The organism is Sulfitobacter sp. M13, from assembly GCF_053474885.1.
Genome location: NZ_CM130281.1, coordinates 1,404,730 through 1,515,945 on the forward strand (window position 1 = coordinate 1,404,730; position 111,216 = coordinate 1,515,945).

Here is a 111,216-nt window from a genome sequence, read left to right on the forward strand (position 1 = left end):
AATTCCCGCTCCATTGGGATCGAGCTCGATAATCGGGGCTCTCACCCGTTTCCCGAACCGCAGATGGCCATGCTCGAGACGTTACTGCGTGGCATCATGGACCGTTGGGCGATCCTGCCAGAAGGGGTCATAGGCCATTCCGATATGGCTCCTGGGCGCAAGGTAGACCCCGGCCCACGGTTCGACTGGCCCCGTCTGGCACGACAGAACCTCGCCGGAAAAGGAAACAGCCAGCGCGCGACTGCCGATCCTACGGTCGATGCCTTTGTCTCAGCAGCACGTGCGGCGGGCTACACGGCCACGCATGACATAGACCTTTTGTTGCAAAGCACACGCCTGCGCTTTGCACCTTGGCGCAAGGGGCCACTTTGCGCTGATGATATGGTCCTTGGGCATAATCTGTAGCATCACACCCGTTTCCAAATGGTTAAAAATCCTCGCCGAAGGCATCCGTCTGGCGAAACACATTGACCCCACCCGAATTTAGGCGCTAGGCGTGCAGCGCGCGGAAGGCTGGATGGCCGCGGTCTTGGCAACAAGGTCGAGGAAAGTCCGGACTCCCAGAAGAAACGGTGCCGGGTAACGCCCGGGCGGGGTAACCCGACGGATAGCGCCACAGAAAATAGACCGCCGCTTTGACGGGTCGGGCAACCGATACCACCGGAGAGGTAAGGGTGAAACGGTGCGGTAAGAGCGCACCGCGGAGGTGGTAACATCTCTGGCAAGGCAAGCCCCACCGGGAGCAATGCCAAATAGGGACCGCGCGCCGTGTCTGGCAAAAGGCAAGGCGGGGCTACTTCTGCCCCAGCAGGTCCGGGTTGGCAGCTGTAGCCATGCAGGTAACTGTGTGGTCAGAGGAATGGTCATCCCCCGTTGTAAAGCGGGGACAAAATCCGGCTTATAGGCCTTCCGCGCATATTTACGGGCCAGCTCTCCTTATTTCGGGGTGGGAATGCCGGAAAATATCAATTTTTACGGTTCGTTTGGGCCGTGAGTTCGAAATAGCGGTTGACTCAGGCGCAGGCGTGACTAGAACCCAAAACTCAGGATTTCACGAGCGGTCGAACGGCGGCCGGCTCGTCGTTGCAGGAGAACGACTATGGCGAAGCCAACCACGATCAAGATCCGTCTGAACTCGTCCGCGGGCACAGGCCATTTTTACGTCACTAAGAAAAACGCACGTACCATGACCGAGAAAATGGTCATCAAGAAGTACGACCCCGTTATTCGCAAGCACGTTGAATACAAAGAAGGCAAGATCAAGTAAGATCTTACTGTCGACGCGATATGAGGGCCGCGCCTAGTGCGCGGCCTTTTGCGTTTCTATACCCCGGACAGTTGAACAGGCCTGTCGCTGCGGGCCTGTGTCGCGTTTGAGCGCAAGGAGGCGGGTCATGCCCAAGGAAGGCCATTACATCAACCGCAGCAACTGGCTGCGCGCCGCCGTCTTGGGGGCAAATGATGGAATCGTGTCAATCTCGAGCCTTTTGGTCGGCGTCACCTCGGCAGGGATGGAGACGGGCAATATCGCCCTAACCGGTTTCGCCGGATTGACGGCCGGGGCCTTGTCGATGGCGGCAGGGGAATATGTATCCGTTTCGGCGCAGGCCGATGTGGAGGCCGCTGATCTAGAGCGTGAACGCGTCGCTCTGGAAGAAGACCCCGACTACGAGCTGGAAGAGCTGGCCGAAGGGTTGGAGAGCCGCGGTGTCGATGCCGCGCTTGCCGTTGAGGTTGCGGCGCAGATGACGGACCATGACGCCCTGGGGGCGCATGCGCGCGAAGAGCTTGGCATGTTCGGCTTGGCAGGACAGGCAAACCCGCTACAGGCCGCAGGTGCATCGGCCCTTGCCTTTGCCCTTGGTGGGGCCTTCCCTCTGCTCGCCGCGCTCTGTGCGCCCGAGGGGCAGGGGCTATGGCCAATTGCCCTGACTGCCGTGCTCGCGCTGATTTTACTTGGTGGCGGCGGTGCCCGGCTCGGGGGGGCACCCATGAGGGCTGCTATTATCCGCGCCGTGGTCTGGGGGGCGCTTGCGATGGCGGTGACCGCTGGGCTGGGCCAGATCTTTAATGTGGCGGTGTAGGGTTGCGACGCGCCGTAAAGTGCAGCGGCGAAGATCCCTAAAAAGCGACCGGACCATCCGTTCTAGGTAGTGTCTTACCTAAGTATCTCGGTCTGAACGTACGATGAATTGTTCGGCCAGACCTGTTTTCAGTTGCGAAAGAGACCCCCTACCCAAGACAAAAAAAAACGCCCACCGGCTCGAAAGTCGGTGGGCGTTATTTTTCACGTCTGCCGAAACAGGGCGGACAGCGTGTTTTACTCGCGGTTGCCGAAAAGCTGAAGTAACATCATGAACATGTTGATGAAGTTCAGGTATAGGCTCAGGGCACCCATGATACCGGATTTTTGCAGCCACTCCTGATCGCCGTGGTGCGCATGGGCCAAGTAGGTGTTCTTGATATTTTGGGTGTCATAAGCGGTAAGACCAGCAAAAATCAGAACGCCAATGGCCGAAATCGCAAAGACCAGTGCAGGCGAGGCAAGGAAGATGTTCACGATCGACGCGACCACCAGACCAATCACCCCCATAATAAGGAAGCTTCCCCAGCCAGAAATGTCCTTTTTGGTGGTGTACCCCCAGAGCGAAAGGCTAGCGAACGCAATAGAGGTGACGAGGAAGATCTGAATGATCGAATATCCGGTGAAGACCAGGAAAATCGAACTGATCGAGACGCCCATAACCGCAGCAAAGGCATAAAACAGCGTTTGTGCAGTCGCAGCCGAGATCTTGTTCATCGCAGCGCTAAGTCCGAACACAAAGGCGAGCGGAGCAAGCATCACGACCCATTTCAAAGGCGACGTGTACAACGCAGCCCCTAAGGCCGTCAGGTACTTGTCAGGGCCGATCTGCGCCGCTGCGGCCGAGGGATCCGTCGTAACAGCGAGGCCAGAGATGGCCCAAGCCGCTGCAAAGGTGATCAACATGCCGATAGACATGGTGCCATACACCTTGTTCATATGGGTGCGCAGCCCTTCATCGATAGCGGCGGCGCGGGATCCGGCAGCGGACCGGATTGTGTTCACGTCAGCCATGAATATCCTCCAAATAATAGACGTGTTGCAAAGTCGGTTTTCCGACCTCGGTATTGTGTCAAATATCGGCATCCACGCCATTGTTTTCAAGTGCTTTCACACTCAAATACGCAAGGTAGCGTAAGTTCGACGCGGTGCTTTGCCAAATGCCGCGCAACTGGGCGATGTCTTGCGATAAAGGATTAATCCTAGCGACTTCTGTCGTGCTCTGAATGCTGTCTATAGAACATTTGTGCACATTTACCTAACGCGGGCGCTAGATTGGGAGTGTGACGGCATTAGGATGGGCCGTTTCGGCAGATGTCGTAACCCTACACCATGTATTAAGGTTTGTGGTGCAATCTTCAGTCAATGAAACCGATGATTCTCGCCGACCGCAGCTCTCGCACTTTTTGTAACGTTTTCGTTCCCACTGCGATTGACGCGAATAATTTTTGCTGTGAGCGAAAGACCGCGTACTACCGTGCGATGTCAAAGTGTCACATGCAGGGTGAGCTACGGTGTTGATATGTAACCGAATCTGTTTCGTGCATAAGCAGGGCAGGGTCACTGAAGGGGAATAATAACCAAGGATGCCGCAAAGCTACAGGTGCATGATTGGCCAAGATCATATGCAATCTACATTTCGCCCGCTAGGTTTACTTCTCGTATAAGGGGTAATTCATTCACTCAATCAACGCGTGATTGGGTGTTGCGGTTAAATGAGATGATAACTGAACGTATGTCCATTTTCATTTTATTTGCGCATAGCGATGAGATTTGTAACTAGCACGTTTTGTCGGAAAGGACCACGTGAATTGGTCACTTCCTCAATACTACAATTGCAAGCGTCGAAATTATGGGCGCTGAATTAGAAAGAAGATCGTGATGCCTCACAAAGTAGATGTTCATGTTGGCCAGCGGATACGACAGCGCCGTTGGTTGACCGGCATGACCCAGCAGCGCCTGGCAGAGCTTGTTGGCATAAAGTTTCAGCAGATCCAGAAGTATGAGACAGGCGCAAACCGCGTCAGCGCCTCTAGGCTCTGGGATATTGCCTTTGCTCTGAATGTCGATGTGGCCCATTTCTTCGAGGGGCTAGAGGCGGAAAAACCTCAGACCGAGAAAGGGCTGGAAAACATACCTGCTGATCTGGTCGGGGATAAAGAAGCGATGGACCTCATCCGCTCCTATTATGCCATCCCAGAAAACCAGCGTCGGCGGTTATTCGAATTGGCGCGTGTGCTGAGTGATGTTGCTTAATCGCTAACGCAAACTGTTATCTTGCAAGGATCTGGCGAAAGTGTCAGATCGGTAGCCATGATACAGAACTTGCATTCGGATCCCGATATACTTCGTGTGGGTCATCTACTGGCTGATGCAGCGCGTACGGCAATACTCCCCCATTTTCGACAACCTGATCTGCTTGCGGACAATAAGTTTCAAATTGGCTATGATCCGGTTACGGAAGCTGATCGAGCTGCCGAACGGGCAATGCGCGAGATTCTAGAGCGCGAACGGCCAGACGACGCAATTTTGGGCGAGGAATACGGATCCACCGAAGGAACTTCCGGACTAACCTGGGTACTGGACCCGATCGACGGAACCCGTGGGTTTGTATCCGGTACGCCCACTTGGGGCGTGTTGATCGCGCTCAGCGATGCGAACGGCCCGTTTTTCGGTATCATCGACCAACCCTATATCCGCGAGCGTTTTTTAGGGTATGGCGAACGGGCCGAGGTCATGGGGCCGTCGGGGGCGTACGCCTTGCAAACGCGAAGCCCTCGGCCCTTGGCCCAAGCCACCGTTTTCACGACATTTCCCGAAGTCGGCTCGGCCCCTGAAGGTGCGGCCTTTGCCAAAGTTTCACAACATGCGCGGCTGACGCGTTTTGGGATGGATTGCTATGCCTATGCTTTGGTGGCTTCAGGTCAGGTCGATCTGGTCATAGAAGCCTCGCTGCAACCCTATGATATTCAAGCACCTATTGCTGTGGTGCAGGCGGCGGGCGGTATCGTGACGGATTGGGACGGTGGCCCGGCTCATAACGGCGGCCGTGCAATTGCGGCAGCCAATAGCGAAATACACGCCGAAGCTTTAGAGTTCCTTAAGAATTGTCCGCTATGACCGAACTGCTGATACGCAACGCTGATCATCTTGTTACTATGGATGACACGCGTCGCGAATTGGTCGCGGCTGATGTCCTGTTGGCCGATGGTGTCATTGCAGCGGTAGGACATAACCTGTCAACCGAGGGGGAGGTGATTGAAGCATCAGGGTGTGTTGTGACGCCTGGATTGGTGAATACCCATCACCACCTCTATCAAAGCCTGACGCGGGCAGTGCCAGGTGGTCAGGACGCGCTGCTGTTTGGATGGTTGAAGACGCTCTACCCCATCTGGGCGCGTTTCACGCCGGATCATATGTTTGTTTCGGCGCAGGTCGGGCTGGCCGAACTTGCCTTGTCGGGGTGCACATTAAGTTCGGATCATCTCTATATGTATCCCAATGGCAGCCGGCTGGAAGATACGATCCATGCTGCAGCAGAACTGGGGATGCGGTTTCAGCCAACGCGCGGCGCGATGAGCATCGGGGAAAGCGACGGCGGCTTGCCGCCTGATGCTTTGGTCGAGCGTGAGGCGGCGATACTGGAGGATTGCATACGGCTGATCGACGGTTTCCATGACGGGGCGGCATCCTCTATGTGCCGTGTTGGGATCGCGCCTTGCTCACCTTTCTCTGTGAGTAGGGAGTTGATGCGCGATGCGGCGCTGTTGGCACGGGACAAGGGTGTCATGCTTCATACCCATCTTGCCGAAAACGCCGAAGATGTTGCCTATTCGCTGGCGCGGTTTGGGTGTCGCCCCGGACAATATGCGCAAGATCTGGGTTGGGTCGGTCCCGATGTCTGGCATGCACATTGCGTCGAACTTGACCCCAGCGAAATCGCGCTGTTTGCGCAGACCAAAACAGGCGTTGCGCATTGCCCCTGTTCGAATTGCCGCTTGGGGTCGGGGATAGCTCCCGTTCGGGCCATGCGGGATGCAGGCGTGCCGGTGGGTCTTGGGGTCGACGGGTCGGCCAGCAATGACGCAGGAAATCTCGTGGCCGAAGCCCGGCAAGCTATGCTGCTGCAACGGGTCTCGGGCGGGGCCAACGCCATGAGTGCACGTGAGGCGCTAGAGATAGCGACGCGCGGCGGGGCGGATATTCTAGGGCGGCCCGAATGCGGGCGGATCGCCGTCGGTGGGCGTGCGGATATTGCCATTTGGGATGTCAGCGGGATTGCAAGCGCGGGCAGCTGGGATCCGGCCGCGTTGTTGCTTGCCGGACCAACTTCTGTCCGAGACTTACTGGTCGAAGGGCGCAGGGTGGTAAGGGACGGGCAGGTTGTGACCATAGACTTGCCCGCGCAAATCGCGCGGCAGAACCAACTGGCGCGGGCCCTTCGCGATACTCTTTGATACCGCATTTGGCGGCGCGAGTTTATGAAGGAAGTCCGTTTGTATAAGCGCTGCGGAACGAGGGTGGTTTGATAATACGTATTGCTAGACAGCTTGGCATGGCGATTGTGATGATCGTTGCTGCGATCTGCTCTGCCGCGGCAGACCCGCTATCGGTAAAGATGCTGAATGCGATGCGCGCACGAGAGGGCGTCGCGCCGTTAACTTATTCATTCAGCTTGGAAGCTGCAGCGCGCGCCCATGCGCTGGACATGGCCCGGCACGGGTATTTCGCTCATAGCGGTCTGGATGGCTCGGGTGTTGGCGACCGGGCGCGCGCGCAGGGGTATCACTGGTGCTATGTCGCTGAAAACCTTGCCAAGGGTCAGCGTGAACTGGCGCAGGTGATGCAGGGATGGGCGCAGTCACCACCGCATTTCCGCAACATGATGAACAGCAATGCGCGCGCCTTTGGCCTGTTTCAGGGCCCAGACCGCATTTGGGCGATGGTCTTGGCTGCGCCCTGCTAGGATAGACCCGTGGCGGCGCTGCCTGTTGTTCGTGCGGGACGCGCCGCGGGGAGTTTCAGGGGCAAAATGAAGCGACCGAGTGTGGCGCTAGCCCCGCCGCACCCCGTTAACCCAGACATCATCGATCGCACGGTCGTCGCCCATCATGATGGTCGCGAAAAGCTGGTCCCAGGTGTTTTGGGCATTCTCGCTTCGCTGCTTGATCGCTGGGGTAGAGGCGAGGTCAAGGATCGTGATGTCAGCCTCGTATCCTTCGCCGAGCGTGCCGATCTTATCGTGCAGGTGGAGGCTGCGGGCAGAGCCAGCTGTTGCCAACCACATCAGCTGTGCCGCGTGGGTGGGGGTGCCGCGCAGCTGACCGATTTCATAAGCTGCGGCCATCGTGCGCAACATGGAAAAGGATGATCCGCCGCCGGTGTCTGTCGCCAAACCGATGGGGATGCGCCGCGCCGCGATCTGCGCCATGTCGAACAAACCTGATCCGATAAAGGTATTCGATGTCGGGCAATGCACAACGGATGCGCCGCTATCGGCAAGGCGGTCGACCTCGCGCGGGGTCAGATGGATCGCGTGACCAAAGACCGCGCGGTCACGCACCAGCCCGTGTTCTTCGTAGGTGTCCAGATAATCGCGGGCATGAGGCACAAGGTCTTTGACCCAGGCAATTTCGTCGACCTGTTCGCTCAGGTGCGTCTGCATCAGGCAGGCGGGGCGTTCCGACCAAAGCGCCCCGAGTGCCGCCAGCTGTTCGGGCGTCGACGTGGGCGTGAACCGCGGCGTGATCGCATAGCTGGCGCGGCCCTTGTCGTGCCAGCGGTCAATGAGTGCCTTGCTGTCATCATAGGCGGATTGCGCGGTGTCGCGCAGCCCTTCGGGTGCGTTGCGGTCCATGCAGGTCTTGCCCGCTACGATCCTTTGGCCACGCGCTGCCGCCGCCTCGAATATGGCGTCGACGCTGGTGGGGGCGATGGTGGCGAAGGAGCATACTGTGGTGGTACCGTTGGCCAGTGTCAGGTCCAGATAGCGCCCGGCGATATCGCGGGCATATGCGGGATCGCACAGGCGCATTTCCTCGGGGAAGGTGTAGGTGTTGAGCCAGTCAATGAGCCGTTTTCCCCAGCTCGCGATGATTGCGGTTTGGGGGTAGTGTACATGGGCGTCCACAAATCCCGGGCAGATCAGCCGGTCGCCGTAGTCTTTGACCGTTGCTTGCGGATGTGCCTTGCGCAGATCGCCGGCGCGGCCCACGGCCTTGATATGCGCGCCCTCAATCAGAACCGCGCCGTCGCTATCGATACGGACTGTATCCTCCCACGGGTCAGAGAGGGGATTGCCCGTAAAACGGAGCGTTTGGCCAAGGAGGAGTGTTTGTGTTTTCATGCGGCTTGTCTAACCCCAGCCCGCAGCGGCCACAATCCGTTTGGGTACGGTTCCGCGCCATTGTATCCGCGCTTTGCCCCGCATATGGTCTGCACAAATTCGTAAGTGGGGGCAGCTATGGTTGACGACGCGCAGGAACTTGAACTCTCCCCCGATGCTGAGGACGAAGCCGAGGCATACCGGCTGAACAAAAAGGCTGTGGCGTCCATCCTTTATGCGGTGGAAATCGACGACGCCGCCAAGCTGACAGAGCTGATGGAACCGCTGCATGCGGCCGATATCGCCGACCTTCTGGAACAGATCAGCGCGTTCGAGCGGACCAAGCTGATCCGGCTTTATGACCGTGAGTTCGATGGTGAAATCCTGTCTGAGCTCGACGAATCGATCCGCGAAGAAGTCATTGCCATTTTGACGCCCGAAGTGTTGTCGGATGCTGTACGCGACATGGACAGCGATGATGTTGTCGACCTCATCGAAGACCTTGAGGATGCGCAGGCCGAAACCATTCTGGGTGCCTTGGAAGATGCCGACCGGGTCGCGGTTGAGCAGGCGCTGAACTATCCTGAATACTCGGCCGGTCGTTTGATGCAGCGCGAGGTCGTGATGGCACCGGAGCATTGGACGGTGGGCGAGGTGATCGACCACCTGCGCGCCACCCCCGAAGAAGACCTGCCTGACCAGTTCTATCACATTGTTATGGTCGATCCGCGTCTACATCCGGTGGGTAATGTCACGTTGGGCAAACTGATGCGGTCCAAGCGCGCCACGCCGATGCGTGATATTCTAGAAGACACGTTTCAGGTCATCCCCGCCTTACGTGACGAAGGCGATGTGGCCTATGCGTTCAACCAGTACCACCTCATTTCGGCCCCGGTTGTCGACGACGAAGGCCGTCTGATCGGTGTGATCACCATTGATGACGCCATGTCCGTGCTCGACGAGGAACACGAAGAAGACATTCTGCGGCTTGCCGGTGTCGGGGAGGGCTCTCTGTCCGACCGCGTGATAGAAACGACAAAGCAGCGTTTGCCTTGGCTTGCAGTGAACCTTTTGACCGCGATCGCAGCGTCGATGGTGATTTCGCAGTTCGAGGCCGCGATTACGCAGATCGTCGCGCTGGCGGTTTTGATGCCCATCGTCGCCTCTATGGGCGGCAATGCAGGCACTCAAAGTTTGACCGTCGCCGTGCGCGCCATTGCGACCCGCGATTTGACCGGATCGAATGTCTGGCGCGTGATCCGTCGTGAATGTCTGGTGGGCCTCGTGAACGGCTTGATTTTCGCCATCATCATGGGGGTCGTTGGCCTCTTGTGGTTCGGTTCGCCCGCCCTCGGGTATGTGATAGCGACCGCGATGGTCATCAATATGGTCGTGGCGGGACTGGCAGGGACGGGCATCCCGATCCTGCTTGAACGGTTCGGCGTCGATCCCGCGCTTGCCTCTGGGGCTTTCGTGACCACAGTGACGGATGTCGTGGGCTTTTTTGCCTTTCTCGGGCTGGCCGCTGCGGTTTTGCTGTGATGGATATGATTGCGACCAAAGCTGCGGCACGCAAGGCTGCTTTCGCCCGTCGCAAGCCGCTGTTTGATACGGCAAACGCCGCTCAGGCGGGGTATCTAAGCGAAGTGCTGGCTGGGTATCGTGGCGTGCCGCTGTCCGGCTTTCTACCCATCCGCACAGAGATCGACCCGCGCCCGGCCCTGGCCGAAGCGGCAGCGCATGGGCCCGTGGGCGTGCCGGTGATCATGGGGCCGGCGCAACCCTTGCGATTTTCGCGCTGGACGTCCGAGACCGCGCTGGTGGACGGTGTATTTGGGGCGCCAATCCCCGCTTTAGATGACTTTTTCGACCCCGAGATTGTGATCGTGCCGCTGCTGGCGTTCAACCGCTCTGGCGGGCGTCTGGGGTATGGCGGCGGGTTTTACGACCGCACGCTTGAACAGCTGCGCGCGCGGCGCGCGACCTTGGCGATCGGATTTTCTTTTGCGGGACAAGAGGTTGACGATCTGCCGCTTGAACCCACAGACCAGCCGCTTGATCTGATCGTGACAGAGACGGGCGTGATCGAGATCGGCTAGCCCGACCGGCACAAGCGCAAAAACTCCAGCGTCGCCCCTTGCCCTCGGGCGCTGCGCAGCCTAACGCTGGGGGTATGAAAATACTCTTCCTCGGCGATGTCATGGGCCGCGCGGGCCGCCGCGCAATCAGCGAAAACCTTTCCCGTTTGCGGACGGAATGGAAGCTCGATTTTGTCGTGGTGAACGGTGAAAACGCCACCTCTGGCATGGGGCTGTCTGGCAGCCACGCCAAAGCGCTCCTGGACGCGGGCGCAGATTGCCTGACCCTGGGCGACCACGCGTTCGATCAAAAAGACATGCTGAGCTTTATCGAACAAGAACCGCGCGTCATCCGTCCCCTGAATTTTTCCAAAAACGCACCGGGTAAAGGCGCACGGTTGTTCACCGCCCAGAACGGGCGCAAGGTGCTGGTGACGCAAGCGCTTGGTCAGGTCTTCATGAAACGCCCCTTTGACGATCCGTTTTCGGCGCTCGAACCCGTGCTCAAAACCCATCCGCTGGGGGGCATGGCCTCTGCGGTGATTGTCGATATGCATTGCGAAGCTACATCCGAAAAGATGGCGATGGGGCATTGGTGCGATGGCCGCGCCAGCCTTGTTGTGGGCACGCATACCCATGTGCCGACCTCTGACGCGATGATCCTGCCCGGCGGGACAGCCTATTTGACGGATGCTGGCATGACCGGCGACTATCATTCGGTCATCGGGATGGAAAAAACCGAACCCCTGCGCCGGTTTATCACGGGCATGCCCAAGGACCGGTTCACCCCCGCCAACGAAGAGGCGACCCTGTCCGGCGTCTATATCGAGACGGACGACCGCACCGGCAAGGCGACGCGCATCGTGCCCGTGCGTCAAGGCGGCAAGCTGCAGCAAAGCGCCCCATAACCGCCATGCTGCGGGGGATGACAGACCCGTATCCGGAATAGCGCAGGGCAGGGGCATCTGACAGTTGCCCCAAGGCGGCGCTTGCCGTGGACGAAGCAATCGACGAAACTGCAGTCTGATTTTCCTTTGCCCAAGGCCGGATATACCTGAATGGACTTTCTAAACCTGTCGGATAGCACCTCTGCAATCCTGGCGTTGACCGTTGTTGTGATCATGTTCGTCATGTTCCTGCGCGAATCCCTCCCGACCGAGGTCGTGGCGCTATCGGGGGCGGCCGTCATGCTGGCGCTTGGCATCTTACCCTATGATGATGCGCAGGCGGTGTTGCAGAACTCGGCCCCTTGGACCATTGCCGCGATGTTTATCGTGATGGGCGCGTTGGTGCGCACGGGCGCGCTGGATGTCCTGACGCGGATGGCCGAACGCTACGCCAAGACCCACCCCAAGTCGGCAGTGGTCGGCGTGATCGTGGCCGTGATGGCGGCCTCTGCGGTGATGAACAACACGCCCGTGGTGGTGGTGATGATTCCGGTCGTGGTGCAGCTGAGCCAGACGCTCGGCACCAAAGCTTCTAAGCTGCTGATCCCGCTTAGCTATGCGGCAATCATGGGCGGTTCGCTGACACTGATCGGGACATCGACTAACCTTCTGGTGGACGGTGTCGCGCGGTCTCAGGGGCTAGAGCCGTTTGGCATCTTTGAAATCATGCCCATCGGTCTGGTGGTCTGCGCATGGGGGCTGATCTATATGGCTGTCTTCGCGCCCAAGCTGCTCCCTGCGCGTGACAGTATGGCGAATATGCTGTCGGACCGATCCAAGATGAAGTTCTTCACCGAAGCCGTGATTCCGCCGGACTCCAACCTGATCGGACGCGAGGTGCTGGATGTGCAGCTCTTTAAACGCGAAGGCGTGCGGCTGATCGACGTGGTGCGCGGCGACCAATCCTTGCGCCGCGATCTTGCCAGTGTCGAACTGCGGGTTGGTGACCGTGTGGTTCTGCGGACCCAGATGACGGAACTCCTGAGCCTTCAGGCCAATAAGGAACTGAAACGTGTCGATCAGGTTTCCGCCGTTGAAACCTCTACCGTAGAGGTGCTGATTACACCGGGCTGCAAAATGGTGGGCCGCACGCTGGGGGCGCTGCGTCTGCGGCGGCGCTATGGCGTGTACCCTCTGGCGGTGCACCGCCGGAACCAGAACATCGGCCGCCAGCTCGATGATCTTATCGTCAAAGTCGGTGACACGCTGCTGCTCGAGGGCGCGATGGAGGATATCCAGCGTCTTGCCGCAGATATGGATATGGTCGATGTATCGCAGCCTTCAGCCCGCGCATTCCGGCGTGGGCACGCCCCGATCGCCATCGCTGCACTGGTGGGTATCGTGGTGCTGGCCGCTCTTAACATCGCGCCGATCCTGCTGCTGGCGGTGCTGGCCGTGGCCCTGGTGCTGGTCACAGGCTGCATCGACGCCGAGGAGGCCTTCAGCTTTGTCGACGGCCGCTTGCTTGCGCTGATTTTCTCGATGCTCGCCATCGGGGCAGGGTTGCAAAACTCCGGTGCGATCAGCCTGATCGTTGATAATATCGCACCGTTCCTTGGCACGCTGTCACCCTTCTATGTGATCTTTGCGGTGTTCCTGCTGACGACAACGTTGACAGAAATCGTGTCGAACAACGCGGTGGCAGTGATCATGACGCCGATTGCCATCAGCCTCGGGTCCGCGCTTGGCATGGACCCGCGCCCCTTGGTGGTCGCGGTCATGATCGCAGCGTCTTGCGCCTTTGCGACACCCATTGGCTACCAGACGAACACGCTGGTCTACGGTCCGGGCGGCTACCGTTTCACCGACTTCATGCGCATCGGTATCCCCTTGAACCTGTCGATGTCGTTGCTCGTCTCCCTGATGATCCCGTTGTTCTGGTAGCGCACAGCCCGCGCTTCCAAATGGATTAAATCCCGGGGGTCCGGGGGCTGGCCCCCGGCTCCTTCACTTGCCCTGCGCCCTAAAGTGGCCAGAACACCAGAATGGCCGGAATAGATACCGCCACGACGATGATCTCAAGCGGCAGCCCCATGCGCCAGTAATCGCCAAAGCTATAGCCCCCGGGCCCAAGGATCAGCGTGTTGTTCTTATGTCCAATGGGCGTCAGAAACGCGCTTGAAGCCGCGACGGCGACCGCCATCAGGAAGGGGTCGGGCGATACATCAAGGCTTTGCGCCATCTGGATGCCTACAGGGGCGGCAACGATGGTGGTGGCGGTGTTGTTCAGCACGTCCGACAGGGTCATCGTGACCAGCATCAACACGGTCAGCACCACCCACGCGGGCATCCCTTGGGTCAATCCGACCAGCGCACCGGCAATCAGCTCCGTCCCGCCAGAGCTTTCCAGTGCCGCCCCCAGCGGGATCATCGACCCCAGCAGGACGACGACTGGCCATTCAATATGGGTGTAAAGTTCCGACAGCGGAACGATCCGCGCCAGCACATAGGCGATCACCACCAGCCCCAAGGCCACAGGCAGATAGATCAACCCAAAGCTCGCCGCCGTCACCGCGCCGGCGAACAGGCCAATGGCAAGCCATACCTTGTGGTTTTCGGTCACCGCCAGCCCGCGGTCGGCCAATGGCAGCACGCCCAGCCATTCGACCACATGCGAGGCGGTATCGCGGGGTACCAGCAACAGCAAAATGTCGCCCACCTGCAACTCGGTCTTGCGCAGCTGAGAGGTAATACGTTTGCCGCGCCGCGACACCCCCAGCAGCACAGAGCGCTGCCGCCACGACAGGCCAACTGCCTGTGCAGAACGGCCATTCATACGGGAATCGCTGGTGACCACGACCTCGATGATCTCGACGCCTTCGCCATCGGCGTGCAGCCGGTCCTCGCGGTCGGCGTCGGCGACGTGCAAATCCAGCGTGCTGCGAAACTCGTCGAGCGCATCCGGCGTGGCCTCAAGCACCAGCGCATCGCCCGCGCGCAGGGGCAGGTTGCGCGATTGGCCGTAGCGGCGCTTGCCGTCGCGGATCACCCCCAGCATGGCGACATCAGCCTTATCGGCGACATCCTGAAGTTCGGCCAGACGTTTGCCAACTTGGGCGTTGCCTTCGGGGATCGTAAGCTCTGCCAGATAGGGGGACAGGTCTTCGGGGCCCAATACGTTGTTTTCGCGTTGCGGAATGAAGCGCCAGCCGATCAGCGCGACAAAGGCCAGCCCCGCCGCCGCCGCAATCCCGCCCACGGGGGCAAAGTCGAACATGCGAAACGGTTCCCCAAGGGATTCCTGCCGGATCGAGGCGATGATGATGTTGGGCGGCGTCCCGATCAGCGTCGCCATCCCGCCAAGGATCGTGGCAAAGCTCAGTGGCATCAGGCTTAACCCCGGTGATCGCCCCGCCTTGCGGGCGGTCTGGATGTCTACCGGCATCAGCAACGCCAGTGCGGCGACGTTGTTCATAAAGGCCGATAGCACCCCGCCGATCACCCCCATCAGGGTAATATGCCCGCCCAAACTGCGCGAGGCATCGACCAGCGTGCGGGTGATCAGCAGCACCGCCCCCGACCGCGTCAATCCCGCCGATACGATCAACACCAGTGCCACCACCAGCGTCGCAGGGTGACCAAAGCCGGCAAAGGCATCCTTGCTCTCAACGACCCCCAGCACCACCGCGACCATCAGCGCGGAAAAGGCCACAAGGTCATAGCGAAAACGCCCCCACAGCAGCATGCCGAACACGGCGGCAAATAGCGTAAACAGAATAATTTGGTCAGTGGTCATTTCGGCATACCTTGGGTGAACTGCGCTTGCAGCACTAGCAGCCGCACCACAGGCTGTCTGCCCCAAACGCTGCCACGGGGGGCCGCGTGCGCGGTGGCTTGTTCAGGTGCCTAGGCTGCCGTATAGAGGGCCAACACTGAATTTTAGCATATGAGGTCACCATGGCAGGTCACTCAAAATGGGCAAATATCCAGCACCGTAAGGGCCGTCAGGACAAACTGCGCGCCAAGGTGTTTTCAAAGCTCTCCAAGGAAATCACCATCGCGGCGAAGATGGGCGAACCCGACCCGGACAAGAACCCGCGTCTGCGCCTTGCGGTGAAGGAGGCCAAGGGCCAGTCCATGCCCAAGGACAACATCGATCGCGCGATCAAGAAAGCCGTGGGCGGCGAGAGCGAGGATTACGAAGAAATCCGCTATGAAGGCTACGGCCCCAATGGTGTCGCAGTGATCGTCGAGGCGATGACCGATAACCGCAACCGCACCGCGTCGACCGTACGTTCCACGTTCACCAAGAACGGCGGCAATCTGGGCGAGACAGGCAGCGTCGGCTTTATGTTCGACCGCAAGGGAGAGATCACCTATCCCGCCAGCGTAGGCGATGCCGATACGGTCATGATGGCCGCGATCGAAGCCGGTGCCGAAGACGTTGAAAGCTCGGACGAGGGGCATGTGATCTGGTGCATGGACACCGACCTCAACGAGGTGAGCAGCGCTCTCGAAGCCGAGCTCGGCGAATCCGACAGCACCAAGATGGTATGGCGTCCGACCACCACGACCGAGATGGACCTCGAGGGGATGGAGAAGCTGATGAAGCTGATCGACGCCTTGGAAGACGACGATGACGTGCAACGCGTCACGACGAACTTCGAAGCCTCTGACGAGGTGATGGAGCAGCTGTAAGCAGCGCGCCCCGCCTCTGACATCAGTCGGGGCGCGGGGTTAGCTTATGCAGGCACCGGTCACCACGACTTTAGAGACATAAAAAAACCGCCCCTGGCTTGCCAGCTGGGCGGTTTTTTTTAATCAGCGCTTGGGCCGAAATTTACCCCAGAAGGCGCGCCATACGAAACAGACCACCCCATGCGGGTTTAGTTCTCGTTTCGGGGGCACGCTGTTGCGCAATGGCTGACAGCACGCGCTTGACTTCGTTCAAACGGCCCAACGCCTTGGAGCCGCCTGCGCTTGCCTGAACGCTCAGGATCTTGGATTGCGTGTGCAGGGCTGCTTCGATGAGCGCCAATTCATCTTGGCTGATTTCCAGCTTCTGTTTATTGTCGAACATGACAGTATTCCTTGGTTGTCTTAGAGGGGTCAGATAGGCGCTCTATCTGTGGTTCGCTAGTAGTAACGGGCCCAATCACGCAAATGTTTCGCGGCCGCAATAATAAAATTGGGGTTGCCGCGGGGGAAGGTTTTACTTTTTGGTGAACGGCGGTGCCGCATCCTGCCGATACCACCCCAAATACCCGACGGAGCCTGCCAGACATGACCGCCTTTTTCCCCGGCTTTGCGCTTGGTCTAACCTTGATTTTGGCCATCGGCGCGCAGAATGCTTTTGTGTTGCGTCAAGGGTTGCGGCTGCAGCATGTTTTCTGGGTTTGCCTGACCTGCGCCCTATCCGATGCCGTGTTGATCGCGGCGGGGGTGGCGGGATTTGGCGCGCTGGCTGTGGCGGTGCCGTGGTTTGAGGCGGTCATGCGCTTTGGCGGCGCGGCGTTCTTGATCTGGTACGGCTTCCAGAATGCATGGTCTGCGTGGCAGGGGGGGCATGCGCTGTCGGTCGATGGCACCGCGCCGACCAGCCTGCGCCGCACGATCCTGACACTATTGGCGCTGACATGGCTGAACCCGCATGTTTATCTGGATACGGTCGTGCTGCTGGGATCGATCGCTGCGCAATATGACAACCGCTTTGCCTTTGGGCTGGGGGCGGTCAGTTCGAGCTTTTTCTTCTTCTTTTCTCTCGGCTATGGCGCGCGGCTGTTGGGGCCATTCTTCAGCAAGCCGCGCAGCTGGCAGATACTGGACGGCGTCATCGCCCTGACAATGTGGGCCATTGCGTTGAAACTTCTGCTGATGTGACCTTGCTCTTGCCGAAGCATTGCGGAATGTTGCGCAGATGAAAACTGCACATCCCCAAAGCCCCGTCACCGGTATCTTCTGGATGGTCGTGACCGGCCTTTGTTTCATCTGTGTGACCGCTTTGGTCAAGCATATGGGGCCGCGCCTGCCATCCTCAGAGGCTGCTTTTATCCGCTACGGCTTTGGTCTGGTGTTCCTGCTTCCCGCCATCGGGGCGCTGCGCGCGGCCAAGCTGTCGCGCCGGCAATGGGCGCTTTTTAGTGTTCGGGGCGGGTTGCACGCGATCGGGGTGATCTTGTGGTTCTACGCGATGACCCGCATCTCTATCGCCGAGGTAACGGCGATGAACTATCTCGCGCCCATTTATGTTACCGTCGGGGCCGCGCTGTTTTTGGGCGAAACGCTTGCGCTGCGCCGGATTATTGCGGTTGTGCTCGGGTTGGTCGGGGCCGCGATCATCCTGCGGCCGGGGTTTCGGGAACTGACTGGTGGGCATTTCGCTATGCTGATCGCGGCGGTGGTGTTTGGCGGGGCATATTTACTGGCCAAAGTGCTCGCGGACGAGGTGCGCCCCTCGGTTGTCGTGGCGATGATGTCGCTGTTTGTGACGCTGTTTCTGGCCCCCTTTGCGCTGGCATCTTGGATTACCCCCACATGGGAGGAGGTCGGAATTCTTGCCGCTGTCGCCTGCTTTGCAACTGCAGGTCACTACACGATGACGCTCGCCTTTGCTGCTGCACCCCTGACGGTGACCCAGCCCGTGACCTTCCTGCAGCTGGTATGGGCGACGGCACTTGGGGCGATCGCTTTTGCCGAACCCATTGATATCTGGGTCGTTCTTGGCGGTGCCGTGATCCTCGGCTCTGTCACCTTTATCACTTGGCGCGAAGCGATGCTGAAACGCCAGATCACACCCGCCGCACCGGCGACGAAATTCTAGCGGCACCGGCTGCTTGGATGTGACTAAATCGGGGGTTGATCCACCCTGAGGTTTTTATTGACTTGCCAGTCAATAAACGTAGGTTTGATAGCCAGACGCTATCAAACCACTAAGGATTCTTTATGCCCAAAGTCGGAATGGAGCCTATTCGCCGCGACGCATTGGTCAAAGCGACGATTGCCGAAATCGGTGCCGCACAGTCTTTGGATGTGACGGTTGGCCAGATCGCGCGCCGCGCTGGTATGTCATCGGCGCTGGCGCACCACTACTTTGGCGGCAAGGATCAGATTTTTCTGGCAGCCATGCGCTATATCCTGTCGGAATACAGCGCCGAGGTGCGGCGCGAACTCCGGCTGACCAAATCCCCTCTCGGGCGCGCCGAAGCCATCATCCGCGCGAGCTTTGAGGAAAGCTATTTCGACCCGGCCACCGTCAGCGCCTGGATGACGCTCTATGCCTCGTCGCGCACCAATACTGAAACCTATCGCCTTCTGGTGGTGTATCAGCGGCGCTTGCGGTCGAACCTGACCTATGCGCTGCGCCCGATCTCGGACGATCCGTCCGGGGATGCCGACACATTGGCCGCCTTGATTGACGGGCTGTACCTACGGGCCGCACTGTCCGATGATGGAAATGCGCGCACCGCCAGTGACCGTGCCTTATCCGTCCTGCATATGCTTGTGGGGACCGCGGTATGACCCAGCCCAATATCCTGATCCTGATGGTTGACCAGTTGAACGGTACGCTGTTTCCCGACGGTCCCGCCGACTGGCTGCACGCGCCGAACCTCAAGAAACTGGCCGCGCGGTCGACGCGGTTCAAGAACGCCTATACCGCCAGCCCGCTGTGCGCACCGGGACGGGCGGCATTTATGTCGGGGCAACTGCCTTCGGCCACGGGTGTCTATGACAACGCAGCAGAATTCCCGTCGAGCGTACCGACCTATGCGCACCACCTGCGCCGCGCAGGCTATCAGACCTGCCTGTCGGGCAAGATGCATTTCGTTGGCCCCGACCAGCTGCACGGGTTCGAAGAACGCCTGACCACTGATATCTACCCCGCCGATTTTGGCTGGACGCCGGATTACCGCAAACCCGGCGAGCGCATCGACTGGTGGTATCACAACATGGGGTCCGTCACGGGTGCGGGCGTGGCTGAAACCAGCAACCAGATGGAATATGACGACGCCGTTGCCTATGAGGCGACGCGCAAGATTTACGACCTGTCACGCGGTCTTGATCCGCGCCCGTGGTGCTTGACCGCCAGCTTTACGCACCCGCATGATCCTTATGTGGCGCGCAAGAAATACTGGGATCTCTACAACGATTGTGACCACCTGCTGCCCGAGGTGCCCGATCTGGGGTACGACAATCAGGACACCCATTCCAAACGCATCTTTGATGCGAACGACTGGCGCAGCTTTGACATCACTGAGGGGGACATCAAACGCTCGCGTCAGGCCTATTTCGCCAACATCAGCTATCTCGACGACAAGATCGGGGAAATTCTGCAAACGCTAGAGGAGACGCGGCAGGAGGCGATTATCGTCTTTTGCTCGGACCACGGCGATATGTTGGGCGAGCGCGGGTTGTGGTTCAAAATGAGCTTTTTCGAAGGGTCGTCCCGCGTGCCAATGATGATCGCCGCGCCGCAGATGGAGCCCGGTCTGCAGACAACCGCCGTTAGCAACATCGATGTCTGTCCGACGGTCTGTGATCTGGCCGGCGTGTCGATGGACGAACTGATGGAGTGGACCACGGGGCAATCTTTGGTGCCCATGGGGCAGGGGATTGAACGCACCGAACCCGTCGCCATGGAATACGCGGCAGAGGCGTCTTACGCGCCGATGGTGTCGCTGCGCTATGGCAAGTGGAAGTTCAACCGCTGCGCCCTTGATCCTGACCAGTTGTTCGATCTGGACGCTGATCCGCATGAATTGACCAACCTTGCCGAGGAACCCGCCCATCAGGGGACGCGGCTGACCCTGTCGGCCAAGGCTGATGCCCGCTGGGATCTGGCTGCCTTTGACGCTGATGTGCGCAAAAGTCAGGCCCGCCGCTGGATCGTCTACGAGGCGCTGCGCAAGGGCGGATATTATCCTTGGGATCACCAGCCGCTGCGCAAAGCGTCAGAGCAATACATGCGCAACCACATGGATTTGAACGTGCTCGAAGACAACAAACGTTTTCCGCGCGGCGAATAGCACAACCGCCCAAGGGGTGCGGGCACCCAAAATAATAATGCACCCCCAATACGGAGGGACAATATGTTAACAACCATCATTTCGTTCGGGGTCATCATGGCCTTGAGCCTAACCGTTTTTTGTACGATCAAGTGGTGGAACCTGCCGCTGACCGGTGTGACGCCGGTGCCGCTGTTCACCTTTATCGCGATCCTTTTCACCTCGGGTCTGGATGTGGGGCTGATCATGTTCCCACTGGCCTTTGACTATCCGCTTTATGCGGATACGGGCGCGGAGCCTGCCTATGCGTTCACCAATCCGCTGGCGCTCGAATTCGGGTTCTGGGGCTTTCTGATCTGGGCCTTCTATTTCCTAACGACCTTTTATTTCTGCGCGATTGAACCGCGGGTGAAGTTCTTTGAAATTCCCGCGATCAAGCTGCTGAACAACATCGTCATCATCACTACCTGCGCCTTCACGGGTGCATTGTTCCTGATCTATATGCCCTATTACATCGCCGAGGTCGGCGACGGAGAGACGATCCTGCCGGTCTTCTACCTGATCTGCTTCCTCGTGATCCTGATTGCGGCATTCAGTTCGACGGACCTCAAGTTCGTGCGCGTGCTTTCTGTCAGCTCGACGCTGCTGTTTCTGGCGCTGATTGCTTACATGTGGCTGAACGCCGGCATGGGACTGGGCGAATTCGCCTCAACCGCAAGCAATCTGGGCGGCTATTTCACCAACATCCACAAGTTCGTCATCCCGTTGACCGATTACCACGAATTCTACCTGTTCTGGTGGTTCGCATGGTCGATCATGATCGGACAGTTCGTTAGCCGTTTTGTCGGCGGGCTGAAAACGTGGCAGCTGCTGGCTTCCTTGCTGGTGTTCCCGTCGATCCCGCTGGGGCTGTGGTTCTCGGTGCTGTATTATTACCACCTGAATGGCATCGGCACCGAAGGCTTCCCGAACTGGGCTATGACCATCGTGGGCATCGTGTTCGTGATCAACTCCTTCGACAGTTTGATCCGCCTTTACACCGATAACCTGAACTTCACGACAGAACGCTTTGGCACGGTGTCTTACGTCTTTGCCAACGCCATCGGCCTGTTCGTGCTGACCCTGCTGTTCCAAAGCCAGTGGCTGCAAATCCAGTGGGTCGGGACCATCGTCATAGGCATCTACCTGCTGGCGCTTGGCTATATGTTCTTTGTCAAACGCCGCCACCTGCACGGGCTGGATGGCAACCCCAATGTGGCTGCCGAATAAACCTTAAACCTATCAGGCCCCGCCGTACGGGCGGGGCCCAACCGAAAAAGAGAGACCTATGCAAACGCAACCCAAAGCAAGCCACTTCATCAACGGCGAATACGTCGAAGACACCAATGGCACCCCGATCGAGGTGATCTATCCGGCCACCGGCGAAGTGATCGCGACCGTCTACGCCGCCACGCCTGAAATCGTGGACAAGGCCATCACCGCCGCACGCAAAGCGCAGCGGGCTTGGGCGGCGATGACCGGTACCGAACGGGGCCGCATCCTGCGCCGTGCAGCCGACATTATGCGCGAACGCAACCACGATCTGTCGATCCTCGAAACCTATGATACGGGCAAACCCTATCAGGAAACCTCTGTCGCGGATGCCACCAGTGGCGCGGACGCGCTTGAATATTTCGGCGGGCTGGCCGCATCGCTGACGGGCGAGCATATCCAGCTGGGCGAAGACTGGGTCTATACCCGACGCGAACCTCTGGGGGTCTGTGTCGGCATCGGCGCGTGGAACTATCCGACGCAAATCGCTTGCTGGAAAGGCGCACCGGCGCTGGCCTGTGGCAATTCGATCATCTTCAAACCGTCCGAAACAACGCCGCTGTGTGCGCTGAAAGTCGCGGAAATTCTGGTCGAGGCAGGGCTGCCCGCCGGTCTGTATAACGTTGTGCAAGGCATGGGCGACGTGGGCGCGTCCCTTGTGACCGACCCGCGCGTCGACAAAGTATCGCTGACGGGCTCTGTGCCGACAGGCCGCAAGGTCTATGCCGCCGCCGCCGAAGGCATCAAGCACGTCACGATGGAACTGGGCGGCAAGTCCCCGATGATCGTGTTCGAAGACGCCGATATCGAAAACGCCATCAGCGGCGCGATCCTGGGTAACTTCTACAGCTCAGGTCAAATCTGCTCGAACGGCACCCGCGTCTTTGTGCACCGCGACATCAGGGAAGCTTTCCTCAAGCGGTTGGCTGAACGTCTCGACACCGCGGTGATTGGCGACCCGATGGACCCCAACACCAGCTTTGGCCCGATGGTATCAAAGCGCCAGATGGAGATCGCGCTAAGCTATGTCGAAAAGGGCAAGGCCGAAGGCGCGCGTCTGGTCTTTGGTGGCTCGGCGATTGACCGTGAAGGGTTCTACATGCAGCCCACCGTCTTTGCCGATGTGACCGACGACATGTCTATCGCGCGTGAAGAAATCTTTGGGCCGGTCATGTCCGTTCTGGATTTCGACACCGAGGAAGAGGTCATGGCCCGCGCCAATGCGACCGAATTCGGTCTGGCCGCCGGTGTGTTCACCAAAGACCTGTCCCGCGCGCACCGCGTCGCGGCGGGGTTCGAAGCAGGCACCTGCTATATCAACACCTATAACGATGCGCCGGTCGAAGCGCCGTTTGGCGGCATGAAAAACTCCGGTGTGGGGCGTGAAAACTCCAAGGCGGCGATTGATCACTATAGCCAGCTGAAAACCGTCTACGTGCGCATGGGCGATATGGAAGCGCCTTTCTAAGGCGCAGGGAAAATTGTTGAGAGGTGCCTTGGGGATCGGCCTGATCCTCAAGGCACCTCGTCACTGTTGGGATGCAAGTCATGAGCGCATCAAGGACAAGCCGCGCCAGACGCGCGGCGGCCTAGGGCCTCCCTGACCCGCCCGAGACATACGGAAGAAAGGCGATAAGATGGAAGCTGAATTTATTATCGTAGGGGCGGGCAGCGCGGGCTGCGCGATGGCGTATCGTTTGGCGACAGCGGGGCGCAAGGTTCTGGTCATCGAACACGGCGGCAGTGATGCCGGACCGTTCATCCAGATGCCTGCGGCGCTGTCCTACCCGATGAACATGAAAACCTACGATTGGGGCTTCCAGTCAGAGCCAGAGCCGCATCTGGATAACCGCCGTCTGGCGACCCCGCGCGGCAAGGTGATTGGTGGATCATCCTCGATCAACGGCATGGTGTATGTGCGCGGTCATGCGATGGACTATGATCATTGGGCCGAACAGGGTGCCGATGGCTGGGGCTATGCCGATGTGCTGCCCTACTTCAAACGTATGGAAAGCTGGCACGATGGTGGCCACGGGGGCGACCCCGAGTGGCGCGGCACCGACGGCCCGCTGCATGTCAGCCGTGGCCCGCGTGAAAACCCGTTGTTCGAAGCCTTTGTCGAGGCGGGCAAGCAAGCGGGCTATGAAGCAACCGACGACTATAACGGCGAAAAGCAAGAAGGCTTTGGCCCGATGGAGCAGACGGTCTGGAAAGGCCGCCGCTGGTCCGCGGCCAACGCCTATCTGCGGCCCGCGCAAAAGACCGGCAATGTCGAACTGGTCCGTGCCTTGGCGCAGCGGATCGTGATCGAGGACGGTCGTGCTGTCGGCGTCGAAGTGCTGCGCAGTGGCAAAACCGAAATTCTGCGTGCCAGCGGTGAGGTTATCATCGCGGCGTCGTCCATCAACTCTCCTAAATTGCTGATGCTGTCGGGCATCGGCCCAGCTGCACATCTGGCAGAGCACGGCATCGACGTGGTCGCCGACCGCGCGGGCGTCGGGCAAAACCTGCAAGACCACCTTGAACTGTATATCCAGATGGCCGCCAGCCAGCCGATCACGTTGTACAAGCACTGGAACGTCTTCTCGAAGGCTGTCATCGGGGCGCAGTGGCTGTTTACGAAAACCGGCATGGGCGCGTCGAACCAGTTTGAAAGTGCGGCGTTCGTCCGGTCCAAAGCGGGGATCAAATACCCGGACATCCAGTATCACTTCCTGCCGATTGCCGTGCGCTATGACGGGCAGGCGGCGGCTGAGGGGCACGGGTTTCAGGCCCATGTCGGGCCGATGCGATCCACGTCGCGCGGGTCGGTCACGCTGGCGTCCGGCGACCCAGCCGACGCGCCCAAAATCTTTTTCAACTACATGTCGCAGGAAAAAGATTGGGAGGAGTTCCGCAATTGCATTCGCCTCACCCGCGAGATCTTTGCACAGGACGCGTTCAAACCCTTCGTCAAACACGAGATTCAGCCCGGGGCTGACCTGCAAAGCGATGACGAACTTGATGCCTTTATCCGCGAACATGCCGAAAGCGCCTATCACCCCTGCGGCACCTGCCGCATGGGCCGCGCCGATGACCCGCAGGCGGTCGTCGATCCTCAGGGCCGCGTGATCGGCGTAGAGGGGCTGCGCGTCGCCGACAGCTCGATCTTTCCGCGGATCACCAACGGCAACCTCAATGCGCCGTCCATCATGGTCGGCGAGAAAATCTCGGACCATGTGCTGGGCCTTGACCCATTGGCAGCATCAAATGACGCGCCTTGGATTCACCCCGATTGGGAAACCTCGCAGCGCTAAGGCAGGCGCTATTGGGTGACAGGGACGACATGACACGGTGGTGCATGAAAATTAACCTCTCTTAATATCTCCGGTTGATTAGGGCGCGGAAACGTCCCAATCAGCCGGATATGAAATTAATACTTAAAACACTATTATCCGCGGCTTTTGTGGTCGCAACCGTGCAGCCGTCTGCGGCGGTCGAACCGCGTATCACCGGTGTGATCAGGGTGATTGACGGCGATACAATCGCCCTTGGCAAAACCCGCATCCGACTATTCGGTATCGATGCCGTCGAGGGGGATCAACCCTGCACGGCAGCGGATGGTACCGTGTTGAACTGCGGCGCTTGGGTGTCGTCCTTGGTCCGCCAGAGCTATGACGGGCAACGCGCTGATTGTGTGAGGGTCGATACCGACCGCTATGGTCGGACCGTGGCACGCTGCAAAGCGCTCGGGCAGGATATGGGGCAGGCTCTGGTCGCGGCAGGGCTGGCGTTTTCCTATGCGCGCTACAGCCGCGATTACGTCAAGACCGAAGCGGCTGCCAAACAGGCGCGACGCGGGGTACACGCCTATGAAACGCAGCGCCCTGATGTCTTTCGCAAGGCGTCGAAAACAGCGACAAAGCCCGCCGCGTCAGCGGGTCCGGGTGGTTGCGAGATCAAAGGCAACGTCAGCAGCAAGGGCACGCGGATATTCCATACGCCGGGCCAGCGCGATTATGACCGCACCGTGATCCGCACCGATAAGGGCGAACATTGGTTCTGCACCGCCGCGCAAGCACGTGCCGCAGGATGGCGGGCCGCACGGCGATAGCACATTACTCTACCTGATAGGGCAGCACGTCGCGCAGGTTCGGATCGACCACCAACTGACGTTCCAGCGGCGGCACAGACCGTTGATGGCAATGCTTGCGCTCGCAGATGCGGCAGGAAATACCGATCGGTTCAAACGCCGAGGCGCGTGTTGTATCCATTCCGTCGGCATAGACCAGCGCGGGCGCGTGGCGGACCTCGCATCCCAGCGAAATCGCATAGCGCCGGACCGGTGCGCCAAACCGCCCCGCCGGTTTCGATATGTCGCGCGCCAACGAGATATAGCGCACCCCATCCGGTGTCTCGGCCAGCTGGCGCAGAAAACGGCCGGGCGTTTCGAACGCGCTGTGCACATTCCATAGGGGGCAAGCTCCGCCGAAACGGGCAAATTGCAGCCGCGTGGCCGAATGGCGTTTGGTGATCGTGCCGGCTTGATCCACGCGCACAAAGAAGAACGGAATGCCCTTTGATCCGGGGCGTTGCAGCGTCGACAGCCGGTGCGCGACCTGTTCGATCGAGGCCCCGAATTGCGTCGCAAGGACCTCAAGGTCATGACGACAGCTTTGAGCGTGCTCCAGAAAGCGGCCATAGGGCATCAATGCGGCCCCGGCAAAATAGTTCGCCAACCCCATCTTCGCGATGTCACGGGCAGCAGGGCTGTTGAAGCGGGCGAAATCCAGTGTCGCTTCAAGCAGGTCGTTCTGCCGCACAAGCGCGACTTGCAACAGCATCTGGAACGTTTGCGTTGCCTGCGAGGCGCGGGCAGAGACATGCAGCACGCCGCTGGCCGGATCATAGCGGCGCAGGGCGTCCGTCTCGTCGAACGCGACTGTGATCCCGGCGGCGGATAGGGCGGCTTTGGTGGTGTCGCGCAGGCTTTGGCCGCTGCCGGTATCGCGGGCGAAATATTCGGCGGCGCGGTCCACCGCATCAATGTAGTTGTCGCAATAATGGAAGAAATCGCGCACCTCTTCCCATGGGCTGGGGGACGGGCGGGCATCCTCGCGGCCCAATGCTTCGTCCAGATAGGCCAGACGTTCCTGCGTCTGTCGATGGCTTTGATGCAGCTTGATGAACGCCCGCGCCAGCCCCGGCGCATTTGAAGCCGCAAGCTGCACATCCGCCAACGGCAGCACATCACCTTCGAACACAGGGTCCGACAGCACTTCGCGCATGTCACTGACCAGCCGTGCGCTGTCGCCGCTCGACAGTTCGGTCACGTCCATCCCAAACTCCGATGCCAGCGCCAACACGACAGTGGTGCTGACCGGACGGTTATTATTCTCCATCTGGTTCAAGTACGGGAGAGACACGCCAAGCCGCGCGGCGAATTCCTTTTGGGTGTGGGCCAGTTTGGTGCGCAGCTCGCGTAGTTTTGCGCCAGCGTAAAGCTTTTGGATCGCCATCAGGGGAGGGGCCTTTGCAAAGTTTGCTGTTCTGCAAACCGTATCTTTGCAAACTTGCCGCGGCAAGGCTTGTCAGGCGATGCCAAGCGCCCGTTCGCGGCGGATCACGACCAGTATCGACGCCACGCCTGCGACGGCTGTGGCCAGCATGATCCACAGCAGCGGGTAGGCGCCTGTTTCTTCGCTCAGCAGTGCACCGGCCAGAATGCTCAGTCCTGCACCGCCGCCGATCATGATCGCCCCGCCAAGCCCCGATGCCGTGCCCGCCAGATGCGGACGCACCGACAAAAGGCCCGCCGTCGCGTTGGGGATGCACAGCCCGTTGCCAAGCCCGACCAGCGTCATCATCCCAAAGAACGACAGCGGCGAGCCATAGCCCAGCAAGAAGATCAACATAGAGACAGAGCCACCGACTGCATTGGCCAGACAGCCCCACAGCACCAGCGTGTTCACACCGACGACCGTTGCTTTGCGGGCCGTGATGAAATTGCCAAGGAAGTAGCCCACGGCGGGCGCACCGAAATAAAGACCAAGCTCTGCCGGTTCCATGCCAAAGACCACGCTGCCGACAAAGGGCGCACCGCCCAGATAAGCAAAGAACGCGCCTGAGCAGCAGGCTGCGGCCATCGAATACCCCCAGAACCGCGGCGAGCCGAGCAGTTCAGGGTATTCGGCAAATTGTTGGGCCAGTGTGCGGCCCGATGCGACATGGGTTTCGCCAAGATCGAACCATGTAATCGCCAGCACCAGTCCGCCGATCCAGAACATTGCCCAGAAGGTTGCCTGCCAGCCAAACGACTGTTCCAGCAACCCGCCCACAGCGGGAGAGATCATAGGCACCAGCGCCATGCCCATCGTGACATAGCCAATCATCGACGCGGCTTTGTCTTGGGCGAACATGTCGCGCACCACCGCACGGCTCAGCACCATTGATACGGCCACGATCGCCTGAACGCAGCGGAACGCGAGAAACACGGCCGTCGTGGGCGCGTAGATGCACCCGACCGTCGCGACCATGTATATCGCAAGCCCCCACAGCAGCACATTACGCCGCCCCAGATTGTCGGAAACGGGCCCGATAATAACCTGCAATACCGCGCTGCACAGCAGGTAAAGCGGGACTGACAGCTGCATGACGGAATAATCTGTGTCGAAATATTCAGCCATAGCGGGAAGGCTTGGCAGGAACATGTTCATCGCCAGCGCGCCAATCCCCGACAAAAGGATCAACGTCGAAATATGCGGGGGGGAGGTTTTATCCAGAAAGCGGACGGGGTTATCCTTGGTCATTACATATAAGTATGCCTGCGGTTGAACCTTGTCTATCCAGAACCATACGGTAACCGAACAATTTGCAAGTTTTCAATTAGCAAAAATGCAAATGTATAATATTTGCAAATTTGCAAAAATGAGCTTTGGTTCGCACCGGCCCGGCGTTAGCATACGGGAAATCTTATAGAGGTGCGTGATGAAAGATATTCTGGAACAGCTTGAAACCCGCCGTGATGATGCTCGATTGGGCGGAGGGCAAAAGCGCATCGACGCGCAGCACGCCCGTGGCAAGCTGACCGCCCGCGAGCGGATCGACCTGTTGCTTGATGAAGGGTCGTTCGAAGAATTCGATATGTTCGTCACACACCGCTGCACGGATTTCGGGATGGAACAGCAAAAACCCGCAGGCGACGGCGTTGTCACAGGCTGGGGCACCATCAATGGTCGTCTGGTCTATGTGTTCAGTCAGGATTTCACCGTTTTCGGCGGCTCGCTGTCGCAGACCCACGCGCAGAAGATTTGCAAAATTCAGGACATGGCGATCCAGAATGGTGCGCCGGTTATCGGTATTAACGATTCCGGTGGTGCGCGTATTCAGGAAGGCGTCGACAGCCTTGCCGGTTATGCCGAAGTGTTCCAGCGCAATATCGAAGCCTCGGGCGTGATCCCGCAGATCAGCGTGATCATGGGGCCTTGCGCGGGCGGGGCGGTCTATTCGCCTGCGATGACCGATTTTATCTTCATGGTCAAAGATACCTCTTACATGTTTGTGACCGGCCCTGACGTGGTGAAAACCGTGACCAACGAACAGGTCACCGCAGAAGAACTGGGCGGCGCGTCCACGCACACGCGCAAATCCTCTGTCGCGGATGGCGCGTTTGAAAATGACGTCGAAGCGCTGGCCGAAGTCCGTCGTCTGGTCGATTTCCTGCCCGCGAATAACCGTGAAAAACCACCCGTCCGCCCGTTCTTTGATGAACCTGACCGGATCGAGGCGTCGCTGGATACATTGGTACCGAGCAACGCCAACACGCCCTACGACATGAAAGAGCTGATCCACAAGCTGGCTGACGAGGCTGATTTCTACGAGATTCAAGAAGATTACGCCAAGAACATCCTAACCGGATTTATCCGCATCGAAGGGCGCACTGTGGGCGTCGTTGCGAACCAGCCGATGGTGCTGGCGGGGTGTCTGGATATCGACAGCTCGCGCAAGGCCGCGCGGTTTGTGCGGTTCTGTGATGCCTTCGAAATTCCGATCCTCACGCTGGTCGACGTGCCCGGCTTCCTGCCCGGTACCGCGCAAGAATACGGTGGTGTGATCAAACACGGCGCAAAACTGTTGTTCGCTTATGGTGAAGCAACGGTGCCGATGGTGACGGTTATCACCCGCAAAGCCTATGGCGGTGCCTATGACGTGATGGCGTCCAAGCACCTGCGGTCCGACTTTAACTATGCGTGGCCCACAGCCGAGATTGCCGTGATGGGGGCCAAGGGCGCGACAGAGATCATCCACCGTGCCGATCTAAATGATCCCGAAAAGATCGCCCGCCACACGGCCGATTACGAGGAGCGTTTCGCGAACCCGTTTGTTGCGGCAGAACGCGGCTTTATCGACGAGGTGATCCAGCCCCGCATGACCCGCAAGCGGATTGCCCGCGCCTTTGCCTCGCTGCGCAACAAGAAAGCCGCGATGCCTTGGAAGAAGCACAACAACATCCCGCTTTAACGTCGGTACAATTCGCAACCCTTGTGGTGTCCGCGCAGGGACCACAAGGGGCAGGAGACCCCTTTCGGTGACAGTTCGCCCCGCCCTTTGTCAACTCAGTTGCACGGACCGCCCCCACCGGGCGTCTGCGTTGACGTGGTTTGCTGCATCGGTGTTGCTTGCAGCGACATCCGCGGGTGCCGTCGCGGCCAGCGCGGTCGAAATGCCGTCGGGGCAAAGCCTGGAACTGCAAGAAGTTTTGGTTGATCAGGTGGAGACCGAAACATGGCTGCGCTTCCGTTTCGTCGCACCATATATCGCGCGTGATACAGGCACTGTGGACTTTGCGCAGGTAGGGGCCGATATGACCTATCTGTGCGACGCGCTGGCCATTCCCTATATGGCGCAACACGCGCTGAACGGAGAGGTCATTGTGATCTCTTTGGCTGATCGCGTCACGGAATTCGGGGTGTCAGACCCCGAGGCCACACAGTTTTTCGAGGCGTTTCGCCTGAGCAACGACACCTGTATCTGGGAGGGCCTTTGATGCACCCACAACATCTTGCGAGCGCTGCGGTACCAGCGCACCGAACTGCGACTTTGGCGTCACATTTGGGCGGATTGGAAACCACACCGTATCCAACCGCTTTGAACTGCGATAATGTCGCGGCGGGGAATACCGATGTATTGCCCACTTTAAAACCGGGGTCTGATTGGCATGAGGCAGTGCCAGGCCCTTTAAACAGTGACAGGAGACTTAGATGTCCAAGAGCATCACAATGCTGGCCGCTTTCGGCCTTATCGCAGCCGTTTCGGCATGCGCACCCAAGCAGCAAGAAGAATATGTCGTGGTCGCACCCGAGCCCATCTCGGTTGAGCCCGTGTACACAGGCAAGTACAAGTAAGACTTGCTGGGGGCAGGCGTCTGCGCCTGTCTCCATTCCCTCTGCGGCGATTAACGCAGGGGTTTCACCGCGCATTTCCCCTGCAGTCTGGGGGGCATCATGCTGAAGCATCGCGGTTTCCCGGGGCGTATGCCCGGTTCAGACTATCAATTCGTCATTCGTCGCGCCAACCCGCGCGGGATCACCCCGTTGACCCGCCGCGAACGCCGGTCTGATCGCAAGGCGGCGGACCGTCGCGTTGACACCGCCTTTATGCGCGCGCTCTGGGAAGCCTTTGGCGACCAGCCGTTCGAGAGGGGCAATCTTGATGCCGGGCGTTTGTCGTGGCTATTTGGCCGTGAAGTGGTTGCGGTAGACGATCCGTTTGATCCTGCCGACTACGAGGCGATGCTGGTCATCAACGAAGCGCTGGCCCGCGCGTCTTTTCCTGACGCGTTCGGGGATTAATGATGCGCGTTGCCCCCATCATTCCGGCTGCTTTTCGCTATGCGCTTTGCGTACTGGGCAAGAGTATGCCCAGTTTGACGGGGGCGCGTGCTCTTTTCCCGACGGCTGTGGAACCTTCTACAAAATCGTGCGTTAAGCAGTATCACATCGCGAATAACGCACGTTCAATAAAAGGTTTATACCCATGTCCATCAAAACAATTCTTCTCGCCGTTACTGCGTCCGCTGGCCTTGCCGCTTGTGGCGATACACTGGGCGAGCAAGCGCTTGGCGGTGGTGTCGTGGGCGCTGGTGCCGCAGCGGTCACAGGCGGTAGCCTTGCACAAGGTGCAGCCATCGGTGCCGGCGCAAACGTACTGGCCTGCCAGTCCGGCGCGGTACGCTGCCAATAATCTGACATCTGCTGCGGCCACGCGCCGCGGTAGCTGTATTGCTCAAGATTTTGCCCCGCTCAGCCTCGTGCTGATGCGGGGTTTTTCCGTTCACTCAAGACCAAAAGGGACAGTCGATGTTCAATAAGATCCTGATCGCCAACCGCGGCGAAATTGCCTGCCGTGTTATCAAGACCGCCAAGAAGATGGGCATTGAAACCGTCGCTGTCTATTCAGACGCGGATGCGCAGGCGTTGCACGTCCAGATGGCGGACGAGGCGATCCACATCGGCCCTCCTGCCGCGAACCAGTCCTATATCGTAATCGACAAGATCATGGAGGCGGTAAAGAAATCGGGCGCTCAGGCTGTGCATCCGGGCTATGGCTTTTTGTCCGAGAACTCCAAGTTTGCCGAAGCGCTTGCCGCTGCGGGCGTCGCCTTTGTCGGCCCGCCTGTCGGCGCGATCGAGAAGATGGGCGACAAGATCACGTCCAAGAAAATCGCCCAAGAGGCCGGCGTTTCCACCGTGCCCGGTTACATGGGCTTGATCGCCGACGCTGACGAAGCCGTCAAAATCTCGAACGAGGTCGGTTATCCGGTGATGCTCAAGGCGTCTGCGGGCGGCGGCGGCAAGGGCATGCGTATCGCTTGGAATGACGAAGAAGCCCGCGAGGGGTTCCAGTCGTCCAAGAACGAAGCGGCCAACAGCTTTGGCGACGACCGTATATTCATCGAAAAATTCGTGACCCAGCCGCGCCACATCGAAATTCAGGTCCTGTGCGACAGCCACGGCAACGGCATCTATCTGGGCGAACGTGAATGTTCGATCCAGCGCCGCAACCAGAAGGTTGTCGAAGAGGCCCCGTCGCCTTTCTTGGACGAAGCGACACGCAAAGCCATGGGCGAGCAATCCGTCGCATTGGCGCAGGCCGTGGGTTACACTTCTGCCGGTACGGTCGAATTCATCGTGGACGGCGACAAGAATTTCTTCTTCCTCGAGATGAACACACGTCTTCAGGTGGAACACCCCGTAACCGAACTGATCACGGGCGTTGATCTGGTTGAACAGATGATCCGCATCGCCAATGGCGAAAAGCTGACCATCACCCAAGACGACGTCAAGCTGACCGGCTGGGCGATTGAAAACCGTCTGTATGCCGAAGATCCCTATCGCGGCTTCTTGCCCTCGATCGGGCGTCTGACGCGCTACCGTCCTCCGATGGAAATTGCGGCAGGCCCCCTGCTTGAGAACGATAAATGGCAGGGCGACGCGCCAGCGGGCGAAATGGCCGTGCGCAACGATACCGGCGTCTATGAGGGCGGCGAGATTTCGATGTATTACGATCCGATGATCGCCAAGCTGTGCACATGGGCACCAACCCGCGCCGAGGCGATTGAACGGATGCGCGTGGCGCTGGACAGCTTCGAGGTCGAAGGCATCGGACACAATCTGCCCTTCCTGTCCGCCGTGATGGATCATCCGATTTTTGTCGAAGGCAACATGACCACCGCCTTTATCGAAGAGCAGTATCCGGATGGGTTTGACGGGGTAGACCTGCCCGAAGCAGACCTGCGTCGCATTGCGGCCGCCACAGCAGCCATGCACCGCGTCGGCGAAATTCGCCGGACGCGCGTGTCGGGCCGTATGGATAACCACGAACGCAAGGTCGGCACCGCATGGAATGTTGCGGTGCAAGGCCACTCGTTTGACGTGGATATTCAGGCGGACCCCAAGGGTGCTACGGTCACCTTTGACGACGGCACATCGCTCCGGGTTGCGGGCGATTGGACGCCGGGCGACCAACTGGCAGAAATGACCGTCGATGACACGCCACTGGTGTTCAAGGTCGGCAAGATCTCGGGCGGGTTCCGCGTGCGGGCGCGTGGCGCGGATATGAAAGTGCATGTGCGCAGCCCCCGTCAGGCAGAACTCGCGCGTCTGATGCCCGAAAAGCTGCCGCCCGACACGTCCAAGCTGCTGCTTTGCCCGATGCCGGGTCTGGTGGTAAAGATCGACGTCGAGGTAGGCGATGAAGTCCAAGAAGGCCAGAACCTGTGCACCATTGAGGCGATGAAGATGGAAAACATCCTGCGCGCCGAGAAAAAGGGCAAAGTGTCCAAGATCAACGCCGCAGCGGGCGACAGCCTTGCTGTGGACGATGTCATCATCGAGTTTGAATAAACACCATGCCAGCCGTTGCGATCATGGGACACAATACGGCGCTGCGGGGGATTTCTGCGCAGCGCCGCCCCATATCGTTGCGGCTGGCGTACCTTCAGTCAAAGAGTTTGCCTGCCCGTTCCTTTGCGTCGCGGATTTCGCGCTGCCGGATGGTCATTTTGTCGATGCTGCGGGTAATTTCGCGCACGTCCCACGGGCGGGGCTTACGCAACTTGATGTCGCCGTCTTTGCCGACCAGCACCAGCATGAACCCGCGCGGCCGCATCTGCAGCCGTAACGGGCTACGTGCGGCGGGGTCTGTGTCGGTCAATACGATGACATCTCGGCTAACCAAGTCTACGGGCTGCTCGCGCAAAAGCTCCATCTGGGCCTGGTATGCGGGGTCGTCCTCACTGTCTGCAAAGACCAGCACCGGCCTTTTTTTCCAGTGGAATTCACTTAAATTTTCCATATCGGCGGGCAAGAACAAGTCGGGAACCTGTGGTTCAGAGACCGTTTCCGCCCCCGCCGAGACCGCAAACAATCCTGCAAAAACAAGGGCTATCACTGATTTCATCGTTTCTCCTGTCCGTACAGATATAAGCTTGCGCGACGCGATTGCGATGCACAACCCGACATCTGCGCATATTAAGCACTCTGCAACAGGTTTGCAGGCATGACTGTGGCTCACACTCTCGGTGGGCCTTTTGGGCTGACCTCCTTTCAAGGATTGGGCAAGCAGATCATGGATATCCTTCTTCACGTTGGTGCGCACCGGACAGGCACGACCAGTTTTCAACACTATTTGGCGGATCATTCCGATGCGATCGCGGCGCGTGGCACCTGCGTCTGGGGGCCGCGCCAGACCCGCGGGGGGCTTTTTACGGGGCTGTTTCCTGCGTCGGGCGGCCTTGGACCTGACCCCAATCTGGTAAACGGGCGCGTTTCGCTGTTGATGGGCAAGGCCCGCGAGCTTGGTGCGGACCAACTGCTGATTTCAGACGAAAACATGATCGGGTCTACACGTCATTCGGTGCGCAGCGCGCGGCTTTTTCCTGCGATTGGCGAACGTATGGCACGGTTCGGTTCCAGCTTTGGCGGGCGCGTGACGCAGGTGGTGCTGGCCATCCGGCAAACCGACCAGTGGTGGACCTCTGCGGTGGCGTACACGGTGGGGCGCGGGCATCCGGTACCAGATGCGGATCAGCTCGAGCGGATCGCCCATGATCCGCGTGGCTGGCGCGATGTGATCACCGATCTTGCCTGCGCCATGCCCGAAGCGAAGATCACCGTCGCCCGCTATGACGATTTCGCCGGCCACCCCGACCTGCTATTTTCGCAACTGACGGGGCGCGCTGCCCCTGTCTCAGACACCGGATACTGGCTGAACCGCCGTCCGGATGTGGCCGCCTTGCACGCGCAAATGGACCCCGACACGGCAGAACTGCCCAGCGATGGTCTGGGCCACTGGCAACCTTTTACCAAGGACCAGACAGCGGCTTTGCGAGAAACCTATGCGGACGATCTGTTCTGGCTGACTGCCGGTGCCGATGGTCTTGCGACCCTGACAGAGAACTCAACCGCCACAAGAACCAGCACAAGCTGGCCAGAAGGCGACAGAATAAAAGGACACCACCATGACAGCGGACAAAGAAAACTGGCGCAATCTGGCTGAGGCGGAATTGCGGGGGCGTAGCCTGGATGACCTGACGTGGAACACGCTGGAAGGCATCGACGTCAAACCGCTTTATACGGCCGAAGACACCGAAGGGCTGGATCACCTCGGCGGAATCCCCGGCGAAGCGCCCTTTACCCGTGGCGTCAAAGCGACCATGTACGCCGGTCGTCCCTGGACCATCCGTCAATATGCGGGGTTCTCCACGGCTGAGGAATCGAACGCCTTTTACCGCCGCGCACTCTCGGCAGGGCAGCAAGGTGTCTCGGTTGCATTCGATCTGGCCACCCACCGCGGCTATGACAGTGACCACCCCCGCGTAGAAGGGGACGTGGGCAAGGCGGGCGTTGCGATCGACAGCGTCGAGGACATGAAGATCCTGTTCGACGGCATCCCGCTGGATAAAGTGTCTGTTTCCATGACAATGAACGGCGCGGTGATCCCGATTTTGGCCAGCTTTATCGTCGCGGGCGAAGAACAGGGGCACGATAAATCCGTGCTGTCCGGCACCATTCAGAACGACATTCTGAAGGAATTCATGGTCCGCAACACCTATATCTACCCGCCTGAACCCTCGATGCGGATCATTGGCGACATCATCGAATACACCTCGGACCATATGCCGAAATTCAATTCGATCTCGATTTCGGGCTACCACATGCAAGAGGCGGGCGCGAACCTTGTGCAGGAACTGGCCTTTACCCTTGCCGATGGCCGCGAATATGTGCGCACCGCCATCGCCGCAGGGATGGATGTCGACCGTTTCGCGCCGCGTTTGAGCTTCTTCTTCTGCATCGGCATGAACTTCTTCATGGAGGCGGCAAAGCTGCGCGCGGCACGTCTGCTGTGGTCGCGGATTATGGATGAATTCAAACCGCAGAACCCCAAGTCCTCGATGTTGCGCACCCACTGCCAGACCTCGGGCGTCAGCCTTCAGGAACAAGATCCCTATAATAACGTGGTCCGCACGGCGTATGAAGCCATGAGCGCAGTGCTTGGCGGCACGCAGTCGCTGCACACCAACGCGCTGGACGAGGCGATTGCACTGCCCACGGATTTCTCGTCGCGCATCGCCCGCAATACACAGCTGATTTTGCAAGAAGAAACCGGCGTCACCAACGTCATCGACCCCTTGGCGGGCAGCTACTACGTCGAAAAGCTGACCGCCGATCTGGCAGATGCAGCCTGGAAACTGATCGAGGAAGTCGAAGAGCTGGGTGGTATGACCAAAGCCGTCGCCTCCGGCATGCCGAAGCTGCGCATCGAAGAGGCCGCTGCCACCCGTCAGGCCAAGATCGACCGCGGGACCGAGGTGATCGTCGGCGTGAACAAATACCGCCGCGAGGTCGAGGACGAGATCGACATTCTCGATGTGGACAACGTCAAGGTGCGCGACAGCCAGATCAAGCGTTTGGAAGCCATCCGTGGGTCTCGGGATGAATTGGCATGTACCGCCGCGCTGGCCGAACTGACCCGCCGTGCCTCCGAGGGCGGAAACCTGTTGGAAGGGGCGGTCGAAGCTGCCCGTGCCCGCGCCACCGTAGGAGAGATCAGCATGGCGATGGAAGAAAAATTCGGACGTCACCGCGCCGAGGTCAAAACGCTGGCCGGTGTGTATGGCGCGGCCTATGAAGGCGACAGCGGCTTTGCGGAAATCCAAAAATCCGTAGAAGATTTCGCCGAAGCCGAAGGCCGCCGCCCGCGTATGCTGGTGGTAAAAATGGGTCAGGACGGGCACGATCGCGGGGCCAAGGTCATCGCGACGGCCTTTGCCGATATCGGCTTTGACGTGGACGTAGGTCCGCTGTTCCAGACCCCTGCCGAAGCCGCGCAGGACGCCGTGGACAATGACGTGCATGTCATCGGCATCTCGTCACAGGCGGCGGGCCATAAAACTCTGGCACCGCAATTGATCAACGCGCTGAAAGAGGCAGGGGCCGAGGATATTCTGGTGATCTGCGGCGGCGTTATCCCGCAACAGGACTATAAGTTCCTTAAAGATGCAGGGGTTAAGGCGATCTTTGGGCCGGGCACCAACATTCCGAATGCGGCGCAGGATATCCTGAAACTGATCCGCGCCGCGCGGGACTGAGCTGGGCGCGAGGGGGCTGTCTGCCCCCTCACACTCCCCCGAGGATTTGAGCCATTTGGAAGCATGAAGCATGATTGAACTGGATCACCTTGCAGTCGCAGGCGAAAGCCTTGAGGCAGCATCAGACTATGCCGCGCAGGTGCTAGGGGTCCCGTTGCAATCGGGTGGCGCGCATGCGGTATTTGGGACGCATAACAAACTGTTAGGCCTGTCAGATACGCTTTATCTAGAGGCGATTGCTGTTGATCCCGATGCGCCACAGCCCGCCTATGCAAGGTGGTTTGATCTGGATCGGTTCAACGGGCCGGCGCGTCTGTCCAACTGGATTTGCCGCTGCGATGATCTGGAGGCGGCGCTGGACGCTTTGCCAGAAGGCTATGGCGCGCCGGTACAGTTGCAGCGCGGTGATTTAAGCTGGCGTATGGCCGTGCCGGAAAACGGTGTGTTGCCGTATGATAATTGCGCGCCTGCTTTGATGCAGTGGGACGGGGATGCACATCCGACCCAACGGCTTGAAAGCTCGGGCTGTCGACTGGTGACATTAACGGTTCAGCATCCACAGGCAGAGGCGTTGGCGGCTGCGTTGGCACCTTTATTGGTGGATGCGCGGGTCGTGTTCGAGGCCGGAACGCCGGGGCTGTTTGCAACCTTTGATACCCCCGTGGGCAGGGGCGTGCTGGCGTGATCCTGCGGGCGGCCTGCGGTGACGATGGGGCTGCGGTGGCAGCACTTTGGAGTGGCATGATCGCCGATACGCTGTTTACCTTTACCACGGATGTTAAAACGGCCGCCGAGGTCGAGGATCTTATTGCTGTCCGTGCAGACCAGTTTTGGGTCGCAGAGGCTGATGGAATCGTTGGGTTTGTGACTTTCGGCCCCTTTCGCAGCGGGCCGGGATACCGCGATGCGGTGGAACATTCGATCGTGCTGGACAGCTCGGTGCAGGGCACTGGCGTGGGGCGTGGCTTGATGCAAACCGCCTTTGACGCCGCAGCAGCACAGGGGCGGCGCATCATGGTGGCGGCCATCAGCGGGGCCAATCCGGGTGCCGTCGGGTTTCATACCGCACTTGGCTTTGACCACGTGGGCAGGATGCCGCGCATCGGGCAGAAGAACGGGCAGCAGCTTGACCTAATTTTGATGCAGAAAATGCTGTCGCCCCGCTGACTTCCTTGGCGGTGCCCCGTATGATGGGCGTCATGTCTATTTGGTCACGCATCACCGAAGCTTTGTCAGCGCTCACCGCCGGTGAGGGGCTGTCGGCCGTTTTCGACCGTCTGCGCACCCCGCCCGAGAGGTCGGTGGCCTTTACCATTGCCGTGATTGCCCTGGGGGCCAAGATGGCCAAGGCCGACGGGCAGGTGACCCGAGACGAGGTAACCGCCTTTCGAGAGGTGTTCCAGATTGCCGAGGCCGACCAGCAGGGTGCTGCGCGGGTATTCAATTTAGCGCGGCATGATGTGGCCGGCTTTGAGGATTACGCCGCGCGCATTGCGCAGATGTTCGCGGATCAGCCCGAGATGCTGCATGATCTGATCGAAGGGTTGTTCCACATTGCCATGGCCGACGGCATGTACCACCCGAACGAAGACGCGTTTCTGGTACGGGTGGCGCAGATTTTTGCGATGGATGACAGTGACTTTGCCTCGCTTCGGGCGCGGTTTGTGCCCGATACATCGCCGCTGCCCCATGCGGTTCTGGGCATTCCGCCCGATGCCTCGCGTGAAGAGGGGCGTGCTGCGTGGCGCAAGCTGGTGCGCGCCAATCATCCTGACGCGCTGGTTGCACGCGGTCTGCCACAAGAGGCCGTGGCGATGGCCGAAAAACGCATGATCGACATCAACCGCGCATGGGAGACCTGGTCAGGCAAGGCGCGGTAATGCGGATCGCGACCTATAATGTCGAATGGTTCACCGGTTTGTTTGACGACAATGACCAGCTGCTGCTGGACGACGGCTGGTCGGCCCGCCACGATATTACCCGTGCGCAGCAGGCGCAGGCTTTGGGCGCTGTGTTTCGTGCCTTGGACGCCGATGCCGTGATGGTGATCGAGGCCCCGGATCAAAGCCGCAAACGCGGGACGGTGGCTGCGCTGGAACGTTTTGCCGCGCATTTTAATTTGCGCACGCGCAAGGCGCTGATCGGTTTTGCCAATGATACCCAGCAGGAAATCGCGCTGTTATTTGATCCCGACAAGCTGACGGCCACCCATGCACCCGGCGGGACGGTCGGGCGGGGGCAGGCCCCGCGGTTCGATGGCACCTTTGATATTGATTTGGATATCGACGCGCGCGAGGATCACGTGGTCTTCTCTAAGCCGCCGCTTGAGCTGGATATCGTGACCCGTGACGGGGTCGCTTTTCATATGATCGGTGCGCATCTGAAATCCAAAGCACCGCATGGGGCCAAGACGCCGCAAGATGCGCTGCGCATCGGGATCGCAAGCCGGCGCAAACAACTGGCACAGGCGGTCTGGCTGCGACGTCGGATTGATGCGCAGCTGGACGCGGGCACCCCGTTGATGGTTCTGGGCGATCTGAACGACGGGCCCGGGCTGGACAGTTTCGAGGATCTTTTCGGGCGGTCCTCGGTAGAGATCGTGATGGGGCACAGGCAGGATCGGGCTTTGGTCGACCCACATGCAACCCGTGCGTTGGGGCAGCGGATTGGGGCGATGCCCACGACCTCGCGCTTTTGGATCGCGCCCGAGAAACGCTATCTTCAGGCGCTGCTGGATTACATCATGATCAGCCCGGCCCTGACCGCGCACCACCCCCAGTGGCGTATCTGGCACCCGATGGACGATCCGGAATGCTGGGCCGATGCAGGTTTGCGCGATGCATTGATCACGGCGTCGGATCACTTTCCAGTGACGATTGATCTCGCGCTCTGAGCGGCCCTTTAATGCCGCTTTCCTCATGTCAGGAAATAGGGCAGTGTCTGATGTATGAGACAGTTTCTTTTGACCACCACCCTGATTTGTCTGTCCGGTTTTGCGCTGGCACAGGAAAATGACAACGATACCTCCGGCTTTTCTTTGATGGAACGCGGGGCCAGAAATTTCTTTGACGGCATGAAAAAAGAGATGGCCCCCGCGCTGGACGGGCTCAGCGATTGGGGCCGCAAGGCCAGCCCCGCATTGCGCAATTTCGTCTCCGAGATGGGGCCCGCCTTGACCGATTTGCTGGATGAGGTCGAAGATTGGAGCGTCTACGAGCCGCCCCAAAAGATGCCCAATGGTGATATCGTGATCCGCCGCAAAACAGACCCAGAGCCGGAAGACGAAACGCCAAACGACGCGCCCGCACCGCCGGCGATCTATCTGGACGAGGTGCCACAGTTCGACCTGTGAGCGGTCGATCCGGCTCTGATCAGCATTTTATTTTTTGCAGGTCTTGAGCTGCACCTCGGCGCCGAGCGACAGCGCGAGCGAGTTTAGCCGCGCCTCGGCGACCTCTCCGAACAGGGGCATCATGTCGTCGGTCAGCCAAAGTTCCAGCAGCTTCTTTTTGGGGAACCAGCGCAGATGGCCGCGCTCTTCCTCGGGGTTCATCCAAAGCATCGCGCCAAAGCGCATGGCCTTACCCAGGATCTCTGCCTCGTTGCGGCTCTTTTCGTCGACCATTTCATAGAGGTCTTCGAAACGGGTGTTCTCGCGCTTGTTGGAATACCGGTGCAGCAATGCCAGCCCCAGATAGATCCGTTCAGCATGTTTCAGCCCGCCCAGATTGGCGCGGGTGGCATTGTCAAAGCAGACTTCGGCGCGGTAGTCGGGGTGCGCGCGCCAGCTGACATCGTGCAGCAGACAGGCGGCCTTGACCAGTCGTTTGCGCTGCGGCGAGGCCGATTTGTAGAGCGGCAGGATAAAGTCGAACAGCGCCTTGCCGAACCCCGGCGACCGCGCGTCTTTGGCTTCGGCAAAGCGGCAGGCTTCGATCAGCGGATCACGGTCACGTAGGCGCTGCGGCATCTGCTCGTACAGCATCCCCTCGCGGATGCCGTAGCTGGAAATCGCGATATCCTTGGGTTTGAACGTCTTGACCAGCCGCGACAGGACTTCGGCGGCGTAGGGCACCAGCGCCATCCGGCTGGCCGATACGCCGCTGATTTTGCGCAGTTCTTCATGGTCGCTGGACTGGATGTGCTTGACAGTTTCGCGCACCGATGTGGGCGTCATACGGTATTCATGCAGCACGTGCAGCGGATAGCCGCGGCGCACCATGTCGATCCGCGCAATCGCTCGCCATGACCCGCCGACCAGAAACAGACGGTCGCGCTGTGCGCCCATCTTTTCCGCCAGCCCTTCGATCACGGTCTTGATCTGGGCCTGACGCGCCTTGGCCCCGCCCTTGATGTCACGCAGTTTCAATGGACCAAGCGCGGAGGTCACACGTTTGCCAACACGCCCGCCGGAAATCTCGGCCAGCTCCATCGAGGATCCACCGATGTCACAGACCAACCCATAGGCACCGGGCCAGCCCAGCAGGACGCCCTGTGCGGACAGCCGTGCCTCTTCTTCGCCGTCGATAACCCATATTTTCAGGCCCGTCTCGCGCTGGACCTCGTCGCAAAAGTCGCGTCCGTCGCTGGCGTCACGCACCGCGGCGGTGGCCACAACGGTCAGCTCGGACAGGCCCATGCTTTGGGCCAGTTTGCTGAAACGTCGCATGGCTGAAAGCGCCCGGACCCGCCCGACAGGGGACAGATGACCGGTTTCGGCCATGCCGGCCCCAAGCGCACACATGATCTTTTCGTTATAGAAGTACGCAGGTGATCGCGCGGCCCCGTCAAAGACGACCAAGCGGACAGAGTTCGACCCCACATCCACCACACCGACACGCGCCAGCGCGCGGGCCGAAGGGTCAAGAAACAGGGGTTTTCCGAACAAGCCTAAATCAGCGACGCCCGTTTCAGGGACGGGAGAGGGCGGAGGGGTGTCGGTTTTATCTGCCACGAACGCTCCTGCGGGGGCTTTGGTCTTGGGGGGGCAAGGTGGCCCAGCCGGACTGCTACGTCAATCGCTAACACGGGCAGGCGGCTGAAAAACCCAAAGGGATCGAGGGTGTATAATCGCCAGCGACAACGCGGGCGGATAGATGCGCCTTCGGCGAGAGTTTACAGGGGCAAAATGAAGCGGTCAGTCTTCGGTATGGGTCAGTTTCGGAACGTCGGACGCCCCCGCCGTGCCGCGCCCCGAGAGGGAGGGGTTTTCCATGAAGAAGCGGTGGCAGTTGAACGCAAAGGTGCCGTCGGCAATTTCGGGGCGTGAAAAACTTCCATCGGGTGACATGACCCAGCTTTGGGCCACATCTGCCAGATTGGCCGCCATCACCTGACTGGTGATCTGCGCCTTGACGGTGGGGTTTTCAATCTCGACCAGTGTTTCGACACGGCGGGTCAGGTTGCGCCCCATCCAGTCAGCAGATGACATGAAAACCCGCGACTTTTTATGCGGTAGCCCGTGGCCATTGCCAAAGCAGACGATGCGCGAATGTTCCAGAAAACGCCCGACGATGGATTTCACGCGGATGTTCTCGGACAGGCCCTTGATGCCGGGGCGCAACCCGCAGATGCCGCGGATCACGAGGCTGATTTTCACCCCTGCCTGCGATGCCGCATAAAGTGCGTCGATCACATCCGCATCGACGACGGAGTTCATCTTGGCCCAGATTTCTGCCGGTTTGCCCGCTGCGGCATATTCGGCTTCGGCGGCGATCATGGCCAGCAGGCGCGGTTTCAGCGTGATGGGCGATATCGCAAGATTGTCCAGCGCGTCGGGCTGCGCGTAGCCTGACAGGTAGTTGAACACTTTGGTTGCATCGCGGCCCAGCTTCTGGTCGCAGGTGAACAGCGACAGATCAGTATAAATGCGCGCGGTGATCGGGTGGTAGTTGCCGGTGCCATAGTGGGTATAGGTGACCAGTTGATCGCCTTCGCGGCGCACCACAGTCGAGATTTTCGCGTGGGTCTTAAGGTCGAGAAAACCATAGACCACATGCGCGCCTGCGCGTTCTAACCGGCGCGACTGGCGGATGTTGGCGGCTTCGTCGAAACGTGCCTTGAGCTCGACCAGCGCGGTAACCGATTTCCCGTCTTCGGCGGCCTCGCACAGCGCCTCTACGATGGGACTGTCGCGCGAGGTGCGATAGAGCGTCTGTTTGATCGCCACCACATCAGGGTCACGTGCGGCCTGCGCTAGAAAGCGCACGACCATGTCGAACGTCTCGTAGGGGTGGTGCAGCAGCATGTCCTTGGACCGGATCGCCGCGAACATGTCGCCTTCGTGGTCGGTCACCCTCTCGGGGATGCGCGGCGTGAATTGCGGCCACAGCAGATCGGGGCGGCTGTCGACCACCAGTTCCGTCAGATCGCTGATGCCGATCATCCCGTCCAGCTCTATCACGTCTTGCGGGCGCACAGCCAATTCGGCCATGACCACGGATTTCAGCTTTTCAGGCGCTCCGGCGGAATGGGTCAGACGCACGACCTCGCCGCGGCGGCGGCGTTTCAGGGCGACTTCGAATTCGCGCACAAGGTCTTCGGCTTCGTCTTCGACCTCAAGGTCGCTGTCACGCAGAACCCGAAATTCAAAATGGGCCTTTAGCTTATAGCCCGGAAACAGGCCTGGAATTTTGAGCACCAGCAGATCCTCGAGCGGCAGGAACCGCAGCGATCCTTCGGCGGCAGGCAGGGAGACAAAGCGGTCGATCTGCGCCGGAATTGGCAGCAAGGCTTGCAAGGGGCGCTTGTCGCTGGTGCGTTCCAATTGCAACGCCAGCGCATAGCCGGTGTTGGGAATGAACGGGAAAGGGTGTGCCGGATCGACGGCCAGCGGGGTCAGTACGGCAAAGACCCGGTGCAAGAACACATCATCCAGATAGGCCAGGTCGGCCTCGTCCAGATCAGCGGCGCGTTCAAGCATGATGTTCTGTTCGTCCATCCTTGACATCAGATCGACCAGGACATTTTGCTGTTCGGTCATCAGCCGGCGCGCGTCTTCATTGATCAGCACCAGCTGTTGCGCAGGGGTCAGCCCGTCGCTGGCGGGCGTGGTGTTGCCCGCCTGTGCCAGCTCGCGCAGACCAGCAACGCGCACGGTATAGAATTCATCCAGATTGCCCGCCGAGATCGACAAAAAGCGCAGCCGTTCCAGCAGCGGCACGCGGGGGTTCTTGGCCTCTTCCAGCACACGCCAGTTGAACCCGAGCCAGCTGAGCTCGCGGTTGTAAAAGCGACCTGGCCCGGTGATATCCAGTTCGGGCATATCTTGGGCCGGTACGAAGGCGGATTCGAGAAAGTCAGCGTTTGTCATGACGGCCTTATGGCGTTGGATTGTAATGGGTTTATGACGCAATTCACCAAGACTATCGCGCAGCGGAAATCCCATTGTCCAGCACTTGTGCAGCGAGTGTGCGTGTCACCGGCCTTTGTAGGGCCAGACTGGCGGCATCCAGCGCAGCCACCAGATCTCCCGCCGCTGCAAATGACCGGTCCATCCGCAGCAGCAGATAGGGGATCACATCGGGTTTTGGTGTCAGCTGCCGGTCGGCCAGCAGCTTGGCCATAACTGCCGTCAGCAAGCTGTCATCGGGCGCTTCAAGCGCTGCAGCGGTGGCGGCGCGCATACGGCTGGTGAGGTCGGGCAGGTGCAGCCCCCAGTGGGGCACCGCCGGCGCGCCGGTCAGCAGCAGGCTGTGACCCTCGGCCAGCGCCAGATTATGCAGGTGGAAAAGATTTGTCTCGGCGGTGGTGTCGCCGGCGATTGCGGGGATGTTTTCAACAGCCAAAGGCCCCTGCGCCAGCGCGGGGATATCTGCCGTGGCAATATCGGCCGCGTCGATGATCTGTGCGCCCGACAGGTTGGCCCAGACATGTGTCAGATGGGTCTTGCCCGATCCGGATGGGCCGGTCAGCACCAGCTTGCGGCCGGCCCACGCCTGCCAGCCTTCGATCATGGCCACTGCAATCGCGTTTGACGGGGCGACAAAAAAGTCATCCCGTCCCAGTGCGGGGCGACTGGGAAGGTCAAGTCCAAGCTGTTGTGCCATGCTATCAGTCCGCCGTTTCGTCCAAAGTCGATCGTTGCGTGCCCTGATAGAGCGAGCTTTCGACGTATTGCTCTGTTGCGAACCGCGCGATCACCCCAAGGGCGGCGGCGATGGGGACGGCGGCCAGCATGCCGACAAACCCGAACAGCGAGCCAAAGACCGACAGCGCGAGGATCAGCCAGACCGGATGCAGCCCGACCGAGTTGCCGACCAGTTTAGGCGTGAGCAGATTGCCCTCGATCATTTGGCCCAGCACAAAGATACCCGCGACCATCCCGATAGAGAACCAATCCCCCCAGAATTGAAACAGCGCCAGACCGATGGCCAGCGCGCCGCCCAGAACAGCCCCGAGATAGGGAATAAAGGTGACCAGACCGGCGATAAAGCCAACCACAAGACCAAATTGCATCCCCACCAACATCAAGGCAATGGCGTAATAGGTGCCTAGAATCAGACAGACCGTCCCCATGCCACGAATGAAACCTGCCAGCGTGCGGTCGATATCACGTGCAAGCCGGCGGATCACTGGCGCGTGGTCGCGTGGCAATAACTGGTCGATGCGGCCAACCATCCGGTCCCAGTCCAGCAGCAGATAGACCGCAACCACCGGCACGATCACAAACAAAAGCAGCACGTTCAGCACTGTCGCAGCAGAGGCGATCGCGGTGTTCAGAAACTCTCCGCCGCGTTCCTGAATGGTGGACCCGATAGAGTTGATCGAACTGCGCAGCGTCGATCCTTCGACCAGCAGCGTGGGAAAGCGTTCGGTCAGGAAGTTGGTGAAATTGCGCGCCAGCTGGGGCGCGACCTCTATCAGGTTCACGGCTTGGTTGATCAGCGCGGGGATCACCAGCAGCGCCATCAGCACAAAGATCAGCAGTGCCATCAGCGTGATCACCATCGTGGCCATCGCGCGGGTCAAGCCGAGTGCTTCCAGCCGGTCAGCTACGGGGTCAAGGAAATAGGCAATCGCCGCGCCGATCAGAAACGGCAGCAGTATGTCGCCGGTGAACCACAAGACAACAAGAAAGACCGCCCCTGCGATGCCCCAGTATTTCATCTGATCTCTGATTGGCAGGCCCATGCCGCGTCCTCGCAATTTGGTTTGGGTCGACATTGCGCAACGGGGCACGTTTTTCAAGGCCCGTGGTGAAATGGACGGCCTGCGCGCGTGGACGTGTCAGGTGCCTTCGGCGAGGATTTTTTACCATCTGGAAGCAGCCCTTGCGGGTCAGAACACGCGGACGCCCTGATCTTGCAGGGTTTTTTGCATGCGCTCTAGCGGGACGGCGTCCAGCGGGCAGCCTGTGGCCAGCGCAATTGCCGCCGCGACGCCCGCACCTTGGCCCGCCACAGTACAGCACGCCATGTTGCGGGTGGCGGCATGGGCGATCTTGTCGCCGCCAATAGCGCGCCCTGCGACCAGCAGATTCTTGACCCCTTTGGGCAGCATCGCGCGGTAGGGGATGTGCATGTAGCGCCCCGTGGTGGGGATGATCAGCACGCCGTAGCCGTCAATGAATTCGGGGTAGATGCCGATGCTGTCGCCAAAACGGGCCTGCTGCCGCACGTCGGTTTCGGTCATATTATAGACCGCGTCGATCTTGCGGGTGTCGCGGATGCCGATGCTCATGCCAAAATTGCGCAGCCGCGCGGTTTCGCAGCCCGGTGTATAGGCCTTGAGCGCGTCAATCGCATGCATCGCCTGGGCGCGGCCTTCTATTTCAAAGCGGGTCATGCTGTCGGGGTCCGTGCCGTCGCATTCGGCAAGGTGGATCAGGTTCATATAGGTCATCTCGCCGCTGTCATGCACAGCGCCCCACGTGCCCCCAATGGTGTTGAGGTTGGCGGGCATGCGCCCGTCGCGGATCGCTTGGGCAAAGGGTTTGGCCAGAAACGGAGAGAACATCGCGTCTTCCTTGCCATCGGTTTCGACCACCCATTCGCCGGTGGACCAGTTGGCATAGGTTTGCGGATCGGCTTTGACGCCGGCCATGAACGCGGCCTTGTCGACGCCCGCGATGTGGAACATAACCGATGCGGCCTGCATGTCCTCGATCGGGGTTTTATGTGTGGGGGCACCAGCGCGATGCGCGACATCGGCGTCGCCCGTGGCGTCGATCACGATTTTGGCAAGGATCGCCTCGCGGCCCGATTTTGATTCGACGATGACGCCCCTGATCGTGTCGCCCTCCATGATCGGGGCGACGAACTGGCGGTGCAGCATCGGGTGGATGCCTGCTTCGGTCACCAGGCGGTCGGCGACAAGTTTGAACCCTTCGCTGTCCAACTCGTAGCTCAGCGATTGGGATTCGGGGCTGGCGGCCCCCATCGCTTTGGCGCGTTCTTCGAATTCCCAGCCGATGCCGCCGGCCTCTATCGTTTGTTCATGGCGGTACCAGGCAAAGCCTTCAACCCCGACCACGGTAATATTGCCACCAAAGCAGCCGAAACGGTCCAACAGCGTTACGTCGGCCCCCGCGCGGGCCGCGGCGAGGGCAGCGGCCAGACCACCGGGGCCGGACCCGATCACCAGCACGCCGGTCTCATGGATCACTGGGGTTTCGCGCGCGGGCTCTAGGATCATGGTCATGGGGCGTCCTTTGTGGTTTGGCGATGCCGGTAAGAAACGCGTCTGCGCCCGAAGGGTCAATCACCAAGCGTGCGCCCGTCTTGGTGCCCGCTTGTTGGTGCCCGCTTGTTGGTGCCCGCTTGTTGGTGCCCGCTTGTTGGTGCCCGCTTGTTGGTGATTGTCTCGGCGCGGGGATTATCATAGTCAGGTGCCAATTCACTCTGAGAGGATCATCATGCGTCTGTCCCGTTATTTTTTGCCTGTGCTCAAGGAAAACCCGTCCGAGGCGCAGATCGTCAGCCACCGGTTGATGCTGCGGGCCGGCATGATCAAGCAATCGGCTGCGGGCATCTATTCGTGGTTGCCGCTTGGCTTTAAAGTGCTGCGCAAGATCGAAGCCATCGTGCACGAAGAACAGCAGCGCGCCGGCCACATCCCGATGTTGATGCCGACGTTGCAATCGGCCGACCTGTGGAAAGAATCCGGGCGCTTTGACGCCTACGGTCCCGAGATGCTGCGCATCAAGGACCGTCAGGACCGCGATATGCTTTATGGTCCCACGAACGAGGAAATGATCACCGATATCTTCCGCAGCCACGTGGGGTCGTACAAAGACCTGCCAATGACGCTGTACCACATCCAGTGGAAATTCCGCGACGAGGTCCGTCCCCGTTTCGGCGTCATGCGCGGCCGCGAGTTCCTGATGAAGGACGGTTATACCTTTGATCTGACGAAAGAAGACGCGCTGCACGCCTATAACCGCCATCTGGTGACCTATCTGCGCAGCTATGAACGCATGGGCCTGCAAGCGATCCCGATGCGCGCGGATTCCGGCCCGATCGGCGGCGACGACACGCACGAGTTCCTTGTGCTGGCGGAAACCGGCGAATCCGAGGTGTTCTATGACAGCCAGATCACCGAGCTGAAGTTCGGCGACCGCGAGATCGACTATGATTCCGTCGACCAGTGTCAGGCCGTGATGGAGGAGTTCACCTCGCGCTACGCCCGCACCGACGAAACTCACGACGCGGCGCTGTTTGCCGAAGTGCCCGCCGAACGCCAGCGCAGCGCGCGCGGGATCGAAGTGGGGCAGATCTTTTATTTCGGCACCAAGTATTCCGAACCGATGGGCGCGACCGTGCAGGGGCCGGATGGCAAGCCTGTGCCGGTTCACATGGGGTCGCACGGGATCGGCGTCAGCCGTCTGCTGGGCGCGATCATCGAGGCGTCTCACGACGACAAGGGCATCATCTGGCCCGAAGGCGTCACGCCGTTCCACGTAGGCATCGTTAACCTCAAGCAGGGCGACGATCAGGCGGATGCGGCGTGTGACGCGCTCTATGCCAGCCTGCAGGCCTTGGGGCTGGATCCGCTTTATGACGACACCAAAGAACGCGCGGGCGGTAAGTTTGCGACGATGGACCTTATCGGTCTGCCGTGGCGGATCACCGTTGGGCCGCGGGGTCTGAAAAACGGCGTGGTCGAGCTCACCTCGCGGCGCACCGGCGAGAGCGAAGAGATGACGCCCGAGGCCGCGGTTGAAAAAATCGCCGAGATTTATCGCGGTATCGCCTAACCTTGAACGACGGGCTTTAAAAAACGGGGGCGGATCATGGAGCGCTGCATTACGGACCTTCGGGGCGTTTCATGATCTTGCGGGCGCTGACCCTTGCTGGCGGCGTGGCGGGGGCTGCGGTAACGTCGCAGTTTCCCGAATACTCGCAACAATACCTGCAACGGTTGGGCGGTGCGGTTGATGCGCTGCACGAGGTCGTTGCCGATTTCGATGCCAGCGCCCAAGCGGTCGGTCTGTCGCGCAACGATGCGCTGGCGCAGATGACCGGCACCGCCTTTATGGAGCGACGTCGCACCGATATGGCAGAGACCTTTGCACGCTTTGATACATTGGATACCGCATTGACCCGATTGCAGGGGCAGGGGCCGTTCATGCGGGCCTATCACCTGTCGCAGATGTCCGATCCGCAGATTGCGCGGGCGGCATGGCAGGTGTTCCAGCCCGCCGTGCCCTTGAACTTTGCGGGGGTTGTCTTTGCGGGCGTGGGCTTTGTCGCGGGGGGCTTGGGGCTGGGGGTGCTGATGCGGCTGCTGCGCGCCCCGTTCCGGCGACGGCGTCCCCCCACACCGGCGCAGGGCCGCTGACCTTTCCTCCTATGCCCGCCTTGCAGACTGCCACTGACCACTCCTCGCTTGACCCGATGCGCCGAAACCGCGAGGTTGCGCGCGATTGATCCCAGATCGGAGCCATCCCTTGGCCAAACCAGTTTCCTCGACACCGCCCTTTGCCGCTTTTGAATGGATGATCGCCTGGCGCTACCTGCGGGCGCGTCGCGCCGAAGGCGGCGTCAGCGTGATGACCTGGATCAGCCTGATCGGGATCACCTTGGCGGTCTTTGCCCTGATCGCGACGCTTGCCGTACGCTCGGGCTTTCGTGCTGAATTCGTCGACACGATCCTTGGGGCCAATGCCCATGTGACCGTTTATAATATGGCGACTGTGGACGATAACGGGGTCTCCCAGACGGGGATTGCGAACTACACCGAGATGGCTGAAAGCGTGGCCCAAGTGCCGGGGGTGACGCAGGTGGCCCCCTTGGTACGTGGTCAGGTGATGGCCAACAAAGGGCAGGCCAACGCGGGCATCGAAATTTTCGGCATTGATGCCGCCGATCTGGCGAATATCCCGCGCATCGCCAACCCCGAAACCGCCGAGGGTGATCTGGCCGATTTCGAACAGGGCATCGCCATCGGGTCCGGCGTGGCGCAGGCGTTGCGGGTCGGCTTGGGTGACACGATCAAAATCATCTCTCCGAACGGGGTCAAAACCGCCTTTGGCACGTCGCCACGGGTCAATGGCTATGAGGTGACCTATATTTTCACCGCCGGTCGCTATGACATCGACCGTACGCGCGCCTATCTGCCACTGGCCGAGGCGCAGGCGTTCTTTAACCGCGAAGGCGTCGCCGACGAGCTTGAGGTGATGGTCGAAGACCCGGACAACGTGGATGATCTGACCGTCCCGCTGCTGTCCGCGGCAGGGGATCGCGGCATGATCTGGACATGGCGTGATGCGTCGGGGTCGTTTCTGAATGCGCTTGATATCGAAGACCGCGTGATGTTCGTGATCCTTAGCATCCTCGTCCTGATCGCCGCGATGAACATCGTGTCTGGGCTGATTATGCTGGTCAAAAACAAGGGCCGCGACATCGGTATTCTGCGCACCATGGGCCTGAGCGAAGGGTCGATCCTGCGCGTGTTCTTTATCTGCGGGGCCTTCACCGGCATCATCGGCACGGCGATGGGGGTGATCCTGGGCTGTCTGTTTGCGCTTTACGTCGATCAGATATTTGCCGCGGTGAACTATCTTTCGGGCGGCAACGCATGGGACCCGTCAATCCGCGGCATCTATTTCCTGCCGGCCAAGCTGCAGTTCGGCGACGTGATGTCGGCCATCGGCCTGTCGCTCGGGCTGTCCTTTGTTGTCACCATCTTTCCTGCGCGCCGTGCCGCGCGCATGAACCCAGTCGAGGCGCTGCGCTATGAATGATCCTGTTTTGCGGCTCTCGGGGATTGGCAAATCCTACAACCCCGGCCAACCGAACGAAGTCAACGTGCTGCGCGGGATCGACCTGACTGTCGCCCCGGGCGAGGTCGTGGCGCTGGTCGCCCCGTCCGGCGCGGGCAAGTCGACGCTGCTGCATATCGCAGGGCTGCTGGATACGCCCGACGCGGGGACAGTTGAAATCGGGGGCACCGATATGACGGGGCAGTCCGATCGCAAACGCACCGGCGTGCGGCGGCGCGATGTGGGGTTCATCTATCAGTTCCACCACCTGCTGCCCGAGTTTTCGGCGCTGGAAAATATCGTCCTGCCACAGCTTGCCAATGGCGTGTCGCAAGCCGATGCCCAGACCCGTGCGCGGTCCTTGCTGGACGAGGTCGGTATCGGCCACCGTGCCGACCACCGGCCAGCGGCGCTGTCGGGCGGTGAACAGCAACGGGTCGCCTTTTGCCGTGCGCTGGCCAATGCGCCGCGCCTGCTGCTGGCGGATGAACCGACGGGCAACCTTGACCCGACAACCTCGGATCAGGTCTTTGCGGCGCTGATGACGCTGGTGCGCGGCACGGGGCTGTCTGCGGTGATCGCGACCCATAACCTTGAACTGGCCGCGCGGATGGACCGTCAGATCCGGCTGGATGCGGGGCAGTTGGTCAACCTTTAGCGCGCTGCTATCAGGCCTGCTGGGTCAGCCACACGCCGGCGCACATCACCGCGATACCGCCGGCGCGCGCGGCACCCAAGGGCGACACCTGCGCACCGAACAGGCCGAAATGGTCAATCGCCGCCGCGCTGAACAGCTGCCCCACCAAGACAAAGAACACCGCGTTGCCCACGCCGAAATGCGGCGCGATAAAGGTGATCGACAAGATGTAGAAGGCCACTAGAAAACCGGCCAGCAGCAGGTGTTTCGGGGCCGCGGGGATCTGCGCAAACCCCTGTCGCCCGACCAGCATCGCCACCACCAGACTGACGGTGAAAGCCACCACAAACAGCACCGTTGCCGCCGCCGCAGGCGACCCGATCCGGCTGCCGAGACCGGCGTTCAGCGCGGCCAGAACGGGAATGCCGATCCCGGCCAACAGCATCACGATTGCATAATGTGCCATGATATGCCCTAATTAATTCAATTACTTGATCTGGATCATGGCGAAGACCCGTACCAAGGGCAAGCATCCCAATGACCTACCGGAGGATCATATGACAAAAACCACCACAGCCCTCGGCGTGACGCTCTTGCTGGGCCTTGCCGCCTGTATGCCCGCCAAGCCGATGCCCGACGCCCCCGACCGTGCCGAAGGGGCCGCGTTCTTCGCGCAGAACTGCGTGCAATGCCACGGGCGTAACGCGCAAGGCGACGGCGCGGCTGCCAAAGGCATGCAGCCGCACCCACGCGACCTGACCTTGCTGGCGCGCGACAACGGCGGACGGTTCCCGCAGACCAAGACGCTGGCCTATATCTATGGCGATCCTGATGATGATTTCGGCGGGTCTCACCTGAAACGGGTGATGCCGAACTTTGGCGAGGGCATGGCGCTGGATCTGGTGCCGGTCGATCTCGACGGACAATTGACGCCGACGCCACGCGTCCTTGCCGGTCTGCTGGTTTATCTCGAAAGCATCCAGCGTTAACCACAAATCCCGTTCACTTCGACCCCGTCCCACGGCATCCGCACAGCAGAGGCGCGGCTTTGGGGCAGTGGGGCCACAGGCATGACCTGCGAGATCAGCGCGTGTAACCGTTGCGTCCGTGGGGCCTGCGGGTCCAACGCACGGCAACAGACGAATTCCTCGACAATGGAGCCTTGCTGCTCATAGGCGAAATCCAAAAACTGCGGGTCGCTTTCAAGATCAAAAAGGTACGGATCAGCCCTGCCGCCATGCTCAAAAGCCGCACGCAGCGGGGTGTAGCCCGTCGTCTTGCGGTTCTGCCATTGCCAGATATGGGTCAGCTCATGCGCAAAGATCATCGTCGCGATCAGCCCGATCCGGTCGGGGTAATCGGGTAGATAATCGTCCAGATACCAGTCCTCGTCAAACAGCACCGTGTTCCACAGCGCCACCGCCGCGGGTTTGGTGGTGATCACCTCTCCCACTTTTTCGGGCGGCAGAATACGTTCGCGACAGGTCGTGCGCGGCCGCGCCTTGCGCGTCATCGTCACCCCCCGCGAGGGCGACCCGTCATGCAGCCGCACCTTGGGATAATTCAGTGTATCCCCCATGATATCGCCCGCGAACAGCATCTCGTTCTCCGTCAACGGCCGCCCGCAGGAGGCAAGAAACATAAGGAGGATGAAGGCTCGGATCATAAAGAAACGTTGAGTGAAAGCGGGTGGGGGATCAAGGGGTATTTTGGGGGTGAGACCCGTCTCGGAAACCTTCCGGTGGAAGGTTTCAGGGTCGAACGGGCGGAGCCCCGGACGGGGGGCGCGATCCGAGGCAGGGGCCTCGGGCGTGACGCCGTACCTATGTCGCTTTCAAAATCAAACTTCGTCAAAAAAGGTTTCGTCCAGTTCCATCAGCCTAACGACTGATTTTTGGCGACATCCGATTCCGTAAGTGATCATCAAGTTTGCCAGCCTTTCACCATCAATTAGCACGATGCGGCCTCCTAATGCTTTTGTGGTTTCCTTGGCGGAAGTGGTGAACTTTGAGGTGGTTACAAATATACCTTTGGTTGCTTTATGGATGCTCAACGCACCAAAAAAATCTCTGATATCACCAGACCCAACAACATTTTCGGAAGCATACCGCTTTGCTTGGATGTATATCTGGTCAACGCCAAGAGGATCTTGATCAATTACACCATCAATACCGTTGTCACCTGACTTCCCAAGTGCACGACCGGCGTTTTCTGACGAACCTCCGTATCCCATGCCAATTAATAATTCGACAATGAGTTGTTCAAAAAACGCGGGTGAGGCTTCTTGTGTGGCTTTCAATAAACTGCTTGAAAGAGTTTTGTTCCAACGTTTGAGGGCATCCTCAATTTGTTCGTCCGGCGTTTCGTCTTTATCCGCAGTTGTATCAGAAACCTCCAAGTCATCGGTCTTGTTTGATCGCTGACGAAACTCTTGAAATGCTTCGTACTGTTCCAGATATTTGACGTCTATTTCGCGGCTAGCGTCTTTGAGCGCCGCAAAACCAGTTTCAGTTAACTCGAACCAACCCCGCTGGGTGTTTTTTACAAGCCCAGCCTGTTTTAGGTAAGACCTCGCCCAGTGTATGCGGTTAGCAATTACGGTCTGTTTGCCACTGGGAAGTAAAAGTTCTCGTTGCTCGCTCGACAAGTTCAATGAGTTGGAGATTTCTTCCACAACTTCCGATATCTTTCGGGGGCCACCTTCCGCAGATTTCAGAACCGGTCGCATCAGCTTTTGGTAGGTCGGAATGTGATCCTTAAGGTCAAACATCCAGCTCCTCCACAAACTGGGCGTTCTCCTGAATATACTGATACCGCAGCTCCGGTTTCTTCCCCATCAGGCGCTCGACCAGATCGCTGGTCTCTCCGGGCATGTCTTCGTCGACGGTGACGCGGATCAGCTTGCGGGTGTTGGGGTCCATCGTGGTTTCTTTCAGGTCCTTCGCGTCCATCTCGCCCAGACCCTTAAAGCGTTGCAGGTCGATCTTGCCTTTGCCGCCCAGACCTTTTTCCAGCCACATGTCTTTCTCTGCGTCGTCAGACACATAGACCCGTTTTGCCCCTTGCGTCAGACGGTACAGCGGCGGGCAGGCAAGGTAGAGGTGGCCGGCGTCGATCATCGGGCGCATCTGGGTGTAAAAGAACGTCATCAGCAGGGCCGCGATATGGGCACCGTCGACGTCCGCATCGGTCATGATGATGATCTTGTCGTAGCGCAGGTCGTCCAGCACGAATTTGCTGCCCATGCCCACGCCCAACGCTTCGCACAGATCGTTGATCTCGGCATTGGTGTTCAGCTTGCCCGAGGCCGCCCCCAACACGTTCAAGATCTTGCCCTTCAGCGGCAGCAGCGCTTGGTTCACGCGGTTGCGCGCGCCCTTGCCAGAGCCGCCAGCAGAGTCGCCCTCCACGATGAACAGCTCGGTGCCTTCGCGGGTTTTTGATGTACAGTCGGTCAGCTTGCCGGGCAGGCGCAGCTTCTTGGTGGCAGTCTTGCGGGCGGTTTCCTTTTCCTGACGGCGGCGCAGGCGTTCTTCGGCGCGCAGCACCAGAAAATCAAGGATCGCACCGGCAGATTTGGTATCCGCTGCCAGCCAGTTGTCAAAGTGGTCGCGCACGGCGTTTTCCACCATGCGCTGCGCGTCCACCGTGGCCAGCCGGTCCTTGGTTTGGCCGACGAATTCAGGCTCGCGGATAAAGCACGACACCAGCGCACAGCCGCCGGTAATCAGGTCGTCGCGGGTGATGGTGGCAGCCTTTTTGTTGCCGACCAGTTCGCCATACGCTTTGACGCCCTTCAGGATCGCGGACCAGAAACCGGCCTCGTGGGTGCCGCCTTCGGGGGTGGGGATGGTGTTACAATACGACTGGATGAACCCGTCGCGCGACGGCGTCCAGTTGATCGACCATTCGACCTTGCCCGGCGCATTGAACTTCTCGCGAAAGTCGACGGTGCCGCCAAAAGGGTGTTCGGCGTAGGTCGTCGATCCTTTCAGGGTTTCATTCAGATAGTCCGACAGGCCGCCGGGAAAGTGGAACGTCGCCTCTTGCGGGGTGTCGCCGTCGGTCTGGGCGGTTTTCCAGCGAATTTCGACGCCGGAAAACAGATATGCCTTGGACCGTGCCATCGCGAACAAGCGCGCAGGCTTGAGCTTGAGCGCGCCAAAGATGTCGGGATCGGGGTTGAAGGTGACAGCCGTGCCGCGCCGGTTCGGGGCCGCGCCGATTTTCTCGAGCTTGCCTTGGGGGATGCCGCGCGAAAACTCCATCGCGAAAAGCTCGCGATTGCGTGCGACCTCGACCCGCAGGTGATCGGACAGGGCGTTGACCACCGATGACCCGACCCCGTGCAAACCGCCCGAGGTTTCATACGAATCGCCCGAGAATTTGCCGCCCGCATTCAGCGTACAAAAGATGATCTCAAGCGCGGATTTGCTGGGGTCTTTGGGGTGCGGATCGGTGGGGATGCCACGCCCGTTGTCGCGCACGGTGACATGGCCGTTCTCGTGCAGTTCCAGTTCGATCCAGGTGGCATGGCCCGCGACCGCCTCATCCATCGAGTTATCGATGATTTCCGCGACCATATGGTGCAGCGCGCGGTCGTCCTTGCCCCCGATGTACATGCCCGGGCGTAGGCGCACGTGCTCCATATCCTCAAGTACCTGAATGGATGAGGCATCATATTCCTTGGCGTTGGTCTGCGCACCGGAAAGAAGATCGGACATGTAGGGGCCTGCCTGTCTGTTGCTTTTGTTGAGCCTGCCACTATGCCAGAGCGCCATGGTCGGGGGAAGGGCGGATGACGTCGCAAAGCGGTGTTTCCTGCGCCTGTGCCTTTGGTATCAATGGTGCACGAAACCGTCGGAAGGCCCACTATGACGTTTGACACCACTGTGCCCACCACCCTGCGCGACGTGCCTGACTGGCGCTATATGATGCAGGAATGTGACGAGCTATATCGCTATCTTCCCGCAGGGGGCAGCGACCGGATCAAAAGCCACCAGCGCAAAGCCCGCGAGGCCATTGCGCGGCTGCTGCGCGGCAACGCAGAGCTGCGCTTGCAACCGCCTGCCGTAAAACCCGTGACAGCGCATCTGCGTCGCGCGCTTGACGAAGGCAAACAGGGTGCTTTGGCACCGGCGGTGCGGGCGCTGGATGCGATAGCCCATGATCTAAGCTGGCAATACGGCTACGAGAAAGTCCCCAAAGGGCTGACCAACAGCTATGCCTATGCCGAACTGGCGGGGGCGCAGGGGCCGGTCGTCAGCCATGATATCATTCTGGGTGTCGTGCTTTTTGCGCCGGGCTGCACATATCCGTCGCATGCCCATAAGGGGATCACCGAAAGCTACGTGTGTCTGTCCGGCGCGGTGTCGGAAAACCATCAGGGCGTCTATGTGCCCGGTTCGATGATCTTTAACCCGCCGGAACATCTGCACCGGATCACGGTAGGGGACCGCGAACCGGCGCTGCTGGCCTATGCGTGGATGGGCGACCCTGCCGATCTGCACCAGCAAAAGATGGTGTTCAGCCGCGCCCGCAAATGACGCGGCCCGCGGGGCAGGCGCGGCCTAAAGCCAGTCGAGGATCGCCTTGGCCACTTCCTCTGGTTTTTGGTGGTGCAGCCAGTGGTCGGCCCCGTCGATGGTGACGCGGGTCAGGTCTGGGGCGTACTCCTCAAGCCCGCGGGTCGTTTCGGGCAGCAGCGCGGTATCGTCCGTCCCCCAGACCAACAGGTGCGGGCAGCGGACCTGCAACCGCGCAGGATCAAAGCTCAGCGCGTCGTCAATCGCCTCGCCTGCGTCGCCCAGCCTCAGCGGTGAGGCGCGGTACCAGTTCACCATCCCGCGCAAACCCGCTGCATCACGCCATGCGCCCTTGTACCCCGCCAGCGTGTCCCCTTGCAGCCAGCTCATATCCATATGCGCTGAAAACAGCCCCATCAGCTTGTCGAAATCATCGGCGGCCAGAATATCCTCGGACCCGTCGCGGCGCAGGAAATGGATGTATTGCGACGCGTCCGTCTGCGCGCCCCCCTTGGCAAGCTCGCGCTGGAACGGGGCAGGGTGGACGCCGTTCATGATGATCAGCTTCGACACCAGATCAGGCCGCCCGATGGTCAGCGCATAGGCGACAGAGGCCCCCCAGTCATGGCCCAGCAAGATCACCGGTTCATCCCCGATCAGGGCCACCATATCCGACACCAGCTTTGCGGTTTTATAGTGCTCTACCTCTGTGGGTCGCCAACTTTGACCATAGCCGCGCTGGTCGGGGGCGATGCAGTGAAACCGGTCGGCCAGCAGCGGGGCCAGATCGTTCCACGCGCCGGAGTATTCTGGAAAGCCGTGCAACATCAGCAGTTTGGGGGCATCCTTGTCTCCCCAGTGGCGGATAAAGAACGGGTTGCCGTTCAGCTCTGTGGTTTCGGTCCAATGGGCGGTCATCTCGTCTTCCTTTCATCACTGTCCTGGGCAAGGCCTGCGCGCCGATACCTTGGCTGCCCGCCGGCGATGGGCTGCGGCAAATCGCTACGGTTCAACACGGGCAGACCCTTTGGCCCCGTTGACCGGACTGTGGCCCGCGCAGCGTCAGCGTGCAAGCCCGTCTGGCAGCGCCACCCCAAGGCCATCGGCCCTTTCCTTGGCGGCGGCTCCGGCGTAGGAAAGGCGGATGAGAAAACACATGACATATCCGGGCCACGCCCGAGCCATCACCGTGATGGGGCTTCCGCTTGTGGGCGGGCATCTGGGGCAGATCGCGATCGGGGTCTCTGATACGATTATGGCGGGTTGGTACAGCGTCGAAGCGCTTGCTGCTGTGACCCTCGCCAGCACCTATTTCTTTGTGCTGCTGATCTTTGGCTCGGGCTTTGCATGGGGCGTGATGCCGCTGGTCGCCGCCTTTGACGCCGAAGGAGACGAGATCGGCTTGCGCCGCGCCACGCGTATGGGCATGTGGCTGTCGATGGGCTTTGCCGTGCTGGCGCTGCCGCTGATGATCTGGTCGCGCCCCATCATGGCGCTGATGGGGCAGGATCAGGCGCTGGCCGATATGGTGGACGGCTATCTGTTTATTGCAGGCTGGGGCATCTTCCCCGCGCTGATGGTCATGGTGCTCAAAAGCTACCTTGCCGCGCTGGAGCGGACTCAGGTCGTGCTGTGGATCACGCTGCTGGCAGGCGTTGCGAATGTGTTGGCCAACTACGCGTTCATCTTTGGCAACTGGGGCGCGCCCGAACTGGGCGTGCGCGGTGCGGCCCTTGCCTCTGTCACCTCGCACAGCGTGTCGCTGGTCGCCGTGGTGATCTATGTTTTGTGGAAAATGCCGCAACACCAGATGTTTGTCCGTCTCTGGCGCCCCGATTGGGAGATGCTGGCCCGCGTGTTCCGTCTGGGCCTGCCCATCGGATTCACCGGCCTAAGCGAGGTCGGGCTGTTTGCTGCCAGCGCCGTCATGATGGGGTGGTTGGGCACGGTGGCACTCGCCGCCCACGGCATTGCGCTGCAGCTGGCGTCGATCACCTTTATGGTGCACCTCGGCATCAGCAATGTGGCAACCATCCGTGCGGGTAATGCCTATGGCCGCCGCGATCCGGCGCATCTGGCGCGTGGTGCGATCATGGCGACAGTGATGTCGGCGCTGGTGGCGGTGCTCACGATCTTTGTCTTCGTGATATGGCCCGAACCCCTGATCAACCTGTTCATGCAGCGTGATGAACCCGCCCGCGAACAGATCCTTGCGATCGGCGTGGCACTGCTGGCGATGGCGTCGCTGTTCCAGCTTGTCGATGGCGCGCAGGCCGTGGCCTTGGGCATTCTGCGCGGGGTGCAGGATACCACGGTGCCGATGATCCTTGCTGGCTTTAGCTATTGGATAGTGGGCATGCCAGCGTCGTATCTGCTGGGCTTTGTCTTCGACCTCGAAGGGGTGGGGGTCTGGCTCGGGCTGGTCTTTGGCCTTGGGGTGGCGGCAATCCTGCTGAACGCACGCTTCTGGGGCAGCGTGCTGAAACGGCTGGGGCCAACCGCACCCACAGCCGCTTAACGACACCCGCGACCGGCAGCTTAGGGCAGCCGGTCGGCTTTCTTGCGCACCAGCGTGCTGCGCAGATCATGCATCGCCAAAAGCAGCGCATCCGTCACGGCATCAAGCTGTTCATCTGTGGCCTTTGACTGCACCCACTGCGTGGTCAGGTTGAGGTGATCCACAGCGCGGTGAATGTCGTCAATGTCGCGCTGCGCCAGGACCTGTGCGCGCGCGTTCATCCACTGGCGGATACGCTCGATATCACCGTCCGACAGCACACGGTCGCCCTGCGGCTTGATCTCGCCGTTGCGGATATTCACAACGGCGATCTGGTCCATCTCGATCCGGCGCTGTCGGTTTTCTGCGTCCACACGAAACACAGCCGCGCCATTCTCGCGCACGCGAAAGTAATACTCTGGCAGATCGCTCGACATGGCGGCTCCTTTTGGGTCCGGCTTAGCTTAACGCGGCGCAGAATTTCTGCAAACGCGTGCAGGCCTCTTTCAGTGCCTCATCCGAGGTAGCATAGCTAATACGGAAGTTCGGGCTAAGCCCGAAAGCCGCGCCAAACACCACGGCAACGCCGGTGTCTTCCAGCAAGGCCGTGGCAAAGACTTCGTCATCTGTGATGGTGACGCCAGATTTGGTGGTCTTGCCGATCAGCCCTGCGATGGACGGATAGACATAGAACGCGCCCTCGGGTTTGGGACAGATCACGCCGTCGATCTCGTTCAGCATGTCCACCACCAGATTGCGGCGGCGGGTGAACATCTTGTTATTCTCTGCAATGTAATCCTGCGTGCCATTCAGCGCTTCTACTGCGGCCCACTGGCTGACGGTGCAGGGGTTCGACGTGGATTGCGACTGTACCTTGCGCATCGCGCCGATCAGCTTTTCCGGCCCCGCAGCATAGCCGATACGCCAGCCGGTCATGGCATAGGCTTTGGACACACCGTTGACCGTCAGCGTACGGTCATAAAGCGTGGGCTCCACCTGCGCAGGCGTGCAGAACTTGAAATCATCATAGGCCAGATGTTCATACATATCGTCGGTCATCACCCAGACATGGGGGTGCCGCATCAACACATCCGTCAGCGCCTTCAGTTCGTCCCAGCTATACCCCGCGCCCGTGGGGTTAGAGGGCGAGTTGAAGATGAACCATTTGGTATTGGGCGTGATCGCCTCTTCCAGCCCTTCAGGGGTGAGCTTGAAGTCGTTCTCCAGCGTGGCAGGCGCGATCACCGGCGTGCCACCGGCCAACAGCACCATATCGGGGTAGCTGACCCAATAGGGCGCGGGGATCACGACCTCTTCGCCGGGGTTCATGGTGGCCATCAGCGCGTTGTACAGGATCTGCTTGCCGCCCGTGCCGACGCTGACCTGCGACGGGGTATAGTCCAGCCCGTTATCGCGCTTAAACTTGGCGCAAATCGCCTGCTTCAGCTCTGGGATGCCGTCAACGGCGGTGTATTTGGTCTTGCCCGCGGTGATCGCGGCGATCCCTGCGTCCTTAATGTTCTGCGGTGTGTCGAAATCCGGCTCTCCGGCACCCAGCCCGATCACATCCTTGCCTGCGGCCTTCAGCTCGGCTGCTTTTTGGGTCACGGCGATGGTGGGCGACGGTTTTACGCGCGCAAGGGTCTTGGACAGCAGTTCCATTTCGGCCTCAGTTTGATATGTGTGCAGCACCCTCATAGGGCGCACCCCCGCACCGATCAAGCCAGATCGGTCCAAACAGGAGAGACGCAATGGCCGAGAACGAAGACTGGTACGCATCCGACGTGGCAACCTTTGGCGACCGGGTCGCTGCCGCGCGCGAGAATGCGGATATGACGCACGCCGCGCTTGCCAAGCGCTTGGGGATCAAACAATCCACCCTGCGCGGCTGGGAAGACGACCTGTCCGAACCCCGCGCCAACCGCTTGGCGACGCTCGCGGGCGTTTTGGGCGTGTCGATGATGTGGCTGATCAATGGCGAGGGTGACGGGATCGACGCCCCCGATGATGCCCAGACCTCGGATGACAACATCAAAGAAGCATTGATTGAACTGCGCGACATGCGCGCCGATATGTTGAAACGGGCGGAACAAATGGGCCGTCTCGAAAAGAAACTACGCCGGATTTTCAAAGGGAACACCCATGGCTGAGCTGCACGAACACAAGGTCAAACGTCTGCATATGCGCTCCATGCGGCGCGGTATTAAGGAAATGGATCTCATTTTACCTTCTTATGCCTCAACCCGCCTTGCGGCGATGGATGACGCCGCGCTGTCGCTCTATGACGAAATGCTAAGCGAAAATGATCACGATATTTATCAATGGGTTACGGGTCAATCCCCCGCGCCTGAATCCTTTGCCGCGCTGATCGCGGACATCCAGACTCATCTGGCTGCAAACCCGCTTTAGGCGCAGTTTGCCCCACGGATGTCGGCCGCGCTGCGCCGGCATCCGCCCAGTTTAACGATATATTTTAGTTTTATCTTCAGCTTCCGCCCCAATCGCAATGTCGGAGTTGAATATGAGCATCCAAAACCCCATCCCCCTTCCGCCGTCTCAGGCTGGATTTATGCAAAGCTATCTGGACGCACTTGGTCTGGTGGAACGATTGCACCGCTTGCTGCTGGACGTGATCAAGGACGAATTCGAACGTGTCGGCGTGATTGAGATCAATCCGGTGCAGGCGCTGCTGCTGTTCAATGTCGGCGACAATGAAGTCACCGCCGGAGAGCTGAAAAGCCGCGGCTATTATCAGGGCAGCAACGTCAGCTATAATCTGAAAAAACTGGTGGATATGGGCTATATGCACCACCAACGCTGCCAGATCGACCGCCGCTCGGTACGGGTGCGGCTGACCGGCAAGGGGCGTCACATCAGCGGCGTCGTCTCGGACCTTTTTGGCCGCCACGCCAGCGGGTTGATGAACAAGGGTGCGCTGGGCGCATCCGGCATGGATGACATCACCCGCTCTCTTAAACGGATGGAACGATACTGGACAGACCAGATCCGCTATATCTACTAAACGGTGCGGCGGGAGGGCATGCTATTCGGCCAGTTGCGCCAGCGACAGCACTGCCAGTTCGCGCAGCAGCTTGGTGGTCATGGCCGATTGATAGGTGTCAAACCCCGCGGCGGGCAGGGCAAAACCTGCGGGGCCGGTGACCACCTCTGCCGCGAAATACGCCGTCAGGGGCGCATCATTCCCCGCCGGTTCAATAACCAGCGCATTCACGGTCACGTTTTTGCCAGCCAACTGCTGTTTCACATCGCGAGGGCGGGGCCCAAGGTTAGAGATGCCGTCGCCTGAAATATCCAACGTGTGCTTTAAACAGTCGGGCTGCTGCGCAAGATACGCCGCCCCCGCCGCCATCGCCACGCCAAGCGCGGTCCCGGGCGACGCTGCCGCGCGTTCAACCTGGCGCAACCTGTCAATCACCTCCTGCAAGGCGGCACCATCCGTGATCGACCGCCAGGGTGCGATCACGCGCTGGTCTGCCGGGCCGCTCCATTCATAGACCAGCAGGGACACCGGTGCCTCTGGTGCCGACAGGATCGCCGCGCGCACCAAAGGGTCGTCCAAGGCCCCCGCGACGCCATCCAATTGCAAGTGATATTCTCGTGCATCAACGGACCCCGACACATCCAGCCCCAGCGCCAAAGCCTGCCGACAGTCCGCCAAACCCGCCGACGCCCAAAGCGTTGCGCCGACAGCAGCCACAGCACCGGCGCGGATCATCCCGCGTCCTCGGCCACAGGCAGGCCGCCGATCGCAGGAGGCGTCAGCTCGCGTTCCAGCTTGATCCGCATGGCGCGCTCAAAATCCTCGAACCCGTTGGCGATCACCAAAAACGCGCCGGGCCCGTGCAAAACCTCGCGTTTATAAAAGGCGATCAACCCTGTCTCGGCCTCGAAATCGGCGGCATTTACCACCAATCCGTTCACCGTCACATCGTCAAAATCAAACGACTGATAGGCCAGCTGCGGGCCAAATCCTTCGTTGTTCTGCCCGTCACCCGCCAGATCAATTGTCTTGTATAAGCAAAGCGGTGCCTGCGCCATCACCGCCGCGCCAAAGCCCAGCGCATAGCCCATCGCCGTGGGGAAATCATTATGACTGCGCGCGCTGCCCGCCACCACGCCCGCCGCGCGCATCAGATCATCGGGCGTGTTAATCATCCGCCAGTCCAGCACCATTTTCTGGTTATAGCGCCCCGACCATTCATAGACCGCCAGCGCCACCGGCAGATCGCTGGCGAAAAACGCCCGCCGCACCGGGTCGGACAGCAGCGCGGCGGCGGTCCCGCCACGCTGTAAACGGTCCTCGACCGCATCGACCGAACTGGACACGTCCATCGCCAGCACCAGCGCCAGCCTGCACTCCGCCGCCCATAGGGTAGCAGGTGCAAAGCCCAGCGCAGTGGCAAGGAAAGCCGTCCGGATCATCGGCCTACCAGTGGCCGGTATTTTCCATGCTGGCCCAGGGTTCCTGCGGCTCAAGCCGGTCACCTTCTTGCAGCAATTCAACCGACACATTGTCGGGAGACCGGATAAACGCCATATACCCGTCGCGCGGAGGCCGGTTGATCGTGATCCCGTTCTCTTGCAGCATTTTGCAAGTTTCGTAGATATTCTCAACGGTATAGGCGAGATGCCCGAAATGGCGGCTGTCGTCCGGCAGCGCATCGTCGCCGTCCCAGTTATACGTCAGTTCGACATCGGCATGGCCGTCGTCCTGCCCGGGAGGGCACATGAAGATCAGCGAAAACCGCCCGTCCTCATTGTCGATCCGGCGCCGCTCTTTCAGGCCCAGCAGCTCATAGAATGCTTGCGATTTCTCCAGATCTTTGACGCGCACCATCGTGTGCAAATATTTGATCGGCATGGGGTCGGCTCCTTTGCTTTCATCTTTGACACGCAGAGTAACACGGCTGGCAGCAGTTGCCAGCGGGTGTCAGAATTTTGACTGAAACCCCAGCGACACAGAAAGCTCGCGTGTTTCAAACCGGCTGACGTTTGAACGTGTCCGTCCGGCGCGAAAATTCACGCTAGGGGCAAAGCCGGCGTAATCCACATCCGGCAGCAGGACGTTCACATCTGCATAGGTCGCGTAATCTTGTTTGCCGCCGGGCACACTAAAGACCGCGACATAGTCGTCATAGTCGGTTTTACCCAAGACCAGACCCGCCCTCACTATGGCCGGACCAATCTGGTCGGCAAAACTATAGGTCAGGCGTAGCGAAGCCGCCGTCGACGCATAGTTGATGAAATCGCTTTCGGTCTTGCGCAGGTTGACCGAAAGCCCGATCCCGTCGCCCCCTGCCACCGTGTAGTTCGCGCCCGCGTTTACCGACGCAGTGCTACTATCGAAAAAATGCGCCCGGTCGCTAAAACGCTCTTCGATAGCGGCCCCGAACGAGACGGACGTCGCAGCTGAAACCTGCCAACGGTGCCCTAGTCCGACCCGCGCGAATGTATAGCTGCGGTTGCCGCCGGACCAGTATTCACCTACCGATCCCGTCACATCAACCGTGTTGCCTCGTGCCCCAACCGCATAGGTCTGCCGCAATGTAACGTCCGCATAAGTCGCGCCGAAGTCACGGTTGCGTACTTCAGGCGCAAGGTGGTGCGATTTGCTATCTAGCGCGATACGTTGCACAAAAATCCGCGCAGCGAGGTCTGTGCGTGCCCTGTCTGTGCTGCGCAACCGATAGCCCGCGACAGCGTCAACGGTGCCCACCACGCCGGACAAGGCCTGCGCACCACCACTAAGCCGCCCCGTTAACGGCAGCCCGTCGATGACCTGCTGTGCGGTGTCGGCCCCGTTGTTGACGTTGCTCGATGGCTTCACGCCACCGCTGATGGAAAAACGAAACGGGTTTTCGCGCCGCACACGGGCATAATCCCGTGCAAGCTGCTCTTCGATCTCGGGGGAGGGCGCATTTTGCACCGCGCGCCGCAGCCAAAGCTGTGTGCGTGTCGGATGCCCTTCGGCAAAGGTCAGGCGTGCGGCCAGCTCTGCTGCTTGAAACTTCTGTACCGTCGTCTCGGCATAGCGGTAAGCCCGCGCCGCTGATCTTCGCCCCGCAGTCGCGTCGCCCATATCAGCATGTGCCGTCGCCAATACGTAATGCGCATAGGGCGAACGTGGGTCAGCAACCAGCAAACCTTGCGCAATCTGCGACGCGAGGGCAGGCCGATCCCCCTGCAACGCATGCACGGCCAGCGACCGCGCTTCGGGGAGGGTCAACGCCACCGACGGTTCTGCATGGACAGGAGCAGCCGCCAGCAGGCAGCCGCAGGCCAACGCGCCGTTCCTCACCTGCTGGGATAGGGCCGCGATACGCACGAGGGCTATCGGGCGGGCTGGTCGCAGATCGGGTCTTCACCGGGCTGGCCGCACTGCCTGAGCACAAACGCGCCATATTCGATGGGTGTGCCTGATCCCCCTATCTCAATGTGGTTTTCGGCATGGATCACCCCTGCCACCTCGGTCGCCCCAATGCCGCCAAAAATGCCGCCGTATTCCCCAACCGCACCATTTTCCTGCGACGCCGTGCCAAAGAACGTGCCATCATCCGCGATAGCAGTACTGTCGAGGGCAATATTCTTCGCTTTGAACGGATCGGCCGAGTTGGGGTCAAAATCACCAGCCGCGTCATAGTCGGTAACCTTGCGGTCATAGATGATCCCTGCAACCGCAGCGTCGGTAAAGTCTCCGGTCAGAACCACTTTGCCGGTCACCTCTGCGGCCTGTTTCGATAGCGGATCAGACGCCGTTCCCCCCGTCACGGGCAATAGATCCTCATCAGACCCGGGTCCGTTCAAAAGCCCCACATAATTCCCCGCATAGGTCACCAAACCGCCCTCGGATTGCGTGCCCGCAGCGACCGGCGCGGAATAGGATGTGCTGCTATAGGCCGCGCCTGAAAAGAACTGCTCGAACTGGCCGCCCGTCATCACGATAGCCGCGCGGGTGCCGTCGATATCCTTGACATACGCGGTGACATGGCGGTCCAGCGACCCGTCCTGCGCGGTGTAGGCCTCATAGCCATTGCGGTCCAAACCGGGGCGGCGGCGATAGTCAGCAGTGAACGCGCTGTCATCTGCGGTGATGCCGGTGATCGACAGCGTTTCCGACGCCGGATCATAGCTAAAGCTCTTCAGGTCATTGGTCAGCGCTTCGGGGATCGCACTTTCCCCCGTGCTCCCGTCCGTGCCCGTATCGACGTCTACCTTGCCGTTAAACGGCGTGCCGTTGCCGCATGCTGCAATAAATGCGCACAGCGCCAGCGCTGATGTCCCGAATTTCATAACTGTCTGCCTCGAAAATTTCTTGTTTATTGCCGCGACAGTCGCCAATCCCGCGCCCGTCTGTCAACGCTACACCGCAGCGCCCGTGCATTTGCCGGCAAAGTGCATCCCAAAAACAATACCGCATACGGCGGTTCCTGTGCCTTGCTGCATTGCTGCCCCGGATATAGTAAACTCCGAATCCAAGCCCATATGACAGGACGCCCCCCATGCCGATCAGCCCCGACCAACAAGCCGAAATCGACGCCCTGCGGGCCGAGCCGAAACAGACCCTGCGCGCCGTCTCCGAAGGCATGGAGGCGCATCTCTACAAGGCCATTCCCGTGCTCGACCACGGCTTTGTGCGCGTCATCGACTATATGGGCAACGACGAAGCGATCTGTCAGGCGGCCCGCGTCAGCTATGGCCGTGGCACGAAATCGGTCCAAAACGACGAAGGCCTGATCCGCTACCTGATGCGCCACTGGCACTCTACCCCCTTCGAGATGTGCGAGATCAAGCTCCACGTCAAACTGCCCGTCTTTGTCGCGCGCCAGTGGATCCGTCACCGGACCGCCAACGTCAACGAATACTCCGCCCGCTATTCGATCCTTGATCGTGAATTCTACATCCCCGAACCCGCCCATGTGAACGCGCAAAGCGTGGTGAACAATCAGGGCCGCGGTGGCGTGCTCGAAGGACCCGAGGCCGCCCGCGTGCTCGAGACCCTCAAATCCGACAGCAACCGCGCCTATGACAACTACGAGGCGATGATCGCCGAAACCGGCCCCGACGGCGAACCCCAAGACGGTCTGGCACGAGAGCTGGCGCGGATGAACCTGCCGTCGAACATCTACACGCAATGGTATTGGAAGGTGGACCTGCACAACCTGTTCCACTTCCTGCGTCTGCGCGCCGATGCCCACGCCCAATACGAAATCCGCGTCTACGCCGATGCCATCTGCAACATCGTCGCCGACTGGGTCCCCGCCGCCTACCGCGCCTTCGAAGATTACCGTCTAGGTGGTGCGACTATGTCCAATACAGCTCTTGAGTGTATCCGCCGGATGGTGAAAGGTGAGGACGTCACGCAGGAGACCTCTGGCATGAGCAAGGGGGAATGGCGGGAGTTTATTGGAGTGATTGGGTGAGTAATTCTATTGCTTTAGGAACTGAAGCATTTGGCCGGATGAGGGTCGATGGTACAACTTGTGATTATCCAACGCATCTAAAGACACCCTGCCCATACTGTGGACATTGGGCGAGTTTTGCTGCCCTTAACTACAAGCTTAATCCTGAGGCTCGCGTAGGATCGGCATCTGGCATTTGTCCAAGTTGTGATAAGTCGACGCAGTTTGTTTTTGTATTCTCATTCGAGAAGCCGAAACCTCAATTATTAGAAGTAAGGATGTTTCCTGCATTGCAGCAAAGTGTTGACATGCCGGAGTTGCCGGAGAGCGTTCCCGAACCTTTGCGAAGGTCCTACGAGGACACTGTAAGAGCGTTCAATGCGAGGATTTACGGTTCTGCTGCTACATCTGGGAGGCGCACCCTTGAGGGAATTTTTAAGTATATGGTTCCTGAAGCCAGCAGGAACGTAGGTCTATATAAATTAATAAAAGAGGTAGAAGAATATGTGGATTTTGCGGAGCCCCTGAAGCGCCTAGCTGACGCGATTAGATCAGGTGGTAATCTTGGCGCTCATTTCGATGAAACTAAAGAACCAGACGCAGAAATGGCTAAAAGTATAATTGAATTATTGGGGTACTTAATTGACTATTTATACGTACTCCCAAGTAATATCAAAGCGCTTGAAGATCAAATATCGGAAGACTCTGGTATTAATTTTTAGTCAATATATGTATTCGCGGGCGATCTATCTTTTTAAGGCCAATTGGTAGACAAGATTGCGATCTGAACCCATGCCCAATCTTTGGTTTGGCAGCGCCCGAACCGCTCCTAAGGGGCGGGCGCTTCGCACCAGCCCCTTGGTTCGTGCGCGGCGGTCCCGATTTAGGCAACCTCAAACATCCCCGGCGAAATGCTCGCGCATTCCGCGTTCGGCCCTTTGAACAGTCCACTGGACTGTTCAATCTGGCTTTGCCGGACCGTGCCTCACTCCCCCCACCGAGCGGGTCAACGGATGCAAAGCATCCGCGTCACCGACAGAGCGAAGGCTTGCCTTCGCGGAGTCGGCGCTACGCTTCCTGCCCTCGGTACGGGCGCGGCGGTTCCTGTCTAGGTTACCTCATATATCCCCAGCGAAACGCCCGCGCATTCCGCGTTCGCTACCCACAACGAACGCACCCATAACAAAAAATAAACAAACAATAACAATAGGTTAAGTTACCCATGGGTAACCCGAGGCCCGACGGCTGCGCAAAGCCCGCCCCGCCAATCCCGCCAGCCTCCAGCCCCAAAAGGCGAAAAAGCTAGACTTGGCGCTTAAGTCTGGGCAAATTAAAGAGAATTGAAAAGAACGGGGGATACGATGCGTCTGACAACAGGAATGATCGCCGGATTGGGTTTGATGGGCGCAGTTTTGCTGCCCGCGCAGGTCTCGGCAGAGCCTAAAATCTACGCCTATCCGTCCTCCGCCAACTTCTGCCCCGCAGGGCTTCAGCCGGTCACGATCTCCGGCGTGATCTGCTGCGGTACGCCGAACACGGCCACCAGCTACCAGCAGATGATGTCGCACCCCGCGCCGAAAAAGCACAAGGTCCGCCACTATCACCCGCGCCGCGCCAGCTATTCTTGCGTGCCGGGCGAAAAGGGCTGCCGCTAAGCCGCAGCCCCGTTTGATGCCCGAATAACGACCAGAAAATCCGGTGCCCCTCGGGCATCGGATTTTTTTACAGCAGTTCCAGCTCCGTCGCCATCTGACGCCCGTCGCGCCCCTCGGACATCTCGAACGACACTTTCTGATCGTCCGCCAGACCGGTCAGACCGGACTGTTCCACTGCCGAAATATGGACAAAAATATCCGACCCGCCGCTCTCCGGCGCGATAAATCCGTATCCTTTGGTGGTGTTAAACCATTTGACTGTACCCGTAGGCATATCTCAACGCTCCTCATTACTCGCTGTCGCAGGCCCGAAAATTGCTTTCGCCGCCCCATGCGGTAAAAGGTTGTTCGCCCGTGGCGAAAATCAAGAAATTTTGCAGCGCACGATTATCCTAGGACATATGAAACCCGAAAAAGTGAGACGAGAATGCTGATCTACGGTCTGAAAAACTGCGATACCTGCCGCAAGGCGATCAAAGCGCTGCCCGACGCGCAGCTGGTTGATGTCCGCCAAGACGGTGTCCCCGCCGAGGTGCTGGCCCGCGCCCATGCCCGCTTTGGCGCAGCACTGGTGAACACGCGCTCCACCACATGGCGTGGTCTGGACGATGCCGAACGCGCCTCCGATCCGCTCGAACTTTTGGCCGCCCATCCCGCGCTGATGAAACGCCCGCTGATCGCCGCGGGGGAGGATCTTTTCCTCGGCTGGAATGACACGACCCAAGCCGAGGTCAAAGCCGCGCAGTAATGCTCAGGGGCGGCGCGCCAGCAAAATACGGTCCAGCGCCACCGGCCCGCCGCCCTTAACCACCAGCACCACCAACAGCAGCACCCAAAGCGCGCGCTGGTCCAGAATGGTCCCGTCCGGCAGGCGGTCAAACCACTGGCCCAGCGCGCTCCATTGTTGGTGACCGTAAAGATCCGTGAGCGATTGCAGGACTACAAACCCCACCATCCCCAAGGCCGCAAGCCGCGTGAACAGCCCCATCACGATCAGCGCCGGCAGCACAAATTCCGCCATCGTCCCCGCATAGGCCACCAGCCCGTGCAGCGGCGAAAGCGCTGTCGCGTCATAGCCCGCCGCCTCGAACGCGCGGGGGAAAATCTGGACATAGGCACCGGTGCTCAGCGTCACCAGCCCGTCAAGTTTGGTGAGGCCAGAGGCAAAGAAATATTGCAACAGTACGGCAGCAAATAGAAACCGTGCAAGCGTCGGCAGCAGCCAGTCCTGCGCTGAAATCCAGTGGGTGGCGCGGTCATAAAGGGTGAGGGTCTTCAGCATCTTATCCGCCGTTCTTTGCGCAAAATGCGCCAGTTGCAAAGCACAGCCCTAAGGCCGCACCAAGATCGAAATCAGGCACGAGCGCCAGCGTGGTGTCATGGGCCTGGTCGAGTGTTGCGCCTTCGGCCAATGCGGCGAACCAATTGCCGCCGCCGGGGGGCAACAGATGCGGGGCGGGGTCAAACTCGGGGCGGGTGATCAACACGCCTTGGGCCTGCATTTGCGGCTTGGGGGCATCGGCCTGCATGTTGAACCGCCAGATATCGAAAAGCGGCCAGCTTGACCGCAGCAAAACCGTCGCAGGGGCGGGGATGAGCTGTGTTTGCATCATCTCTTCTGGCGTAAGCTGCTGGAACGTTTCGAGATCAAAGGGCGCACTGTCGGCTGCGTGGTAGGATCGGCGCAGGGCAAGGTCGAGGCGGGCGCAGTCGGGCAGGTAGCCCATTTTTGACAATTGCGGTTGTGCGGCGAGAAAGTCAGGAAAATCAGCGCCATAATGCATCATCAACGGAGAGGTCGGCGGGTGCGCACGGACGTAGCCAGGGGCCAACCGGTCGAAATTCTGCGTGCCTAATACTTTGAGCACCAAGGGAAAAGCGCTGTGCAGTGCTGCAATTAAGGAATGGGTCACGTTGTTACGGTAGACGTCATAGCGGGTGTCCGCCGGTGCGCCAGCGGCACCGCGCAGCCCTTCAGGGCGGTCCTGTGTCGGGTCGAGTAAGGGCGCGCGAAATCGGCGAAGCGTGGTCATCGCGCCAACACATCCGCGGCCCGCACGGCCTCTGCGCGCAGGGTGGGCCAGTCGGGCACGTCGTTGTCCCATTCCACCAGCACCGGCTTGGGGCCCGTGCGATCCAGCGTATAGGCCAGCAAATCCCAGACGGGATCGACAACGGGGCGACTGTGGCTGTCGATCAAAAGCGGCTGGTTGAACCCAACGCTGTCTTCTTCGTGGCCGCCGACGTGAAGCTCGCCCACTGCGTCAACCGGATAGGCGTCGATGTAGTCGCGGGGCGAGAGACCAAGGTTTTGGGCCGAAATGAACACATTGTTGACATCCAGCAATAAACCGCAGGATGTTCGGTGGGTAACTTCTGCTAAAAAGTCGCATTCAGACAAGGTGGATTCATCAAAGGCGAGGTAGCTGGAGGGATTTTCCAGCAGCATTTGACGCCCGATTGTGTCCTGAACCTGTTTGATATGGTCAGCTACGCGGGACAGGGTGGATTCCGTATAGGGGAGGGGCAGCAGGTCGTTCAGAAACTCGCTGTCATGGGTGGACCAGGCCAGATGTTCGGAAAAACTGGCCGGCTTTGCCCAGTCACACAGCTTTTTCAGACGGGCCAGATGGTCACGATCCAGTGGCATTTCACCACCGATGCTGAGGCCGACACCGTGAACCGACAGGGCGAATTTTTCGGACAGCGCGCGCAGCTGCGCAAGGGGGCGGCCGCCGTCGCCCATGTAATTCTCTGCATGGATTTCGACCCATTCTACCGGACCAGGATCGTCTTGCAGGTCTTTGAAATGCTGGGGTTTATATCCTACGCCCGGACTGGCGGGCAAGGTGGCAAAACGGGCGGTTCCGTCTGGCATGGGAGGCTCCCTATCCGAGGGGTCGCGTAAGGGGCCTGCGCAGCCGGATGCTCCGTGCTGCACAGGCGAGGGGTTTAAGCCGCAAGGGGCCTTAGGCTGGCATGTCGCGGTCCAGCGCTTCGAGCGAGCCCATACGTGCGGAGCCGTCGGTCATTTCGGGCAGCTCCATCTCTGCGCAGGTGCCTGCGTCAACCAGCGTCCAGGCGTTGCCCTGGTAATCGGTGACGGATGTGCCGGCGCATGTGGTGCCGGGGCCTGCTGCGCAATCATTCTGACCGGCAAGCGCTACGCCGTAGCATTTTTCCTTGGATGCCGCGCTTGCTGTGGTGGCATGTGCGGACATGGCTGCGGCGACAGCGCCGGCAACGGCGAGCGTTTTCATCGTGTTGGACATTGGTGTTTCCTCCTGATTGGGTTGCGTGTCGATACAGCCATTAAAGCCAGGCGGGTGCGACAAATCTACTCACATCGCAGTGTGTCACGCGGGCGTCAGGAAATCGCCGGTTTTTTTGTAACAATTCGCGAGATTACCCTCTGGGGGGCGAAATATTGAAACATAGTGACATCTTCGGGGCGCAAGATCATTGCGCCCCGAGAGGTTTGTTACAGGTTTCAGCCGCGCAGATCGGGCGGTGTGGCTTCGATGCCAAGCGCATCTGCCACGTCCGATAGCGCCTGAACGGAGGTTTGCTTTTCGCCCAGACGACGCACCGAAACGGTTTTCTCTTCGACCTCACGGCCGCCAACGGCAAGGATCACCGGCACTTTGCCAACCGAATGTTCACGGACCTTGTAGTTGATCTTTTCGTTGCGGACATCCGCCTCGGCGCGGACGCCTTGTGCCTTGAGAGTGGCGACGACCTCGTGGACGTAGTCATCGGCCTCTGAGGTGATGGCGGCCACGACAACCTGACGCGGGGCCAGCCAGAAGGGCAGCTTGCCTGCGTGTTCTTCGATCAGGATGCCGATGAAACGTTCGAATGATCCCAATGTCGCGCGGTGCAGCATGACGGGGCGGTGTTTCGCGCCATCCGACCCGATATAGGTCGCATCAAGCCGTTCTGGCAGCACAAAATCCACCTGATGGGTGCCACATTGCCAGTCGCGGCCAATGGCGTCGGTCAGCACGAATTCCAGTTTCGGGCCATAGAACGCGCCTTCGCCGGGGTTGAGCGTCGGTTCGATGCCAGCCGCGCGGGTGGCAGAGAGCAACGCGGCCTCGGCCTTGTCCCAGACTTCATCCGAGCCGGCGCGTTTTTCAGGCCGGTCCGAGAATTTGACGCTGAAGTTTTCGAACCCGAGGTCTTTGTAGATGCCCGACAGGAATTCGATGAATTTCGCGGTTTCGGCTTCGATCTGGTCTTCGGCGCAGAAGATGTGGCCGTCGTCCTGGGTAAAGCCGCGCACCCGCATGATGCCGTGCAGCGCACCCGACGGTTCATAGCGGTTGCAGGACCCGAATTCGGCCATGCGCAGGGGCAGGTCGCGGTAGGATTTCAAACCTTGGTTAAAGATTTGCACGTGGCAGGGGCAGTTCATCGGTTTCAGCGCGTTGACCGATTTTTCGCGGGCGTGTTCCTCGTCCACTTCGACGATAAACATGTGGTCTTGGTATTTCTCCCAGTGGCCGGAGGCTTCCCAGAGTTTACGGTCCACGACCTGCGGTGTGTTCACCTCGACATAGCCGCCGGCGCGTTGTTTGCGGCGCATGTAATCCTGAAGCTCGGTATAGATGTGCCAGCCGTTGGGGTGCCAGAAGATCTGGCCCGGCGCTTCTTCTTGCATGTGGAACAGGTCCATCTCGCGGCCCAGCTTGCGGTGGTCGCGTTTGGCGGCCTCTTCGAGCATGTTCAGGTGCGCTTTCAGCTTTTCTTTGCCGGTGAAGGCCACGCCGTAAATCCGTTGCAGCATCGCGCGGTCGCTGTCGCCGCGCCAGTAAGCGCCCGCAATCGACATCAGTTTGAACGCGTCGCCGGGGACTTGGCCGGTGTGTTGCAGGTGCGGGCCACGGCAGAGGTCCTGCCAGTCGCCGTGCCAGTACATGCGCAGCGGCTCGTCGCCGGGAATGCTGTTGATCAGCTCGACCTTATAGGGTTCGTTCAGGTCTTCGTAATGCTTGATCGCGCGGGCGCGGTCCCAGACTTCGGTGCGCACGGGGTCACGCTTGTTGATGATTTCCTTCATCTTCTTTTCGATGAGGCCAAGGTCTTCGGGGGTGAAAGATTCCTTGCGGTCGAAATCATAGTACCAGCCGTCTTTGATGACGGGGCCGATGGTGACTTTTGTATCTGGCCACAGGTCCTGCACGGCGCGGGCCATGATGTGGGCAAGGTCGTGGCGTACCAGCTCGTTCGCTTGTGCTTCGTCAGCCATGGTGTGGATCGCGATGTCGGCATCTGCGTTGATCGGCCAGGCCAGATCAAAATGCGCACCGTCCACGGTGGCGCTGATCGCTTTTTTGCCAAGCGATTTGGAGATGTCGTTCGCGACGTCGCCCGCAGTGATACCTGCGTCGTACTGACGTGCGTTGCCATCGGGAAGGGTGAGGGTGATCTGGGCCATTCGGGCCTCCTCGTCGGTTTGGCGCCTACGAGACGCCCGGTTGCGGGTTATATGCGTTCGGCCTGTTTGGCGTCGGTGGTCTGGGTTGTCAATATCGCGGTGGGGTCAGCGGTGTCGGCGCATGAAACGCGGTGGCGTCCTTTCCTTGGCGGCCCCGTGCGATAGATTGCAGGGGATTACCAAGAAGCGACGGGACCGGAAGATATGCAAGATGATGTGGCGCAGCGGGCGTTTGATACGCTTTCGGGGGCAGAGGGTGACGCGCAGGACCTGTCGCCCCACGCGCAAGAGGCCGAGGCCCGGAACGCCCTGCGCCATATCGCCAGCCTGACGATGACCAAAGTCGCGGACGGGCTGATTGACCCCAAGCTGATGCTGTCGTGGCTGCTGACATCGCTTGGCGCGCCGGCGGTCTATGCGGGGGCGCTGGTGCCGATCCGCGAGGCGGGGGCGCTGCTACCGCAGATCGTGATGGCCAGCTGGGTGCAAGCGATGGCGCGGCGCAAATGGGCGTGGGTCGCAGGATCGGCGGGGCAGGGCATTTTCGCGGCGTTGATCGTGCTGGCGGCGCTCACGTTGGACGGATCAGCGGCGGGGCTGGCGATTTGCGGGGCGCTGGCGGGGCTGGCGGTCAGCCGTGCCGCCTGTTCGGTGTCGTATAAAGATATTTTGGGCAAGACCGTGGGCAAGTCGCGGCGCGGGTCGATCACGGGCACGGCGGGGTCTGTTGCCTCGGCCGGTGTGCTGGTGCTGGCGCTGTTGCTGATGTCGGGGCTGGTGCAGGATCGCGGCGTAGTGATTGCGGCGATTGCGCTGGCCGCGCTGCTGTGGGGCGGGGCGGCGCTGTTGTTTTCAACCCTGGACGAGGCCCCCAGCGACAGCGCCAAGGCCACGCCGGCCAGCTTTGCCATCCTCAAAGAAGACGCGAACCTGGGCCGGTTCATTCTGGTGCGCGGGCTGTTGGTCGCGACCTCGCTTGCGCCGCCGTATTTTGTGGTGCTGGCAGGCGGAGAGGATCAATCCGCGCTCGGCCAACTGGGCGCGTTGGTGCTGGCGTCGGCCCTTGCGGCATTGCTTAGCTCTTATGTCTGGGGGCGGCTGTCAGACCAGTCCAGCCGCCGCGTGCTGATGTTGACGGGCATCGTGGGGGCCGTGGCAATGGTCGGTGCCGTGGGGCTAGAGCTGATTGGCATGGCGACGCAGATCTGGGCGATGCCGCTGGTGCTGTTTGTCCTGATGATCGCCTATCACGGGGTGCGGCAGGGGCGGTCGACCTATCTGGTGGATATGTCGCCAAAGGACCAGCGGTCGGCCTATGCCGCCGTGTCCAACACCGTGATTGGGGGGCTGCTGCTGATCGCCGGTGTGGCGGGTGGCGGCGCGGCACTGATCGGCCCCGTGGCGACGCTGGTTTTATTCGCGCTCATGTCCGCGGCGGCAGCGTTTGCGGCGCTTGGCCTGCGCGAAGTCGAAGCGGCGGATTGATCGTCGGGGCCGCGCGCCGTATGACTGGGGCGCGCATTTGACCCAAAGGGGGGGAAGCCCATGTCCAAACACAACCGCAACTTTGAGCTGACGATCAGCGATATCGACCTGATCGAAGCGGCGCTGCATGTGACCAAACGCGACCTGTCGATGGACGCGCTGAATGACACGGCATCGATGCTGCCCGCCGATGCCGCCAAAGACAGCCTGCGCCGGATCGACGATCTGCTGGGCCGTTTGCACAATCAGAAAATCTTTTACCGCCCCGCCAAGGGCACCTATCTGGGAGGCTGATGATGACTGCGCCCAAGTATATGGAAACGCCCCAAGGGCGGCGGCTGGCTTACCACAAGACCGACGGAAAAGGCCCTTGCGTGGTGTTTCTGGGCGGTCTGAAATCCGACATGATGGGCACCAAGGCGGTGTTCCTTGAAGATTGGGCAAAACGCGAGGGGCGGGCCTTTTTGCGGTTTGATTATTCGGGGCACGGGGCATCCTCGGGTGTGTTTACCGAGGGGTGCATTGGCGATTGGGCCCAAGACACGCGCGCGGCGGTAGAAGCGCTGACCGAGGGGCCGATCTTGCCGGTGGGGTCGTCCATGGGCGGCTGGCAGTCGCTGCTGTTGGCGCGCGCGCTGCCGTCGCGGATCGCGGGTCTGGTGACCATCGCTGCGGCCCCTGATTTCACCGAAGACGGCTATTGGGCCAGCTTTACCGATGCGCAAAAGCAAACCTTGGCCGAGGCGGGGCAAGTCGAACTGCCGTCAGACTATATGGAGCCCTACATCATCACCCGCCGCATGATCGAGGACGGGCGCACGCAGCTGGTCTTGCGCGATCCGCTGCATCTGCCGTTTCCCACGCGGTTCTTGCAGGGCACGGCAGACACCGCCGTCAGCGTTGCCACCGCTGTGCGGCTGCTGGAACATGCGCAGGGGCCTGACATGCAGTTGCAACTGGTCAAGGACGCGGATCACCGCTTTTCCGATGACAGGTGTCTTGCTATGCTGTTGACTGCCGTCGAAGAGGTCGCTGCATTGGCGGCCTGAAACGGGCCCCGCCGGACATGGGGTAGGGAGGGGCAACAGCATGCGCAAACCAGCCAGCATGTGGAGCCTTGAGACTTTTGGGCGGGTCCGCCTGTCGCAGCATTTCTTTATGCGCGATTTTATGTATTCCGAAATTTCGGGCTTTCACGGACAGCCCAATATCCCCGACGATCCTGATCTTGCGATTGAAAACGGGCGGGCGTTTTGCACCACGCTGCTGGACCCGCTTGAGGAAACCTTTGGACGTATCGCCGTGCGGTCGGGGTATCGGTCGGCGGCGCTGAATGCCTATGGCAACCGGCACAAGCTGAATTGCGCGGCCAATGACAACCCGATCGAATGTCACATCTGGGACCGCGGGGCAGGGGCGCAGGCAATCGCGGGTGCCTGCATCGTGATCCCGTGGTTTGCCGACCAGTACGATCAGGGGCGCGACTGGCGCGATCTGGCGTGGTGGGTGCATGATCATCTGCCCTATTCCGAGATGTGGTTTTTCCCCAAGCTTGCCGCATTTAACCTGACGTGGCGACCAGAGCCGCAGCGCAGCATTTCAAGCTATATCGCGCCGCGCGGGATGTTGTTGCGTGGCGGGAAGTCGCCGTCAGAGCCCTTGGCGCAGCGCCGCGCACGTTATAGGGATTTTCCGCCCTTGCGTGGCATCGCCTATCCATGATGAGGTGCGGCGCAGCAGCAGTGTCCCGAAGTGGCGCGAATTTATGACTAATGACAGGGACATACATGGCTGACCCTCTTGTTCTTCTGCCCGGCCTCATGTCTGACGCGCGGGTGTTCTGGCCGCAGATTGCCGAACTGTCGGCGAAAACCGCCGTCACCGTGGCTCCGATCACCCAAGGCGAACGGATCGAGGAAATCGCGTCCGGTCTGCTGGATCAATTACCCAAACGGTTTGCGCTGGCAGGGATGGGGCTGGGCGGGGCGGTCGCGCTCGAGATCTTGCGCCGTGCGCCGGACCGTTTGTCACGGTTAGCGCTGATCGGGGCCAGTCCGCTGGCCGAACCACCGCAGGCCGCTGCGGCCCGCGAGATGCTGATCGTCAAGGTCAAGTCGGGGCGGCTGGCGGATGCGATGCGCGAAGAGCTGGACCCTCTGTGGCTGGCCCCCGGCCCGAACCGCGCGGCGATATTAGAGATCGCGCTGGATATGGCTGATACGCTGGGACCCGAGGTCTACATTCGTCAGGCCCGCGCCTTGCAGCGGGCGCGTGATCAGCAGGCTGTGCTGCGTAAATGCAAGGTGCCGACGCTGGTGATGTGTGGCGAGGTGGGCAAGCTGAACCCCGTCAAGCGCCATAGTTTTATGGCCGAACTGCTGCCCTATGCCATTTTGCGCGTGATCGAAGGGGCAGGGCATTTGCCCACGCTGGAGCAGCCAGAAGCAACGACCGCAGCGATCAAGGAATGGATGAAGCTGCCCTTGGTCCCTGCCTAGCGTCTGAGGACGGAATTAACGCAGGGCGTCGAGGATGGCTTGGCGCTGGTCGTGCGGCACGATCTTCACAGGGCGGTTGGGCGTCGCGGTATCGGGATCGATAAAGGGGTTGGTTTTCCACCGTCCCGTTATCTTGGCCGCCGCAGCACGCGACAGCGCCCCCCAGATCAACCGCGGCAGTCCCTCGTTGCGGGTTTTGCCTGACGCTGTGAGGATATATCCGGTGCCGACGATGGGCCCAAGCGCCGCAGAGTCGGACAGAACGCTGGTCATGATGCTGGCAAAGGCAAGCTTGGGCTTGCGCAGCGTGTTGAACATCGGCGTCCCGCAGCAGGTCGCATACCAGCGCAGCAGGTTCTTATCGCCGAATGAATACACGCCCAGCTGGTCGAACCCCTGATCAAAGTCGAACCGGTCGGGCGTGGTTTGGAACAGTTGGACCGCCTGTGGCGCAGGGTCGGGTTGGTTCAAGTACACCTCGGCCGCGCGGCAATCGATACAGTGACACCGGGCATGGCTGCCGCGTGCGGGTGTCACGCCGCGCAAGGTCCCTTTGATGGTCCCGCAGTTGCAGGCAAAGGGCAGATCACGCGGCGCGGCGGGCATTATGCTGTCGACTTCTGGGCCGGGACAGGGGTCTTGCCGACATTGGCTGGGGCGGCGGCTGCTTGGGGTGCCGCTACCTTGGCCGTGCGCTGGTTTTCATCGATGAATTTCAGCACCAGCGGGCGGATATTCTCGCGCCAGCTTTTGCCTGCGAAGATACCATAGTGCCCTGCGCCGTCTTCAAGATGGCTGGCCTTTTTGTCGTCGGGCAGGCCGGTGCACAGTTCCAGCGCGGCGACACATTGGCCAGGGGCCGAGATATCATCCTTGGTGCCTTCGACGGTTTTCACCGCGACATCTGTGATCTTGCCGATGTCGACGGGCTGGCCTTGGATCGTGAAGCTGTTGGTGCCGATTTCATTGTCTTTAAAGATCCGCTGCACGGTAGACAGGTAGAATTCGGCGGGCATGTCCATCACGGCGAGGTATTCGTCGTAGAACTTGTTGTGCTTGTCGTGGTCGCCTGCCGTCCCCTGTGCGACGCGCATGATCTGGTCGCGGAAGGCTTTGGCGTGGGTTTCGGCGTTCATCGTGATGAAAGAGTTCAGCTGCAACAGACCGGGATAGACCTTGCGGCCCACGCCTTGGTGCTGAAAGCCGACCTGCTGGATCATCATTTCTTGCAGCTGGTTCATGTTCACGCGGTGGCCGAAATCCGTCACCTCTGTGGGGCTGGCGGCGGTATCGATCGGCCCGCCAATCAACGTGAGCGAGCTGGGCTGTGCCTTGGGATCCTGTTCGGCCAGATAGGCGGTCGCGGCAAGGGTCAGCGGCGCAGGCTGGCAGACGGCGATCACATGCACGTCGGGGCCCAGATGGCGCATATAGTCGACCAGCCGCAGGGTATAATCTTCTACGTCGAACTTGCCGGCGCTGACAGGGATGTCGCGGGCATTATGCCAGTCGGTGATGTACAAATCCGCATCGGGGATCAGGCTGATCACGGTAGACCGCAGCAGGGTCGCATAGTGGCCAGACATGGGCGCGACCAGCAGGATCTTGCGCTTGGGCGTGTCGCGGCCCTGCACAACAAAATGCACCAGATCGCCAAACGGACCTTCAAGCTCTTTTTCAATCAGGACGGGATGATCCAGACCATCGGCACCAACAGCCGGCGGAATGTCCCAATCAGGTTTGACCACCATGCGCGAAAAGCTGCGTTCGGTTACTTCGCCCCAAGCGGCCATCCAGTTCAACGCGGGGTTCGGAACAGCGGCAAAAGCGGGATACGATGCCATCGCCAACGCGGTGGCACCAAGCCACTGATTGGTGTTTCTCATCGTTTCCATTAAATCGTAAGATGCCATATACTTCATGTAAGGGGTCTCCTGTTGGGGGGCCTTGCGCCCTGCATCTTGTCGGACCCTCCCCCAAAGGTCGGCGCGATGCTGCAGGTGCAAACATAGGGAGGAACGGTTAACATGACAATAAAAACAACTAAGACCGACGTTGAGAGTTCCAAGGCACAGGAACGTATGGAGGAAAACCTGCGCAAGGTCGAAGCGCTGGGGGCTCGGCTGTCGCAGATCATGGTCGGTCGGGACACGCATCAGGCGAGTTTGGACGGCCCGAATCAGGAGCTGTTCACAAAGGCTGCGACGTCCTATTGGACCGAAGCTGTGCAAAATCCGGCCAAGATGATCGAGCAGCAGGTGTCGTACTGGAGCAAATCTGTCAGCCACTTCGTCGAGGCGCAGCAGGCGCTGGCCAAAGGCAAGCTGGCAGCCCCTGAAGATACCGCGCCCGAGGACCGCCGCTTTGCCAACCCGTTGTGGAAATCGCACCCCTATTTCAACTTTGTCAAACAACAGTACCAGATCAACGCAGAGGCGCTTGGCCAAGCGGTCGAGAACGTCGCCGATCTGGCCCCGCACGAACGCAAACGCCTGAGCTACTTTAGCCGCCAGATCGTTGATCTGATGAGCCCGACAAATTTTCTGGCCACCAACCCCGATGCTTTGGAACGCGCCGTCGCCACAGAAGGCGAAAGCCTGATCCGCGGGCTTGAGAACCTGATCGCGGACCTGGAGGCCAACAACGGCGAGCTGGTCGTGCGGCTGGCGGATGACAGCGCGTTCGAGCTGGGCCGCAACATCGCCACAACCCCTGGCAAGGTCGTGTTCCGCAGCAAACTGTTCGAACTGATCCAGTATAGCCCCAGTACCGAAAAGGTGGACGCCACCCCCATCGTGATCTTTCCGCCGTGGATCAACAAATTCTACATTCTTGATCTGAAGGAGCAGAACAGTCTGGTCAAATGGATCGTGGATCAGGGCTATACGTTGTTCATGGTGTCATGGGTTAATCCCGACAAAAGCTATCGTGACGTCGGAATGGGCGACTATATCGAAGACGGCTTTGTGACCGCGATCAACGAGGCCAAGGCGATCACCGGTCAAGACAATGTGCATGCCGTGGGGTATTGCATTGCAGGCACGACACTGGCGCTGGCGCTGTCGCTGATGAAACAGCGGGGCGATACGTCGGTCAAATCCGCGACCTTCTTTACCGCGCTGACCGACTTTTCCGATCAAGGAGAGTTCCAGCCGTTCCTGACAGATGATTTCATTGACGGGATCGAGGCCGAGACCCAGGACAAAGGCATGCTGCCGTCGCTCATCATGGCGCGTACCTTTTCCTTCTTGCGGTCGAATGATCTGGTCTATGGACCTGCGATCAAGAGCTATATGCTGGGCGATACGCCGCCCGCCTTTGATCTGCTTTACTGGAACGGCGACGGGGCGAACCTGCCGCAGCGCATGGCGATGGAATATTTGCGGGGGCTTTGCCAACAGAACAAGCTGGTCGACGGCGGGTTCGACCTGCTGGGCCACTGTCTGAAGCTCGAAGACATTGACGTGCCGCTGATGGCGGTCGGCTGCGAGACGGACCACATCGCGCCGTGGAAAGACAGCTATCGCGGCGTGGGGCTGATGGGCAGCGCTGACAAGACGTTTGTCATGACGCAGTCGGGGCACATCGCAGGCATCGTGAATCCGCCCAGCAAGGGCAAATACGGCCACTATACGAACGCTGATGTATCGCTGGATCACAAGGACTGGCTAGAGGGCGCGGCCTTCCATGAAGGGTCATGGTGGCCCCGCTGGGGGGCGTGGCTCGAGAATCAGTCCGACGGTAAGGTGGATGCACGTATTGCGGGTGAAAATGGCCGTGAGACGTTTGGCGATGCGCCCGGCACCTATGTGGCCCGCAGGGCAAGAGGTTGATCTGATTGCCCAATTTTTTAGGGGCGTGAGTGTCGAGAAATGACGATGCTGCAATGCAGAAAAAGCTTGCAATGCCGCACTGCAGCATCTATCTTAAGTTTAGTCATAACGAAGCGGTAGACGCCGCTTACCCCCATAAGGAGAGTTTACCATGACGAAGACACCAGATTTCGCCGCGATGATGAAAGACATGATGGGTGCATTCCCCGTTGACACATCCGCAATGAACGATGCGTTCAAAACCACCGCGACGCTGAACGAAAAGCTGTCCGGTGTGGCCTTGAGCGCCGCTGAGAAATCCGCAGCGATTTCCAGCAAATGGACTCAAGACACCCTGACAAAAATGTCGGAAATGTCGAAAGCCAAGCAAGAGCCTGCTGACTACGCCAAAGCAATGACCGAGTTCACCTCGGCCTCTGCCGAAGTTGCGTCCGAGCACATGGCCGCTTTCGCCGAGATCGCCAAGAAGGTCCAGATGGACACTGTTGAGCTGATGATGGCTGCTGGCAAAGACATGTCCGAAGAAGCAACGGCTGCTGTCAAAAAGGCAACTTCCGACGCGACAGCCGCGACAAAGAAAGCCACAGCGAAGTAATCGCTCTGGCCTTTGGTACAGTAAAGATTGATGAGGGCAGACTTTGCGGTCTGCCCTTTTTTGTGGCGCCTATCTTTTTCATTTAAGCTGCCCTAAGCTGCAATGCAGCATGCCTATTTGGGAAGGACCTAGTGTGACCGAAACAGTCAAGCCCCTGCTTATCAAACGATATGCAAGCCGCCGCCTGTATAATACCGAAACCAGTGATTATGTCACTTTAGACGATATTTCGGGCTTTATCCGCGATGGCCGAGAGGTGAAGATTGTGGACCTGAAATCAGGCGACGATCTGACCCGCCAATACCTGCTGCAAATCATCGCCGAACACGAAAGCCGCGGTGAATCCGTGCTGCCCGTGGATGTGCTGAACGATCTTGTCCGCAGCTATATGTCCCCCGATGCCAGTGTCGTGCCGCAGTTCCTGAAATCGTCGTTCGATATGCTGCGCGATGGTCAGGCACGGGTGCTCGAGAATATTAACACGATCAACCCGATGTCGAAAATGCCGGGCTTCGAGGTCATGCAGGCCCAGCAAGAGGCCTTTATGAAAGCGATGACAGGCAACATTCCGACGCCTTGGAATGGCATGGGGGGTGGTGATGCGCGCCCCGCTAAGGGGGGCGGTCAGGATGAAAGTCTTGATGCGATCAAACAGCAGCTGGCCGAGCTGCAAGAGAAACTGTCCAAGCTGAAGTAGCCTCTTTTTCGGTGCGTTAGAACGGTCAAAGCCCACCCGCTGACGGGTGGGCTTTGCTGTGTCTGCCGGATGCCTCCGGCGGGAGTTTATCTGGCAAAATGAAGCCTTAGGCCGCGGCGGATTTTGTAACCGAGGCCAGCGCCCCCAGCAGCACATTGACGATGGCATCCAGATCGGCGGTTTGCAGTTGCACGGGCAGGCGCACATCGCAGGCGGTCATTAACATGGCGCGGGTCTGGGGCAGGTCGGGCAAATCCTGAATGAACTGCCAGTTCCAGAAAGCGCGCGCATTGTCGGTGCTTTGACCAAAGACCTGGACCTTGACGCCCGCCTTGGCGCTGGCATCTGCAAAGGCGCGGATGGCGGCGTCGTCCAGGCCAACCAGATTGAACTGGATGGAATCCGGTGCCCGGGTCTCGGGGGGGAGCGGGGCGGGGACGTCGATCTGTGGAACGGCATTCAGCTTGGCCGCGACATAGTCGTGGTTGCGCAACCCATCCGCCACGCGGCGGGGCAGTTCTGCCAGTTGGGCGCGGACCAACACAGCCGACAGGTTATTGAGCCGCAGATTGTAAAGCGGCAGCTGGTTCTGCCACCGCGCACAGGCGTCAGCGATGCCGGGATGTTTCTTCCAGTTGTGCTCGTACGCCCCCGACATAATGATCGCACGGGCCGCGAGATTGGCGTCATCGGTGATCAGGATACCGCCTTCGCCCGCGTTGACCATCTTGTAGGACTGGAACGAGAAGCAGCCGATTTTACCGATGGTCCCTATCTTGCGGTCATGCCACAGCGTGCCAAGCGAATGAGCTGCGTCCTCGATCACGGGTATGTCTGCAGAGTCGCACAGCCGCATGATCGCATCCATATCCGAGGTATGCCCGCGCATGTGGCTTATGATCACCGCATCTACCGTCGGCAGCTTGGCGGCAAAATCTTTCATATCAATCCGGTAGTTCGCCCCGACTTCGCACAGCACCGGCGTATAATTGGCGTGGATCACGGCAGAGGGCACGGCAGCAAAGGTAAAGCCGGGGATCAGCACCTTGGCGTTCGGCGGCAGGTCCAGCGCCAGCAACGACAAAAACAGCGCGGCAGAGCACGAAGACACTGCCAGCGCATAGCGGCTGCCCATCATCTGCGCGAACTCGGCCTCAAGCAGGGAGACCGGCGCGTCGGCAGCAGCGGTGTAGCGAAACAGATCGCCGCTTTGCAACAGCTGCTCTATCTCGGCGCGGGCAGAGTCGGGAATGGCTTCGGCGCTGTGCATGTCGGGCAGGGTCATATTTCAATATCCTGAATGTTTGTTTTCAGAATGGTAAAACAATGCGCCTGTGGGACCAAGCCTTTTCCGGCTCCGCCTTATGAATGTTTTGTGACTAGATCCCCAGCCGATCGCGCAAGCTGAACCAGGTCATTGCCAGCGCAAGCAGCGGACTGCGCAAGGCTCCGCCGCCGGGGAAGCTGGGGGTGGGCAGGGCGCTCATGGTGTCAAAGCCATCGCCGTCGCCTTCAATTGCACGTGCCATCAGCTGGCCTGCGTGGATCGCCGTGCCGACGCCGTGGCCGGAATAGCCCGAGGCCGACAAGATATTCGGCGCAACACGTGCGAGAAACGGCAGACGCTTCATGGTGATCGCCAGCGTGCCGCCCCAAGCGTAATCGATTTTTACGTCGCGCAGAGCGGGGAAAACTTGGCTCATGGGCTTGCGGGCTTTGGCCGCGACATCACTGGGGAACCGGTAGCCATAGCTTTCGCCGCCGCCAAACAGCAGCCGCCCGTCATGGCTAAGCCGGAAATAATTCACCACGAATTTGCTATCGGCCACGGCGACGTCACGGGGCAACACTTCCTTTGTGCGATCCCCCAAGGGTTCGGTGGCGACGATAAAGTTGTTGATCGGCATCACCTTGGCCGCAACCTTGCGGTTCAGCCCGCCAAGATAGCCGTTGCAGGCAAGGATCACATGATCGGCCGTCACCCGCCCGCCATCGGTTTGCACGATGGCAGGGTCCCCTTCGGCGATATGGTGCACGGCGCTGCGTTCATAGATCTCTACCCCCGCGGCCGCCGCGGCACGGGCCAGCCCAAGGGCGAGGTTCAGGGGATGCAGATGCGCGGCACCCATATCCAGAATACCGCCAGCATAGGCGGGCGAGGCGCAGACGTTACGCAGGGCGTCGCGGTCCAACAGCTCTATCTGGTCGTAGCCATAGCGTTCTTGCAGAAAGCCGGCGTAGGCGTGCAGGTGATCCACATCCGCCGACGTGCTGGCGGTCCAGGCCACACCGGGCTTGAGGTGGCAGTCGATGTCATGGGTCGCGATCAGCTGCTTGACCAGCGCCTTGGCGTCTTCGCCCAGGTCCCACAGACGGCGGGCGGCGTCAGCACCGACCATCTTTTCCAAGGCGTCTTGTTCCACCCGCTGCCCACTGCCCAGCTGACCGCCGTTGCGGCCCGATGCGCCAAAGCCCACACGCTGCGCTTCGACCAGCACCACGCGGCGCCCCGCTTGTGCCAGATGCAAGGCGGCGGACAGTCCGGTATAGCCGCCACCCACGATGCAGACATCGGCGCGCTGGTCCCCCTTTAGGGTTGGGTAGGGTGTGCTGGAGGTCGCGGTCGCAGCGTACCAGCTGTCGGGGTAACGCCCCGGCGCGTCATTTGCATATAGCAGATTCATGGCAGATCGGCCCCCGCAGTCGCTTCCAAATGGTCCTAAATCCTCGCCGAAGGCTCCCGCAGGCGATGCGGGCCTAGACGTTCATCAACAGGTGCTCGCGTTCCCACGGGGAAATGACATGCAGGAATTCCTCGTATTCGGCGCGTTTCACGATCGCATAGACGCGGGCGAACTCGGGCCCAAGCACCTCGTGCAAGGTTGTGGCCTCTTCGAACAGATCAAGTGCTGACCCTAGAACCTGCGGGATATCCCCGTCGCCGTCATAGGCATCACCCTTGAATTCGGGTTTGGGGTCTTTCTGTTCCATCATTCCTAGATAGCCGCAGGCCAGAGACGCCGCGATGCCGAGGTAGGGGTTGCAGTCCATCCCGGCCAGACGGTTCTCGACGCGGCGCGACGACGGGCCGGACAGGGGCACGCGGATGCCCGTGGTGCGATTGTCGCGGCCCCATTCCAGATTGATCGGCGCGGCGTGGTCTTTGACGTAGCGCCGATAGCTGTTCACATAGGGTGCAAGGACGGCCAGCGCGTCGGGCATGTGGTTTTGCATACCGGCGATAAAGTGATAAAACGCTTCCGTTTCGCCACCCTCCGGGTCAGAAAAGATGTTCTTGCCCGTTGTCGCGTCGAGCACCGAATGATGGATGTGCATCGCGCTGCCGGGTTCATTGGCGATGGGTTTCGCCATGAAGGTGGCATAGCAATCGTGGCGCAGCGCGGCTTCGCGGATCAGACGTTTGAAATAGAACACTTCGTCTGCCAGACGCACAGGGTCGCCGTGGATCAGGTTGATCTCCAGCTGGCCCGCGCCGCCTTCTTGGGTGATGCCGTCAATCTCGAAGCCCTGCGCCTCTGCGAAATCATAGATGTCGTCGATCACGGGGCCGAATTCGTCCACGGCGGTCATGGAATAGGCCTGACGCGCAGCGGCGGGGCGGCCCGAGCGGCCCATCATCGGCTTGATCTCGTGGGCGGGGTCAAGGTTGCGGGCGACCAGAAAGAATTCCATCTCGGGGGCCACAACGGGTTCCCAGCCTTGCGCGCGATACAGCTCGACGACCCGCTTTAGCACATTGCGTGGCGAATAGCCGACAGCGTTGCCATCGCGATCATAGGCGTCGTGAATGACTTGCAAGGTCCAGTCACCCGTCCAGGGGGCGGCGGTCGCGGTCGAGATATCGGGGCGCAGGATCATGTCTTTTTCGATGAAGCCGTCAACACCGGCGGCATCGCCCCATTCGCCGGTAATGGTCTGGTAGAAGATGCTGTCGGGAAGGTGAAAATACTCCTGACGCGCAAATTTCGTCGCGGGCACTGCCTTGCCGCGTGCGATGCCGGGAATATCAGGGATGATACATTCGACTTCGTCGAGCCGTCGACCCTCTAGATATGCACGTGCTGCGGGGGGAAGCTCTTCAAGCCAGTCGGACATCATAATCTCTCTTTCTTGAGGAAGTCTGCAATGTGGGCGGCGATTTTCGCGTTGTCAGTGGGGGCGCCCAGCAGGGCCGAGGCAGATTCAAGCTGGTGGTCGGGTACCACGCCCTTGCCGCGGGTGCGGATCAGCCCGTCGATGAAATCTTGCGTAAACTCGGGGTGGGGCTGGATCGTCCAGATTTGATCATCATAGAGCAAGGCGGCATTGGCGCAGAAATCTGATGCGCCGACAACCTTCGCGCCTTGGGGCAGTTCGGTGACCTGATCCTGATGCCAGGCGTTCAGCGCCAGCGTTTCGCCGTCGATGGTGTATTCGGTCCGGCCGACAGACCAGCCCCCCGCGAATTTTTCGACTTTGCCGCCAAGGGCTTGGGCGATAATCTGGTGGCCAAAGCAGATGCCGACCAAGGGGCGGCCTGCGTCGCGGATGCCACGGATCAGCTGTTCAAGCGGTGGGATCCAGTCGTGGTCTTCGTAGGCACCGTGTTTGGATCCGGTAATGAGCCAACCGTCGGCGTCGACCGCCGACGCGGGGAAGTCGCCATCGACAACCGACCAGATCTGAAACTCGAAATCATGCCCGCCCAGCAGTTTGACGAACATATCGCCATAATCGCCAAGCGCGTCTTTCATGTTGTCGGGGGAGTGGCCGGTCTGGAGGATGCCGATTTTCATGAGAGCCATCTGTCTACACCGTGTCCAGATAGATTTCGACCTGCTCTTGGGGGGTCAGTTCTTGCATATAATGCAGCTCTTGGCGTTTGGTCAGGATAAAGTTGCGCACCATTTCGGGGGCGAAAATGCGTTTCACCTCTTCCGAGTTCTCGAAGGCATCGATCGCGGATTTCCAGTCGCCCGGAATTTGCGGAAGTTCGGCGGCATAGGCGTTGCCGGTGATCGGGGCAGGGGGTTCGGCCCCGTCTTCGATGCCGTTCATCGCGGCCCCCAGCACGGCGGCCAGCATCAGATAGGGGTTCACATCACCGCCCGACACACGGTGTTCGATACGCCGCGCCTTGTGGCTGCCCGACGGGATGCGGATCGACGAGGTACGGTTCTCATAGGCCCATGAAATGCCCGTGGGCGCGTGGGCACCGGGTACCATCCGGTCAAAGCTGTTGGCATGAGGGGCAAAGACCAGCGCGCAGCCGACCATGGCGTTCATACAGCCCGCAACCGCGTGGCGCATGATCGCGGTGCCTTGGGGGCCGCCGTCGTCAAAGACGTTGTTGCCGTTCTTGTCGAGCACAGAGAAATGCGTGTGCAGACCAGATCCGGGGTAATCCTCGTAGGGTTTCGCCATAAAGCTCGCGGCAAAGCCGTGACGGCGGGCAAGGCCCTTGACCAGCATCTTGAACAACCACGCATCATCGGCGGCGCGCAGGGCATCGTCGCAGTGCATCAGGTTGATTTCGAACTGGCCCAGACCTGCCTCTGAAATCGCGGTATCGGCGGGGATATCCATCTCTTCGCAGGCGTCATAAAGGTCGGTGAAGAATTCATCGAACTGGTCTAGCGCGCGGATCGACAGGGTTTCAGCCGCCTTGCGGCGTTTGCCCGACCGCGGCGACAGGGGCACCTGAAGCTTGCGGCCCGAATCGTCGATTAGAAAGAATTCAAGCTCGACTGCGCAGACCGGTGTCAGCCCGCGCGATTTATAGCGATCAACCACCGCGCGCAGGGCATGACGCGGGTCACCGCCATAGGGTCGGCCATCCTCGTGGAACATCCAGATCGGCAGCAGGGCTGACGGCGCATCAAGCCACGGCATCGGCAGAAAGCCACGCTCTGTCGGGTGCAGGATGCCATCGGCATCACCGCTTTCGAATACCAGCGGGCTGTCGTCGATGTCTTCGCCCCAGATGTCGAGGTTAAGCACCGACATCGGAAAGCGCGTGCCGTCCTCTACGACCTTGTCGGCAAAACGCGTGGGAATGCGCTTGCCTCGGGCCTGACCGTTCAGGTCAGCGGCGGCCACACGGATTGTGCGGACCTGAGGATGTTTGCGAAGCCAGTTTTTCATATCACACCTTGTAAGCGGCGGGCATGAACGGAGTTCTTAAAACATGAAAACCGAGGGGTGCGCCCACGCGCTAAATAATTTGATCAAAAAATAGATACTACCGGATCAGATTTAGACGCAAGCGAATTTTCCGCACCGATGACTGGGGCAGGTGGCGGTTAAGACGGCGATTGATCAGCCCGAAGACAGAGATGATCACAAGTGTCAGCAAAATGAAATAGCCGGCGAGGATGGGATAGGGGACGAACGGGTTGAAGGTTTTGTCCGCAAAATAGCTGGCATAATAAAGCGCATCGCCGCGTTGTTGCAGCGCCGGAAAACCGGTGAAAAAGACCAGCGTTGTCGCATGAAACAAGAAGATTGCCTCGTTGGTATAGGCGGGCCAGGCCAGTCGCAGCATGGTCGGCCAGACGATGCGCTTGAAACGCGGCCAGCCCGAAATGCCATAGGCATCAGCAGCTTCGGTGTCGCCTTTGGGGATGGATTGCAGCGCGCCATAGAAAATCTCGGCCGAGTAGGCGGAGGTGTTAAAAAACAAAACGATCAACGCCCCGAGCCACGCGGAGGTGAACATATCAAAGAACGGATGCACAGATTTTAGGCTAAGGAACAAGAAATAGCCGAAAAAGAACTGGATGAACAACGGCGAGCCGCGAAACAGAAAGATAAACCATTCCGACGGTTTGCGCAGCCAAGGGCTGGGGTGCGCCTTGCCCACGGCCAGAACTGTTGCCAGCAGAAAGCCGCTGATCAGGGCAAAAAATCCGTAGTAGACGTTCCAGATCATGCCCGACCCGATCAGGGTGAATTGATCACACAGCGTAAAGTCACTGCGCGGCAGCAGCCGTTCACCATAGCCAAGAGAGCGCAGCCCGTAGGATTGGATCGTGTCCCAACAGGTCATACGGCGGCCTTTCGCTGTGCTTCACCACCGGCAGTGGCCTGACCTTTGGTCAGTCGCCGCATCAGCCGGTCAAGCACGATTTCGGACACACGGGTAAAGCAAAGGTAAAAGACCAGCAGCGCCAGAAAATACCACATGCGCCAGTCGGGATGGGGGTAATCGGTAAAGCGCGGCGTCTTGGCCCCGCCCAGATCACGCGCCCAGTACACGATGTCTTCGATGCCCAGCAAAAACAGCAGCGGGGTCGCCTTGATCAGCACCATCCACAGGTTGCCGAGCCCGGGCAGCGCATAGACCCACATCTGTGGCACAAGGATACGCCAGAAGGTCTGGCGCGGCGACATGCCGTAGGCTTCGCCGGTTTCGATCTGCGCCCGCGGCACGGCGCGCATCGCACCATAAAGCACATTGGCCGCAAAGGCGCCGAACACGATCGCAAAGGTCAGGACGGCGAGGGAAAAGCCATAGGCCTCGTGGACCCATTGCGCCGAATTCCCAAGCGGCATCTTGGCGGCCTGACAGACCAGAAAGTCACTGCCCTGACGGATCGGTTGATCCCAGTCGGGGCATTTCACCTTATGGCGCAGGTATTCAATGCCCTGATCCAAGGCGATGACGAAAAACAAAAAGAACGCGATGTCCGGCACGCCGCGCACAACAGCGATATAGGTGCGGCCCAGCCATGATAGCGGTGCAAAGGGTGACCGTGCGGCCATTGCGCCCCCAAAGCCAAAGGCAAGCGCTGCGGGGGCGGTGATGGCAAGCAACAGCAATACAGTGCCGAATGCGCCATAGAATGCCAAATGCTTGCCCGTGGTCAGGTAGCACGTCAGCCATGACAGGCCGGAAAGCGTTTCTGGGTCAGTGCAAGCAAAAATAGCGAAATGTCCCGGTGGTATGCGCCCTTTGCGGGCGTCTGTATTGGGGTCTTTAGTCAGATCGGCAGTAAGAGAAAAGGGGGCGGCAGATGCGCCGCCCCGATCAAGATCAGAATGTTTTGGCGCCTTCGCCGAACCATTTGATGATCAGCTTGTTCAGGCTGCCGTCATCCTTCATCGACTGGATGGCGGTGTCGAACTTTGCTTTCAGCTCTGTGTCGCTTTCGCGCAGGCCAAGGCCGATGCCGTCGCCCAGTGGCACGTCGTCACCGACAAATATCATCTCGCCGCCGGATTCCTCGACCGTGGGGACCAGTGCGTCCTTATCGGCGAAAACCGCGTCTGCTTCGCCGTTGTTCACGGCTGCGACGGTTTCGTCATAGGTGGCAAATTCCAGCAAGGTGGCACCGGATTCGGCGACGTGACCCGCTTGGATCGTGCTGGTTTGTGCGGAAACGACGCCGCCTGTGATGTCGGCATCAGCCGATTTCGCAGCATAGGCAGAGGCCGCTGGCGGGAAGTAGTTCTGTGTGAAATCAATCACTTCTTCGCGCTCGTCGGTGATGCTCATGCCGGCGATGATGGTGTCGTAGTTGCCCGACGTCAGGTTCGGAATGATGCTGTCCCATTCGTTGGTGACCCATTCGCAGGTCAGCTCGGCGCGGGCGCACAGCTCGTCGCCGACTTCGCGCTCAAAGCCGTCTACTTCGCCAGCATCATTCAGGAAGTTATAGGGAGGGTAGGCCCCTTCGGTCCCCATGCGGATGGTTTTGCCGTGGGCGTCTGCCATGGCGAAACCTGTGCTGAGCGCCAGTGCGGCAGTGGCAAGAACGAGTGTTTTCATTTTGAAGTCTCCCAGTTTATTGTTTTTAGGTCGTTTTTAGTCCGCGTGGGTGGCCGAGAGGAACCCGCGCAGACGTTCCGATTTAGGGGCGCCGAACAATACGTCAGGGGCCCCTTGTTCTTCGATCAAACCCTGATGCAGGAAAACGACGTGGTCCGACACATCGGCCGCCAGTTTCATATCATGAGTTACGATCATCATGGTCCGCCCTTCGGCGGCCAGATCCTTGATGACTTTGACGACCTCTTGTTCAAGCTCGGGATCAAGCGCCGAGGTCGGTTCGTCAAATAGCAGTGCTTCGGGTTCCATACACAACCCGCGCGCGATGGCGGCGCGTTGCTGTTGGCCGCCCGACAGCTGCGCCGGAAAGACATCGCATTTGTCGCCGATGCCCACCTTGTCGAGGTACGCCCGTGCCGCGGCCTCGACCTCGGCGCGGTCGCGGCGCAGAACGGTGAGGGGGGCCTCCATCACGTTTTGCAGAATCGTCATATGGGCCCACAGGTTGAACTGCTGAAACACCATCGACAGGTTCGTGCGGATACGCAGCACTTGCTTGGGATCGGCGGGACGGCGGTTGTGGCCCGTGCCTTTCCATGTGACCGCCTCGCCGTTAAAGCGCAAATCGCCCTGCTGGCTGTCTTCGAGCAGATTACAGCAGCGCAGCAACGTGGATTTACCAGAGCCCGACGACCCGATCAGCGAAATGACATGCCCCCGAGGGGCCTTGACCGACACCCCTTTGAGCACCTCCAGAGGGCCATAGGCCTTGTGCAGGTTGTTGATCTCGATAACGGGGGGCTGTTCTGTCACTGTGCTGCCTTATTGTGCATTCCGCAGCAAGTTAAGGTGATTTTCACAGGGATTTGCAATCTTGAACTTGGGTTTCGCCCAATAATTCAAAGGTTGACCCCGCGTAAGATCGCCACCTGCGCGTAAACTAGTCTTTGTCTTCAATCTGTTTGCGTACGATGGCGCTGTCGGTGTCCGAGACCCCCAGCAAATTGGTCACCAAGCGGAGCAGGGCGTTCTCTTCGTCAGAGCGCATGCCGTCAGCCAGCACGACTTCCCACAGCGCTTTGATCACCGCAAGGCGGGCGTCATAGGGCACAGCATCCTTGATCGCGCGGGTAAAGCGGACGGTATCGGGGGCTTCGGCCTCAAGCGCTTCGGCGTCGGCACGCAGGGAGGCGGTGTCGTCACCATCCAGCGCATAGCGTTTGGCGATGATCTGGTCGATGCGCGCGCGCTCAGACGGGGCGTATTCATTGTCCGACTTGGCGATGCGCACCAAAAGCGCGGTCAGCGCAAGGCGGGCATCCGCGTCGGGAAGCTGGGCGGGATCAGGCTGGGTCAGCCGTTTGATGAATTCTGCAAACATGGGCGTGATATAGAGCGGTTGCGGCGCAAGGCCAAGGTCACAAAGCTTTCAACGCTTTTTCGCGGGCGGCGGACATATCTTTGTCACTGAGCCCAAGCGCGGTTTCGATTGCCAGCAGCTGGATTTCAATGTCGTCGTCCCGCGCCCCATCGGCCAGCGCCACAGACCACATCGCATCGCCAAGCGCCTTGCGGTCGTCATAGGCGACTTCCTCGCGCAGGATTTGCGCAAATTCAGGCGTGCCGGGGGCATGGCGTTCCAAGGCTTCGCAGGTGGCACGCAGTTTCGCGGCCTCGATCGGTTTTAAACCAAAGGTCTGGGCCAGAATGCGGTCGATCTGTCCGACTTCGGCAGCACGGTAGGTGCGATCGGCCAGCGCCACACGCACCAGCAACGCACCAAGGGCAAGCTGTGGGGTCGGCTGTGGCAGCGGCTTGGGGTCCGGCTTGCGGCGGGGGAATAGACGTTCAAACATGGCAACTCTTTATCGTTCGGGGCGTTCTAGGCTAACTCAAATCAAAGCCCGACGTTCCAATCGGCCCATAATCGCAAAGGGGTGATGTATAAAAAGCGCAATTCTAAACGCGCGCGCAACTGCTGTTCGTGGCCTCAGGCGTCATAGCCTTCGACGATGACAAGATTGCCATCCGAAACCGACGACCGGATGTCTTTGGCCGCCTGATACCCGTCGCTTTCATAGCAGGCCACGGCATCAGCAAGAGAGGTAAATTCGATCACAACGATGCGCGGGTGTGACGTACCTTCGCGGATGTCAGGCGTGGCCCCACGGACCAGAAACTTTGCCCCGAAATCGGCAAAAGGCTTGGCATTTGCAGCGCGGTATTTGTCGTAGACCTCGGCGTCACGGACGTCGACATTTGCGATCCAGTATCCTTTGGGCATCGGTAGCTCCTTATCTGGGGAGAGTTTTGAACTTGGCCGTCAGACGGGCCGTTTCTTCCTTGAGCCCGTATGGCGGGTTCAACACGAACATGCCCGATCCGACCATTCCGTGACCAGGGCGGGCAGGGGCAAAGCTGACCTCGTGGCGCAGTGCTTCGGGGTGGGCCCCCATCAGCGCGCTCAGCATCGGCTGGTGCGCCTTGCTGGTCAAGATCGGATACCACAGCGCAATGATGCCGACGTTCCAGGCGCGGGCGAGCTTGCCAATGTGGCGCGGGATATCGACGTAATCGGTTTTGATCTCGAAGCTGGGGTCGATCAGCATCAGGCCACGGCGCGGGGTGGGCGGCGTCAGGGCAAAAGCCATGTCGAACCCGTCGCGGTAGTGACACTTGGCATTATAGGGCGACATCGCCAGATCAAGGGCGGCATGTTCACCGGGATGCAGCTCGGCCAGTTGTATGCTGTCGCTGTCGCGCAGCAGCTTGGCGGCCAAGAGCGGCGAACCGGGATAGGCATCGGCCCCTTGCTCACGCGTGATCTGATCGAGCACCTGCGCGTAGGGATGCGTATTGCCAAACCAGCCACGGGCACGGCCAATGCCCTGCGCCGCCTCGCCGGTTTTCAGGGCAGGGGTGTCGGACAGGTCATACAACGCGCGACCCGCATGGGTTTCCAGATAGGACAGCGGTTTGTCCTTGCGCGTCAGATACCCCAACATCCACGCCAGCAGGCTGTGTTTGTGAACATCGGCCAGATTGCCGGCGTGGTAGATATGTTGGTAGCTGAGCATGCCGAGGGCCGCCTTTCGCGAGGGTCAGACCAGCCGCGACATTTCCTTGGCGGCGCGGATGAAGTCCTTGAACAAGGGGTGCGGATCAAAGGGTTTGGATTTCAGTTCGGGGTGGAACTGGACGCCAATGAACCACGGGTGATCGGACCATTCCACGATCTCGGGCAGCATGCCGTCGGGCGACATCCCCGAGAAGGTCAGACCGGCTTTTTCCAATTTCTCGCGGTAGGCGGTGTCGACCTCATAGCGGTGACGGTGACGCTCGTCGATGGACGTGGTGCCATAAATATTGGCCACGTGCGATCCTTCTTTGAGCGTCGCATCATAGGCACCAAGACGCATTGTGCCGCCTTTGTCGTCGTCCAGCTTGCGTTCGACCTTGTGGTTGCCCTGCACCCATTCCTTGAGGTGGTAGACGACGGGTTCAAAACGCTTTTTGCCGCTGGATTCGTGGTCGAATTCTTCGGAGCCCGCAGTCGTCAGGCCCGCCACGTTACGCGCGGCTTCGATGACGGCCATCTGCATGCCCAGACAGATCCCCAGATAGGGGACTTTCTGTTCGCGGGCATATTGTGCGGCCTTGATCTTGCCTTCGGTACCGCGTTCGCCAAACCCGCCGGGCACGAGGATCGCGTGGAACCCTTCGAGGTGCGAGGACAGGTCGTCGCTTTGATCAAAGACCTCGGCATCGACCCATTCAATCTTGACCTTGACCCGATTGGCCATGCCACCGTGGGTCAGCGCCTCTGCGATGGATTTATAGGCGTCCTCAAGCTGGGTATACTTGCCGACGATGGCGACTTTGACTTCGCCTTCGGGGTTGTGCACGCGGTCAGAGACATCGCGCCAGACCGACAGTTCAGGCTTGGGTGCGGGGGAGATATCGAAGGCATCCAGCACGGCCTGATCCAGCCCTTGCGCGTGATAGGCCAGCGGCGCGTCATAGATGGTTTTCAGGTCATAGGCCGCAACCACGGCCTCTTTGCGGACGTTACAGAAAAGGGCGATCTTCTCGCGCTCTTTCTCGGGGATCGGGTGTTCGGAACGGCAGACCAGAATGTCGGGCGCGATCCCGATGCTTTGCAATTCCTTGACGGAGTGTTGCGTCGGTTTGGTCTTTAGCTCGCCGCTGGCTGCCAGATAGGGCAGTAGGGTGAGGTGCATAAAGATACACTGGCCGCGCGGTTTGTCATGGCTGAACTGGCGGATCGCTTCAAAGAAGGGCAGGCCTTCGATGTCGCCGACCGTGCCGCCGATTTCGCACAGCATAAAGTCGACCTCGTCATCGCCGATATGCAGGAAATCCTTGATCTCGTTGGTGACGTGGGGAATCACCTGAATGGTCTTGCCCAGATAGTCACCGCGACGCTCTTTCTCGAGCACGGTGGAATAGACCCGACCAGAGCTGATCGAATCCGTCTTGCGTGCCGCGACGCCGGTAAAGCGTTCGTAGTGGCCCAGATCCAGATCGGTTTCGGCACCATCGTCGGTCACAAAAACTTCGCCATGTTCAAAGGGCGACATGGTGCCGGGATCGACGTTCAGGTAAGGGTCCAGTTTGCGCAGACGGACGGAAAAGCCACGCGCTTGCAGCAAGGCCCCCAAAGCCGCAGAGGCAAGACCTTTGCCAAGGCTGGAAACCACACCGCCGGTGATAAAAATATAGCGTGCCATGTGATGAAGGCCCCCGTGAGTTCAGATTTGATGTGGCAAAAGCCAAGCAATTGAGCTGCGGAAAACCGCAGCATCACGGGACTTATACCTAACAGGATTCGGATGGAAAAAGCAAGGCCAAGCCGCAACATCATGTTGCGTATCTTGGCCTAACCTCAAGCTGTTGTAGCGTCTGGATTAATCCGCAGTCGGAACTTGCGGTGTGTTTTCCGCAGGTGTCGGCGGCAGCAGTGAATCGGTATCGGGCAGCGCTGGTGCGTCACCTTGGTTCAGCGCTGGTGGCGTGCCGCCCAGACGGTCGATTACCGAAGAACCGGCGGATTTTTCAGCCGCGATGATGGTCAGTGTAATCGAGGTCACGATAAAGGCCGCGGCCAAAACCCAGGTCAGTTTGCCCATGGCAGTGGCTGCCGAGCGACCGGAAACGGCACCGCCGCCCCCACCGCCCATGCCAAGGCCGCCCCCTTCGGACCGTTGCAGCAACACGACTGCAATCAGGCCAAGGGCCAGAATGAGATGGACAATCAGGACTACATTTTCCATTGGTACCTACGGCTCTGCGGTTTTGACTTTGGGCGTGTCTAGGCAAGTTTGCCTATGGGGGCAAGGGAGGATTGGCCCGCGTTGCCCCGCTTGGGCAGAAAGCCCGCGTCAGGTTTCCACATCATCCACATCTGCCTGCCCCGATACGGCGCGGCGAAAGATGCTCCAGCTGAGGCCGATGCCCAGTACAAAGCTCAGCGCGACAAGGCCGAGCCACAGGTTAAAACTGCCGTTATCCAGCCGCAGGACCCCCAGATCATAGAGCACCCAGAGGCTGGCCCCGACCAGTGCCAGCACCAGCAACATCCCCAACCCGCCAATAGAGCGCAGCGTCGCACGCAGATAGACAACGTAGCCGATGAGCAGCAGCAGCCCCAGCAAGACGGCGATGGACAGATTCATATGGCCGTAGCGCATGACCCATGTGACATAGTTATAAGACGTCGGATTAAAGGTCGCGGCCAACAGCACAAAGGCGCAGGCCCAACGTATGAAAAAACCCATCTGTGGTACTTCCTTGTTTGGTCTGGCTTGGAATATCGGCGCTACCGCAGCAAAGTCTATGGGGACGGGTTCAAGTTTTACCGCTCGAGGCCGATAAATGCCGAGAAATGTGACGCCGCGGCGTTTTGGCTGCATTTTACAGTTTCGGACCTTGGCGGTCGTCGCTATACCTCCACGGGTTTGCACGGTTATTTGAACTGTTAAAGGAATATCTTCATGGCCAACGTCGTAGTCGTAGGCGCCCAGTGGGGCGACGAAGGAAAAGGCAAAATCGTTGACTGGCTCAGCGAACGGGCCGATGTCATCGCCCGCTTTCAGGGTGGCCATAACGCTGGCCACACGCTGGTCATCGACGGCAAGGTCTACAAGCTGCACGCGCTGCCCTCGGGTGTTGTACGCGGCGGCAAGCTTTCGGTTATCGGCAACGGTGTTGTGCTTGACCCGTGGCACCTGCTGAAAGAAATCGAAACGATCCGCGCCCAAGGCGTCGAGATCACGCCCGAAACGCTGATGATCGCGGAAAACACGCCCCTGATCATGCCCTACCACGGCGAGTTGGACCGCGCCCGCGAAGAGGCCGCGTCAAAAGGTACCAAAATCGGGACCACCGGTCGCGGCATCGGGCCGTGCTACGAGGATAAAGTCGGTCGCCGCGCCATCCGCGTTGCCGATCTGGCCGACCCTGCCACGCTCGAGGCACGCGTCGACCGCGCGTTGCAGCACCACGATCCGCTGCGTAAGGGTCTGGGCGTCGAAGCGATTGACCGCGACGGACTGGTTGAACTGCTCAAAGAGATCGCGCCGAAGATCCTTGAATATGCGGCACCTGTCTGGAAGGTGATGAACGAAAAGCGCAAAGCCGGTAAGCGTATCCTGTTCGAAGGTGCCCAAGGCGCGCTGCTCGACATCGACTTTGGTACCTATCCTTTCGTCACCTCCTCTAACGTGATTGCAGGGCAGGCGGCGACGGGTGTGGGCATCGGTCCGGGCGCGATCGACTATGTGCTGGGGATCGTCAAAGCCTATACCACGCGCGTCGGCGAAGGCCCGTTCCCGACTGAACTGGACGATGCCGACGGTCAACGTCTGGGCGAACGCGGCCACGAATTCGGCACCACCACCGGGCGCAAGCGTCGCTGTGGCTGGTTCGATGCAGCCCTGGTGCGCCAGACCTGTGTCACCAGTGGCGTGACCGGCATCTCGCTGACCAAGCTTGACGTGCTTGACGGGTTTGAGACGCTCAAGATCTGCACCGGCTATGATCTGGACGGTCAAGTGTTGGATTACCTGCCCACGGCAGCCGATCAACAAGCCCGCTGCACCCCGATCTACGAGGAAGTGCCGGGGTGGTCCGAAAGCACCGAAGGCGCGCGCAGCTGGGCTGATCTGCCCGCGAACGCGATCAAATACGTGCGCCGCATCGAGGAGTTGATCCAGTGCCCCGTCGCGATGCTGTCGACCTCGCCAGAGCGGGAAGATACGATTCTGGTCACTGACCCCTTCGCCGATTGATCTATATCGCCGGGGGCCCTGCGGGGCCCTTGGCACCTGATGAAAGGACACTACGATGGCCCTTGGGTATAAAGCACGACGCCGTTGGGCGCTGGTCATTCTTCTGGTCGGTCTGCCGCTCTATATCATTGCGGCTGTCGTCGCGGTGTCGCTGTTTGACCGGCCGCCGTTCTGGGTCGAACTGCTGATCTATATTGCGCTTGGCGTGGTCTGGGCGATCCCGCTCAAGTTCGTGTTCAAAGGCATCGGTCAGGCCGATCCGAACGCGCGCGACGACGCTGAATAGAACCGCTTTGGTCGGCCCGCCTTGCGGATACACGACCTTGCATCATAATAAAAACGGCCCCCGAGGGGGCCGTTTTGCGTTCCGAGCCTTCTGCTTGGCCAGCTTAGCCGGCGGCGCGTTCATCTGGCTGAAAGCCGATTTGCTCTGACGCTTTGAACCGGCCACCGTCCAGCTTTTGAAGCTTGCCGGTGCGCAGCAGTAGACCAAACGACCGCAGGCCTTCTTCGCGGCTAAAGTCATCGGCACCGCCTTGGCGCACTGTGTTCATCAACTGCGGGCGCGAGAATTCGTCCATCCCTTCGACAAAGGCCATATAGGCCGCGGCGGCTTCCAGCAGATCGGGCAGTTTGGTCGCACCCATCTCTTCGGCAAATTCGGCGAACCCACCGGCCTGTGGAACTGGCGCGGGGGCTGGCGCGACTGCGGCCACGCGACGGGGGCGTACAGGGGTGACGTTGCGCGGCTGGTGGGTGTCGATCCGCTGTGCCGCCACCAGCTTGAGCGGTGCAGGGCGTGGCTCTGCCGGACGCTCGGTACGGGCGGTGGTCGTCGCGGGACGGCGGGGTTTAACCACTTCTGCCAGATCGCTGCGGTAGGCGTTATTCGTTTGCTCGGTCGTGGCGGGCGCGCCAAGGGCGATGTCGGCCTTTTTCGCGGCAACCGCTGCACGCAGATGGGTGATCGCGTCGCGGCGGGTGGCGGCTTCGGGTTCGTCCATTTGGTTGTCGGTTTCGGCAAGCAGGCGGTTCATGTCCGGTCCGGTATCCGCGTCGAGCGTTGGCAGGCTGCGACGCTGGGCTGCATCTTTGCGCGCTTCGGCTTCGGGCTCTGCCGCCGTTTCGGTGTCGTCTTCCGACAATTCGGCATCTGTATCTTCTGACACGTCTTCCGCGGTGGTTTCGTCTTCCGCAGTGATCTCGTCTTCCACCGCAGTGTCCGCATCCTCTTCGGGCGCGTCGGCCAGCGTGTCGGCGGAGGCAGAGGGCAATGTCGCCTCAAGCTCGGCCAGCTCGCGGGCCAAATCGTCTTCGTCCTCGTCCGAGAGCGTCGATTCGGGATCACGCGCACGGCGCGCGGCGGGCTTGTCAGCCTCTTCCAGCACGGCGGGGGCGTCTTCTTCGACTTCTTCCAGCTCGCCCGCGGCGATGGCGCGGTCGATGTCGGCGCGCTTCACCTTGAGCACGCGACCACGGGGCGCGGTGTCTTCGACGGCTTCAAACTCTTCGCTTTCAGCTGTGTCGTCGTCCTGCGCATCATCTTCGTCGGACGCGTTGTCTTGCGCCGTCGCGTCAGGCTGCTGTTCTGGAGTGTCGTAGTGGTCTTGGGTCGCAGTTTCGGCCGGCGCTGCGGATTCCTCTGCTTGCGTATCGGATGAAGGCGCGTGGGCGATGTCTTCGACGGTATCATCCGCATTCAACGCATCCTCGATGTCGTGAATGGCGCTGGCGATGATATCATCGATGTCTGCTTTGGTGTCGGTTGCGGCGTCATCCTCAGAGATCTGGGGATGTTGCGCAGCGGGCACATCCTGATTGGCGACCACGGCGCGGATGCGCTGCAGTTTGGCCGCGATGCTATCGACGGCGGGTGCCGCTACCGGCTGGATTTCGGCGTCCTGGTCGTCGAGGGTCACGGTGTTGCGTGGGCTATCGGCGAAGAACGCCTCGACGTCCTCGTCGGGCTGGCCGGGAACGATATCCACCTCGGCGGCCGGCGCTTTGGGGGCTTCGGCCTGCGGAGCAGGGGCTTGGTAGGCAGGCTGCGGTGTCTCAACGGCGCGGCTGACCGCATCAACGCGCTGCGTGACAGTTTCGGCCTGCGCTGCAGGGGCGGTTTCAGCTGTGTCGGCTTTCAAGGCGTTGACGCTGTAGGCGTCGTAATAGGCGGAAATTTCCTGAGGCCCGCGGGGCGCAAAAGAGGTCGATACGACCGACGGGCTCGCAGGTGCAGGGGCAGGGCTTTGCTGCGCTTGCGCTGCGGCTTTTTCGGGCGTTTGTGCGCTCAGGACAATCTGTCCGTCTTGCTGACGCGCCTCGACGCGGCGCGAAATCTCTTTTTGTGCGATATGTGCCAGCATCTCCGCATCGGGCTGTGCGGGTTCTGCACCGAAATACCGATCCTCCGACGACAAATCGCGAAAATATTCCGCGATGGCCTTCATGGTGCCGAATGAATCGTCAAAGCCTTCCAACGTGCACGAGAAAGTGCCGTATGAGACCGTCAGAATTTTGTTATTATTCATCATCGGATGGTCGTCCTCTGCCTATTTGCAGCTTACTGTTTACCATAAGGTTCAAGACCAATTCGGCTCGAATCTGTGCCCTGCAACGTATCATTTAATGTCAAAATTGCGGCATTGTTTCCAATTTGAGGTAAATCGCCGTGAAAACAACGATTGTTGCAAGCAACAGCCCTATAACGGTCGTTGGGGGCGGGCAGGTGGGTCCGGATGACCTGAACGACGCGCTGCAGCTTGCGCCGATGTGCGTAGCGGTCGACGGCGGGGCCAATCTGGCCGTTGCCCAGGGGGTAGAGGTCGCGGCGCTGGTCGGCGACTTTGATTCCGTAACGTCCGAAACCCTGTCCCGCATCCCGTCTGCGCGTCAGTTCAAACTGGCAGAGCAAGAGACGACCGACTTTGACAAAGCGCTCCGGTCGGTGGCTGCCCCCTTGATCGTGGCGGTCGGTTTTTCGGGAGGGCGCGTGGACCATCAGCTTGCGGCCCTGAGCAGTCTGGCGCGCCACCCCCACCAACGCTGCCTGCTGATCGCTGGCACGCAGCTTATCTTTCTCGCACCGCCGAACTTAACCCTGCCGACGCGGGCAGGCGATATTGTGTCGGTATATCCGCTGGCCGCAGTGCGGGGGCAAAGCCGCGGGTTGGAGTGGCCGCTTGACGGGCTAGAGCTGTCGCCGCTTGGGCGTTTGGGCACATCGAACCGGGCCACAGGTGCCCTGACGCTTTCGATGGACCGCCCCGCCGCGCTGCTGATGGTGCCACGGGACCTCATGCAGCAGGTTGCACAAGCGTTGCTGCAGCCAGACGCCGCTGGGTGGCCTGCTCTCGCAGAATAATATAAAGCCCCGCGGCCATAGTGATCCCCATGCCGAGCCCCGCCAGCGCATTGGGGAAATCGCCAAAAACGATCAACCCGACCAGCGTCGCCACGGGAATTTCGAGATATTGCATAGGGGCCAGCGTTGCCGAGGGGGCGTAGCGCAGGGACCATGTCATCAGCAGATGCGCGATGCTTCCCAGTACGCCCATGGCGATCAGCAGCGACCAATCTGTTGTGTCAGGCGCGATCCACCCCAAGGCTGGCAGCGCCACGCCCTGACCAAGCGCCAGGAACGGCAGCATGATCACCAAGGCCATAAACCCGCTGACCGTTTGTAGGCTGATCGGGTCGGTGTGTTTCGCAATCTGCCGGGTCACCAGCATGAACAGGGCAAAGTTCAGCGCAACGCCAACCGGCAGCAAGGCGGGCCAGCCGACCTCGACAAAGCTGGGTTGCACCACCAGCAGCGTGCCGCAAAAGCCGACGATACACGCGATTAGCCGACGGGGCCCGACCTCTTCCTTCAGGACATATTTGCCGAGCAAGAGCATGAAGAAGGGCATGACAAAGATAATCGCCACCGCATCCGCAAGGGGCAGGTATTTCAGCGCGGAGAACATCATCGCGATCCCGATGACATGCAGCACCGTGCGCACAAACGTCAGCCACAGCGTTTTGCCCCGCAGGATCAGGGGCCGACCGGTCAATATCACGATCGGCAGCAATATCAGCAGCTGGACGGCGAAGCGGAGGAAGACCACCTGGCCCAGCGGCACCGATGCCCCGAGCAGTTTGGCGATCGCATCCCCCACAGGGGCGATGATGCAAAAGCCAAGCATCATGGCAATACCGGTCATCGGTTTATCGGGCAGCATGGCGAGGCCTTTGTTGTGGATCTGGGATACGCGTCCGGGCACGCCTGAACACGCAAGCACGAGAGTGGCGCGTTTTTCGCCGCATTGCAAATACCCCGCGTGGCACCATCATGCGGCCGACGGGATCAGCCCCACACGGTCGCGCCCGCCGTGTTTCGCGCTGTACAGTGCTTGATCCGCACGGTCGATCAAACGGGCGGCGAGATCCTGTGCGCTTTGCGATGTGCCCAAAGGCGGGCTGTCTTCCGGCTGCGCGATGCACAGCCCGATGCTGATGGTGGTATGGATCGGCTGCACGCTTGCGGGGATGGTAAAGGGCGTGGTGCGATAGGCGCGGCAAATACGCTTGGCCATCTGGGCCGCTTCGTCCTCGGTTATTCCGGGCAGCACAAGTAAGAATTCCTCCCCTCCGATGCGGCCAGCGACATCCAGCGGGCGGAGACATGATTTCAGCCGGCGCGCTGTTTCGACCAGCACCGCGTCGCCGGATGCATGGCCGAAAGCATCGTTCACCCGTTTGAAGTGGTCTATATCCACCAGCATCACCGCCAGCGGCAGTCCTTTGTGGCGCATGCGCACGGCAAGACGTGCCACTTCGGAGAGGGCATGGCGGCGGTTGTACATGCCTGTAAGCGGATCAAACACCGCCTCGCGCAGGCGGGCATCCACGTCGCGCCGGATCGTGTCCCCTTGTTGTTTGCGCTTCAATAAGCCTTCAAGCCGTAGGACCAGTTCTTCTGTGTCAAAGCCGTGCTGCATCAGGTCATCTGCCCCCAGATCCAGCGCATGCGCCGCGGCAACGGGGTGGGGCTGCGTCTGTAGGACAAGTATGCCGCAGTGGCGCGCGGTTGCGTTCGCCCGCAGGGTAGAGATCACACGCAGCTGCTCTTCGTCCGTCTCGTCCGCGCCGGTCAGGGTCAGAATAAACACATCGGGCAGGTTATTTTGCCTGAGGCAGGCAAGCGCGTCGCGGGGCGTCGTTTGTGTCACGGTGCCGCCCAGTCGTTTGCGCAGCTGCGAAAGGCAGGCTGGCGTACGCGGCTGGCCACTGCTGACAATCTGGAAATTTCCCGGAAGCGCAAAGCCACCGGCAGGTTCCGCCAGTCCGGGCGCGGGGGAGAGAGCCTCGTGCATATAAAACGGGGCGGGCCTATTTCGTGCGCGTATGATGCTGCGCACCCGCCCTAGGAAAAGAGAGTCGCAAACCGGCTTCACCATCGCCTCCTGTGCGCCATGGGTTAATAAATGAATACAGATCGCCGGATCACCCCCGTCAGCAAGCGCAAAAACCGGCATGCATGATGTAAGGGGGGACGACGCAAGCGCACGGCACAGCTGTGCTGCATCTTGGCCGCCTGTGCGGTGTGCAGCGATAATGACATCTGGTTCATATTGCTGCGCTATTTCAACGGCCTGCGATACTGTTGTCGCCTCGCGTACCTCGTAAGAGGCAGTCGTGAGTTTGGTTTCCAATGCGATGCGGTTGGTGGCAACAGTATCGACGATAAGGACTTTACCCGGCACTTGTCTTCATTCTCCGCTCGCGTGTAATTGGCTTGAATGCTCTTTGTTGCCGTGAATGGTTAACAAAGTGTTTCGATTATGAAGCCGCGAGGGAATTTAATATGATGAAGCAAGATGCCGCCGAAACAGTCGCCTTGCAGGCGCTGGGTTGGCTGGCCGCCAACGAGGACCTCATGCCGACATTCATGGGGGCCACCGGCGCGTCGGCCGAAGATCTGCGCACGCAAGCTGGTGACCCGGTGTTTCTTGGCGCTGTGCTTGATTTCATCATGATGGATGACGCATGGGTGACGGGGCTATGCGACACGATTAATGTGCCCTACGACCGTATCATGCAGGCGCGGCAGTCTTTGCCGGGCGGCGCGCAGATGAATTGGACCTGAGAATGATCAAAGCCCTGCTGTTCGATAAAGACGGAACCCTATTCGATTTCGCCGCAACATGGGAGGCATGGGCCAATTCCTTCCTCACGCGGCTTGGCAAGGGGGATGCGGATCGGTCCGCCCTGTTGGGACAACAAATCGGGTTTGACGTGCGGACGCAAACGTTCTCTGCGGACAGTATTGCCATTGCCGGCACCCCGGGGGAGATCGTGGAGGCGCTTGCCCCTCAGGTCAGCGATATGACAAAAGCGGATTTGTTGCAGCTGTTGAATTACGAGGCCGAAAACGCCCCGCAGGCAGAGGCCGTGCCTCTCATTGCATTGCTCGAAGAGTTCAAGGCGCGCGGGTTGGCGCTTGGTGTTGCGACGAATGACGCCGAAGGCCCCGCGCGGGCGCATCTGGGCGAGGCGGGGGTGACTGGGCACTTTGATTTTATCGCGGGTTTCGACAGCGGCTACGGTGCAAAACCCACATCAGGGCAATTGCTGGCCTTTGCCAAGGCTGTTGGATTGGCCCCATCCGAAGTGGCGATGATCGGTGACAGTCTGCATGATATGGTAGCGGGTCGTGCAGCGGGTATGGCGTGTGTTGCGGTGCTGACTGGAATGGCCACACGGCAGGATCTTGAGGCCGCAGCGGATGTGGTGCTGCCTGACATTGGCCACCTGCCTGCGTGGCTTGACAGTCGGTCACAATAGGCGCGCTGTCGGACGTTTGCCTTTGAATTGATATAAATTTGATCGGCTTTCGACCCTCGGGGGCTGTTTCCGTTCGGCGTTTATTAACGGTCTTTCGTCATCTTCCCCCCTGAATGCGGCAGAAGGGGGTGCGATGCACGGGCTGATCAACCATACGATCCAACGGTTCGTGCTGGACAGTTTTGGGGGGGCGGTATGGACGCAAGTCGCCCTGCGCGCCGATCTATGTGGCGCAATGGGGTCGAGCGACTTTGAACCGATGCTGACCTATGATGACGCCATCACGCCACGGGTCGTTACGCGCCTGTCTGCGGTGGTGGACCGCCCGATACCGGACCTGCTTGAGGATTTAGGCGCTTGGTTGGTGTCTAACCCCGCACGCGACGGGGTGCGCCGTCTGCTGCGGTTCGGCGGCGTCGATTTCGAAGAGTTTCTCCACTCTCTCAATGATCTTCCTGAACGTGCCACCCTCGCGATAGAGGAACTTCGTCTGCCCGCCATGGAGGTCACGCAGCTGGACGACTGGCGTTTCGCGCTGACGTGTCGCGGGCCGGTATCGGGCTTCGGGTACGTGATGATGGGCATTATGCGGGTGATCGCGGATGATTATGGCACATTGGCCCTATTGGACGGCAAAGGGTTCACCACGGGGGAGGAGATCATCAGCGTCACGATCATCGACCGGAACTATGCGCAGGGACGTAGCTTTGAGTTGGGCACAAGCGTATGACCACGGCTGCTGCTTATGAGGCGGCGCTGGATATGCTTTGCCCGATGCATCTTATCGTGCGGCCCTGTGGACGTATTCGCCATGTGGGGCCCACGGTTCAGAAGCTGTGCCATCGCGGTACATGGGTTGGCAGCAACTTCTTTGATCAATTCGTCATACGGCGCCCGAATATGGCTTGCAGCATTGCGCAAATCCGCCCCTTGGCAGGGCGCAAGCTGCATCTAGCGCTACGTGACAGCCCGGAGCTGGTATTGAAGGGAGTATTGGTACCGCTGCCTGATCGCAGCGGGGGGCGGGATGCAAATGTCGCGGAAGATGACTGCGTGATCAACCTGTCCTTTGGTATCTCAATTCTGAACGGGGTACGTGCTTATCGGCTGAGCAATGCAGATTTTGCGGCCACGGATCTAGCCGTTGAAATGCTCTATCTCATCGAGGCGAAATCGGCGGCGATGGCGGCCTCGCGTGCGTTGAACCAGAAGCTAGAGGTCGCCAAGATCGCGGCGGAAGAGCGAGCCTTTACTGACACGCTGACGGGTCTCAAAAACCGCCGTGCGATCGACCATGTGCTGGCACGTCTGATTGCGGGAAAAAAGGGGTTCGCGGTGATGCAGATCGATCTTGATTACTTCAAGGCGGTGAATGACAGCATGGGTCATGCGGCGGGCGATCATGTGCTACAGGCCGCCGCGCGGGTGATGATCGACACCACACGAGAGATCGATACTATTGCCCGCGTCGGCGGTGACGAATTTACGGTACTTCTACCGGGTATCACAGACGGTGCCCATCTCACCGAAGTTGGCAATCGGATCATAGCGCAGCTGGAGCGGCCAATTGATTTTGACGGCGCGGCCTGCAGGATTTCTGCCAGTATTGGTAGCATTCGGGTTGGCAAGGGGCAGGATGCCGTCGCGGAGGATGTCTTGTCGGACGCTGATGCGGCGCTCTACCGCTCCAAGCACGCTGGCCGTGCGCAGCATACGCTGCACGTCTAAGCGCAAAGCAACGATGCGACGAAACCCTAGTGGAAGAGGGTGAGGAAAGAGATCGGCGAGCTATCGCGGCAAAATAGCATGATATCCATACCAGCTAGATGGGGTGACGCAGGCCCAGAATAGGAGGCATCCCTAGAATGGAAGATTGCGGGACCAGAAGGCTAAAGCGCCAAAGCTACCCTCGCTGGCAGAAGGTGTCTTCACCCGCTAGGGCCGATTTTAAGTCGGAAAGCCAAACTGAAAATACCAAATGTCGCGCTGGGCGAGGGGGGATTTCAATCTTGCGGCGAACCGCTTTGACGTCGTGGGTGAAAGCCGCCGTCGATCATCTTCGCACCCCGAGGCGCTGTATTGGCAAGTGGGCAAGCTGTCGGGACCAGACTGTTTTGCCTAGCCTCTCTGAAATATCTGGCCCGTTGCAGGCTGATCCCGTCCTCGGGGTCCGTAAAATGCCCGTCGATTGGGCGTTGCGCCTGTTAATCGGACGGGTTTTCCTGACCTTCTGGGTTTAGTGCCCTGAGGGCGGGGGGCGCGGCATGCTGGCTCGTCGCGCGCGGTTGTCTGCGCTAGGGTTTTGGAAATGGCACTTATACAAGGCAATAGATCATGACGGACAGCGCGCGTTCTCTCGGCTATCGGCTTAGTGCATTGCTGGGCGAAATCTACCCTGAACTGGATGCCGACATTTTAGCCAGCATGGTATTGGACGCCTTTTGGCCGGAGAGCACAACCCGACGCAAGAGGGGCCGTGTGGCGGGCAATACGCTGTGGTCGGAACAGGATGCGCTGTTGATTACATACGGCAATTCGATTGTAGATGGTGCGCATAAGCCGCTGGATCTACTGAACGATTTCCTGCATCGCTATCTACGCGGAACTCTGAATAGCGTGCATATTCTGCCGTTCTTTCCCTATACCTCTGACGACGGCTTTGCGGTGTCCGATTTCCGCGCGGTGAACCCGCAACTGGGCGACTGGCCTGACATTAATCGCATCGCCGCCGATTTCACGCTGATGTCGGATCTGGTGCTGAACCACGTCTCAAGTCAGGGCAATTGGTTCAACGCTTACCGTCAGGGTCAGCCCCCTTTTGACACGTTCTTTTTCGAAGCCTCGCCGCAAGATGATCTGCGCGATGTGGTGCGCCCGCGCACGACGCCGCTGCTACAAGAGGTGGAAACACCAAACGGGCCGCGTCACGTGTGGTGCACCTTTAGCCACGATCAGATCGACCTCGATTTCCGCAACCCCGAGGTGCTGCTGGAGTTTCTGCGGATCATTCG

114 protein-coding genes and 1 other RNA gene (2 of these 115 cut by a window edge) are annotated in these 111,216 nt (G+C 59.8%); 64 read left to right on the forward strand and 51 right to left on the reverse strand.

What is annotated here, in order from left to right; all coding sequences use genetic code 11:
• The 4 genes from ACVBAU_RS06640 to ACVBAU_RS06655 all read left to right on the forward strand — a co-directional run.
• Positions 1-405, forward strand: the 3' portion of a protein-coding gene (locus ACVBAU_RS06640) for an N-acetylmuramoyl-L-alanine amidase (protein ID WP_448328622.1). It extends 255 nt beyond the left edge of the window; the window shows 405 of its 660 coding nt (coding positions 256-660); the start codon falls outside the window, past its left edge; the stop codon is at positions 403-405.
• Positions 406-505: 100 nt separating this feature from the next.
• Positions 506-917, forward strand: an RNA gene (rnpB, locus tag ACVBAU_RS06645) — RNase P RNA component class A.
• A gap of 182 nt (positions 918-1,099) precedes the next feature.
• Positions 1,100-1,267 carry a 50S ribosomal protein L33 gene (gene rpmG, locus ACVBAU_RS06650; RefSeq protein WP_005852281.1) on the forward strand — a complete coding sequence of 56 codons (168 nt, stop codon included), beginning with the start codon at positions 1,100-1,102 and terminating at the stop codon, positions 1,265-1,267.
• Between the two features lie 127 nt (positions 1,268-1,394).
• Positions 1,395-2,084 (forward strand): VIT1/CCC1 transporter family protein, encoded by a 690-nt coding sequence (locus tag ACVBAU_RS06655; protein WP_335745150.1) that lies wholly within the window; start codon positions 1,395-1,397, stop codon positions 2,082-2,084.
• A 236-nt stretch (positions 2,085-2,320) separates the two neighbouring features.
• Here the strand turns inward: ACVBAU_RS06655 and ACVBAU_RS06660 are convergent, their stop codons facing one another.
• The gene (locus ACVBAU_RS06660) at positions 2,321-3,097 is read right to left on the reverse strand and encodes a Bax inhibitor-1/YccA family protein (protein WP_138923882.1); all 777 of its coding nucleotides are present in this window, start codon (positions 3,095-3,097) and stop codon (positions 2,321-2,323) included.
• Between the two features lie 867 nt (positions 3,098-3,964).
• On the opposite strand from ACVBAU_RS06660, the gene ACVBAU_RS06665 reads away from it, so the two are divergent.
• From ACVBAU_RS06665 to ACVBAU_RS06680, 4 genes are all read left to right on the forward strand, one after another.
• Positions 3,965-4,339 carry a helix-turn-helix domain-containing protein gene (locus tag ACVBAU_RS06665; protein WP_448328625.1) on the forward strand — a complete coding sequence of 125 codons (375 nt, stop codon included), beginning with the start codon at positions 3,965-3,967 and terminating at the stop codon, positions 4,337-4,339.
• Between the two features lie 57 nt (positions 4,340-4,396).
• Positions 4,397-5,203 (forward strand): histidinol-phosphatase, encoded by an 807-nt coding sequence (hisN, locus tag ACVBAU_RS06670; RefSeq protein WP_171048922.1) that lies wholly within the window; start codon positions 4,397-4,399, stop codon positions 5,201-5,203.
• Entirely contained in the window at positions 5,200-6,540 is a 1,341-nt protein-coding gene (locus ACVBAU_RS06675) for an 8-oxoguanine deaminase (protein WP_448328627.1), read from the forward strand. Before hisN ends, ACVBAU_RS06675 begins: the two co-directional genes overlap by 4 nt.
• A gap of 98 nt (positions 6,541-6,638) precedes the next feature.
• Positions 6,639-7,049 carry a CAP domain-containing protein gene (locus tag ACVBAU_RS06680; RefSeq protein ID WP_448328629.1) on the forward strand — a complete coding sequence of 137 codons (411 nt, stop codon included), beginning with the start codon at positions 6,639-6,641 and terminating at the stop codon, positions 7,047-7,049.
• Between the two features lie 87 nt (positions 7,050-7,136).
• Here ACVBAU_RS06680 and guaD read toward each other — a convergent pair whose 3' ends face one another.
• On the reverse strand, positions 7,137-8,429 hold the full coding sequence (gene guaD / locus ACVBAU_RS06685) for a guanine deaminase (protein WP_448328631.1): 1,293 nt from the start codon (positions 8,427-8,429) through the stop codon (positions 7,137-7,139).
• A 117-nt stretch (positions 8,430-8,546) separates the two neighbouring features.
• On the opposite strand from guaD, the gene mgtE reads away from it, so the two are divergent.
• From mgtE to ACVBAU_RS06705, 4 genes are all read left to right on the forward strand, one after another.
• Entirely contained in the window at positions 8,547-9,950 is a 1,404-nt protein-coding gene (gene mgtE / locus ACVBAU_RS06690; protein WP_138923877.1) for a magnesium transporter, read from the forward strand.
• Positions 9,950-10,507, forward strand: coding sequence for a 5-formyltetrahydrofolate cyclo-ligase (locus tag ACVBAU_RS06695; protein ID WP_448328633.1), 558 nt, complete (start codon positions 9,950-9,952; stop codon positions 10,505-10,507). Before mgtE ends, ACVBAU_RS06695 begins: the two co-directional genes overlap by 1 nt.
• 74 nt (positions 10,508-10,581) lie before the next feature.
• The gene (locus ACVBAU_RS06700) at positions 10,582-11,394 is read left to right on the forward strand and encodes a TIGR00282 family metallophosphoesterase (RefSeq protein ID WP_093733825.1); all 813 of its coding nucleotides are present in this window, start codon (positions 10,582-10,584) and stop codon (positions 11,392-11,394) included.
• 150 nt (positions 11,395-11,544) lie between these two features.
• Positions 11,545-13,317, forward strand: a complete 1,773-nt coding sequence (locus ACVBAU_RS06705; protein ID WP_138923874.1) for an SLC13 family permease — start codon at positions 11,545-11,547, stop codon at positions 13,315-13,317.
• A 79-nt stretch (positions 13,318-13,396) separates the two neighbouring features.
• On the opposite strand, the gene ACVBAU_RS06710 is transcribed toward ACVBAU_RS06705, so the two are convergent.
• The gene (locus tag ACVBAU_RS06710; RefSeq protein ID WP_138923873.1) at positions 13,397-15,169 is read right to left on the reverse strand and encodes an SLC13 family permease; all 1,773 of its coding nucleotides are present in this window, start codon (positions 15,167-15,169) and stop codon (positions 13,397-13,399) included.
• 161 nt (positions 15,170-15,330) lie between these two features.
• Between ACVBAU_RS06710 and ACVBAU_RS06715 the strand changes: the two genes are divergently transcribed.
• Positions 15,331-16,071, forward strand: coding sequence for a YebC/PmpR family DNA-binding transcriptional regulator (locus ACVBAU_RS06715; protein ID WP_448328635.1), 741 nt, complete (start codon positions 15,331-15,333; stop codon positions 16,069-16,071).
• 142 nt (positions 16,072-16,213) lie between these two features.
• Here the strand turns inward: ACVBAU_RS06715 and ACVBAU_RS06720 are convergent, their stop codons facing one another.
• On the reverse strand, positions 16,214-16,453 hold the full coding sequence (locus tag ACVBAU_RS06720; RefSeq protein ID WP_138923871.1) for a hypothetical protein: 240 nt from the start codon (positions 16,451-16,453) through the stop codon (positions 16,214-16,216).
• A gap of 203 nt (positions 16,454-16,656) precedes the next feature.
• On the opposite strand from ACVBAU_RS06720, the gene ACVBAU_RS06725 reads away from it, so the two are divergent.
• The 8 genes from ACVBAU_RS06725 (at position 16,657) to ACVBAU_RS06760 (ending at position 25,779) form a co-directional block, all read left to right on the forward strand.
• Positions 16,657-17,253, forward strand: coding sequence for a LysE/ArgO family amino acid transporter (locus ACVBAU_RS06725; protein ID WP_448328637.1), 597 nt, complete (start codon positions 16,657-16,659; stop codon positions 17,251-17,253).
• Between the two features lie 37 nt (positions 17,254-17,290).
• Complete coding sequence (locus ACVBAU_RS06730) at positions 17,291-18,193, forward strand: DMT family transporter (RefSeq protein WP_448328639.1); 903 nt, start codon at positions 17,291-17,293, stop codon at positions 18,191-18,193.
• 122 nt (positions 18,194-18,315) lie between these two features.
• The gene (gene betI / locus ACVBAU_RS06735) at positions 18,316-18,891 is read left to right on the forward strand and encodes a choline-binding transcriptional repressor BetI (protein WP_093733315.1); all 576 of its coding nucleotides are present in this window, start codon (positions 18,316-18,318) and stop codon (positions 18,889-18,891) included.
• Positions 18,888-20,396, forward strand: a complete 1,509-nt coding sequence (betC, locus tag ACVBAU_RS06740; protein WP_448328642.1) for a choline-sulfatase — start codon at positions 18,888-18,890, stop codon at positions 20,394-20,396. The genes betI and betC overlap by 4 nt, the downstream gene beginning before the upstream one ends.
• Positions 20,397-20,459: 63 nt before the next feature.
• Positions 20,460-21,644, forward strand: coding sequence for a BCCT family transporter (locus ACVBAU_RS06745; protein ID WP_448328644.1), 1,185 nt, complete (start codon positions 20,460-20,462; stop codon positions 21,642-21,644).
• A 58-nt stretch (positions 21,645-21,702) separates the two neighbouring features.
• Positions 21,703-23,154, forward strand: coding sequence for a betaine-aldehyde dehydrogenase (gene betB, locus ACVBAU_RS06750; protein ID WP_448328646.1), 1,452 nt, complete (start codon positions 21,703-21,705; stop codon positions 23,152-23,154).
• A 169-nt stretch (positions 23,155-23,323) separates the two neighbouring features.
• On the forward strand, positions 23,324-24,982 hold the full coding sequence (betA, locus tag ACVBAU_RS06755; RefSeq protein WP_448328648.1) for a choline dehydrogenase: 1,659 nt from the start codon (positions 23,324-23,326) through the stop codon (positions 24,980-24,982).
• A 110-nt stretch (positions 24,983-25,092) separates the two neighbouring features.
• Entirely contained in the window at positions 25,093-25,779 is a 687-nt protein-coding gene (locus tag ACVBAU_RS06760; RefSeq protein WP_448328650.1) for a thermonuclease family protein, read from the forward strand.
• 4 nt (positions 25,780-25,783) lie between these two features.
• Here ACVBAU_RS06760 and ACVBAU_RS06765 read toward each other — a convergent pair whose 3' ends face one another.
• Both ACVBAU_RS06765 and ACVBAU_RS06770 read right to left on the reverse strand, forming a co-directional pair.
• A complete protein-coding gene (locus ACVBAU_RS06765; protein WP_138923863.1) occupies positions 25,784-27,184 on the reverse strand; it encodes a helix-turn-helix domain-containing protein in 1,401 nt (466 codons plus the stop codon).
• Positions 27,185-27,256: 72 nt separating this feature from the next.
• Entirely contained in the window at positions 27,257-28,474 is a 1,218-nt protein-coding gene (locus ACVBAU_RS06770; protein WP_138923862.1) for a multidrug effflux MFS transporter, read from the reverse strand.
• A 178-nt stretch (positions 28,475-28,652) separates the two neighbouring features.
• On the opposite strand from ACVBAU_RS06770, the gene ACVBAU_RS06775 reads away from it, so the two are divergent.
• The 6 genes from ACVBAU_RS06775 to ACVBAU_RS06800 all read left to right on the forward strand — a co-directional run bounded on the left by ACVBAU_RS06775 (position 28,653) and on the right by ACVBAU_RS06800 (position 34,069).
• Positions 28,653-30,185 carry an acyl-CoA carboxylase subunit beta gene (locus tag ACVBAU_RS06775; RefSeq protein WP_448328652.1) on the forward strand — a complete coding sequence of 511 codons (1,533 nt, stop codon included), beginning with the start codon at positions 28,653-28,655 and terminating at the stop codon, positions 30,183-30,185.
• A 130-nt stretch (positions 30,186-30,315) separates the two neighbouring features.
• Positions 30,316-30,711, forward strand: coding sequence for a DUF6497 family protein (locus ACVBAU_RS06780; protein ID WP_138923860.1), 396 nt, complete (start codon positions 30,316-30,318; stop codon positions 30,709-30,711).
• Positions 30,712-30,925: 214 nt separating this feature from the next.
• Positions 30,926-31,069 (forward strand): hypothetical protein, encoded by a 144-nt coding sequence (locus tag ACVBAU_RS06785; RefSeq protein ID WP_167354535.1) that lies wholly within the window; start codon positions 30,926-30,928, stop codon positions 31,067-31,069.
• A gap of 99 nt (positions 31,070-31,168) precedes the next feature.
• A complete protein-coding gene (locus tag ACVBAU_RS06790; RefSeq protein WP_138923859.1) occupies positions 31,169-31,516 on the forward strand; it encodes a hypothetical protein in 348 nt (115 codons plus the stop codon).
• A gap of 184 nt (positions 31,517-31,700) precedes the next feature.
• Positions 31,701-31,907: a hypothetical protein gene (locus tag ACVBAU_RS06795; RefSeq protein WP_037943771.1), complete on the forward strand. Its 207-nt coding sequence runs from the start codon at positions 31,701-31,703 to the stop codon at positions 31,905-31,907.
• A gap of 116 nt (positions 31,908-32,023) precedes the next feature.
• Positions 32,024-34,069 (forward strand): ATP-binding protein, encoded by a 2,046-nt coding sequence (locus tag ACVBAU_RS06800; RefSeq protein ID WP_448328656.1) that lies wholly within the window; start codon positions 32,024-32,026, stop codon positions 34,067-34,069.
• 94 nt (positions 34,070-34,163) lie between these two features.
• Here ACVBAU_RS06800 and ACVBAU_RS06805 read toward each other — a convergent pair whose 3' ends face one another.
• The gene (locus tag ACVBAU_RS06805) at positions 34,164-34,625 is read right to left on the reverse strand and encodes a DUF4174 domain-containing protein (RefSeq protein WP_138925157.1); all 462 of its coding nucleotides are present in this window, start codon (positions 34,623-34,625) and stop codon (positions 34,164-34,166) included.
• A gap of 99 nt (positions 34,626-34,724) precedes the next feature.
• Between ACVBAU_RS06805 and ACVBAU_RS06810 the strand changes: the two genes are divergently transcribed.
• The 7 genes from ACVBAU_RS06810 to ACVBAU_RS06840 all read left to right on the forward strand — a co-directional run bounded on the left by ACVBAU_RS06810 (position 34,725) and on the right by ACVBAU_RS06840 (position 41,167).
• A complete protein-coding gene (locus ACVBAU_RS06810) occupies positions 34,725-35,723 on the forward strand; it encodes a hypothetical protein (protein ID WP_448328658.1) in 999 nt (332 codons plus the stop codon).
• Positions 35,686-37,815: a methylmalonyl-CoA mutase gene (gene scpA / locus ACVBAU_RS06815; RefSeq protein WP_448328660.1), complete on the forward strand. Its 2,130-nt coding sequence runs from the start codon at positions 35,686-35,688 to the stop codon at positions 37,813-37,815. The genes ACVBAU_RS06810 and scpA overlap by 38 nt, the downstream gene beginning before the upstream one ends.
• Before the next feature lie 70 nt (positions 37,816-37,885).
• Positions 37,886-38,500, forward strand: coding sequence for a VOC family protein (locus ACVBAU_RS06820; protein WP_448328662.1), 615 nt, complete (start codon positions 37,886-37,888; stop codon positions 38,498-38,500).
• Entirely contained in the window at positions 38,497-38,982 is a 486-nt protein-coding gene (locus tag ACVBAU_RS06825; protein ID WP_448328664.1) for an N-acetyltransferase family protein, read from the forward strand. Before ACVBAU_RS06820 ends, ACVBAU_RS06825 begins: the two co-directional genes overlap by 4 nt.
• A gap of 32 nt (positions 38,983-39,014) precedes the next feature.
• Positions 39,015-39,695 carry a molecular chaperone DjiA gene (locus ACVBAU_RS06830; protein WP_171048921.1) on the forward strand — a complete coding sequence of 227 codons (681 nt, stop codon included), beginning with the start codon at positions 39,015-39,017 and terminating at the stop codon, positions 39,693-39,695.
• Positions 39,695-40,708 (forward strand): endonuclease/exonuclease/phosphatase family protein, encoded by a 1,014-nt coding sequence (locus ACVBAU_RS06835; RefSeq protein ID WP_138923853.1) that lies wholly within the window; start codon positions 39,695-39,697, stop codon positions 40,706-40,708. Before ACVBAU_RS06830 ends, ACVBAU_RS06835 begins: the two co-directional genes overlap by 1 nt.
• 54 nt (positions 40,709-40,762) lie before the next feature.
• Positions 40,763-41,167 carry a hypothetical protein gene (locus ACVBAU_RS06840; RefSeq protein WP_138923852.1) on the forward strand — a complete coding sequence of 135 codons (405 nt, stop codon included), beginning with the start codon at positions 40,763-40,765 and terminating at the stop codon, positions 41,165-41,167.
• A 27-nt stretch (positions 41,168-41,194) separates the two neighbouring features.
• Here the strand turns inward: ACVBAU_RS06840 and ppx are convergent, their stop codons facing one another.
• The 5 genes from ppx to ACVBAU_RS06865 all read right to left on the reverse strand — a co-directional run bounded on the left by ppx (position 41,195) and on the right by ACVBAU_RS06865 (position 48,456).
• Positions 41,195-42,769 carry an exopolyphosphatase gene (gene ppx / locus ACVBAU_RS06845; protein WP_335745126.1) on the reverse strand — a complete coding sequence of 525 codons (1,575 nt, stop codon included), beginning with the start codon at positions 42,767-42,769 and terminating at the stop codon, positions 41,195-41,197.
• Positions 42,770-42,952: 183 nt separating this feature from the next.
• Positions 42,953-45,127, reverse strand: a complete 2,175-nt coding sequence (locus tag ACVBAU_RS06850; protein WP_448328666.1) for an RNA degradosome polyphosphate kinase — start codon at positions 45,125-45,127, stop codon at positions 42,953-42,955.
• Between the two features lie 52 nt (positions 45,128-45,179).
• Entirely contained in the window at positions 45,180-45,863 is a 684-nt protein-coding gene (locus tag ACVBAU_RS06855) for a chromosomal replication initiator DnaA (RefSeq protein WP_138923849.1), read from the reverse strand.
• Between the two features lie 4 nt (positions 45,864-45,867).
• Positions 45,868-46,947, reverse strand: coding sequence for an AI-2E family transporter (locus tag ACVBAU_RS06860; RefSeq protein ID WP_448328668.1), 1,080 nt, complete (start codon positions 46,945-46,947; stop codon positions 45,868-45,870).
• Between the two features lie 147 nt (positions 46,948-47,094).
• The gene (locus ACVBAU_RS06865) at positions 47,095-48,456 is read right to left on the reverse strand and encodes an FAD-dependent oxidoreductase (RefSeq protein ID WP_138923848.1); all 1,362 of its coding nucleotides are present in this window, start codon (positions 48,454-48,456) and stop codon (positions 47,095-47,097) included.
• 214 nt (positions 48,457-48,670) lie between these two features.
• Between ACVBAU_RS06865 and proS the strand changes: the two genes are divergently transcribed.
• From proS to ACVBAU_RS06885, 4 genes are all read left to right on the forward strand, one after another.
• Positions 48,671-50,011, forward strand: a complete 1,341-nt coding sequence (gene proS / locus ACVBAU_RS06870) for a proline--tRNA ligase (RefSeq protein WP_138923847.1) — start codon at positions 48,671-48,673, stop codon at positions 50,009-50,011.
• A 71-nt stretch (positions 50,012-50,082) separates the two neighbouring features.
• A complete protein-coding gene (locus tag ACVBAU_RS06875) occupies positions 50,083-50,595 on the forward strand; it encodes a DUF2937 family protein (protein ID WP_138923846.1) in 513 nt (170 codons plus the stop codon).
• A gap of 157 nt (positions 50,596-50,752) precedes the next feature.
• Positions 50,753-52,000, forward strand: a complete 1,248-nt coding sequence (locus ACVBAU_RS06880) for a lipoprotein-releasing ABC transporter permease subunit (RefSeq protein WP_138925154.1) — start codon at positions 50,753-50,755, stop codon at positions 51,998-52,000.
• Positions 51,993-52,676, forward strand: a complete 684-nt coding sequence (locus tag ACVBAU_RS06885; RefSeq protein WP_138923845.1) for an ABC transporter ATP-binding protein — start codon at positions 51,993-51,995, stop codon at positions 52,674-52,676. The genes ACVBAU_RS06880 and ACVBAU_RS06885 overlap by 8 nt, the downstream gene beginning before the upstream one ends.
• A gap of 10 nt (positions 52,677-52,686) precedes the next feature.
• Here ACVBAU_RS06885 and ACVBAU_RS06890 read toward each other — a convergent pair whose 3' ends face one another.
• Complete coding sequence (locus ACVBAU_RS06890; RefSeq protein ID WP_138923844.1) at positions 52,687-53,121, reverse strand: DMT family transporter; 435 nt, start codon at positions 53,119-53,121, stop codon at positions 52,687-52,689.
• 37 nt (positions 53,122-53,158) lie between these two features.
• Between ACVBAU_RS06890 and ACVBAU_RS06895 the strand changes: the two genes are divergently transcribed.
• On the forward strand, positions 53,159-53,644 hold the full coding sequence (locus ACVBAU_RS06895) for a c-type cytochrome (RefSeq protein WP_171048920.1): 486 nt from the start codon (positions 53,159-53,161) through the stop codon (positions 53,642-53,644).
• On the opposite strand, the gene ACVBAU_RS06900 is transcribed toward ACVBAU_RS06895, so the two are convergent.
• From ACVBAU_RS06900 to ACVBAU_RS06910, 3 genes are all read right to left on the reverse strand, one after another.
• On the reverse strand, positions 53,641-54,321 hold the full coding sequence (locus tag ACVBAU_RS06900; RefSeq protein ID WP_448328673.1) for a hypothetical protein: 681 nt from the start codon (positions 54,319-54,321) through the stop codon (positions 53,641-53,643). The genes ACVBAU_RS06895 and ACVBAU_RS06900 overlap by 4 nt on opposite strands.
• A gap of 174 nt (positions 54,322-54,495) precedes the next feature.
• Positions 54,496-55,425 carry a restriction endonuclease gene (locus ACVBAU_RS06905; RefSeq protein WP_206338737.1) on the reverse strand — a complete coding sequence of 310 codons (930 nt, stop codon included), beginning with the start codon at positions 55,423-55,425 and terminating at the stop codon, positions 54,496-54,498.
• Positions 55,418-57,379 (reverse strand): DNA gyrase/topoisomerase IV subunit B, encoded by a 1,962-nt coding sequence (locus ACVBAU_RS06910; RefSeq protein ID WP_138923841.1) that lies wholly within the window; start codon positions 57,377-57,379, stop codon positions 55,418-55,420. Before ACVBAU_RS06910 ends, ACVBAU_RS06905 begins: the two co-directional genes overlap by 8 nt.
• 150 nt (positions 57,380-57,529) lie before the next feature.
• Here ACVBAU_RS06910 and ACVBAU_RS06915 point away from each other — a divergent pair, with 150 nt between their 5' ends.
• On the forward strand, positions 57,530-58,201 hold the full coding sequence (locus ACVBAU_RS06915) for a dimethylsulfonioproprionate lyase family protein (protein WP_138923840.1): 672 nt from the start codon (positions 57,530-57,532) through the stop codon (positions 58,199-58,201).
• A 24-nt stretch (positions 58,202-58,225) separates the two neighbouring features.
• Here the strand turns inward: ACVBAU_RS06915 and ACVBAU_RS06920 are convergent, their stop codons facing one another.
• The gene (locus ACVBAU_RS06920; protein WP_448328676.1) at positions 58,226-59,098 is read right to left on the reverse strand and encodes an alpha/beta fold hydrolase; all 873 of its coding nucleotides are present in this window, start codon (positions 59,096-59,098) and stop codon (positions 58,226-58,228) included.
• 226 nt (positions 59,099-59,324) lie between these two features.
• Here ACVBAU_RS06920 and ACVBAU_RS06925 point away from each other — a divergent pair, with 226 nt between their 5' ends.
• A complete protein-coding gene (locus tag ACVBAU_RS06925; RefSeq protein ID WP_448328678.1) occupies positions 59,325-60,698 on the forward strand; it encodes an MATE family efflux transporter in 1,374 nt (457 codons plus the stop codon).
• Positions 60,699-60,718: 20 nt separating this feature from the next.
• Here the strand turns inward: ACVBAU_RS06925 and ACVBAU_RS06930 are convergent, their stop codons facing one another.
• A complete protein-coding gene (locus ACVBAU_RS06930; protein ID WP_093733281.1) occupies positions 60,719-61,114 on the reverse strand; it encodes a hypothetical protein in 396 nt (131 codons plus the stop codon).
• Between the two features lie 22 nt (positions 61,115-61,136).
• Complete coding sequence (locus ACVBAU_RS06935) at positions 61,137-62,339, reverse strand: pyridoxal phosphate-dependent aminotransferase (protein WP_448328921.1); 1,203 nt, start codon at positions 62,337-62,339, stop codon at positions 61,137-61,139.
• A gap of 89 nt (positions 62,340-62,428) precedes the next feature.
• Between ACVBAU_RS06935 and ACVBAU_RS06940 the strand changes: the two genes are divergently transcribed.
• The 3 genes from ACVBAU_RS06940 (at position 62,429) to ACVBAU_RS06950 (ending at position 63,699) form a co-directional block, all read left to right on the forward strand.
• On the forward strand, positions 62,429-62,827 hold the full coding sequence (locus ACVBAU_RS06940; RefSeq protein ID WP_138923837.1) for a helix-turn-helix domain-containing protein: 399 nt from the start codon (positions 62,429-62,431) through the stop codon (positions 62,825-62,827).
• On the forward strand, positions 62,820-63,086 hold the full coding sequence (locus tag ACVBAU_RS06945) for a succinate dehydrogenase assembly factor 2 (RefSeq protein ID WP_448328680.1): 267 nt from the start codon (positions 62,820-62,822) through the stop codon (positions 63,084-63,086). The genes ACVBAU_RS06940 and ACVBAU_RS06945 overlap by 8 nt, the downstream gene beginning before the upstream one ends.
• 112 nt (positions 63,087-63,198) lie before the next feature.
• The gene (locus ACVBAU_RS06950; RefSeq protein WP_138923835.1) at positions 63,199-63,699 is read left to right on the forward strand and encodes a MarR family winged helix-turn-helix transcriptional regulator; all 501 of its coding nucleotides are present in this window, start codon (positions 63,199-63,201) and stop codon (positions 63,697-63,699) included.
• A gap of 21 nt (positions 63,700-63,720) precedes the next feature.
• Here the strand turns inward: ACVBAU_RS06950 and ACVBAU_RS06955 are convergent, their stop codons facing one another.
• The 5 genes from ACVBAU_RS06955 to ACVBAU_RS06975 form a co-directional block, all read right to left on the reverse strand.
• The gene (locus ACVBAU_RS06955) at positions 63,721-64,413 is read right to left on the reverse strand and encodes a DUF1194 domain-containing protein (protein ID WP_448328683.1); all 693 of its coding nucleotides are present in this window, start codon (positions 64,411-64,413) and stop codon (positions 63,721-63,723) included.
• Positions 64,410-65,120, reverse strand: a complete 711-nt coding sequence (locus ACVBAU_RS06960) for a DUF1194 domain-containing protein (protein WP_448328685.1) — start codon at positions 65,118-65,120, stop codon at positions 64,410-64,412. The genes ACVBAU_RS06955 and ACVBAU_RS06960 overlap by 4 nt, the downstream gene beginning before the upstream one ends.
• 4 nt (positions 65,121-65,124) lie before the next feature.
• Positions 65,125-65,559, reverse strand: a complete 435-nt coding sequence (locus tag ACVBAU_RS06965; protein ID WP_005852400.1) for a VOC family protein — start codon at positions 65,557-65,559, stop codon at positions 65,125-65,127.
• Between the two features lie 69 nt (positions 65,560-65,628).
• Entirely contained in the window at positions 65,629-66,981 is a 1,353-nt protein-coding gene (locus ACVBAU_RS06970) for a tetratricopeptide repeat protein (RefSeq protein ID WP_448328688.1), read from the reverse strand.
• A 47-nt stretch (positions 66,982-67,028) separates the two neighbouring features.
• Positions 67,029-67,988: a thymidylate synthase gene (locus ACVBAU_RS06975; RefSeq protein ID WP_448328690.1), complete on the reverse strand. Its 960-nt coding sequence runs from the start codon at positions 67,986-67,988 to the stop codon at positions 67,029-67,031.
• A 209-nt stretch (positions 67,989-68,197) separates the two neighbouring features.
• On the opposite strand from ACVBAU_RS06975, the gene thyX reads away from it, so the two are divergent.
• The 3 genes from thyX (at position 68,198) to ACVBAU_RS06990 (ending at position 70,752) form a co-directional block, all read left to right on the forward strand.
• Positions 68,198-69,118, forward strand: a complete 921-nt coding sequence (gene thyX / locus ACVBAU_RS06980) for an FAD-dependent thymidylate synthase (protein ID WP_448328691.1) — start codon at positions 68,198-68,200, stop codon at positions 69,116-69,118.
• On the forward strand, positions 69,088-69,819 hold the full coding sequence (locus ACVBAU_RS06985) for a DUF4145 domain-containing protein (protein ID WP_448328693.1): 732 nt from the start codon (positions 69,088-69,090) through the stop codon (positions 69,817-69,819). Before thyX ends, ACVBAU_RS06985 begins: the two co-directional genes overlap by 31 nt.
• Before the next feature lie 639 nt (positions 69,820-70,458).
• A complete protein-coding gene (locus tag ACVBAU_RS06990; protein ID WP_244148419.1) occupies positions 70,459-70,752 on the forward strand; it encodes a hypothetical protein in 294 nt (97 codons plus the stop codon).
• A gap of 67 nt (positions 70,753-70,819) precedes the next feature.
• On the opposite strand, the gene ACVBAU_RS06995 is transcribed toward ACVBAU_RS06990, so the two are convergent.
• Positions 70,820-71,026 carry a cold-shock protein gene (locus ACVBAU_RS06995; protein WP_093733269.1) on the reverse strand — a complete coding sequence of 69 codons (207 nt, stop codon included), beginning with the start codon at positions 71,024-71,026 and terminating at the stop codon, positions 70,820-70,822.
• 153 nt (positions 71,027-71,179) lie between these two features.
• Here ACVBAU_RS06995 and ACVBAU_RS07000 point away from each other — a divergent pair, with 153 nt between their 5' ends.
• Positions 71,180-71,500 carry an arsenate reductase family protein gene (locus tag ACVBAU_RS07000; RefSeq protein WP_448328696.1) on the forward strand — a complete coding sequence of 107 codons (321 nt, stop codon included), beginning with the start codon at positions 71,180-71,182 and terminating at the stop codon, positions 71,498-71,500.
• A gap of 3 nt (positions 71,501-71,503) precedes the next feature.
• Here ACVBAU_RS07000 and ACVBAU_RS07005 read toward each other — a convergent pair whose 3' ends face one another.
• From ACVBAU_RS07005 to thrS, 5 genes are all read right to left on the reverse strand, one after another.
• Positions 71,504-72,034 carry a DoxX family protein gene (locus ACVBAU_RS07005; protein WP_448328698.1) on the reverse strand — a complete coding sequence of 177 codons (531 nt, stop codon included), beginning with the start codon at positions 72,032-72,034 and terminating at the stop codon, positions 71,504-71,506.
• 1 nt (position 72,035) lies between these two features.
• Positions 72,036-72,785 carry an HvfC/BufC family peptide modification chaperone gene (locus ACVBAU_RS07010; RefSeq protein WP_448328700.1) on the reverse strand — a complete coding sequence of 250 codons (750 nt, stop codon included), beginning with the start codon at positions 72,783-72,785 and terminating at the stop codon, positions 72,036-72,038.
• Positions 72,782-73,630 carry an MNIO family bufferin maturase gene (gene bufB / locus ACVBAU_RS07015; protein WP_448328702.1) on the reverse strand — a complete coding sequence of 283 codons (849 nt, stop codon included), beginning with the start codon at positions 73,628-73,630 and terminating at the stop codon, positions 72,782-72,784. Before bufB ends, ACVBAU_RS07010 begins: the two co-directional genes overlap by 4 nt.
• Before the next feature lie 91 nt (positions 73,631-73,721).
• Positions 73,722-74,024, reverse strand: a complete 303-nt coding sequence (locus tag ACVBAU_RS07020; RefSeq protein ID WP_138923824.1) for a BufA1 family periplasmic bufferin-type metallophore — start codon at positions 74,022-74,024, stop codon at positions 73,722-73,724.
• A gap of 218 nt (positions 74,025-74,242) precedes the next feature.
• The gene (gene thrS, locus ACVBAU_RS07025; RefSeq protein ID WP_138923823.1) at positions 74,243-76,192 is read right to left on the reverse strand and encodes a threonine--tRNA ligase; all 1,950 of its coding nucleotides are present in this window, start codon (positions 76,190-76,192) and stop codon (positions 74,243-74,245) included.
• Positions 76,193-76,396: 204 nt separating this feature from the next.
• Between thrS and ACVBAU_RS07030 the strand changes: the two genes are divergently transcribed.
• The 5 genes from ACVBAU_RS07030 (at position 76,397) to ACVBAU_RS07050 (ending at position 80,175) form a co-directional block, all read left to right on the forward strand.
• Positions 76,397-77,677 (forward strand): MFS transporter, encoded by a 1,281-nt coding sequence (locus ACVBAU_RS07030; protein ID WP_448328705.1) that lies wholly within the window; start codon positions 76,397-76,399, stop codon positions 77,675-77,677.
• Positions 77,678-77,737: 60 nt separating this feature from the next.
• Positions 77,738-77,971, forward strand: coding sequence for a hypothetical protein (locus ACVBAU_RS07035; RefSeq protein WP_005852428.1), 234 nt, complete (start codon positions 77,738-77,740; stop codon positions 77,969-77,971).
• Between the two features lie 2 nt (positions 77,972-77,973).
• Entirely contained in the window at positions 77,974-78,726 is a 753-nt protein-coding gene (locus ACVBAU_RS07040) for an alpha/beta fold hydrolase (protein WP_448328707.1), read from the forward strand.
• A 58-nt stretch (positions 78,727-78,784) separates the two neighbouring features.
• Complete coding sequence (locus tag ACVBAU_RS07045) at positions 78,785-79,399, forward strand: hypothetical protein (RefSeq protein ID WP_448328923.1); 615 nt, start codon at positions 78,785-78,787, stop codon at positions 79,397-79,399.
• 65 nt (positions 79,400-79,464) lie between these two features.
• Positions 79,465-80,175, forward strand: coding sequence for an alpha/beta fold hydrolase (locus ACVBAU_RS07050; protein WP_448328709.1), 711 nt, complete (start codon positions 79,465-79,467; stop codon positions 80,173-80,175).
• Positions 80,176-80,190: 15 nt separating this feature from the next.
• Here the strand turns inward: ACVBAU_RS07050 and ACVBAU_RS07055 are convergent, their stop codons facing one another.
• Both ACVBAU_RS07055 and phaZ read right to left on the reverse strand, forming a co-directional pair.
• Complete coding sequence (locus ACVBAU_RS07055) at positions 80,191-80,781, reverse strand: DUF6151 family protein (protein WP_448328711.1); 591 nt, start codon at positions 80,779-80,781, stop codon at positions 80,191-80,193.
• On the reverse strand, positions 80,781-82,097 hold the full coding sequence (gene phaZ / locus ACVBAU_RS07060; protein WP_448328713.1) for a polyhydroxyalkanoate depolymerase: 1,317 nt from the start codon (positions 82,095-82,097) through the stop codon (positions 80,781-80,783). Before phaZ ends, ACVBAU_RS07055 begins: the two co-directional genes overlap by 1 nt.
• A 105-nt stretch (positions 82,098-82,202) precedes the next feature.
• Between phaZ and ACVBAU_RS07065 the strand changes: the two genes are divergently transcribed.
• The 3 genes from ACVBAU_RS07065 to phaR all read left to right on the forward strand — a co-directional run bounded on the left by ACVBAU_RS07065 (position 82,203) and on the right by phaR (position 85,300).
• Complete coding sequence (locus ACVBAU_RS07065; protein ID WP_335745356.1) at positions 82,203-84,008, forward strand: PHA/PHB synthase family protein; 1,806 nt, start codon at positions 82,203-82,205, stop codon at positions 84,006-84,008.
• A gap of 151 nt (positions 84,009-84,159) precedes the next feature.
• Positions 84,160-84,603 carry a phasin, PhaP gene (locus tag ACVBAU_RS07070; RefSeq protein WP_138923816.1) on the forward strand — a complete coding sequence of 148 codons (444 nt, stop codon included), beginning with the start codon at positions 84,160-84,162 and terminating at the stop codon, positions 84,601-84,603.
• 133 nt (positions 84,604-84,736) lie between these two features.
• Positions 84,737-85,300, forward strand: a complete 564-nt coding sequence (phaR, locus tag ACVBAU_RS07075) for a polyhydroxyalkanoate synthesis repressor PhaR (RefSeq protein ID WP_138923815.1) — start codon at positions 84,737-84,739, stop codon at positions 85,298-85,300.
• A gap of 106 nt (positions 85,301-85,406) precedes the next feature.
• Here the strand turns inward: phaR and ACVBAU_RS07080 are convergent, their stop codons facing one another.
• The 16 genes from ACVBAU_RS07080 to ACVBAU_RS07155 form a co-directional block, all read right to left on the reverse strand.
• Complete coding sequence (locus ACVBAU_RS07080) at positions 85,407-86,585, reverse strand: DegT/DnrJ/EryC1/StrS family aminotransferase (protein WP_448328714.1); 1,179 nt, start codon at positions 86,583-86,585, stop codon at positions 85,407-85,409.
• A 94-nt stretch (positions 86,586-86,679) separates the two neighbouring features.
• Positions 86,680-87,984: an NAD(P)/FAD-dependent oxidoreductase gene (locus ACVBAU_RS07085; RefSeq protein WP_138923813.1), complete on the reverse strand. Its 1,305-nt coding sequence runs from the start codon at positions 87,982-87,984 to the stop codon at positions 86,680-86,682.
• Positions 87,985-88,057: 73 nt separating this feature from the next.
• The gene (locus tag ACVBAU_RS07090) at positions 88,058-89,416 is read right to left on the reverse strand and encodes a glutamine synthetase family protein (RefSeq protein WP_138923812.1); all 1,359 of its coding nucleotides are present in this window, start codon (positions 89,414-89,416) and stop codon (positions 88,058-88,060) included.
• A complete protein-coding gene (locus ACVBAU_RS07095; protein ID WP_138925149.1) occupies positions 89,416-90,096 on the reverse strand; it encodes a type 1 glutamine amidotransferase in 681 nt (226 codons plus the stop codon). The genes ACVBAU_RS07090 and ACVBAU_RS07095 overlap by 1 nt, the downstream gene beginning before the upstream one ends.
• Positions 90,097-90,109: 13 nt before the next feature.
• Positions 90,110-91,444, reverse strand: a complete 1,335-nt coding sequence (locus ACVBAU_RS07100) for a glutamine synthetase family protein (protein WP_138923811.1) — start codon at positions 91,442-91,444, stop codon at positions 90,110-90,112.
• Positions 91,445-91,541: 97 nt separating this feature from the next.
• Positions 91,542-92,348, reverse strand: coding sequence for an ABC transporter permease (locus ACVBAU_RS07105; RefSeq protein ID WP_138923810.1), 807 nt, complete (start codon positions 92,346-92,348; stop codon positions 91,542-91,544).
• Positions 92,345-93,226: an ABC transporter permease gene (locus ACVBAU_RS07110; RefSeq protein WP_138923809.1), complete on the reverse strand. Its 882-nt coding sequence runs from the start codon at positions 93,224-93,226 to the stop codon at positions 92,345-92,347. Before ACVBAU_RS07110 ends, ACVBAU_RS07105 begins: the two co-directional genes overlap by 4 nt.
• Before the next feature lie 109 nt (positions 93,227-93,335).
• Positions 93,336-94,070: a transporter substrate-binding domain-containing protein gene (locus ACVBAU_RS07115; protein ID WP_138923808.1), complete on the reverse strand. Its 735-nt coding sequence runs from the start codon at positions 94,068-94,070 to the stop codon at positions 93,336-93,338.
• A gap of 36 nt (positions 94,071-94,106) precedes the next feature.
• Positions 94,107-94,883, reverse strand: a complete 777-nt coding sequence (locus ACVBAU_RS07120) for an ABC transporter ATP-binding protein (protein WP_448328717.1) — start codon at positions 94,881-94,883, stop codon at positions 94,107-94,109.
• A 127-nt stretch (positions 94,884-95,010) separates the two neighbouring features.
• Positions 95,011-95,451 (reverse strand): tellurite resistance TerB family protein, encoded by a 441-nt coding sequence (locus tag ACVBAU_RS07125; RefSeq protein WP_448328719.1) that lies wholly within the window; start codon positions 95,449-95,451, stop codon positions 95,011-95,013.
• A gap of 37 nt (positions 95,452-95,488) precedes the next feature.
• Positions 95,489-95,926: a tellurite resistance TerB family protein gene (locus tag ACVBAU_RS07130; protein WP_138923805.1), complete on the reverse strand. Its 438-nt coding sequence runs from the start codon at positions 95,924-95,926 to the stop codon at positions 95,489-95,491.
• A 134-nt stretch (positions 95,927-96,060) separates the two neighbouring features.
• Positions 96,061-96,354 carry a DUF1330 domain-containing protein gene (locus ACVBAU_RS07135; RefSeq protein WP_448328721.1) on the reverse strand — a complete coding sequence of 98 codons (294 nt, stop codon included), beginning with the start codon at positions 96,352-96,354 and terminating at the stop codon, positions 96,061-96,063.
• 10 nt (positions 96,355-96,364) lie between these two features.
• Complete coding sequence (gene rlmJ, locus ACVBAU_RS07140; RefSeq protein WP_448328723.1) at positions 96,365-97,147, reverse strand: 23S rRNA (adenine(2030)-N(6))-methyltransferase RlmJ; 783 nt, start codon at positions 97,145-97,147, stop codon at positions 96,365-96,367.
• Between the two features lie 24 nt (positions 97,148-97,171).
• On the reverse strand, positions 97,172-98,821 hold the full coding sequence (locus ACVBAU_RS07145) for a CTP synthase (RefSeq protein ID WP_335745352.1): 1,650 nt from the start codon (positions 98,819-98,821) through the stop codon (positions 97,172-97,174).
• A gap of 177 nt (positions 98,822-98,998) precedes the next feature.
• Entirely contained in the window at positions 98,999-99,364 is a 366-nt protein-coding gene (gene secG / locus ACVBAU_RS07150; protein ID WP_335745351.1) for a preprotein translocase subunit SecG, read from the reverse strand.
• Positions 99,365-99,472: 108 nt separating this feature from the next.
• A complete protein-coding gene (locus ACVBAU_RS07155) occupies positions 99,473-99,868 on the reverse strand; it encodes a DUF6524 family protein (protein ID WP_093733239.1) in 396 nt (131 codons plus the stop codon).
• 216 nt (positions 99,869-100,084) lie between these two features.
• Here ACVBAU_RS07155 and ACVBAU_RS07160 point away from each other — a divergent pair, with 216 nt between their 5' ends.
• Complete coding sequence (locus ACVBAU_RS07160; protein WP_138923801.1) at positions 100,085-101,380, forward strand: adenylosuccinate synthase; 1,296 nt, start codon at positions 100,085-100,087, stop codon at positions 101,378-101,380.
• A 55-nt stretch (positions 101,381-101,435) separates the two neighbouring features.
• A complete protein-coding gene (locus ACVBAU_RS07165) occupies positions 101,436-101,666 on the forward strand; it encodes a DUF2842 domain-containing protein (RefSeq protein WP_093733237.1) in 231 nt (76 codons plus the stop codon).
• A gap of 103 nt (positions 101,667-101,769) precedes the next feature.
• Here the strand turns inward: ACVBAU_RS07165 and ACVBAU_RS07170 are convergent, their stop codons facing one another.
• Positions 101,770-103,911 (reverse strand): hypothetical protein, encoded by a 2,142-nt coding sequence (locus tag ACVBAU_RS07170; RefSeq protein ID WP_448328726.1) that lies wholly within the window; start codon positions 103,909-103,911, stop codon positions 101,770-101,772.
• A 137-nt stretch (positions 103,912-104,048) separates the two neighbouring features.
• On the opposite strand from ACVBAU_RS07170, the gene ACVBAU_RS07175 reads away from it, so the two are divergent.
• Positions 104,049-104,741 carry a thiamine diphosphokinase gene (locus ACVBAU_RS07175; RefSeq protein ID WP_448328728.1) on the forward strand — a complete coding sequence of 231 codons (693 nt, stop codon included), beginning with the start codon at positions 104,049-104,051 and terminating at the stop codon, positions 104,739-104,741.
• On the opposite strand, the gene ACVBAU_RS07180 is transcribed toward ACVBAU_RS07175, so the two are convergent.
• Together ACVBAU_RS07180 and ACVBAU_RS07185 are read right to left on the reverse strand one after the other, a co-directional pair.
• Positions 104,674-105,600, reverse strand: a complete 927-nt coding sequence (locus ACVBAU_RS07180; RefSeq protein ID WP_448328729.1) for a DMT family transporter — start codon at positions 105,598-105,600, stop codon at positions 104,674-104,676. The two genes, ACVBAU_RS07175 and ACVBAU_RS07180, sit on opposite strands and share 68 nt — an antisense overlap.
• Before the next feature lie 108 nt (positions 105,601-105,708).
• Positions 105,709-107,124: a diguanylate cyclase domain-containing protein gene (locus tag ACVBAU_RS07185; RefSeq protein ID WP_448328731.1), complete on the reverse strand. Its 1,416-nt coding sequence runs from the start codon at positions 107,122-107,124 to the stop codon at positions 105,709-105,711.
• A gap of 104 nt (positions 107,125-107,228) precedes the next feature.
• Between ACVBAU_RS07185 and ACVBAU_RS07190 the strand changes: the two genes are divergently transcribed.
• The 5 genes from ACVBAU_RS07190 to ACVBAU_RS07210 form a co-directional block, all read left to right on the forward strand.
• Positions 107,229-107,507, forward strand: coding sequence for a DUF3572 domain-containing protein (locus ACVBAU_RS07190; protein WP_171048974.1), 279 nt, complete (start codon positions 107,229-107,231; stop codon positions 107,505-107,507).
• Positions 107,508-107,509: 2 nt separating this feature from the next.
• A complete protein-coding gene (locus ACVBAU_RS07195; protein WP_335745346.1) occupies positions 107,510-108,205 on the forward strand; it encodes an HAD family hydrolase in 696 nt (231 codons plus the stop codon).
• A 133-nt stretch (positions 108,206-108,338) separates the two neighbouring features.
• The gene (locus ACVBAU_RS07200; protein WP_448328733.1) at positions 108,339-108,935 is read left to right on the forward strand and encodes a heme NO-binding domain-containing protein; all 597 of its coding nucleotides are present in this window, start codon (positions 108,339-108,341) and stop codon (positions 108,933-108,935) included.
• 44 nt (positions 108,936-108,979) lie between these two features.
• Positions 108,980-109,933, forward strand: coding sequence for a diguanylate cyclase domain-containing protein (locus ACVBAU_RS07205; RefSeq protein WP_448328926.1), 954 nt, complete (start codon positions 108,980-108,982; stop codon positions 109,931-109,933).
• A 606-nt stretch (positions 109,934-110,539) separates the two neighbouring features.
• Positions 110,540-111,216, forward strand: partial view of a sugar phosphorylase gene (locus ACVBAU_RS07210; protein ID WP_448328735.1) — the 5' end (the start) only. It continues 1,072 nt past the right edge of the window; only the first 677 of its 1,749 coding nucleotides appear in the window; it begins with the start codon at positions 110,540-110,542; its stop codon lies off the right edge, out of view.

Excerpts from the sequence above, each read along its gene's own strand:
- ACVBAU_RS06985 (WP_448328693.1), top strand. The coding sequence starts at position 69,088 with ATGGCGGGAGTTTATTGGAGTGATTGGGTGAGTAATTCTATTGCTTTA.
- ACVBAU_RS06680 (WP_448328629.1), top strand. The coding sequence starts at position 6,639 with ATGGCGATTGTGATGATCGTTGCTGCGATCTGCTCTGCCGCGGCAGAC.
- rpmG (WP_005852281.1), top strand. The coding sequence starts at position 1,100 with ATGGCGAAGCCAACCACGATCAAGATCCGTCTGAACTCGTCCGCGGGC.
- ACVBAU_RS06850 (WP_448328666.1), bottom strand. The coding sequence starts at position 45,127 with ATGACAAACGCTGACTTTCTCGAATCCGCCTTCGTACCGGCCCAAGAT.
- bufB (WP_448328702.1), bottom strand. The coding sequence starts at position 73,630 with ATGCCAGACGGAACCGCCCGTTTTGCCACCTTGCCCGCCAGTCCGGGC.
- ACVBAU_RS06860 (WP_448328668.1), bottom strand. The coding sequence starts at position 46,947 with ATGGGCCTGCCAATCAGAGATCAGATGAAATACTGGGGCATCGCAGGG.
- ACVBAU_RS07055 (WP_448328711.1), bottom strand. The coding sequence starts at position 80,781 with ATGCCCGCCGCGCCGCGTGATCTGCCCTTTGCCTGCAACTGCGGGACC.
- ACVBAU_RS07155 (WP_093733239.1), bottom strand. The coding sequence starts at position 99,868 with ATGGGTTTTTTCATACGTTGGGCCTGCGCCTTTGTGCTGTTGGCCGCG.
- ACVBAU_RS06695 (WP_448328633.1), top strand. The coding sequence starts at position 9,950 with ATGGATATGATTGCGACCAAAGCTGCGGCACGCAAGGCTGCTTTCGCC.
- ACVBAU_RS06775 (WP_448328652.1), top strand. The coding sequence starts at position 28,653 with ATGAAAGATATTCTGGAACAGCTTGAAACCCGCCGTGATGATGCTCGA.
- ACVBAU_RS06960 (WP_448328685.1), bottom strand. The coding sequence starts at position 65,120 with ATGATCCGGACGGCTTTCCTTGCCACTGCGCTGGGCTTTGCACCTGCT.
- ACVBAU_RS06875 (WP_138923846.1), top strand. The coding sequence starts at position 50,083 with ATGATCTTGCGGGCGCTGACCCTTGCTGGCGGCGTGGCGGGGGCTGCG.
- ACVBAU_RS06710 (WP_138923873.1), bottom strand. The coding sequence starts at position 15,169 with ATGACCACTGACCAAATTATTCTGTTTACGCTATTTGCCGCCGTGTTC.
- ACVBAU_RS06950 (WP_138923835.1), top strand. The coding sequence starts at position 63,199 with ATGAGCATCCAAAACCCCATCCCCCTTCCGCCGTCTCAGGCTGGATTT.
- ACVBAU_RS06940 (WP_138923837.1), top strand. The coding sequence starts at position 62,429 with ATGGCCGAGAACGAAGACTGGTACGCATCCGACGTGGCAACCTTTGGC.
- ACVBAU_RS06765 (WP_138923863.1), bottom strand. The coding sequence starts at position 27,184 with ATGGCGATCCAAAAGCTTTACGCTGGCGCAAAACTACGCGAGCTGCGC.
- ACVBAU_RS07085 (WP_138923813.1), bottom strand. The coding sequence starts at position 87,984 with ATGAATCTGCTATATGCAAATGACGCGCCGGGGCGTTACCCCGACAGC.
- betB (WP_448328646.1), top strand. The coding sequence starts at position 21,703 with ATGCAAACGCAACCCAAAGCAAGCCACTTCATCAACGGCGAATACGTC.
- ACVBAU_RS06800 (WP_448328656.1), top strand. The coding sequence starts at position 32,024 with ATGTTCAATAAGATCCTGATCGCCAACCGCGGCGAAATTGCCTGCCGT.
- ACVBAU_RS07035 (WP_005852428.1), top strand. The coding sequence starts at position 77,738 with ATGTCCAAACACAACCGCAACTTTGAGCTGACGATCAGCGATATCGAC.
- ACVBAU_RS06810 (WP_448328658.1), top strand. The coding sequence starts at position 34,725 with ATGACTGTGGCTCACACTCTCGGTGGGCCTTTTGGGCTGACCTCCTTT.
- ACVBAU_RS07040 (WP_448328707.1), top strand. The coding sequence starts at position 77,974 with ATGACTGCGCCCAAGTATATGGAAACGCCCCAAGGGCGGCGGCTGGCT.
- ACVBAU_RS06975 (WP_448328690.1), bottom strand. The coding sequence starts at position 67,988 with ATGAAATTCGGGACATCAGCGCTGGCGCTGTGCGCATTTATTGCAGCA.
- ACVBAU_RS06660 (WP_138923882.1), bottom strand. The coding sequence starts at position 3,097 with ATGGCTGACGTGAACACAATCCGGTCCGCTGCCGGATCCCGCGCCGCC.
- rlmJ (WP_448328723.1), bottom strand. The coding sequence starts at position 97,147 with ATGCTCAGCTACCAACATATCTACCACGCCGGCAATCTGGCCGATGTT.
- guaD (WP_448328631.1), bottom strand. The coding sequence starts at position 8,429 with ATGAAAACACAAACACTCCTCCTTGGCCAAACGCTCCGTTTTACGGGC.
- ACVBAU_RS07190 (WP_171048974.1), top strand. The coding sequence starts at position 107,229 with ATGAAGCAAGATGCCGCCGAAACAGTCGCCTTGCAGGCGCTGGGTTGG.
- scpA (WP_448328660.1), top strand. The coding sequence starts at position 35,686 with ATGACAGCGGACAAAGAAAACTGGCGCAATCTGGCTGAGGCGGAATTG.
- secG (WP_335745351.1), bottom strand. The coding sequence starts at position 99,364 with ATGGAAAATGTAGTCCTGATTGTCCATCTCATTCTGGCCCTTGGCCTG.
- ACVBAU_RS06990 (WP_244148419.1), top strand. The coding sequence starts at position 70,459 with ATGCGTCTGACAACAGGAATGATCGCCGGATTGGGTTTGATGGGCGCA.
- ACVBAU_RS06890 (WP_138923844.1), bottom strand. The coding sequence starts at position 53,121 with ATGGCACATTATGCAATCGTGATGCTGTTGGCCGGGATCGGCATTCCC.
- ACVBAU_RS06905 (WP_206338737.1), bottom strand. The coding sequence starts at position 55,425 with ATGTTTGACCTTAAGGATCACATTCCGACCTACCAAAAGCTGATGCGA.
- ACVBAU_RS06840 (WP_138923852.1), top strand. The coding sequence starts at position 40,763 with ATGAGACAGTTTCTTTTGACCACCACCCTGATTTGTCTGTCCGGTTTT.
- ACVBAU_RS06895 (WP_171048920.1), top strand. The coding sequence starts at position 53,159 with ATGGCGAAGACCCGTACCAAGGGCAAGCATCCCAATGACCTACCGGAG.
- betC (WP_448328642.1), top strand. The coding sequence starts at position 18,888 with ATGACCCAGCCCAATATCCTGATCCTGATGGTTGACCAGTTGAACGGT.
- thyX (WP_448328691.1), top strand. The coding sequence starts at position 68,198 with ATGCCGATCAGCCCCGACCAACAAGCCGAAATCGACGCCCTGCGGGCC.
- ACVBAU_RS06880 (WP_138925154.1), top strand. The coding sequence starts at position 50,753 with ATGATCGCCTGGCGCTACCTGCGGGCGCGTCGCGCCGAAGGCGGCGTC.
- betI (WP_093733315.1), top strand. The coding sequence starts at position 18,316 with ATGCCCAAAGTCGGAATGGAGCCTATTCGCCGCGACGCATTGGTCAAA.
- ACVBAU_RS06700 (WP_093733825.1), top strand. The coding sequence starts at position 10,582 with ATGAAAATACTCTTCCTCGGCGATGTCATGGGCCGCGCGGGCCGCCGC.
- ACVBAU_RS06830 (WP_171048921.1), top strand. The coding sequence starts at position 39,015 with ATGTCTATTTGGTCACGCATCACCGAAGCTTTGTCAGCGCTCACCGCC.
- ACVBAU_RS06910 (WP_138923841.1), bottom strand. The coding sequence starts at position 57,379 with ATGTCCGATCTTCTTTCCGGTGCGCAGACCAACGCCAAGGAATATGAT.
- ACVBAU_RS07105 (WP_138923810.1), bottom strand. The coding sequence starts at position 92,348 with ATGACCTGTTGGGACACGATCCAATCCTACGGGCTGCGCTCTCTTGGC.
- ACVBAU_RS06885 (WP_138923845.1), top strand. The coding sequence starts at position 51,993 with ATGAATGATCCTGTTTTGCGGCTCTCGGGGATTGGCAAATCCTACAAC.
- ACVBAU_RS06995 (WP_093733269.1), bottom strand. The coding sequence starts at position 71,026 with ATGCCTACGGGTACAGTCAAATGGTTTAACACCACCAAAGGATACGGA.
- ACVBAU_RS06655 (WP_335745150.1), top strand. The coding sequence starts at position 1,395 with ATGCCCAAGGAAGGCCATTACATCAACCGCAGCAACTGGCTGCGCGCC.
- ACVBAU_RS06790 (WP_138923859.1), top strand. The coding sequence starts at position 31,169 with ATGCTGAAGCATCGCGGTTTCCCGGGGCGTATGCCCGGTTCAGACTAT.
- ACVBAU_RS07170 (WP_448328726.1), bottom strand. The coding sequence starts at position 103,911 with ATGATGAATAATAACAAAATTCTGACGGTCTCATACGGCACTTTCTCG.
- ACVBAU_RS07125 (WP_448328719.1), bottom strand. The coding sequence starts at position 95,451 with ATGTTTGCAGAATTCATCAAACGGCTGACCCAGCCTGATCCCGCCCAG.
- ACVBAU_RS06795 (WP_037943771.1), top strand. The coding sequence starts at position 31,701 with ATGTCCATCAAAACAATTCTTCTCGCCGTTACTGCGTCCGCTGGCCTT.
- mgtE (WP_138923877.1), top strand. The coding sequence starts at position 8,547 with ATGGTTGACGACGCGCAGGAACTTGAACTCTCCCCCGATGCTGAGGAC.
- ACVBAU_RS07065 (WP_335745356.1), top strand. The coding sequence starts at position 82,203 with ATGACAATAAAAACAACTAAGACCGACGTTGAGAGTTCCAAGGCACAG.
- ACVBAU_RS07100 (WP_138923811.1), bottom strand. The coding sequence starts at position 91,444 with ATGAAAAACTGGCTTCGCAAACATCCTCAGGTCCGCACAATCCGTGTG.
- ACVBAU_RS07145 (WP_335745352.1), bottom strand. The coding sequence starts at position 98,821 with ATGGCACGCTATATTTTTATCACCGGCGGTGTGGTTTCCAGCCTTGGC.
- ACVBAU_RS07005 (WP_448328698.1), bottom strand. The coding sequence starts at position 72,034 with ATGCTGAAGACCCTCACCCTTTATGACCGCGCCACCCACTGGATTTCA.
- ACVBAU_RS07195 (WP_335745346.1), top strand. The coding sequence starts at position 107,510 with ATGATCAAAGCCCTGCTGTTCGATAAAGACGGAACCCTATTCGATTTC.
- thrS (WP_138923823.1), bottom strand. The coding sequence starts at position 76,192 with ATGGCCCAGATCACCCTCACCCTTCCCGATGGCAACGCACGTCAGTAC.
- ACVBAU_RS06675 (WP_448328627.1), top strand. The coding sequence starts at position 5,200 with ATGACCGAACTGCTGATACGCAACGCTGATCATCTTGTTACTATGGAT.
- ACVBAU_RS06820 (WP_448328662.1), top strand. The coding sequence starts at position 37,886 with ATGATTGAACTGGATCACCTTGCAGTCGCAGGCGAAAGCCTTGAGGCA.
- ACVBAU_RS06785 (WP_167354535.1), top strand. The coding sequence starts at position 30,926 with ATGTCCAAGAGCATCACAATGCTGGCCGCTTTCGGCCTTATCGCAGCC.
- ACVBAU_RS06915 (WP_138923840.1), top strand. The coding sequence starts at position 57,530 with ATGACGTTTGACACCACTGTGCCCACCACCCTGCGCGACGTGCCTGAC.
- ACVBAU_RS07090 (WP_138923812.1), bottom strand. The coding sequence starts at position 89,416 with ATGTCCGACTGGCTTGAAGAGCTTCCCCCCGCAGCACGTGCATATCTA.
- hisN (WP_171048922.1), top strand. The coding sequence starts at position 4,397 with ATGATACAGAACTTGCATTCGGATCCCGATATACTTCGTGTGGGTCAT.
- ACVBAU_RS06955 (WP_448328683.1), bottom strand. The coding sequence starts at position 64,413 with ATGATCCGCGCCGGTGCTGTGGCTGCTGTCGGCGCAACGCTTTGGGCG.
- ACVBAU_RS07130 (WP_138923805.1), bottom strand. The coding sequence starts at position 95,926 with ATGTTTGAACGTCTATTCCCCCGCCGCAAGCCGGACCCCAAGCCGCTG.
- ACVBAU_RS07135 (WP_448328721.1), bottom strand. The coding sequence starts at position 96,354 with ATGCCCAAAGGATACTGGATCGCAAATGTCGACGTCCGTGACGCCGAG.
- ACVBAU_RS06705 (WP_138923874.1), top strand. The coding sequence starts at position 11,545 with ATGGACTTTCTAAACCTGTCGGATAGCACCTCTGCAATCCTGGCGTTG.
- ACVBAU_RS07050 (WP_448328709.1), top strand. The coding sequence starts at position 79,465 with ATGGCTGACCCTCTTGTTCTTCTGCCCGGCCTCATGTCTGACGCGCGG.
- ACVBAU_RS07045 (WP_448328923.1), top strand. The coding sequence starts at position 78,785 with ATGTGGAGCCTTGAGACTTTTGGGCGGGTCCGCCTGTCGCAGCATTTC.
- ACVBAU_RS06920 (WP_448328676.1), bottom strand. The coding sequence starts at position 59,098 with ATGACCGCCCATTGGACCGAAACCACAGAGCTGAACGGCAACCCGTTC.
- ACVBAU_RS06945 (WP_448328680.1), top strand. The coding sequence starts at position 62,820 with ATGGCTGAGCTGCACGAACACAAGGTCAAACGTCTGCATATGCGCTCC.
- ACVBAU_RS07200 (WP_448328733.1), top strand. The coding sequence starts at position 108,339 with ATGCACGGGCTGATCAACCATACGATCCAACGGTTCGTGCTGGACAGT.
- ACVBAU_RS06925 (WP_448328678.1), top strand. The coding sequence starts at position 59,325 with ATGAGAAAACACATGACATATCCGGGCCACGCCCGAGCCATCACCGTG.
- ACVBAU_RS07020 (WP_138923824.1), bottom strand. The coding sequence starts at position 74,024 with ATGTCCAACACGATGAAAACGCTCGCCGTTGCCGGCGCTGTCGCCGCA.
- ACVBAU_RS07000 (WP_448328696.1), top strand. The coding sequence starts at position 71,180 with ATGCTGATCTACGGTCTGAAAAACTGCGATACCTGCCGCAAGGCGATC.
- phaZ (WP_448328713.1), bottom strand. The coding sequence starts at position 82,097 with ATGAAGTATATGGCATCTTACGATTTAATGGAAACGATGAGAAACACC.
- betA (WP_448328648.1), top strand. The coding sequence starts at position 23,324 with ATGGAAGCTGAATTTATTATCGTAGGGGCGGGCAGCGCGGGCTGCGCG.
- ACVBAU_RS06935 (WP_448328921.1), bottom strand. The coding sequence starts at position 62,339 with ATGGAACTGCTGTCCAAGACCCTTGCGCGCGTAAAACCGTCGCCCACC.
- ACVBAU_RS07165 (WP_093733237.1), top strand. The coding sequence starts at position 101,436 with ATGGCCCTTGGGTATAAAGCACGACGCCGTTGGGCGCTGGTCATTCTT.
- ACVBAU_RS07180 (WP_448328729.1), bottom strand. The coding sequence starts at position 105,600 with ATGCTGCCCGATAAACCGATGACCGGTATTGCCATGATGCTTGGCTTT.
- ACVBAU_RS06855 (WP_138923849.1), bottom strand. The coding sequence starts at position 45,863 with ATGGCACAACAGCTTGGACTTGACCTTCCCAGTCGCCCCGCACTGGGA.
- ACVBAU_RS06770 (WP_138923862.1), bottom strand. The coding sequence starts at position 28,474 with ATGACCAAGGATAACCCCGTCCGCTTTCTGGATAAAACCTCCCCCCCG.
- ACVBAU_RS07030 (WP_448328705.1), top strand. The coding sequence starts at position 76,397 with ATGCAAGATGATGTGGCGCAGCGGGCGTTTGATACGCTTTCGGGGGCA.
- ACVBAU_RS07160 (WP_138923801.1), top strand. The coding sequence starts at position 100,085 with ATGGCCAACGTCGTAGTCGTAGGCGCCCAGTGGGGCGACGAAGGAAAA.
- ACVBAU_RS06930 (WP_093733281.1), bottom strand. The coding sequence starts at position 61,114 with ATGTCGAGCGATCTGCCAGAGTATTACTTTCGCGTGCGCGAGAATGGC.
- ACVBAU_RS07095 (WP_138925149.1), bottom strand. The coding sequence starts at position 90,096 with ATGAAAATCGGCATCCTCCAGACCGGCCACTCCCCCGACAACATGAAA.
- ACVBAU_RS06865 (WP_138923848.1), bottom strand. The coding sequence starts at position 48,456 with ATGACCATGATCCTAGAGCCCGCGCGCGAAACCCCAGTGATCCATGAG.
- ACVBAU_RS06900 (WP_448328673.1), bottom strand. The coding sequence starts at position 54,321 with ATGATCCGAGCCTTCATCCTCCTTATGTTTCTTGCCTCCTGCGGGCGG.
- ACVBAU_RS07205 (WP_448328926.1), top strand. The coding sequence starts at position 108,980 with ATGCATCTTATCGTGCGGCCCTGTGGACGTATTCGCCATGTGGGGCCC.
- ACVBAU_RS06730 (WP_448328639.1), top strand. The coding sequence starts at position 17,291 with ATGAAAACTGCACATCCCCAAAGCCCCGTCACCGGTATCTTCTGGATG.
- ACVBAU_RS06725 (WP_448328637.1), top strand. The coding sequence starts at position 16,657 with ATGACCGCCTTTTTCCCCGGCTTTGCGCTTGGTCTAACCTTGATTTTG.
- ACVBAU_RS06835 (WP_138923853.1), top strand. The coding sequence starts at position 39,695 with ATGCGGATCGCGACCTATAATGTCGAATGGTTCACCGGTTTGTTTGAC.
- ACVBAU_RS06805 (WP_138925157.1), bottom strand. The coding sequence starts at position 34,625 with ATGAAATCAGTGATAGCCCTTGTTTTTGCAGGATTGTTTGCGGTCTCG.
- ACVBAU_RS06965 (WP_005852400.1), bottom strand. The coding sequence starts at position 65,559 with ATGCCGATCAAATATTTGCACACGATGGTGCGCGTCAAAGATCTGGAG.
- proS (WP_138923847.1), top strand. The coding sequence starts at position 48,671 with ATGCGTCTGTCCCGTTATTTTTTGCCTGTGCTCAAGGAAAACCCGTCC.
- ACVBAU_RS06760 (WP_448328650.1), top strand. The coding sequence starts at position 25,093 with ATGAAATTAATACTTAAAACACTATTATCCGCGGCTTTTGTGGTCGCA.
- ACVBAU_RS06720 (WP_138923871.1), bottom strand. The coding sequence starts at position 16,453 with ATGTTCGACAATAAACAGAAGCTGGAAATCAGCCAAGATGAATTGGCG.
- ACVBAU_RS06665 (WP_448328625.1), top strand. The coding sequence starts at position 3,965 with ATGCCTCACAAAGTAGATGTTCATGTTGGCCAGCGGATACGACAGCGC.
- ACVBAU_RS07010 (WP_448328700.1), bottom strand. The coding sequence starts at position 72,785 with ATGACCACGCTTCGCCGATTTCGCGCGCCCTTACTCGACCCGACACAG.
- ACVBAU_RS07080 (WP_448328714.1), bottom strand. The coding sequence starts at position 86,585 with ATGACCCTGCCCGACATGCACAGCGCCGAAGCCATTCCCGACTCTGCC.
- ACVBAU_RS06745 (WP_448328644.1), top strand. The coding sequence starts at position 20,460 with ATGTTAACAACCATCATTTCGTTCGGGGTCATCATGGCCTTGAGCCTA.
- ACVBAU_RS07115 (WP_138923808.1), bottom strand. The coding sequence starts at position 94,070 with ATGAAAACACTCGTTCTTGCCACTGCCGCACTGGCGCTCAGCACAGGT.
- ACVBAU_RS07070 (WP_138923816.1), top strand. The coding sequence starts at position 84,160 with ATGACGAAGACACCAGATTTCGCCGCGATGATGAAAGACATGATGGGT.
- ACVBAU_RS06715 (WP_448328635.1), top strand. The coding sequence starts at position 15,331 with ATGGCAGGTCACTCAAAATGGGCAAATATCCAGCACCGTAAGGGCCGT.